We start from the raw sequence: 115343 nt of genomic DNA, 5'->3' as shown, positions 1-115343 counted from the left end.
AACTTCCTGGTCTCCGGCCCGGCGGTGGGTGCGGCGATCGTGCTCTTCGACGGCAACCCGGCGGTGCGGGCCGAGCCGGGCCGCCCGGCCGAGCCGGACCTGGGCACGCTGTGGCGGCTGGCCGCCGACACCGGCACCAGCTACTTCGGCAGCTCGGCGCCGTTCCTGCTGGCCTGCCGCAAGGCCGGGCTGCGGCCGGCCGAGTCATTCGACCTTTCCGCCGTCCGCGGGGTCGGTTCGACAGGTGCGCCGCTGCCGGCCGAGGGCTTCCGCTGGGTGTACGACTCCGTCGGCGCGAACCTGCGGCTCGACTCGATCTCCGGCGGCACCGACGTCTGCACCGGTTTCGTCGGCGGCGTCCCGCTGCTGCCGGTCGTCGCCGGTGAGATCACCTGCCGCTGCCTCGGCGCCCGGGTGGAGGCCCGGTCGGCCGACGGCGAGCCGGTGCTGGACCAGCTCGGCGAGCTGGTGATCACCGCACCGATGCCGAGCATGCCGGTCGGGTTCTGGAACGACCCGGACGGCAGCCGCTACCGGGAGGCGTACTTCGACGTCTATCCCGGGGTGTGGCGGCACGGCGACTGGATCACCGTCAGCGGGCGGGGCAGCTGTGTGATCACCGGCCGCTCCGACGCCACCCTCAACCGGGGCGGCGTACGCCTCGGCACGGCCGAGTTCTACTCGGTGGTCGAGGGGCTGCCCGAGGTGACCGACTCGCTCGTGGTGCACCTGGAGGACGACGCGGGCGGCGCGGGCGAGCTGCTGCTCTTCGTCGTCCTCGCGCCGGGGCTGGAGCTGGACGCCGAGCTGACCGGGCGGATCAACCGGGAGCTGCGTACCGGGCTGTCGCCCCGGCACGTGCCGGACGCGGTCCACCAGGTCGGTGCGGTGCCGAGGACGTTGTCGGCGAAGAAGCTGGAGGTGCCGGTGAAGAAGATCCTCGCGGGTGCGCCGGTGGACTCGGCCGCCGCCACCGGCGCGCTCGCCAACCCGGAGTCGCTTGTCGCCTTCGAGCGGTTCGCCCGGCAGCGCAGCGCCGGCCGGACGTAGCGGGGGCGAGGCACCTGTCGGGGCTGCGGTGTGACGTGGATTACGTCAACCGAACCGTGACCTTCTCCGCCGCCGCCCGGTCGTCCAGCCGGGCCGGGTCGAGGTTGCCGCAGAGCACCGTGCTGGCCCCGGCGGCCAGCGGGGCGAGCAGCCAGTCCACCGGGTCCGGGTGCCGGGCCGCGTCGACCAGCACCCGGTCACCGGCGCCGATGCCCAGTTCGGTGGCGCGCCGGGTCGCCAGGTCGACGAGTACCGGGTCCTGCGGACCGGCCGCCGGGTACGGCGTGAAGTGGTCGCCGTGTCCGCGTACCTCGGTCACGTAGTCGGCCCAGCCGGGCGGCAGGTCCCGGGCCGGGGCGGCGAGTGGGGCGAGCGCCAGGGCGTACTGCTCGCCGGCCGGCCAGGTCGCCGACTCGCCGAGCCGGTCGACGGCGGCGAAGAGCGCGTCGACAGGTCCCGGGGCCGACCCGTCGGGCCGGGCGCCGCTCACCGCCGCCCCGGTCGACCAGCAGCCGAGCAGCACGGCGGCGGTCTGCCAGTGCGGCGGCAGCAGCACGCCGACGGGATCGGCCGGCGCCACCCCGGCCGCGTCGACGAGCAGGTTCGCGGTCTTCGCCACCCAGTTCGCCAGGGTCGCCCCGGAGAGTTCGGTCCGGTCCCCGGAGGCGTCGTCGTACCAGGTCAGCAGGGGTCGGGTCGGGTCCGCGGCGGTCGCGGCGGCGAACAGCCCGGCAATGTTCTCGGTCATCGACCGGAACGATACCGACCACGGCGGTGCGGCACCGCCCGAGCGGCGGCGTCGAGTCACCGGAAGGACACCGCGTGCGGTCACCCGACAGGCCGGCGCGGAGTCGTCGGAAGAGTCGCCGGAAGGAACGGCCGTCGAGTCACCGGAAAGACAGTTGCCCGACGGGTCGCAGTCGACGCTTCCGGGGCGGTCCGGCGTAGGCTTGGCGAAAGTGTTGTTCCCTACATCACACCCAGCCGAGGAGTCGCCAAGTGACCGCCGGTCGCCCGCCCCGCGTGCTCATTGACGCCACCAGCGTCCCCGCCGACCGGGGTGGCGTGGGCAGATACGTCGACGGCCTGCTCGGCGCGCTGGGCAAGCTGATCGGACCGGGTCTGGAACTGGCCGTGGTCGGGCTGCGCACCGACGTCGAGCGATACTCCCGGATGCTGCCGGCCGCCGAGGTGATCCCGGCACCGGCGGCGGTGGCGCACCGGCCGGCCCGGCTCGCCTGGGAGCAGACCGGGCTGCCGCTGCTGGCCCAGCAGGTCGGTGCCCAGGTGCTGCACTCGCCGTTCTACACCTGCCCGTTGCGGGCCGGTTGTCCGGTGACGGTGACCGTGCACGACGCGACCTTCTTCACCGAACCGGAGCACTACGACAAGACGCGCCGGACCTTCTTCCGCAGCGCCATCAAGACCTCGCTGCGCCGGGCCGACCGGGTGATCGTGCCGAGCAAGGCGACCCGGGACGAGCTGATCCGGCTGCTGGACGCCGACCCGACCCGGATCGACGTCGCCTACCACGGGGTCGACCAGGCGGCGTTCCACGCGCCGAGCGACGAGGAGAAGGCCCGGGTACGCGCCCGGCTCGGCCTCGGCGGACACAGCTACGTGGCGTTCCTCGGCGCCAAGGAGCCGCGCAAGAACGTCCCGAACCTGATCCGGGGCTGGGTGCTGGCGGTCAAGGACCGGCCGGAGCCGCCCGCCCTGGTGGTCGCCGGTGGACAGGGGCACGACGACGACATCGACCGGGCGGTCGCCGACGTGCCGGCGCACCTGCGGCTGCTCCGCCCCGGCTACCTGCGCTACGCCGACCTGCCCGGTTTCCTCGGTGGTGCGCTCGTCGCCGCCTACCCGTCCTACGGCGAGGGCTTCGGGCTGCCGATCCTGGAGGCGATGGCCTGCGCCGCACCGGTGCTCACCACGCCCCGGCTGTCGCTGCCCGAGGTGGGTGGCGACGCGGTGGCGTACACCAGCGAGGACCCGCAGCAGATCGCGACCGACCTGGCGGCGCTGCTCGACGACGAGGCGCGGCGGCTCGCGCTGGCCAAGGCGGGCTTCGACCGGGCCAAGGAGTTCACCTGGGAGTCGAGTGCCGAGGTGCATCTGGCGGCCTGGGGCCGGGCCCGGGCGTGACCTGCGGCGGGTCCGGCCGGGACGGCTCCACCCCGGACGGGAATCGGGTGTTGTCAGATGGTGTGCGCACCCCGTACCGGACGGGCAGGGCATGATGTGGCGATGTTCTACGCCGTGATCCCGGCCGGCGGCAGTGGCACCCGTCTGTGGCCACTCTCCCGCGCCGGCCGCCCCAAGTTCCTCCTCCCGCTCACCGGCTCGGACGAGTCGCTACTCCAGGCGACAGTCCGCCGGGTGCGTCCGCTGGCCGGTCCGGACAGCACGTACGTGGTCACCGGTGCCGCGCACGCGGTCGCGGTGGCCCGGCAGCTGCCCGACGTACCGGAGGAGAACGTCCTGGTCGAACCCTCCCGCCGGGACTCCTGCGCGGCGATCGGGCTGGCGGCGGCGATCATCGCCCGGCGCGACCCGGACGCGGTGATGGGCGCCTTCTCCGCCGACCACGTGGTCGGCGACCAGACCCGGTTCCTGGAGGTGCTCGGCGCGGCGATAGCGACCGCGCAGGACGGCCTGATGGTGGCGGTGGGCATCACCCCGACGCACCCGGAGACCGGCTACGGCTACCTGGAGTCGGGTGAGCCGATCGGTGACGGCCCGGCCCGCCGGGTGGTCCGCTTCAAGGAGAAGCCGGAGTACGACCTCGCGGTCAAGTACGTCGAGTCCGGCCGCTTCTACTGGAACGCCTCGATGTTCGTCTGGCGGGTCGACGTCTTCCTCGGCGAGCTCGCCCGGCAGCAGCCGGCGCTGTACGCCGGGCTGACCGAGATCGCCGCCGCCTGGGGCACCCCGGAGCAGGCGGCGGTACTCGACCGGCTCTGGCCGCAGCTGACCAAGATCTCGGTGGACTTCGCGGTGATGGAGGGCGCTGCCGAGCGTGGCCTGGTCGCCACCGTGCCGGCCGACTTCCGGTGGAACGACGTCGGCGACTTCCACACCCTCGGCGAGGCGCTCACCGGCGACGACGCCAGCAACGTGGTGCTCCGGGAGGGGCCGGACGGCACGGCGCCGGCCGGCCGGGTGGTGCTCCGGGACACCGAGCGCACGGTGGTGGTGACCCAGTCCGACCGGCTGGTGGTGACCCTCGGGGTGCGGGACACCGTGGTGGTCGACATGCCGGACGCGCTCTTCGTCTGCTCCCGGTCCCGGGCCCAGGAGGTCAAGGAGATCGTCGCCGCCCTGGAGGCGGAGGAGGCGCACCCGTACCTGTGAGTCAGCCGACCCCGGCCGACGCCTCCGGTGCGGGTCGGGGCAGCGGGCGGGTCCGGGCGAAGACCGCGAGTGCCGGTGCCACCAGTTCGGCGGTGGCGCCGGCCAGCGGCTCCGGGAGCGCGTCCGGCGGGAACCAGCCGAGTTCCACCGACTCGGCGCTGACCTGCTCGACCGCGCCGGCCGGGGCGACCGCGGCGAAGCGTACGTCGTAGTGCAGCGAGCCGCCCTGGCAGGCGACCTCGTGGATGTCCAGGTGGATCGGGGTCGGGTCGAGCCACAGCCCGGAAATGCCGGACTCCTCGGTCGCCTCGCGCAGCGCCGCACCGGCAAGCGTCCGGTCCTCGGGCTCGCAGTGCCCGCCGAGCTGGACCCACCGGCGGAACCGGCCGTGCAGGCAGAGCAGTACCCGGTCGCCTGTCGCGTCCAGCACCAGGGCGCTGGCGGTGACGTGGCCGGCCCGGTGCGCCCGGGTCAGCGCGGCCGGGCCGCCGTCGGCGAGCAGCAGCAGGGTCCGGTCCCGTGCCTCGGCCACCGCCGGGATGGGCGGCTGCCAGGCGGTGAGCAGGGCGATCGTGTCGGCGTGGAGGGCGTCGGGCACACCACCACCCTAGTGCCGGGTTCGTAACATGATCGGTATGACCTGCCTTCCGCGTACCGTCGAACTGGCCGTCGCCGGCAACGAGGCGAGCGACCTGCTGCCGGTACGCGCACCGGAGGTGCTCGCCGCCTACGGCGCCCGCCGGGCGTTCTGGACCGTACTCGACGAGGGGCCGGTCGAGGACTGCCTGGCCCTGCTCGTCGAGCGGCCCGACGGCGGCTGGTCGACCCACCACCTGCCGATGGACGCCGGTGTCGAGACCGGTCGGACCGAGGACGGCGAGGCGCTGGCCCGGCACGACGGCTGGGTCTACGTCTTCGGCTCGCACTTCGGCTCGAAACGTGGCCCGCTGCGCCCCCGGCGGGCCTTCGTGGCCCGGTTCCGGGAGGCCGAGGCCGCCGCCCCGCTGCCCCGGCTGCACGTGGTGCGCAACCAGTTCCGGCTGCACCGGGCGGCGAACGACGCCCTGCTGGCCGCCGGGCTCGGCATTCTGCCGGCGGGGGAGCGGGTGCGGCACCGTTTCATCGCGGCGACCCGGGACCGGGGCACCGCCCGGGCGAAGACCTGGGTCGGCCGGCTCGCCGAGGACGACCTGCCGATAAACGTGGAGGCGGCGGCGTGCACGCCGACCGGCAACGTGCTGCTCGGACTGCGTTTTCCGGTGACCGGGCGGGGCGAGCCGATCCTGCTGGAGGTGGCGGGGCTGGCCGGGATGTTCGACCGGCGGAGCTGGCCCCGGGTCGTCGGGGCGTACGTGTTGACCGGGGTGACCCGGCCCGGCGAGCTGACCGGCTTCCGGGCGCTGTCGGCCCGCGACGACGGCGGGTACGACGCGGTGGTCGGCTCGATCGACGCCCTCGGCAAGCGCTCGGTACTGCTCGACGACCATCCGGCCGGCGGCGACGTGCCGAGCCGGCACGTGCGGTTCCACGGACCGCTCCACGGTGCGGCCGGCGGCGCGCTCGCCGGTGATCTGGTCGCGGACCTCGGCCCGCTGCACAACGTCGAGGGACTGGCCGAAGTGGACGGTGCGCGCTACTACGTGACCGACGAGGACCACCGCGTCGCGCTGCTGATCACGCCGGCCTAGGTTCGCCCAGCGCGGAAGGGGGCGTGGGAAGCGACGACCCGGACAGTGCCCTCCACGGACCACCGCCCGCGAACCCTCGTGGCGACCGTCCGGGTGCCGCGTTCCTCCCCTGCCCCCTGAAACGCCGCAGGGCTCTCCGGTGTATCGGGACTCCGGTGACCCTGTCGGCCTAGTGAGCATGCCCGCTGGCTCCGCCGGGCGTCGAGGTCTTTCAGCCTGAGCTGAAAGACGCTGATAGATCGCGCCGAGGTAGAGTGCGAATGGTCGCCGGGCCACCCCATCCGGCGACTCGGGGAGTGCGCGCCATGCTGCGGATCTTCTTCTCGAGCGAGGACATCGCCCGGACCCGGGTCGCACCTGCGGCGGACCAGGTCTGGGAGCTGGTCCTCAGCCTGCACCTGCTACAGGGGCGCAGCCGGGACCCGATGATGGCGGGCTGGCGGCGGGGCGTCTCCGGCGGGCTGCGCCGGGACACCGTACCGGGCCAGTTGCGGCTGCTCTTCGCGCTCAACCCGCCCCGGGGCTACTTCCCCGACTTCCTGACCCCTTACCACAGCATGTACGGCCTGGCGGCCGGGCTGGACGCCGTACGCTCCACTCCGATCGGGGCACTGGAACGGGACCTGACCGTACTGGCCGGGGAGAGCCCGCTGCCGCTGCCGGGCTCGGCGAGCGCACTGGCCCGGGGCGACGTCGAGGTACTGGAACACCTGACCGACTCGATGCGGCTCTACCAGGCGACCGCGATCGAGCCGTACTGGGACCGGGTCCAGGCGGCGGTGGAGGCGGACCGGTCACGGCGGGCCCGCGCCCTGCTCGACGGCGGTACCGAGGGGCTGCTGGCCAGCCTGCGCCCGGCGATGCGCTGGGACGCGGGCGTACTGGAGGTGCCGGACTATCCCGCCGACCGGGAGCTGCACCTCGACGGGCGCGGCCTGCTGCTGGTGCCGTCGTTCTTCTGCGCCCGCATCCCGGTGACGCTGCTCGACCCGGAGCTGCCGCCGGTGCTCGTCTATCCCGTCGACCGGTTGGGCGGGCTGACCCCGGCACCCGGCGAGGGCGTCGGTCCGGTGCCGGCGGCCGGTCGGGAGGAGAGCCGGGCGGCGCTGGCGGCGCTGATCGGGAAGACCCGGGCCCGGGTGCTGGAGGTGGTCGGCGACGGCTGCTCGACCGGCGAGGTGGCCCGCCGGCTGAACATCTCGGCGGCGGCGGCCAGCCAGCACACCGGGGTACTGCGCAACGCCGGGCTGCTGGTCAGCCACCGCGACCGCAACACCGTGCTGCACAGCCTCACCCCGCTGGGCAGGGCGATGCTGAGCGGCTGAACCCGCTTACCGGCCGGCGTTCTCAGCGGCCGTCGGCGGGTGTGGTGCCGAGCAGCAGCGTCGCCCCGATCCCGCCGTCCGGTGCCGGAAGCACGGCGGAGCCGACACCCTCGGCGGCCAGCGCGGCCCGCAGCCGGTGCAGGTCGGCGCCGAACCGGATCAGCACTCCGGGATCGGTGCCGGCCGGGCCGGGAGGCGCACAGTCGAGCAGCACGGCACCGGCGGCGTACGCCTGCTCCGGGGCGGCGGTCGTGCCGAGCCGGGCGCGTACCCGTGGTTCGTCGGTGACAAGCGTGCAGACCGTGCCGGGCGCCAGGACGCCGGCCACCGTGCCCAGCGCCCGGTCGACGGCCGCCCGGTCCGGCCCGGCCCCGGTGCCGTCCAGCCCGGCCGGCAGGTCCAGCACGGCCGGCACCACCGGGCTTCCCGGACCGCCGGCCGGCGACTCGGCGAGGGTGGCGGCGGCGCGCAGCCCGTCGGCCCGCGCCTCGGCCGTGCCCAGCGCGAAGAGGTCCTGCTCGGCGTCGCGGACCAGCACCGCCGCGCCCGGCCCGTCGTCCGGGTCGGCCGCGCCGAGATAGCCGCGTACCACCGCCACCGGCACCTGGTCGCACTTGCCCTTGACCAGTTCACCCGCGCCGGCCAGCTCGTCGACCACGGCCATCTGGGTGATGTTGAGCTTGTTGCCGTACGGGTCGACCTCGCCCCGGTGGTCGCGGACCGCCGGCATCCCGGCGACCCCGAGCGCCACGTCGGTCAGGCCGTTGCGCCACGGTCGGCCCATGGTGTCGGAGACGATCACCGCCACGTCGGCGCCGTGCCGCTCGCGGATCGCCGCCCGCAGCGCCCGCGCGGAGGCGTCCGGGTCCTTCGGCAGCAGCACCAGCCGGGAACGGTCCACGTTGGAGGCGTCGATCCCGGCGGAGGCCATCACGAAGCCGTGGTGGGTCTGCACGATCCGGGTCGCGCCGCGCCGGGCCACCGGCCGGGCGGTCTCGCCGGCCAGCACCTCGGCCCGGACCGCCTCCCGTTCCGGCCCGTCCACGGGTACGTCGACAAGCCGGCCCTCCGCCTTGGAGACGATCTTGCTCGTCACCACCAGCACGTCGCCGTCGCGCAGCCAGGGCGCGGCGGTCGCGATGAGCGCCGACAGGTCGTCGCCCTCGGTGACGTCGCCGATGCCGAGCACCGGCAGCACCTCAAGTCTCATCCCAGCTCCACGGCTTTCGTCGCCCGTCTGGCTTTCGTCGTCCGTCCGGCTCCCATTGCCCGTCCGGCTCCCATTGCCCGTCCGGTTCCCGTTGCCCGTCCGGTTCCCGTTGCCCGCCCGGTTCCCGTTGCCCGCCCGGCTCCCGTCGCCCGTCGGGCGGCACCGGTCACGCCAGCTCCAGGGCGGTCCGGACCATGGCCGCGGTCGCCGCCTCGTCGGTCATCCAGAGTGGGGCCGCCCGCACGGTCACCCCCTCGACCTCGGTCCCGGCGTCGGTGCCGTCCACCAGCCAGGCGTCCAGGATGCCACCGGCCGACCGTGGGCCGTACAGCCCACCCACGCCGGCCGCCGTGCAGGGCACGCCGAGCACCGCCAGGCAGCGGTCGGCCATCCCGCGCACCGGTGCGCCGCCGATGATCGGCGACACCCCGACCACCGGGGCGGGGCCGGCGACCAGCGCGTCCCGCAACTCGGGTACGGCGAGCACCGGCGCGATGCTCACCACCGGGTTGCTCGGGGCGAGCAGCACCACGTCGGCACCGGCCAGCGCGTCGAGCACCCCGGCCGCCGGCTTGGCCGCCTCGGCGCCGACGAAGACGAACCGGGAGGTGGGCAGCTCACCCCGGTGGCGTACCCACCACTCCTGGAAGTGGATCGCCCGCTGGGCGCCCGGCGGGTCCCCGTCCGGGTCGGTCACCACGACGTGGGTCTCCAGGCGGTCGTCGGTGGCGGGAAGCAGGCGTACCCCCGGTTGCCAGCGGGCGCAGAGTGCCTCGGTGACCGCCGAGAGGGGATAGCCGGCGTTCAGCATGGTGGTCCGGACCAGATGGGTCGCCACGTCCCGGTCGCCGAGGCCGAACCAGGTCGGCTCGGCACCGTACGCGGCGAGTTCCTCCTTGACCGTCCAGGTTTCGCCGGCCCGGCCCCAGCCCCGTTCCCGGTCCGCACCGCCGCCGAGGGTGTACATCACACTGTCCAGGTCCGGGCAGATCCGCAGGCCGTGCAGTACGACGTCGTCGCCGACGTTCACCACCGCGGTCACCTCGGCACCGGCCTGGCGGGCGTACGCACGCACGCCGGTCAGGAAGCGGGCTCCGCCGATGCCCCCGGTCAACACCACGATGCGCATGACGTCCATCCTCGCCCATCGACGTGGAGCGGGCGTCGGGCGGGCCGGGCGACTAGGCTCAGGCGACGCAGGAGTCCGTAACCGCCACCAGGGGGAAGCCTTGACCAGCCAGCCCGGGCCCGCGCCGAGCGAGGCGCCGCAGGCCAGTTCGACAACCAAGCCGCTGCGCGAGCTGATCGCGCTGGTGCTCGTCGGGGCGAACGCCCTCTTCCTGTTCAGCGGGCTGATCGAGCTCTTCTTCGGCGGCTGGGAGAACTCCGACTTCGGCGACCGGTCGCTCACCTACTTCTACGCCTTCGTCGGCCTGGAGCAGGTGGCGCTGCCGGTGCTGGCGGTACTGCTCGCCACGCACATCCAGCCGGTCGTCGGGCAGGCCCGGGTGATCACCCTGGTGGCGCTCGTCGAGTACGCCGTCTCGGTGCTGCTCGGCGGGATCACCCTGCTCGCCGCGATCTTCGGGCTGCTGGCCGAGACGCAGTTCCGGCAGGCGTTCACCCGGACGCTGGTCTTCGTCGGGGCGTACCTGGTCCTCCTGGTGGCGGCCTTCGTGGTGCTGCGGGTGTGGCGGACGCTCTTCCACGTGCCGAAGCCGAAGCCGCAGCCCGGCCTCTACGGCCAGCCCCAGCCGGGCACCTACGGCCAGCCCCAGCCGGGCACCTACGGTCAGCCGGGCACCTACGGCCAGCCCGGCACCTACGGCCAGCCGGCGCCGCACGGCCAGCCCGGTGTTCCGTACCAGGGCTATCCGCCGGCCGGTCAGGCCGGGCCGCACGGCTACGGCCAGCCGACGGTCTACGGCCAGCCGAGCGACTACGCCCCGCCCGCCGGCTACGGCCAGCCCGGATACGGCCAGCCGGTGCCGTCCTCGGCCCCGCCCGCGTCCGGGCCCCCTGCGTCCGCGCCCCCCGCGTCCGCCCCGCCCGTCTCGGCTCCGCCGTCGTCCGCGCCACCGGCACCCGCCTCCGCGCCTCCCGCCCCCACATCTCCCTCCTCCGCGCCGCCGGCACCGCGCGCGCCCGAGGCGTCCGCACCGTCCGTCGGCCCGGTCGCCTCGGTCGGGCCGGCGCCGTCCGTCGGCGCCGGCCCGTCGGCGAAGCCGGAGCCGGAGGACGAGGAGGAGGGGCGGACCCAGGTGATCCCGCAGCGGCCGGCGCCGGTCGAGCCCACCCAGCGGATCAACCCGGCCAGCCAGCAGCCGTCGGCCGGCGCCCAGCCACCCCCGGCGGACCGGGACGACGACCCGACCCAGCCACGCTGAGCCGGCCGCCCGGCGAGTCCGTCAGCACCGGCTGCGGGACCGCCGGGCGCGGCAGCACCGGACGTGGAGCACCGCAGGACCACCGGGCGTGCCGCCACCGGGCGTGGCAGCACCGGCTGCGGGACCGCCGGGCGCGGTCCGGCCGGCGGTGCGCCTAGGCTGCACGAGTGGCTGATGGGACTGATCAACCTACCGTTGCGAGTCTGCGCCGGGCGCTGCGCCGGGCGACCGACGGGCGGCCCCTCGACCCGGACGAGGCGACCGCGCTGCTCGCCGCCCGGGGTGGGTTCCTCGACGAACTGCTGGCCGTCGCCGGCCGGATCCGGGACGCCGGGCTGGCCGACGCCGGCCGGCCCGGCGTGGTCACCTTCTCCAAGAAGGTCTTCGTCCCGCTGACCCGGCTCTGCCGGGACCGCTGCCACTACTGCACCTTCGCCACCGTGCCGCACCGGCTACCGGCCGCCTTCCTGGAACGGGACGAGGTGCTGGCGATCGCGGCGGCCGGCGCCGCGCAGGGCTGCAAGGAGGCGCTCTTCACCCTCGGCGACCGGCCGGAGGAGCGCTGGCCGCAGGCCCGACAGTGGCTTACCGAGCGCGGCTTCGACTCGACCCTGGACTACCTGCGGGCCTGTGCCGTCGCCGTACTCGAGGAGACCGGGCTGCTGCCGCACCTCAACCCCGGCGTGCTCTCCTGGGCCGAGCTGCAACGGCTCAAGCCGGTGGCGCCGAGCATGGGGATGATGCTGGAGACCACCGCCACCCGGCTCTGGTCGGAGCCCGGTGGCCCGCACCACGGCTCGCCGGACAAGGAGCCGGCGGTCCGGCTGCGGGTGCTCGCCGACGCCGGGCGGGTCGGCGTGCCGTTCACCACAGGCATCCTGATCGGGATCGGCGAGACGCCGGCCGAGCGGGTCGACGCGATCTTCGCCATCCGGCGCAGCGCCCGGGAGTACGGGCACGTCCAGGAAGTCATCGTGCAGAACTTCCGGGCCAAGCCGGACACCGCGATGCGCGGGATGCCCGACGCGGAGCTGCACGAGCTGGCCGCCACGGTGGCGGTGGCCCGGATCCTGCTCGGGCCGGGCGCCCGGATCCAGGCCCCGCCGAACCTGATCGAGGGGGAGTACGACCTGCTGCTGCGGGCCGGCATCGACGACTGGGGCGGGGTTTCGCCGGTGACGCCGGACCACGTCAACCCGGAGCGCCCGTGGCCGCAGCTGGACGAGCTGGCCGCGCGTACCGCCGCCGCCGGGTTCACCCTGCGGGAACGGCTGACGGTCTATCCGGAGTACGTCCGGCGGGGCGACCCGTGGCTCGATCCGCGGCTCGCCGGGCACGTCGGGGCGCTCGCCGACCCGGTTACCGGGCTGGCGGTCGAGTCGGCCCGGCCGGTCGGCCGGCTGTGGCAGGAGCCGGACGACGCGTTCGTGCCGGGTGGGCGTACCGACCTGCACGCCACCATCGACACCGCCGGCCGCAGCGCCGACCGGCGGGGCGACTTCGACTCGGTCTACGGCGACTGGGCCGAGGTCGGCGCGCAGGTGAGCAGCGCCGCCCCGGCGTCCGACGCCGAACCGCGGGCTGAGCTGCGGGCCGGGCTGCGGCTGGCCGCCGACGACCCGGCCGCGCTGCTGGAGCCCCGGCACGAGGCGGCGGCACTGGCGCTCTTCGCCGCCGACGGGACGGCCCTGGACGAGCTGTGCCGGATCGCCGACGACGTCCGCCGGGACACCGTCGGCGACGACGTGACGTACGTGGTCAACCGCAACATCAACTTTTCGAACGTCTGCTACGTGGGTTGCCGGTTCTGCGCGTTCGCGCAGCGGGAGCGGGACGCCGACGCGTACCGGCTCTCGGTGGAGCAGGTCGCCGACCGGGCCGAGCAGGCGTGGGCGGCCGGCGCCACCGAGGTCTGCATGCAGGGCGGGATCGACCCGAAGCTGCCGGTGACCGCGTACGCGGACCTGGTGCGGGCGGTCAAGGCCCGGGTGCCGGGGTTGCACGTGCACGCGTACTCGCCGATGGAGATCGTCACCGGGGCGGCCAAGGCCGGGGTGCCGGTCCGGGAGTGGCTGACCGAGCTGCGGGACGCGGGGCTGGACACGATCCCGGGCACCGCCGCCGAGATCCTCGACGACGAGGTGCGCTGGGTGCTCACCAAGGGCAAACTGCCGGCCGCCACCTGGGTCGAGGTGGTCGGCACCGCGCACGAGCTGGGCATCCGGTCCAGCTCCACGATGATGTACGGCCACGTCGACCATGAGCGGCAGTGGCTCGGGCACTTCCGGGTACTGGCGGGGCTGCAGGACCGGACCGGCGGCTTCACCGAGTTCGTCGCGCTGCCGTTCGTGCACACCAACGCGCCGATCTATCTCGCCGGCATCGCCCGGCCGGGTCCCACCTGGCGGGAGAACCGGGTCGTGCACGCGATGGCCCGGCTGCTGCTGCACGGCCGGATCGCCAACATCCAGTGTTCCTGGGTGAAGCTCGGCGACTCCGGTGCGGCCGAGCTGCTGCGCGGCGGCTGCAACGATCTCGGCGGCACGCTGATGGAAGAGACGATCTCCCGGATGGCGGGCTCGGACCACGGCTCGGCGCGTACCGTCGCCCAGCTCGAACGGATCGCCGCCGCCGCCGGCCGGCGGGCCCGGCCCCGGACGACCGTCTACGGGTACGCCGGCTGACCTCGCCGTCCCACCTGCCGGACAGCTCCGGAAGGTTTCGGTCAGGCCGCGCCAGGGCGCGCCGGCCGCGCCACGCCGGATATCCGACGCAACTCGCCGTGCGGGCGTTACCCGCACCGGGTCTGAATCGATAGGGCAGGTGTTGCGAGACCCGATGACTCCACAGTCGTCCGGGCACGCGGTAGGGGTGACTCCATTTAGCAGGTTCGGCTTGACGACGCACGTATGACACACGTGTAATTTCAGTGGGGTCGTTCGTACGGAGCGCATCAAATCGCTACCGGGCGGACAAACACGCCTTCCGCGTGGGGGGTTGCGCCGGCTGCCGCGCCGGTGCGCGATAAGGAGGCAACTGGATGGACGGCCGACTCGAGGTGGCCGACCTGCTCGGAAACGCTCCGGAGTGGCAAGAGCGGGCGCTCTGCTCGCAGACCGATCCGGAAGCGTTCTTTCCCGAGAAGGGCGGCTCGACCCGCGAGGCGAAGCGGATCTGCTCCCGGTGCGAGGTCAAGGCCGAGTGTCTGGAATACGCACTCGGGCACGACGAACGGTTCGGGATCTGGGGCGGGTTGTCCGAACGCGAACGGCGCAAGTTGAAGCGTCGCGTCGCCTGAGCGGCCGCGCCCGGGTGGTGGGGGCCACCCGGGTCAGGCCAGCTCGTCAGGGTCGACGCCGAGCAGGTTCGCGACCTGCTCGATGATCACATCGTGCACCAGGTCGGCGAGGTCCTCGCGGTCTATCGCGCGGAACTCCAGGGGGCGACGGTAGAGCACGATCCGGGGTGGCACCTCCTGCCGCCCCGGGCGCCCGGGCAGCAGCCGGGCCAGCGGCACCTCGCCGTCCTCGAGTACGTCCGAGTCGTAGACGTTCAGGTCCGGCGGCACGTCCTCGACCGCGAACTCGACCCCGGCCAGTTCCTTGGCGAACCGCCGCTCCAGGGTTTCCACGGTGTCCAGCACCAGGTCGTCGAAGATCTCCGATTTCGTCCTGGCCAGCGGGACGGTGGCCGGTACGAGCCGGCCGCGCAGCCCGCGCCCGTGCCGGTCCCGCCGTGACCGGCGCCCGGAACCCGGCCGGCGGTTCTCCGGACTGGTCATCTGCACCCCGCTTCGCTAGTCGTGGACGACGGCCCACGACGACAGGGTAGACCTGCTCCGATCAAGATCGGCTCGGGGATTCGGCCGTGTCGGAGCGGGCTGCCCGGAATGTGATCACCACTGTCGGCGTGTCGCAAGCCCAAGCGTGGTGGCGGAGCCGGTAATGGAGATACCGTGCCGCCGTGAGGTCACCACGGCGTTGCTCCCGCAACGGCTGCCCCCGACAGGCCGTAGCCACGCTGACCTATGTCTACAACGAGTCGACAGCCGTGGTGGGCCCGCTGGCCGCCTTCGCCGAGCCGCACACCTACGACCTCTGCGAACCGCACGCCCGGAGCCTGACCGCCCCCCGGGGCTGGGACGTGGTCCGGCACGAGGGTGAGTTCGAGCCGCCGCCGCCGACCACCGACGACCTGGTGGCGCTCGCCGAGGCGGTCCGCGAGGCCGCCCGGCCGGCGCCGCCGCGCCCGGACGAGATCGAGGCGGAGCAGCACCCCGGTCAGCAGACCGGCCGCCGCGGCCACCTCAGGGTCATCCCACCCAGCCACTGAGGCTGACTCGGCCTCGCCCGGGACCGGCGACCACGCGAACGCGCTGAAGCCGCGGTAGCGGGCGGCGATCCGGGTCAGGCTGAATCGCGTACCACCAGGGTCGGCTGGAACGTGACCGAGCGGGGCAGGCGGCCGGGCGACGCGATGTCGGCCACCAGCAACTCGGCCATCTCGGCGGCCATCTCTTCGAGCGGCTGCCGGACGGTGGTCAGCAGCGGCCGGCAGTCCAGGGCGGCGCTGCTGTCGTCGAAACCGACCACGGCGACATCGTCCGGCACCCGGCGGCCCAGGTCCTGCACCGCACGCAGCGCGCCCTCGGACATCAGGTCGCTGGCCACGAAGAGGCCGTCCACGTCGGGGTGCCGCGCCAGCAGCCGGTGTGCGCACTCCTCGCCGCCGGCCCGGGTGAAGTCACCCTCCACCGAGGGCACGTCGGCGAAGCCGCGATCGGCCAGGTACGACCGGAAGCCGTCCAGCCGGTCCAGCCCGGCAGGGATGTCCAGCGGCCCGCTGATCGTGGCAAGCCGCCGGCAGCCCCGGCCGAGCAGGTGCTCGGCGGCCAGCCTAGCGCCGAGTCGCTGGTCCACGTCGGCATGGCTGATCGGGATGGGCTGCGCCGGACGTGCCGACAGCACCGCCGGGATGCCCAGGTCGTGGACCTGCCGGGGCAGCGGGTCCCGCTCGTGGCTGCTGATCAGCAGGACGCCGTCCACGTGACCCTGGCGCAGGTAGCGGATCACGTGGTGGTGGTCGCCCGAATCGGTCGGAATGATCACCAGGTGGATGTCGTGCAGCCGTAGCGCGCCGGTCGCCCCGGCGGTGATCCGGCCGAAGTAGGGGTCGGTGAAGACGCGGTTGAGGAACGACGAATCGTCCGGGCGGTCGGGCTCGGAGATGACCAGGGCCACCGAGTTGGTGCGGCGGGTGACGAGGGTACGGGCAGCCAGGTTCGGTACGTACCCGGTCTCGGCGATCGCGCGCTGCACCATCTCGCGGATCTTCATGTCCACGGTCGGTGCGCCGTTGATCACGCGGGACACGGTCGCCCGCGACACGCCGGCCGCCTCGGCGACCTGGTCCATCGTCGGGTTCCGCCCGCCGCGCGCGGGCCGTGTCGTCATGGCGTCCGTTATATAGCACCGGGTCGAAGGGCCGGAGAGCGCTTCCCCCCGCTGCCCGGGGGCGGGAGGAGGCCGGGGCGGGGGTGGACCCCGCCCCGGCACTGCTGCCGAGCCTGCGGTCAGGTCACTGGTAGACGCGGACGTAGTCGACGAGCATCTGCGACGGGAACGGCGTGGTGGCGTCGATGGGACCGGGGAAGTCACCGCCGACGGCCAGGTTGAGGATCAGGTAGAACCTGTGGTCGAAGATCCACGGGCCGCGGGTGTTCTCCACGGTCTCCTTGCTGGCGTCGAAGACCTGCCGGCCGTCCAGGAAGAACCGGATGCCCTTGCTGTCCCACTCGGCGGCCCAGACGTGGAAGTCCTGCGAAAGGTCCACGGTGGCGTACTTCTGGCCGTACCCGCCGCCGCCGTTGTAGGCGGGTGCGTGCAACGTGGAGTAGGCCTCGCTGGTGTTGCGGCCGAGCACCTCCATGATGTCGATCTCGCCGTTGTACGGCCACGGCCGCCCGGTGAGGAAGTCCTCGCCCATCATCCAGAACGCCGGCCACAGGCCGTTGCCCTTCGGCACCTTCACCCGGGCCTCGATCCGGCCGTACTGCACGTGGAACTTGTTGCTGGTGTTCATCCGGTGCGAGGTGTACTGCCGACCCTGGTAGTCCTGCCGCCGAGCCTCGACCACCAGGCTGCCCTGGCCGTTCATCGACGCGTTCTCGCTGTTCGGCGTGTAGTACTGGACCTCGTTGTTCTGCGGCACACCCGGGTCCATGGTCCACTTCGCGGCGTCCGGCTTGCTGCCCGCCGGACCGTTGAAGTTGTCCTCGAAGACCAGCCGGGTGGCCGGGAACGTCGGGTCGGCGGGTTCGGCCGGTGGGGCCACCGGGGCGCCGCCGGTGCCGTAGACGCTGAACTCCCAGAGCGAGTAGCCGTACGGGCCGCCCCGGGCGGTGCCGTACAGCCGGACGTGGCGCCCGGTGCCGGTGGCGTTGATGACGTCCTTGAGACCGTTGCCGGTGGTGGTGGAGAAGATCGACGTCCAGTTGCTGCCGTCGCCGGAGACCTGGATCTGGTACGCGGTCGCGTACGCCGGGTCCCACTGCAACACCACCTGACTGATCTGCGCCGTGGCGCCCAGGTCCACCGAGATCCAGCCCGGATCCACCCAGCCGGTGGTCGAGCTGGTCGCCCAGCGGCTGGCCGGGTCGTGGTCGAACGCCTTGTCCGGGCTGCACGGGTTGCAGTTGACGTCGTTCTGCCAGGACGAGGCCTGGGCCGGCTTGTTGTAGGAGAGCAGCCGGGTGCCCCCGGTAGGTGGCGGGTTGGTCGGTGGCGGGTCGGTGGGCGGCGGCGTGCCGCCGCCGGAGAAGACCTGGAACTCCCAGAACGAGTAACCGTAGATCTCCAGCGCCCGCTGGGTCAGGTTGATCCGGACGTACCGGGCGGTGCCGGTGACCGGGATGCTCTGCTGGCCGCCGGTGCCGGTCGTGGTCGCGTACGCCTGGGTGTAGGTGGTGCCGTTGGCGGAGAACTGGATGGTGAAGGCGCGGGCGTACGCGGCCTCCCAGTTGATCGCGATCCGGCTCACCGAGGTGGCCGTGCCCAGGTCGACCTGGAACCAGTGGGAGGCGGAGTGTGCGCTGGCCCAGCGCGTGCCGGCGTTGCCGTCCACCGCCTCGGACGGCAGGTAGGCGCCGGGTACCTCGGTGGACGAGGCGGTGGCCGGCTTGCCCTGCGAGACCACCACCTCGGCGGCGCTGGCGGCGGTGGTGCTGACGACGAGATAGGTGCCGAGCAGGCCGGCCAGCCCGGCGCCGAGGACGGCCATGCGCAGCCGGCCTCGTCGGAACACAGAGGATGTCATCGGACGGCTCCTCCTTGGGGGATGGGCGAAGCGGGGGACGGGGATGTGTCAGCGCTGTTACGGGGCGTGAGAGAGCGCTCTTTCGGCATGCTCACTCTGGACCCCCGACCTACGGCTGTCAATGCCTGGTCGCGTACCTGGGGAGCGCTTCCTCAGTGGTTCCGCCACCGGGCAGCCACGGCTCTCGCAGGTGAACCGCATGTTAAGGGGTTGACACCGCCGGGCCCGAAACCTGGATCTTAGGTCTCGGAGCGGCCCCGGCCGCCGGGCATCGGGGCGGGCACCTCAGGAAGCGCTTCCCCGGAATCCGCGCACCTTTCCGCACATGGCGCGCGTCGACCAGCGTGGACGTTGAGCAAGCGCTTCCCGAACGCCGATACTCCGTGGGCCCCGTCCCCCACCGCCGGAGGATCCCGTGCATCCGTCCCCCCGCATCCGAATCCTGCTCGCCGCCGTACTCACCGCCGCCACCGGCGTCGTCGTGACAGCCGGCTCCGCCGAGGCCGCCACCGTCACCGTTCAGGCGGAGTCCTACGCCGCGCAGTCCGGCGCCGGCATCGAGTCCACCGCCGACGTCGGCGGTGGGCAGAACGTCTCCTACCTCGCCGAGGGCGACTGGATGCGGTACGACGGCGTCGATCTGGGCGGAGCCGGTGCCCTGACCGTGTCGGCGCGGGTCGCCTCCGCTGTCGGCACCGGCCGGGTGGAACTGCGCACCGGCTCGACGGCAGGACCCCTGCTCGCCCAGTTCACCATCACGGCCAGTGGCGGCTGGCAGTCCTGGACCACACTGACCAGCACCGCAGCGACCCATCCGACCGGCAGGCAGACGGTGTTCGCGGTGCTGCGCAACACCACCGGCGGCGACTTCGTCAACATCAACTGGTTCTCGTTCGGCGACGGCGCGCCGCCCGCCAGCGAGGTGGGTTGGGTGCCCGTCGATCAGGCCGCGTGGAACGCACAACTGGCCGAGTTCCGTGCCCTGGCACCGCGGCCCGTGCCGGCCGACGCCGTGCGGGTGCCGGAGTTCAACGCCACCTGCGCCTACAGCCACTCCCGTCCGGACGACCCGATCATCTTCCCGGGCCTGCCGGGCGCGTCGCACATGCACAGCTTCCTCGGCAACCGCAGCACCGACGCGCAGACCACCACGGGCACGCTGCTGGCCAACGCCGGAACCAGTTGCCGGCCGGCACCTGACCTGTCCGCGTACTGGATCCCCACCCTTTACCAGAACGACCGTGCGATCGAGCCGAAGGACGTGGTGGTCTACTACGGCTCCCGGCTGACGGACCCGGCGCCGACCGTACCGTTCCCGCAGGGCCTCCGGATGATCGCCGGCGACGCCCGGCTCCAGGCGCCCACCCCGGCGGGTTCGGTGAACGCGTTCTACTGCGCCGGGCCCGGCGGCGAGATCGGGCGCAGCGCGGACGGCAACTGGCCGGTCTGCGCGCCCACCGCGACCCTCATGTTCCACCTGGTGTTCCAGGACTGCTGGGACGGCGAGCACCTGGACAGCCCGACGCACAAGGCGCACGTCGCGTACAGCTACGACGGCACCTGCCGGGGCGAACACCCGGTGGCCATCCCCAACCTCTCGTTCCTCATCGCCTATCCGACCAGCGGGTCCGCGGCCGGCTTCCGGCTCGCGTCCGGGCTGGCCTCCTCCATGCACGGCGACGCGTTCTTCGCCTGGGACAACCGGGCGCTCGGTGAGCGGGTGAAGAACTGCCTGGTGCAGCGGGCCAAGTGCAACACGGACGGCGACTTCTGAAGCCATCCGTGACGTCGGTCCGAACAGGGTCGTGTGCTTCGCGACAGCTCGGCCCGAGGGCGCGGAACACCTGCCCCGCGCGGGCGGTTCCGGGGGGCGGGGCACATTCGTTTCGTCGTGATACCGCCACGTCATCTTGATGACGTGGCGGTATCACGCTCGTCCGGGTATATACCCGCCGGCCGCCCTCGCCGCCGGACGTTCGGACACTTCGTGGACGTCTGTGGGACCGCCACGATTGCGGAGATGATGTCCCGATCCGTCGAGGTGATGCGGCGCCTGTGTTCCACATTCGAGCAGTTCGGAGCCTTTGGCGCCCGCAAGGCCGTGTCGGGGCGGACATAGACGCACGTCGTCGATATGTTGGCTCGGACGATTCCGACCTCCTCGGAAAGGCGGCGCGGCGATGAACGAGGTGCTACGGCTGGCGATGGCGACGGCGGGGGAGACCGCCGAGTCCCTGGCCGAACAGGTGGGCGTGGACCCCAAGACCGCCGGGCGCTGGCTATCGCCCGGCCGCATCCCGCACCCCAAGACCAGGGTGGCGGTCGCGGCGGTCCTCAAACGGGAAGCCGCCGAACTCTGGCCCGACCCCTACCGGAGACGGGACATGCCGTGGTTCCGGCCGTGGGCCGAGGCCGAGCGGGAGGCCATCGCGCTGCGGTCGTATCAGCCGCTGATCGTGCCGGGGCTGCTCCAGACCGAGGGGTACGCGCGGGCGATGCTGCGGGTCGGCGGGCTGCTCCCGCCGGAGCAGGTGGAGCAGCTCGTGGCCAGCCGGCTCCGGCGGCAGGAGATCCTGACCGGCGACAGCCCGCCGCAACTCGTCGCCGTGCTCGACGAGGTGGTGCTGCGCCGGCTGCTCGGCGACCCGGCGGTGATGCGGGAGCAGTTGGAGCACCTGGCGGCGGTGGCGGAGAAGCCACACGTGCAGGTGCGGGTGATCCCGGCGGAGGTGCCCTGGCACACCGGGCTGGCCGGCCCGTTCGTGCTGGCCCGGCTGGACAACGGGACCGAGCTGGCCTATCTGGACAACCAGCTGCGCGGGCAGATCCTCACCGATCGATCCGACATTGCTAGCCTCGGACAGAGGTGGGACAGCCTGACCGGTGAGGCGCTGCCCCGCCGACCGTCGATCGACCTGATCAGAGAAGTGGCGAAGACATGGAGATGACCGGCGCCCGGTGGCGGACCGCCACCCGGAGCAGCAACAACGGCGGCGACTGTGTGGAGGTGGCGGACAACCTGCCCGGCCGGGTGTTCGTGCGGGACAGCAAGGACCGTGCCGGCGGCACACTGAGCTTCGGCCCGGACGCGTGGCGGGCGTTCGTGGGGTTGGCCAGGCGCGGCTGACCGGCGTACCCCGAAGAGAAGGCCGCGTGGGGCGGAGTCGTTGCCGCGCTGGTCGCCCTGGCCGCTAACGGGCCCAGCGGCTCACGAACACGTCCGTCGACTCGTTGACGTCGTTCGGGACCAGCGACCACGCGTACGAGCCGAAGCCGACGAAGCGGCCGTCCGGGCTCATCGCGACCTCGACACAACTGTTGTTGGCCTGCACGCCCGTGCTGGAGACACTGACCAGGGTCGTGCTCCCGGCGAAGCGGTCCCGGACGAAGACGTCCTGGTCGCCGTTGCTGTCTCCGGGCACCAGGTTGGAGCCGCCCGAGCCGAACGCGACGTACCGGCCGTCGGCGCTGAGCACCGGCTGGTAGCTCGAGCCGTCCGACTGATTGCCCTGGCTGGAGACGCTGATCCGCTGCGTCGTGCCGGCCACCCGGTCCCGGACGAAGACGTCCTCGACGAAGTTCGTGTCCCCGGGCACGAGATCCCGTCCCCTGGACACGAAGGCGACGTAGCGGCCGTCCGCACTCAGCGAGGGCGAGAAGCTGCCGACGATCTCCCCTCCCGGCTGGGTGCCACCGTCGGTCAGGCTCACCCGGCTGGTGACGCCGGTACGCAGGTCGCGGACGAAGACGTCAGCACCGTTGTTGGTGTCGTCCGGCACCAGGTCGCTGCCGGTCGACCAGAACGCGACGACACGGCCGTCCGCGCTGATCCTCGCGGCCAGGGAGCCACCGGTCGACTGGACGCCGGTCGTCGAGACACTGACCCGGGTGGTCCGACCGGACCGCAGGTCGTGCAGGAAGACGTCCTGGTTGTCGTTGGTGTCGCCGGGTACCAGGTTGGCGGCGTCCGAGTCGAAGGCGACGTACCGGCCGTTGGCGCTGATCGCCACGTTCCTGCTCGCGCCGTTCGCCTGCGCCGCGGTGCTGGCGACGCTGACCCGGGTGGTGGTGCCGGCGGACCGGTCCCGGACGAAGACGTCCTCTACCCCGTTGGTGTCCCCGGGGACCAGGTTCGACGCGGCGGACAGGAAGCCGACGTAGCGCCCGTCCTGGCTGATGGCGGGCCGCGAACTGGCGCCGTTCGGCTGGCCACCGCTGTTCGTCAGGCTGACCCGGGTCGTGGTGTCGGTGCGCCGGTCCCGGACGAACACGTCCGGTTCGCCGTTGGTGTCGCCGGGAACGAGGTTCGAAGCGGCGCCCCAGAAGGCGACGTAGCGCCCGTTTCCGCTGAACGCGGGGGCGTCGGTGAAGTCGTTTGCCTGCCCGCCGGTGTACGACACGCTGACCGTGGTCAATTTCCCGTTCTGTGCGCTGGCCGGTGACCCGGCGCCCACCGTGGCCACCGCCGTACCGAGGACAACCGCAAGGACGAGGATCGTACGCCTGCTCTTCACCGGACCTCCTGGAAGTCACCGCGCCAGCGCGGGCGCTCCAGAGTGTCACAGCCCGACAACCCTGAGATATCTCTGGATCTTTCCCGGTGGTGCCCGACGTTAGGCTGGTCGGCCATGGAACATCGTCACCTTGGCCGCAGCGGCCTGCTGGTCAGCGAGATCACCTACGGGAACTGGCTCACCCACGGGGAGCTGGTGGCGAGGGAGGCGGCGCTGAGCTGCGTACGGGCCGCGCTGGAGGCCGGGATCACCACCTTTGACACCGCCGACGTCTACGCCCGGGGCGCCGCCGAGGAACTGCTCGGCGAGGCGCTGCGCGGAGTACGCCGGGAGTCGGTGGAGATCGCCACGAAGGTCTGCCTGCCGGTCGGCGACGGCCCCAACGACCGGGGGCTGTCCCGCAAGCACGTCGTCGAGTCCTGCCACGCGTCGCTGCGCCGGCTCGGCACCGACTACGTCGACCTCTACCAGGCGCACCGCTTCGACGAGCGGACCCCGCTGGCCGAGACGCTGCTCGCCTTCGACGACCTGGTCCGGCAGGGCAAGGTGCTCTATCTCGGCGTCTCGGAGTGGACGGCGGCGCAGATCCGGGCCGCCCTGGACGTCGCCGACCAGCTCGGGCTGCGCCACCGGATCGTCGCCAACCAGCCGCAGTACAACATGCTCTGGCGGGTGGTCGAGCCCGAGGTGGTGCCGCTGTGCGAGCGGGAGGGGATCGGCCAGATCGCCTTCCAGCCGCTCGCCCAGGGGGTGCTGACCGGCAAGTACCGGCCCGGCCAGGAGCCGCCGGAGGGCTCGCGGGCGGCCAGTGGCGGCCGGGCGCCGACCTTCATCCGGCGGGTCCTCGGTGACCGGCTGCTCGGCCAGGTCCAGCAGTTGCGCCCGATCGCCGACGAGGCCGGCCTCTCGATGGCCCAGCTCGCCATCGCCTGGACGCTGCGGCGACCCGCCGTCAGCACCGCGCTGATCGGGGCGTCCCGGCCGGAGCAGGTCACCGAGAATGCGGCGGCGGCCGGGGTGCGCCTCGACGACGGGCTGATGCGCCGGATCGACGAGACGCTCGGCGGCCTGGTCGAGACCGACCCGACCAAGACCGCCCAGATGATGGCGGTCAAACCCGAGTGGGCCGCCCCGGCCCCCGTCGCCGGCTGACCCGGGCCGGCGAGGTCACCCGAAGACCTCGTGGAACGCCGCCAGCGTCGGGGTGCCATGCTCCCGGTCCAGCACGGCGAAGACCACCCGCTCGAACCACGGACTGGCCCGGAGCGCCCCCGCGAACGCCTCCGCCACCGTCGCCGGGTCGTTGCCGAAGACACCGCAGCCCCAGGCGCCGAGGACGAGCTGGCGGTGCCCGTACCCGGCGGCGACCGCCAGCACCCGGGCGGCCCGCCGGCGCAGGATGGCCGGGACGTCACCCAGCCGATCGGGCTGGTTGCGGCGCATCGCGGCGAGGTTCGGCGCCGCCGAGGTCAGGAACGAGACCGGGTACGGCGCCGGCAGCGGGGTGCCCCGGTCGTCCCGGAACACGGGTACGGCCGGCGAGTGCACGACCCGGTCGCTGTAGCCGAGGTACGGGTCGGCCCGGTGCGCGAGGTAGAAGTCCCGGGCGGCCCGGAGACACGGATAGAGCGCCGAGGCGCGGGCGATGCTCTCCTCCTGCGCCTGCGCACCGTTGAGGAAGCCGCCGCCCGGATTGCGGGCCGAGGCGAAGACCAGGCAGGCCCGGTCGCCGTCGAGCCGGCGGCAGGCTGCCAGGCTGGACTCGTCGGTCACCTCGACGGTGGGCGGCCCGGCCAGCGGCTCCGGCGCCGGCAGGGCTTCGTCGGGCAGGTGCAGCCGGGTCCCGGCCACCGCCCGGGACACCTCGTCGCCGATGGCCACCTCGACACCCTGCTCGGTCCGGTAGGAGCCCCGCTCCGCCGCCGCCACCGTCTCCTGGGCGATCGCCCTCAGCCGCCTGCTCACCCCGCCATCCTGCGCGATCCGTCCGGCCGGATCGACCGGGTTTCCACCGGTCCCGGGTGGAGATCACCGGAACGCCGCCGCCAGGGTCATGATCTCCGTCGCGACGCCGGCCGGGTCGTGCAGCATGTGCAGGTGCTTCCCGGGCATGATGCGTACCGGCCAGCCACGGGCCCGGGCGTCCGCCTGCTCGTCGGCGTAGGTGTCACCGAAACCGAGGTATCCCGCCGAGACGGCGTCCCACCCGTCGGGCAGGGCCACCCGGGCGGTGAGGTAGTCGAAGGGCACCCGGGACTGCTCCGCCTCGACCCGGGCCCGGGATCCGGCATCGGGAAACAGCTCCGCCACCGACTCCTCGGGCCACCAGCGGGTCCACGGCGGCAGGCGGCCGTCCTCCGGATCGATCCTGTCCCGGAGCATCTCGGCCAGTCGGGTTGGCGCCACCGGCACGCTGCCGCTGGCCGGCGGCAACACCGCGTCCACGAAGACCGCGCCCCGTACCGGGCGGGTCGCGACGAGCGCCGGAACGTACAGACCGGCGTTGCTATGCGGCACGAGCACCAGATCGTCCGCGTCCGGCAGGCCGTCCTCGATCGCCGCCAGGACCGCCGCCGGTGACGAGGCCGCCGGGGGGGCGGGGGCACGGTCACGCCGACCCCGAACCGGGTGCGCAGCACCGAGGCGACCGGCGCCCACACCGACGGACCCAGAAAAGGACTTGCCACAAGCACCACCCACTTCCCCATCCCGCTACCCCCACCTCTCGACGGTGCCTGATCGCAGATCCTGGCATCCTGGCGCCACTTCCGGCGACAGCCGGCACTCCCAGGCTCTGCGATCCCGGCGCTGCAATCAGGTCGCGTTCAGTGGACGAGTTCACGCATGGTGCGGGTCACCGTCTGGAAGCCGGTGGCGGCCAGGAAGGCCAGGTAGCCCTCGGCGTCCGCGTCGGCGTAGTCGAGCAGCCGGTTCACCCCGCCCAGCCGGAGCCATGCGGCGGCCTGCCCGAGCAGCCAGTTGCCGACACCCCGGCGGCGGTGCGTCTCGGCGACCCACAGCTCGCCGACATCCGCCCAGCCGCCCAGCCGCGACACCCGCGCGCCGCTGTCCAGGTTGGTGTCGGCCTCGATGAAGCCGAGAACCTCACCGTCGAGGACGGCCGAGATCCGGGTGCCGTTGGACCCGACGGTCCGCCGAGCCGTCAGGTGGGGCAGCGGTGGGGGGCCGGATCGGGGCAGGTCGGCGACGTCGGCCAGCAGGACGATCTCGGTACGGCCTCGGTGCGCGAACCCGGCCCGCTGGTAGATTCCGGCGATGTGCGGCCACTGCTCTGGTACGCCGTACACGCCGGGGACCGGCAGGGCGCCGTCGGCGTACCGGGGGCTGGCGTTCCACCGGGCCAACTGGGCCAGACAGGCGGCGGCGAGCAGGTCACCCGCCGCCGTCGAGTCCGGCCAGTACGGCGCCTCCGGCCAGCAGACCAGCCAACGGATCTCCCCGGCGCCCCGGTAGCGCTCCGCCACCTCCTCCTCGGCCCGGTATCGCAGCAGCAGCGCCGCCGCCACGATCCGGCCCCGCTGCTCGGCGACCAGGGCGAGGCGCTCCGCCACCCACCGGTCGACGATGAACTCGCCGGGTTCCCGCTCGAGCTGGCTGAGCAGCCCCTGCACCGACACGGAGAGGTTGGGCAGTACGGCGGCGATGTGCGCGTTGACAAGCGTGGTCACCTGGTCCCGGTCGCTGCGCGCGAACCGGCGTACCTCGATCGACGACATGTGCGGAGACCTCCACGGTTGCGCGGGGGACGCGCGGATGAGGAACGGGAGCCTCCGCCACCGGTGCGGTACGCCGGACAGGTTACCAACAGCTCGTGAGCGGTGCGGGGCGTGCGGCACGGCCCACTCTTCGATCGACCGGGTGGCCCGTCCCGGCGGGGTGCGGGAACGGCTCGGCGGATGTGCGTGCGGACGCTATCCGCCGAGCCCTTCCCGTACCGTCAGGGCTGGCTGCGCGGCCCGTCGGGGTCGAGACTGTCGATGAACTCGTGTGGCTGGTCCGCCTCGACACTGGTCCGGGCGGCCTTCGCCTCCGCCGACATCTGCGCGGCGACCCGGTCGGTCGGCACACCCGCCTGGCGGGCACCGTCGACCACCTTGCCGTACGCCTGGTCGGCGTAGGCGTGCGCCGCCGGGTACTGGTGGGCGGCGAGTGCCGCCTTCGCCCGGCCGAGCAGCCGGTCCGCCGCCGCCAGTTCGTCCCGGGCCCGGTGCGAGCGGGGCGAGTCGAGTACGTCCGCGGCGAGCCGGTTCGCCGCCTCGTTGTAGGCGGCGGTCAGGAACCGGTCGCTGTTGTCGTGGTCGAACTGGCTGAAGTCCCAGTTCAGGTCGATGTAGCTCATCATCGAGTTGGTCTGGTCACCGGCGCCGACGAAGTAGAACCCGTCTTCCGGCCCGTAGTCCAGTCCGGTCGTGCTGTCGTAGCCGTCGTGCGGGTGGCTCATCCCGATGTGGTGCCCGACCTCGTGGATCAGCGTCGTGGTCAGCCCGTAGCCGGCCTCGACGACCTCGGGCGAGACGAACGCGAAGACGTACGTCTGGGTGCCGTCGACGTAGTTGTCGTCGGCGAAGCCGAGGGCCGGGACGTCGGTGCCGGCCGGCACGGCGTAGCTGAACATCGGCAGCTCGTAGTCGACCCGGCCCTGGTCGTCCTGGGTACGTGCCAGCTCCTTGCGGTTCTGCAGGTAGAAGTTGGCGAAGCCGGGGTAGTCGAGTTCGGGATAGCAGGAGACGTCCTCCATCGCGAGCGTGTAGCAGCGCTCGGCGTCACCGGTGAACGGCAGGTCCTGGCTGTCGTAGTCGAGCCTGTTGCGCCAGCGCAGTTCGCGCAGCTCGGACAGGAGCAGGCCGGGCTTGACGTACTGCCTCGAGGCGTCCACGCCCGGCCAGCCCTCGTACACGTTGCTGTCCAGGTTGATCGAGCGCGGCGGCTCGGCGGTGGGCAGCTCGGCCGGATAGAGCGGCGAGGTGGTGAAGAGCAGGTTCAGCGCGACGTACCTGGTGATCCGGCCGAGGTCACCGGCGAGCGCGCCGGCCGGCCGGTAGCCGCCGGCGGCGTACTCCCAGGTCGGCGGCATCCGGTAGTCCTCGATGCCGTTGCCGTCGAGGTCCGGGTCGTCCACGTTCCAGTTGGAGGTCCAGGATTCCGGGCCGGCGGAGAGGTCGTGGAACCAGATCCGGTGGGTGGAGCCGAGCCCGTCCTCCTCGTCCTTCGCGGTGGTGCCGCCCCAGGCGATGATCTTGCGACTGTCCCGTTCGACGCCGAAGTTGTAGCCGGTGTCCGGGTCCGGCTCGTTGGTCTTGGTGTAGACGTGGAACCGGAAGTCGGAGCGGCCGTACCAGTTGATGAAGAAAACGGTGTTCCGCCGGGTGTCCACACCGGCCGGCGGGTTCTTCGCCAGCCAGCGCTCCACGCTCGGCGCGTCGATGTGGTGGTTCGAGGTGATGTCCAGGACGTTGCGCTGCTGCGCGTTGTACTCCGTCTGCAGCGCGGTGAGCGGGGCCGGCCTGGCCAGCCGCTTCAACTCGCCGAAGAACCGGTCCTCGTACCGCCGGTCGGCGTAGCTGATCCGGTAGTCGTAGGTGTAGTGCAGGCCCAGCTCCTCCCGGACGTCGTAGGCGAGCCGGGACCGGACCACCGGCTCGTAGTCGCGCGGGAGTTCCGTCTGGTAGTCCGCCCGGGGCACCCGGTCCGGCTCGTAGCCGAGGAACACGACGTTGACCGGCACCTTCTCGACCAGTCGTGGCTGGCCACCGGGGTTGAGGTGGGGGTAACGCGCCGGCGCGGCCTGGCTGGCCGGTGCCAGCGACAGCGACAGCACGGTGAGCACCGCCGTGGCGGCCGCCGCGGCGATGGTGCGTCTCGTTCTCATTCCTGACCTTCCGCCGTCCGAGGGGGTCGACGGGCCGGCCGGGTCGGGGAGGCGGATCCCGCCCCGAGGGCTCGGCGGGCTCGCCGTGGAACCTGCGTCGCCGAGCGTACGTCCCGTGTGGACGGCGAGTCATCCGTCGGCGTCACTTTTCTGCCGAGCGGTGGCCTGTTTCTGCCGAGTCGACGGCGTGGCGGAAGCGGGTGACGGATTGAAGCGGGTGACGGATCAGTTCGGGCTGCGCGGGGTCAGCATGGCGGCGACCGGGGTCCGGGCGAAGTCGGTGGCGCTGTCGTAGTCGGTGCTCCGGCTGACGTCGGCCCAGGCGGTGCACTCGGCCGCCCGGACCCGCGCCGCCTCCTCGGCCAGCCGCAGGGCGTCCGAGCCGAGCAGCAGCCGCAACGGCGGTGCGGCGAGCCCGACCAGGTCGGCGATCACCCGGGCGGCCCGTTCCGGGTCACCGGCCTGCTGGCCGTCCATGTCGCGGCGCAGCGCGTGCATCCGCCCGACGGTCTGCTCGTAGTCCTCGCCCACCTCGGCCAGCCGCATCGACTCCCCGCCCCAGTCGGTCCGGAACGCGCCGGGCTCGACGATCGTGACCCGGATGCCGAACGGCTTGACCTCGTTGTTCAGGACCTCGGAGAAGCCCTCCACCGCGAACTTCGCCGTCTGGTAGGCGCCCAGCCCCGGCGTACCGCCGACCCGGCCGCCGACCGAGGAGAACTGGAGGAAGTGCCCGGAGCGGCGTTCCCGGAGCACCGGCAGGGCCGCCCGGGTGACGTTGACGACGCCGAACAGGTTCGTCTCGACCTGGGCCCGGAAGTCCTCCTCCGGCATCTCCTCGATCGGCGCGCTGTTGGCGTACCCGGCGTTGTTGGCCACCACGTCCAGCCCACCGAAGGTCTCCACCGCCGCCCGCACCGCCGCCCGCGCGGCGGCCGGGTCGGTGACGTCGAGGGGGTACGGCCGCACCTGGTCGCCGTACCTGTCGACGAAGTCGGCGAGCTGGTCGGGCCGTCGGGCGGTGGCGAGCAGGTTGTCGCCCCGGTCCAGTACCTCCTGGCTGAGCGCCCGGCCCAGTCCCCGGGAACTTCCGGTGATCAGCCACGTCTTGGCCATGCTGTCAATTCCTTCCGGCACGCGTCGTCGGGGGAGGCCGCCGCGGGCGCTCCCGGGTTCGACTCTGCTATGCCGATCCGGTACGGGCGGGGAAAGCACCCCGGCGCCACCCGTCCGGCTGAGCCATTTTCAAGGCAGGGGTGGCCGCATTGCCGACGCCACTACCCGGCGGGTGCGCCTGCTTCCTGGTCCAGCAGGTCCTCGTACACCCCGATCTTGAACTTGACCAGGTCCAGGGACTGGGTGAGCCTGCCGATCTGGTCCGCGACCTGGCCGTGGTGCTCGCGGAGCAGGGTCAGCCGCTCCCGCTCGTTGCCGGCCCCCGCCCGGACCAGGTCGGTGTACCGGCGGAGCACGGGCAGCGGCATCCCCGAGGCGCGCAGGATGACGCAGACGGTCAGCCAGTCCACGTCGTCCTGGTCGTAGACGCGCCGGCCACCGGGGTCGCGCCGGACGGGATTGACGAAGAGCCCCTCGTGCTCGTAGAAGCGGAGCGCGTGCACGCTCAGGCCGGTGCGTTCGGCGAGCTGGCCGATACTCAACGTCGTCGGAACTCCGGTCATGTCGTCGAGCGTACCGAGGTTGACCTAGAGCCGACTCTAGCTCCTAGGGTGCGGCACCATGCGCTATCGCACTCTCGGCGGCACCGGAATCGAGGTCAGCGTGCACTGCCTCGGCACGATGATGTTCGGGGCCGTCGGCAATCCCGACCACGACGACTGCGTCCGGATCATCCACGCCGCCCTCGACCGGGGAGTCAACTTCGTCGACACCGCCGACATGTACGGCCAGGGCGAGTCCGAGGAGATCGTCGGAAAGGCGCTGCGGGGCCGGCGCGACGACGTCGTACTCGCCACCAAGGTGCACTTCCAGATGGGCGAGGGCCGCAACCGCAGCGGCAACTCCCGCCGGTGGATCCTGCGGGCGGTCGAGGAGAGCCTGCGACGGCTGGACACCGACTGGATCGACCTCTATCAGGTGCACCGCCCCGACCACGCCACCGACATCGAGGAGACCCTGTCGGTGCTCAGCGATCTCGTACGCCAGGGCAAGATCCGCGCCTTCGGCTGCTCGACCTTCCCGGTCGAGGAGATCGTCGAGGCGCAGTACGTCTCCGCGCGGCGCGGCTTCGAACGCTTCCGCTCCGAGCAGCCGCCCTACTCGATCCTGGCCCGGGGGATCGAAGCCTCGCTGCTGCCCGTCTGCCAGCGCTACGGGATGGGGGTACTGGTCTGGAGCCCGCTCGCCTTCGGGTTCCTCACCGGCAGGTACCGCCGGGACCGGCCGATCGACCTGTCGACCGGCCGCGCCGCACTCCGGCCGGGCAACTTCGATCCCACGATCGCCGGAAACGCCGCCAAGCTGGACATCGTCGAACAACTCGTCGAGGTCGCGACAGGTATCGGCTGCACCCTGCCGCAGCTGGCCGTCGCCTTCACCGTGACCCATCCCGCCGTCACCTCGGCGATCATCGGACCGCGGACCATGCGACAACTGGCGGACCTGCTCGACGGCGCCGCCCTCACCCTGGACGACGCCACCCTCGACCGGATCGACGAGATCGTGCCGCCCGGCACCGACCGGTACAGCCCGAACGCCCTCTTCCGGCCGCGATCACTCACCGACACCGCGCGGCGTCGCCGCCCACTCGCCGACCGCGCGGCGGCCTGAGTCGGGTTGCGGGCCGGTCAGGTGCGGATCGATCAGCCGAGGGTCGCCCGGACCACCGCGTCCGGCTCGGGTCCGGCCTCGGCGACCACCCGGCCGTCCGGGGCCCAGATCCTCGACCGTCCGGCGGCGTGGGTGAAACCACCACCGGTGGAACCGGCGAAGCTGGCGGTGGCCACCCAGACCCGGTGCGCGGCGATGGTGCGACGGGCCCGTTCCGCCTGGACGCCCCACTCCGCCGCGTGGTCGAGTGCGCCGGCGAGGTAGGCGTCGATGCCGAGCGCGGCGGTCCCGGTGGCGTGCTCCGGTATCCCGGTGTCCTTGCAGACGGCGAGGCCGAGCCGCCAGCCGGCCACCTCGACCACCGCCGGCGCGTCGCCCGGAGCGAAGTGCGCCGGCTCGGACCCACCGAGGAACATCTTCCGGTACGCCACCCGCGCTCCCTCGCCGTCGACCGCCAGCACACCGATGTGCCGCCGTCCCCGGTCGCCGGCCACCGGTGCGCCGACAAGCGCCAGCGTCCCGGTCTCGGCGCAGGCAGTCACGACCGGGGCGAGGCGGTGGTCGCCGGGGTCGACAGGTGCGGCGTCGAACTCGTACCCGGTGAGCGACATCTCGGGAAAGACCACCACCCGGGCTCCGGCGGCCCGGACCGCCTCGGCGTGGGCGTCGGCGTTCGCCACCACGGCCCGGGCCAGGCAGCGCGGCTGGGCGACGGCGAGGACCAGGGGATCACGCATCCGCCGAGGGTAGTCCCGCCCGCCGCCCGGTCGGGGGCGGACCGGCCGGCGGGCGGGAGGGGTCAGACCGGGGTGGAGCTAGGCGTGCCGGCAGGGGCCGGGGTGGCCGGCTCGGGGCGTTCCAGGGCGACCCGGGGCAGCCAGCGGTCCAACCAGGACGGCAACCACCAGGCGCGGGCGTCGAAGAGTCGCATCACCGCGGGCAGGATCAGGCAGCGGATGACGAAGCCGTCCACGAAGATCGCCACCGCCAGCCCGAGCCCGAACTGGCGCAGCATCCGGCCCGGGTCGAAGAGGAAGGCGCTGAACACCACGATCATGATGGCGGCGGCGGCCGTCACGATCCGCCCGGTGGTGGCCAGGCCCTCCCGGATGGCGCCCTGCGCGTCGTGGTGCCGTTCCCAGTGCTCGTGCATCCGGGACACCAGGAAGACCTCGTAGTCCATCGAGAGGCCGAAGACGATGGCGAAGATGAGCACGGGTACGAACGCCTCGACCGGGCCGGGCTGCACACCCAGGTTGCCGTACTGGAAGACGTAGGTGATCACGCCGAGGGCGGCGGCCACACTGAGCAGGTTGAGCACCGCCGCCTTGACCGGGATGAGCACGGAACGGAAGACGAGTACCAGCAGCAGGGCGGAGAGGCCCACCACGACCACCACGAAGAGCGGCAGCCGGTCGGCGATCGCGTCGGCGAAGTCGACCGCGGCTGCTGTACCGCCGCCGATCGAGACGGTCACGCCGGTGTTCCGCTCGACCGCCGGGATCACCTCGTCGCGGAGCCGCTGCACCAGGTCCATGGTGGCCGCGTCCTGCGGGGCCGAGGTGGGGAAGAGCAGCAGGGTGTGCAGTTGCCCGTCCGGGGCCGGGAACGCCGGGGTGACCGCCGCGACGCCGGGCGCCCCGGCCAGGGCACCCCGCACCTCGGTCGCCGCCGGCTGGCCGCCCTCGACGACCACCACAAGTGGACCGTTGCGCCCCGGGCCGAAGCCGGTCGACATCAGGTCGTACGCCTGCCGGCTGGTCGAGCCCGGCGCGTCGCTGCCGGCGTCGGCGAAGCCCAGCCGCATGTCCAGGGCCGGCACCGCGAGCAGCAGCAACAGGGCCGTCGGCAGCAGCAGGGCCAGCCACGGCCGGCGCTGCACGAACCCGGCCCAGCTCCGCCACAGCGCGCCCTCGGCCCGCTTCGCCCGCGCGGCGCGGCGCCGGACGACGCGCTCGACCCGCCCGCCGAACAGCGCCAGCAGCGCGGGCAGCAGGGTCAGCGAGGCGAGCATGGTGACCAGGACGGTGAGTGCCACCGCCACGGCCACGCCCTGCAGCGAGCCCAGGCCGAGCAGGACCAGGCCGAGCAGGGCGATCACCACCGTGCAGGCGGCGAAGAAGACGGTACGGCCGGCGGTGTCCAGTGCGGTCCGGGTGGCGGTGGCCCGGTCGGCGCCGTGCAGCAGCTCGGAGCGGAACCGGGAGAAGACCAGCAGCGCGTAGTCGATGCCGACGCCGAGCCCGACCAGGGCCATCAGCGGGGCGGTGTAGTCGGCGATGGTGGCGACGTGCGAGGCGAGGGCGACCAAGCTGAGCGTGCTGCCCACCGCGAAGACGGCGATCCCGACCGGCAGCGAGGCGGCCAGCAGGGAGCCGAAGAGGATCACCAGGATGACCAGCGCCGCCAGCAGTCCGGCGCCCTCCGCCGCGCCGCCCTCGCTCTCCTGGGCCTCCCGTACCGGGTCACCGGCCAACTCCACCCGCAGTCCGTCCCCGGCCGCCTGCCGCGCCGCGGCGATCACCGCCCGTACGTCCTCGGCCGGCACCTCCTCGGCCGGCCCGTCCAGGGTGACCGTCGCGTACCCGATGGTGCCGTCGGCGGAGACCGCCTCGGGCGTGGCGTAGGGGCTTGCCACGTCGGCGACGGAGGCGAGGGTGCGCACCTCGGCGAGCATCGGTTCGACCCGCTCGCGGGCACCGGCGAGCCCGCCCGTGTCGTGCAGCACGATCTCGACGCTGGCCGCCCGCTGCCGGGACCCGTGTTCGGCCAGCAGGTTCGCGGCGGCCTGCGACTCGGTGCCCGGCAGCGAGTGGTCGTTGTGGTAGTCCGTCCCGACCGCCTGGGCGGCCACGGCGAGGCCGACCAGCACGGCGACCCAGGTCAGCACGGCCATCCAGCGGTGCCGGTACGCCCAGCCGGCCAGCCGGGCGAAGACGCCGGCCCGGTCCGGCGCGGTGCCGGGTCCCGGGGCGGTGGGGGCGGGTTCGGTCGACACTGTCGGCTCCTTCCGTCGCAGAGCCCGGGACCGCGCACCGCGTCCCGGCCAAGATAGGTTAGCAACCTACATGTAGATGCTCTACGTATGGGAATTGGAACGGGCAACGGGTCGAGGCGATCGACTTCCGTCTGGAGGCGCCGTGCCGGCCGCTGGCAACGCCGGCCGCGCTGGGTGCGCCGGCTGCTCTCGCTGGCTGGCCTACCGGCGCGACGAGGTATGCCGGTTCAGCAAGCGCTCCGGCCCGACCGGGCCCGACCGGGCCCGACCGGAAGGCACTTCCTGTTTTCCGGTGATACCACCGTGTCATCGTGATGACACGGTGGTGGTATCACGCTCGAACGACATCTTCCCGCCCGGCGGCGCTCGCTAGTTGCCCGGCCCGGCGCCCGGCGGCGCTCGCTAGTTGCCCGGGTGCGCCGGCAGGCTGGTCGCCGCACGCGCCGCCGACAGGCAGCGGGAGCCGTGCACCGCCACCAGCGCCATCGGCGTGACCAGGACCACCAGCACCAGCGGAAGCCGGATCAGCGGCGGTGCGTCGGCGGTCGGACTGAAGAACGCGAGCAGCAGGCCGTTGAGGCTGAAGGTGGGTGCCAGGGCGCAGGCGAAGATCCCGGTGAGCCGGGTGTAGCCGGGGCGGGCGCCGAAAAGCCGGGTCCCGTGCCCGAGAACCCAGACGGCCAGCAGAGCACCCACCAGCGCCAGGGTGCCCAGCCAACTCACCAGGTCCTCCAGCATGCCGGACAAGCCGGGCAGCCGATCCGGCTCGGCGAGCAGCCACGAGACCAGCCGCCAGAACGGAGGCTGGACGGCGAGGACGAACACGGTCAGCAGTGCGGTCCGGCGGCCCTGGGCCAGCGCGAGTTCCGCCTGGTAGCCGGGGGCGATCCGGGCGACCACGCCGAAGTCGTCGACCGCACGCCGGTCGGCGGCCCCCGGGTCGAGACCGAGATCCCGGTACGCCTCGCTCGCGTCGACCAGGCTGTCCCGGGCCTCCCGGAGCAGGTCGGCCTTGACCCGCCGCGGCCCTCGCAGGACGCAGTCGAGCTCGTCGAGGTATCCGTCTATCGCGGTCAAGGGTTCCTCTCGCCTCCGGCGCCCGGTCGACGTCCGGGTGCTCGGGTGCCCGGTCGACGTCCGGGTGCTCCGGGCGCTCGGTCGGCGGGCAGGTGCTGCCGGGCCAATGCCGGTGTCCAAGTATTCCGGACCGCCCCGACGGCCGGAACCATCGGCGACCCGGAGTTTTCCCTGAGACCGCCCCGCCGATCGGTCCGGTCCTCCGGGGGCCACCGCGTTCCTATCCGTCCGGGGTGCGGGTTTGCCCGAGTGACGTGATCTCGGCGGCGGAGGCGTTTCCCCCGGTGCACACCACGGCCACCCGGCGGCCGGCGAACCCGTCCGGCCGGGCGAGTACCGCCGCCAGGCCGGCCGCCCCGGCTCCCTCGGCCAGGGTGTGCGCGCAGGTGGCCAGCAGCCGCTGGGCCTGCACGATCTGCGCATCGGTGACCAGGTGGAAGTCGTGCAGCCGCCCCCGGATCAGCCGTTGCGGCAGCGGGAACCCCCGCCCGGTGGCCAGGCCCTCGACCCTCGTGCGGATCGGCCGGCGAACGCAACTGCCCGCCCGCCACGAGTCGTGGGCGGCCGGTGCCGCCGTGGACTGCACCGCGACGATCCGGCAGCGCGGCGCGAGGACGGCGCCGACAAGCGTGGCGGCGGCTACTCCGGTGCCGCTGCCGACCGGCACCACAAGCAGGTCCAGGTCCGGTCGGGCCTCGAAGATCTCCAGGTACGCCGTGCCGACGCCGGCCAGCAGGGCCGGAGTGTCTCCCGGGCTCACCAGCAGGGCGCGCTCGGTCGCCGCCAACCGCTCGGCGACGGCCTGCGCCACCGCCATGTCGGCACCGTCGAGCAGCACACTGGCGCCCCAGGCCCGGACCGCTCGCACCTTCCCCTCGGGCGTTCCCGCCGGCATCACCAGCCGGCACCGCACGCCCAGCTCGGCACAGGCGTACGCCAGCGACTGGGCGTGGTTTCCGGTGGAGTAGCTGACCAGACCCCGGCGACGCTGCTCCCCCGTCAAGCTGTGCAGCAGCGTCAGACCGCCGCGTACCTTGAACGCGCCGGTCGGCTGGACGTTCTCGTGCTTGACGTACACGGTCGCGCCGACCGCGGCGTCGAGCATCGGGTACGACCACATCGGGGTGGCGGGCAGCCGCCCGGTCAGCAGGTCACGCGCGGCCAGCACGTCGGCGAAGGTCGGGTCGGCGGCGAGGGTCTGGTCAGCCATGCCGACAATCGTGATCGGCCAGCATTCCATCGGTCCAATGCCAGTCTTCGTCCTGAACCATAGACCCGGTTGATACGTTGGTCGGATGCTCGACGTGACCCGGCTCCAGGTGCTCGCGGCGGTCGCCCGGCACGGCTCGGTCACCGCCGCCGCGCAGGCGCTGCGCTACGCCCAGCCGTCGATCAGCCACCACCTCGCCCGGCTGGAGGCCGAGACCGGCGCCCGGTTGGTGCAGCGGGTCGGCCGGGGGATCCGGCTCACCGAGGCGGGCCGGCTGCTCGCCGAACGGGCCGAGGAGATCCTGGGTCGGCTCGACGCCGCCGAGGCCGAGTTGGCGGCGCAGACCGGACTGCGGGCCGGCCGGGTCCGGCTGGCCGCCTTCCCGTCCGCACTCGGCACTGTGGTGCCGGTGGCGGCGGCCGGCTTCGCGGCTGCCCATCCCGGCGTCGAGCTGCGACTGGTGGAGGCGGAACCACCGGCCGCGATCCGGTTGCTGCGCGCCGGTGAGGTCGACGTGGCCCTGCTCTTCTCCTACCCGGACGGTCCACCGGACGACACCGGCCTGCGCCGCCTGCCCCTGCTGGACGAGCCGATCCACCTGGTCACGCCGGCCGGCGCCCCGGCGACACCCGGGGCCGGGCTCGACGGGTACGCGGATCGGCGCTGGATCGCCGGCTGCGAGCGCTGTCGGACCCATCTGCTCCGGGCCTGCGCGGCGGCCGGCTTCACCCCCGACGTGGCGTTCACCACCGACGACTACGTGGCCGTGCAGGCGCTTGTCGCCGTCGGTCTCGGTGTCACCCTGCTGCCCGGCCTCGCGCTTGCCGCCCATCGTGATCCCCGGGTGACGACGGCACCGCTGCCCGGCCACGCCCGGTCGGTGTACGCGGCACTGCCCGGCCCGCCCCCCGACCCACCGGCCACCGCCGCGCTGCTCGGCCAGCTCCGGACCGCCTGCCGGGATGTCCTCGGCCACCTCTCCGGGCCAGTGCGGGACTCCGGCTGACCCGGCACGCTGGCACACTCGCATACATGATCGACTGGTACACCCGGACCGAGGTGGACGATGACGTCGTCCGGATCTCGGAACCGCACGTCGACGAGCTGCTGTCGGCGAATCTCTGGTGGCTGCGCGGCAACGACCGGGACATCGTGGTCGACGCCGGGCTCGGTGTCGTCGCCCTGCGGGACGCGATTCCGGCCATGTTCGAGCGCGATCCGATGGTCCTGCTCACCCACGCGCACCTGGATCATGTCGGCGGGGCGGCCGAGTTCGCCGACCGGGCCGCCCACCGTGCCGAGGCGGAACTGCTGGCGGCGGGCGTACCGGCGAGCCTCTACGGCGCCGAACTGTTCGACAAGCTCGGGATCGACGCGGCGGGCGAACCCGTTCCCGGCCTGATGATCGACGTCCTGCCCGTGCCCGACTACGATCCGACCAGCTACCGCGTCGAACCGGTGCCCCTGAGCCGGACGCTCGACGACGGCGACCGGATCGACGTCGGCGGGCGGGTGCTTACCGTGCTGCACCTTCCCGGCCACACCCCGGGCAGCATCGCCCTGCTGGAGGAGCGCACCGGGGCCCTGTATTCCGGGGACGTCGTCTACGAGGGTGCCCTGATCGACGACCTGCCGAACTCGGACGTGGCCGCCTATCGGCGGAGCATGGAGTTCCTCGCCGACCTCGACGTCTCCGTCGTCCATCCCGGCCACGGGAACAGCTTCGACCGGGCCCGCCTTCGTCAGCTGGCCGAGAACTACCTGCGCGGGAGAGCCTGATTCAGTCGGGTGCGGCAGCTGCGTCGTTACCGGTCGTCCTTCGAACTGTCAGGAGATGGACCGCGCTGGCCCGCTTGGTCGTGGCCACCGTCTGGCTCGCCGCTGCCGGCAGCGCTGCACTTTCATCGTTGATCGGCGATAGGCGATGAAGGGCGGGAATGGTGGCCGAGTTGCTGGATCGCGAGGTCGCCCAGCGGTACGCGTCGTGGTTCCGCGCCCTGGCGGACCCGAGCCGGGTGCAGATCGTGGAGTACCTCGCGAGGCAGGGTCGGCCGATGCCGGTTGGGGAGATCGTCGCCGCGGTCGGGCTGGCGCAATCCACGGTGTCGCAGCATTTGAAGATCCTGGCCGAGGTGCGGTTCGTGCTCGTCGACCAGGTCGGTACGGCGCGGCACTACCGGATCAACGAGGCGTGCATCAAGTGCTTCCCGTCCGCCGCCGACGTGGTCATGGGCAACCCGGCCCCGGCCCCGGTGGAGGCGTGCTCGTGAAGATCCGGCCCATGCATGACGAGGACGCCGACGCCGTACTGGCCATCTACCAGGCCGGCCTGGACACCGGGCACGCCAGCTTCGAGACCACCGCGCCGTCCTGGGCGGCGTTCGACGCCGGCAAGCTCCCCGAACACCGGCACGTCGCCGTCGATGACGACGGCGTGCTGCTGGGCTGGGTCGCCGTCTCGCCTGTATCGACCCGACCGGTGTACGCCGGCGTAGTCGAGCACTCCGTGATCGCCTCCACCGAGGCTGCCGGGATCTGGACCATCCAGTCCGGCGTCTTCCCGGAGAACACCGCCAGCCTTGCCCTGCACCAGCGCGCCGGTTTCCGGATCGTCGGCGTCCGCGAACGTATCGGCCGGCACGCCGCCCACGGTGGCCGGTGGCGCGACGTGGTGTTCATCGAACGCCGCAGCCCCGCCATCACCTGAACCCGTTCCACCGCCCCTAGCGACCGCAGCAAACATCGCCTAATTGATTCGATAGCAATCGAGGCAGGAGTAGTTGTGGAGACCCGTTTGGATGACCTGCCGGTCGTTGTGATCGGCGCCGGACCGGTCGGCCTGGCCGCCGCGCATCTGGCCGAGCATGGCCTGCCGTTCACCGTGTTGGAGGCCGGTGACGGCCCAGCCGCCGCCGTGTGGGAGTGGGGACACGTCAGGCTGTTCTCCCCGTGGCGGTACAACATCGACGCCGCCGCCCGCCGCCTGCTGGCCGACGCCGGCTGGGTCGAGCCCGACCCGGACGTCCTGCCCACCGGCGCGCAATTGGCCGCCGACTACCTCCAGCCGCTCGCGGACCTGCCCGCGCTCAAGCCGCACGTGCGCTACGGCGCCCGCGTGATAGCGGTGACCCGGTGCGGCCTGGACCGGGTACGCACCGCCGGCCGCGACTCCACACCGTTCCTGGTCCGCCTCGCCGACGGCACCGACCTACTGGCCCAGGCGGTGCTCGACGCGACCGGCACCTGGAACACCCCGAACGTGCTCGGCGCCTCCGGCATCCCCGCGCACGGCGAGACGCCCGCCGCACCGTTCATCGAGCACGCGCTGCCCGACGTGCTCGGCGCCGACCGGGACCGGTTCGCCGGCAAGCACACCCTCGTGGTCGGTGCCGGCCACTCCGCCGCCAACACCCTCCTATCGTTGACTGAACTCGCCACGCAGATGCCGGGTACAAGGGTCATGTGGGCGATCAGGGCCGCCAGCCCGGCCCGCACCTACGGTGGTGAGGCCGCCGACGCCCTGCCCGCCCGCGGCGCGCTCGGCTCCCGGCTGCGCGCACACGTCGAAGCCGGCACGATCGAACTGCTGACCGCGTTCGCGGTTCAGCGCGTCACGCCGACACCGGACGGCAGGGTCGAGGTATCGGACGGCGCCCGCACCGTCATCGTTGACCGGATCGTGTCCGCCACCGGGTTCCGCCCCGACCACAGCTTCGTCTCCGAACTACGCCTGGACCTAGACCCGGTACTCGGCTCCACCCGCGCCCTCGCCTCGCTGATCGACCCCAACGAGCACTCCTGCGGCACCGTCCCACCGCACGGCGTGGACGAACTTGCCCACCCCGAGCCCGGCTTCTACGCCATCGGCGTCAAGTCCTACGGCCGCGCACCCACGTTCCTGATGGCCACCGGATACGAGCAGGCCCGCTCCGTCACGGCGGCACTCGCCGGGGACTGGCAGGCGGCCCGAGACGTGCGGCTCGACCTGCCCGAGACCGGGGTGTGCAACAGCAACCAGCCGCTGGACAGCGACCGCATCGAGGAAAGCGGCGGCTGCTGCGGCGCCACTGCCGTCGAGGCCACAACGCCTGCTGGTCGGGGGTTGGCGACCGGGATCGCCGGTGGCCTGTTGTCCGCGCCGCTGCCGCTGCTGCCCGTCACGACATCATCCCAGGGTGAGCAGGCCGGTGGGTGCTGCGGCTGACACCGGGAATCCGACCACGGGTGTGGCTGCCGGCCCGCCGGCAGGCGGCCACACCCGCCGCTCTCGTGGCTGGTGGATCGTCGTCGCACTGGCGGTGACGCAGACCCTCGGGTACGGGGTGCTGTACTACGCCTTCGCCGTTCTGCTCCACCCGATGGCCAGCTCTTTGGACGCCTCGACGGCGACGGTGACCGGGGCGTTGACCGCCTCGATCCTGACCGGCGCGGTGCTGGCGGTACCGGTCGGGCGGTGGCTGGACCGCCACGGCGGCCGAGCCCTCATGACGGTCGGCTCCCTGCTGGCCACCGGCCTGGTGGTGGCCTGGTCGCGGGTCCAGTCGATCGCCCAGCTCTACGCCGTGCTCGTCGGCATCGGCGTGACCATGGCGATGGTGCTCTACGAGCCGGCCCTTGCTGTCGTCGTCTCCTGGTTCGATCCACAACGCCGGGCACGGGCGGTTCTGGGGGTGATCGCGGTGGCCGGGTTCGCCAGCACCATCTTCATGCCGCTCACCGGCGTCCTCGCCGACCGGTACGGCTGGCGGACCACGCTGCTGGTCCTCGCCGGATTGTACGGCGCGATCAGCGTGCCGCTGCACGCCCTCACCGTCCGCAAACCCCCACAACCGGCTGCCCAGCCGCACCTGCCCGCACCGCAACACCGTGCCGTCGTGGTGCGCGCGGCGATCCGAGACGCACGGTTCTGGTGGCTCGCTGCCGCGTTCGTCGCCCACAGCGCGGCCATGGCGACGATGACCGTCCACCTCGTCGGCTTCCTGGCCCACGAGGGACATCCGGTCACGTTCGCCGCCACCATCGCCGGGCTGCTCGGCGTGCTGTCGGTCACCGGGCGGCTGCTGCTCACCGGCGCCCAACGCCGCGTCCGGCTGACCAGCGTTGTCGCGATCGTGTTCACCGTTCAGGCCGCCGCAGCGGTCGCCCTCCTCGCCGCCGGTGGCAGCCGGGTCGGTGCCGCCGCCGCCGTGGTGGCCTTCGGCATCGGGTTCGGCGTGGCCAGCCTCGCCACCCCGGCACTCCTCGCCGACCGGTACGGCACCACCGCCTACGCCACCATCGCCGGCATCCTGGCCATCCCGATCACCCTGGCGAAGGCCACCGCACCCCTCGCCGCCGCCGGCCTCCACTCCGTGGGCGGATACCCGGCGGTGCTACTCGCGATCGGAACCTGCTGCCTCATCGCCGCCGTCGGCATCCTCACCCGCGCCGCTACCCCTCCACCCGTACCGGACTCCTCAGCCCCTGAACAAGGCAGTGACGCCCGCCGCCCGGCCATGACACGAGCGGGGTAACCCATGAGTATCGACCCCACCGCCATGCAGGACCGCGTCCAGGCCGTCCTCGACCGTCTTGTGGCTTCGGGGCAGGAGACCGGGCTGCAAGCCGCCGCCTACCTGCACGGCGAACTGGTCGTGGACGCGGTCGCCGGGCTCGCCGACCCGGGCACCGGCACCGCGGTCACCCGCGACACCCTGTTCCACAGCTTCTCCACCGGCAAAGGCGTCCCGCCACCCGCACCGGCAAACTCGTCCACTACCGCGCCGACCCCACCATCGCCGCACGCCTGTCCGAACTCCAGGGCTACCTCGCCTGCTGCTGCCCACCAGCCTCACAACCGTCCACCACAGCGTCCTGGAATTAACCATCGGCTGGGCGGTGCGCGTCGGCACGCCGTCAACGACGAGGCGGCGCTGACAGCGAACGCCAGCGGTTTCACCCCGAGCCTCGGAGCATGAATCTCGCGGACTGCGCGCCGTGCCAAGAAACGGATCGATTGCCATGATCACAACGCTGCAGTCCGTCGTGCGGCGGGCAGTGGATGCGTTGCTTCGATGATCAACAAGCCGGTCGATGGCGCGCAGTTCTTTGTGGTGCCCCCGGCAGGATTCGAACCTGCGCTCCCGCCTCCGGAGGGCGGTCTCCCGCTACCTCCCACCGACCCCGTGACCTGCGGTTTCTGTCGACTCGTCCGGATCGCCCTTCGTTCTTCGGCACGCCCTCGGCACACGATCCGGCCGTACACGACGCGTCGCGTCGAGCTGGGCGCGACGCGTTGGCCGTGGCCAGTGTCGACGCGTCGCCGTGGTGGATCTTCGCCTAGTGCTGTGACCGGAAACGTTGGCCGGTTTCAGGCCGCCGCCTTGGCGGGGGTCTGACCCCAGCGGCGTTGTCGTTCGGAGCGGATCCGGGCTCGTTCGCGGCGTTGGGCGGCGAGGACGTCGGGGTGGCGGGCGTTGGCGTTGCGCCAGCGCAGGTAGTTGTGCAGGGCTTGGGTCGCGACGGGATGGTTGGGGTGGTTCGACCCGGCCACGACGAACATCCGCAGCGGTCCGAAGTGCGCCTCGATCGGGTTCGCCCACGACGAGTACGTCGGGGTGAAGCACAACTCGACCCGGTTGCGGGCCGCCCACTGCCGGATCTTGACGCCGCGATGTGCGGAGAGGTTGTCCAGGATGACGTAGACCGGCGCGCCGTCAGGGCGGGCGGCCCGGATGCTCTTGAGCGCTGCCAGGGTGTTCGCTGCGGACTTCCGCCGGCGCACGACACCCCAGAGGGTGTCGTCGCCGACGCTGTAGCAGGCGTGGAACTGCCGGACCCCGTGCAGCTTGTGGTAGTTGCCGGGGAGCCGGTCCGGATGCCCGGCCTGGGTCCAGGACGCGCCAGCGTGTGGCCGGATCGTCAACGGCCCGAACTCGTCGAAGGCGAAGACCCGGTCCGGGAACGCCGTGGTCACCGCCTCGATCCGGGCGAGTTTCGCCTCAGCGTTCGGGTCGTTGGTCTCCTTCCACGTCTTCGTCCGCTGGAAGGTGATGTCGTGGCGGTGCAGGAACTCCCGCAGCCGTTCCCGGCCCACGAGCACCCGGCGCTGGCCGTGGTTGTGAGCCAGGTAGTCCGCGAGTTTGCGCAGGCTCCACCGGGTGAACGGCTGGCCGAGCCCTTGCGGTCTGGTCTTGGCCGTCGCGACGATGAACGCTTCGTCGTCCTCACTGATTCGGCGGGGACGGCCACCCGCCCACCGAGGGTCCAGGCAGGCCAGGCCCATTTCGTTGAACCGGTGGATCACCTCACGGACCGCGTCCTCGTCCCCCTGGACCAAGCGGGCGATTGCCGGGACGGTGTTCCCGCTGGCCGAAGCCATGATCACCATCGCCCGACGCAACCGGATCGCAGACCCGGTCCCACGCCGCACGATCTGCTGTAGTCGCCGGCCCTCATCATCACTGAGCCGACGAGCCCGGACAGGTTCTGCCATCCCGACAGCCTGAACCCTCCACCAGCCACCACCACGACCATCGACCGGCGTGTCACCCAACCCGGCCAACGTTTCCGGTCACAGCACTAGATCGAAGGCGTCACCCACCGCCGCCGCTGGTGCAGGCGCTGCTCTCACATCGAATACACGCCGCCGCTGGCCGAACTCCGCGTGCTGATCGCGGCGGCCCGGCCGAGGTAACCCATGGACCGCGACGCCGGTCGGTGCCGGCCCTGGATCGGCACCGACCGGCGGCACTGCCACTCCACAGACCGGGTGCGGATGTTCCTACCCGGTCCCCGCTGCCCCTGGCACACCCCGGCCGCCATCGCCGGACGCACCACCCCTGACGAAGGGAGCACCATGCCTGATCTACTCAACACCGCCCGCGCGCACGCCGCGCGTGGCTGGCACGTCTTCCCGCTACGCCCCGACGACAAGCGCCCGGCCGTGCGCGACTGGGAAGGCCGGGCCACCACCGACCCGGCCCGCATCGAACGCTGCTGGACCGCCGGCCCGTACGGCATCGGCATTGCCTGCGGTCCGTCCGGCCTGGTGGTGGTGGATCTCGACGTGGCGAAGGACGACGACCCGACCGGCCGGACCGGGCTGGACACCTTCGGGGACCTGGCCGACGACCGCCACGCCGGTATCGAAGCGACGTACACCGTTCGCACCGGGCGCGGTGGTGTCCACCTGTACTACCTGCACCCCGACGGCCCGGAACTGCGGAACACCGCCGGGACGCTCGGCCGGCTGGTCGACACCCGCGCGCACGGCGGCTACGTGGTCGCCGCCGGGTCGACGGTGGCCGGACGGCCCTACACGGTCACGCTCGACACCGACCCGGCACCGCTGCCCGGATGGCTCGCCGACCTGCTACGGCCCGCACCGCTGCCACCGCAACGGCCGGTCATGGTCGTGCTGCCGGGTGGGAGGGAAGGCGCCTACGTGCGGGCCGCGATCGACCGGGAAACCGCACGCGTCACCACCGCACCGGAGGGACAGCGGAACAGGTCGCTGTACGTCGCCGCTGTCGCGCTCGGCCAACTGGTAGCCGGTGCCGCGCTCGCCGAGGATCAGGCTACGAGCGTGCTGGAACAGGCGGGATTGTCCGCCGGACTCGGCCGAGTCGAAACCGCACGCACGGTCCGATCCGGGCTGGCCGCCGGGCAGCGCCGGCCCCGGGCGGTGGCCGCATGACCGCCGCGCCACACCTTCACCTCGTGACCGACACCGCCACCGACCGGCCCGACCCGGGCGGGCCGTTGTGGGATGTTCCAGTGCCGTTGAACGGCCCCACCACGGCGCCGCCGCCGTTCCCGGTCGACGTGTTCCCCCGCTGGCTCGCCGAGCAGGTGACCGGCGTCGCCCGGTTCACCCAAACCGATCCCGCGATGGCCGGCACTCTCGCCGTGGCCGTGCTGTCCGCGTGCGCGGGTGGCCGACTGGAAGTCGAGCCGGTGGCCGGGTGGCGGGAACCGGTCAACGTGTTCGCCGCCGTCATCGCCGGCCCCGGCGAACGGAAGTCCCCGGTACATCGGGCGATGACGGCGCCGCTGTTCTCGGCACAGTCGACGCTCGCCGACGCGATGCGGCCTCGTATCGCCGAGGCTGCTGCGCTGCGGGACATCGCCGACCGGCAAGCCGAACAGGCCAAAGCTCAAGCGGCGAAGGCCACCGACCCGGACAAGCGGGACCAGGCGTCAGCCGAGGCGGTAGCCGCTGCCATCGCGGCCGAGGCCATCACCGTGCCGGGGCTGCCGAGGCTGATCGTGGACGACGCCACCCCGGAAGCCCTCATCGGTCTGATGGCTGCCAACGGCGGCCGGATGGCGATCATCAGCGACGAAGGCGGGATCTTCGACACCCTCGCCGGCCGCTACTCCGGTACACCGAACCTTGATCCGTACCTGAAGGGGCACGCTGGTCAGCCGATGAGCAACGAGCGGCAGACCCGGGAAGGCGCCTCGATCGACAAGCCAGCCCTGACGGTGTGCGTGATGGCGCAGCCGAGCGTGCTGCGGAAGTTCGGCGGGAACGCCGACCTTGCCGGCCGAGGACTCCCGGCACGGTTCCTGTTCGCCCTGCCCCGGTCGCTGGCCGGATGGCGGTCCGTGGACGCCGACCCGGTGCCGGAGCAGGTGACCGCCGGCTACCGGCACCGTGTGCACGACCTGGCCGCGATGCTCGCCGAGTGGGAAGACCCGGCCGTGGTCACCCTCACCCCGGAGGCCGGACGGGTCCGCCGGGCCGCCGCCGAACAGGTGGAGGCCGAGCTACGGCCCGGCGCAAGCCTCTACGACATGCGGGAATGGGGCAACAAACTTGCCGGCGCAACCCTGCGACTGGCCGGACTGCTCCACGTCGCCCACCACCCGGCCGACGCCTGGCGGCGGCCGGTCGACGCCGACCGGATGGCCGACGCCGTACGGCTGGCCGAGTTCTTCGCCGCGCACTACCGGGCCGCCCTCACCACGATCGGCAGCGACGCCGCGATGGAAACCGCCCGCTACGTCCTCGGGGTACTCACCAGCAAGGGCATGACCACCTTCACCCGCCGGGAACTCCACCGCCGCGTCTCCCGCCGACTCCCGAAGTCCGACGAAGTGTCGGCGGTGCTGGCCGAACTCGCCGCCCTCGGATGGGTCCGCCACAACGCCGACGGCCGATACGAGCTGCACCCCCGCGCTACCGGAGAGGACCCGGGAAGCGTTGACACGCTGACACCCGCACCCGATGGCGAAGTTTCCGCAGCTCACGACACCCGCGAGCCTGTCAACGCCCCGCGTTGACACCCGTTGACAGGCGTTGACACCCCGACCGCCGGCCCGCCCGGTGTCAACGGCTGTCAACGCCTGTCAACGCGGGGCGTTGACACCCCGACACCGGCCACCACCAGCGGAAACACTCGCCCGGCCGCCAACTGTCAACGTGTCAACGCTTCCCGACCCGTCACCCGGCGCTCAGCCCGGCACCGGACCGACCACACCGACACCGGAAACGGCCCGCTGAGAGCCACGGAGACGGACTGGCCCTACAGCCGTCACCAGGACACCGCAGATCTTGGCTCTCCGTGGCTCTCAATGGGCCGCTATACGCCGTTCTGCGGCGATGCCTCCCTGATCCTCCACAAGTGATCAGCATCCACCGGAAGGCACCCACGATGCGAATCAGGCTGCACGGCACACCCGCTGAAACACAGGCAGCACTGACCGCCCTGGCCAAGGTGCTGCACATCCGCTCCGTCTCCCGGCCCTACCCCGACCGTCGATCCCCCATGTTCCAGCGCATCTACCTCGACGCCACCCCCAGGGAGGACACCCGCAGATGACCAGGCCCGGACGCACCGCCAACCCTTCGAAGCAGGTGAGAGAGCGCCGGCATCTCACCATCGCCGATGTGTGCGAAGACCTGGAGATCTCTCGGTCGACGTTCTACGACTGGCGTGCCAAGCAAAAGGGACCACGCTGCCTCAGGTTGCCCAACGGTGAGCTGCGTATTCGACGGATTGATTACGACGACTGGATCTCATCGCTAAACGAGGAGGCCGCCTAGTGGCTATCACTTATGACGTTCGGATCTGGTCTACCGAGACGTATAAGGGGAAGAGGGGTAACACCTACTGGGTTCGGTGGATTGTGGCCGGGCGGCGGCAAAAGGAACCGTTCAAGACTAAGGCGCTTGCCGAGAGTTTTCGATCGGAACTGGTGGCAGCCTGCCGGAAGGGTGAAGCTTTCGACGCGGAGACCGGCCGTCCGGTGTCGATGCACCGCGATACCGCTTCCATGTCTTGGTACGAACTGGCGCGCGCCTTCGCTGATATGAAGTGGCCACGGGTGGCAGCGACCACCCGCCGGACGCACGCCGAGGCGCTTACCGCGCTTACGATGCTGATGTTTGCCAAGAAGGGTGGAATGCCTGATCCGAAGCTACTGCGCGCCGCTCTGACGCACTGGGGTTTCAACACGGCTCGCCGTGAATCGGAGGAGATGCCCGACGAGATCCGGACCACGCTGGACTGGGTAAAGCGAAACACAAACGCTGTTGCCAGCCTGAATCGGCCCGAGATCCTTCGTGCTGTGCTGGACGGGCTAACCGTCCGGCTCGACGGTTTCCCTGCCGCACCGAGCGTCATCAGTCGTCGGCGGAAGATTTTCAACACGGCCATTGAATACGCGATCGAAAGGAACCTACTCGCGTCCAACCCGCTGCCGCAATTGAAGTGGAGGCCACCAAAGACAGTCACCACCGTTGATCGTCGTTCGGTAGCGAACCCCGTTCAAGCACGGACCCTCCTGGACGGGGTTAGTCGGCAGGGGCGGATCGGTCCGCGCATGGTGGCCTTTTACGCCTGCCTGTACTTCGCCGGCATGCGTCCGGAGGAAGCGGTGCGGCTCGCTAAGCCCAACCTCGCGCTACCCGGGAGCGGATGGGGAGAGTTCATTCTCGACGGAGCCGAACCCCACGCGGGGAAGGCATGGACAGACAGCGGCAAGAACCGGGATAGCAGGCAGCTTAAGCAACGCGCCCGAGGCGAGTCCCGTACCGTCCCATGCCCGCCGGAACTGACCGCGATCATCTGGCGGCACGTCGAGCAGTTCGGGTTCGGTCCAGGCGGCCGGTTGTTCGTGGGGGAGCGCAACAAGGAGGAGTTGCCCAAGGGAACGATCAACCGGCTGTGGCGTTGGGCAAGAGCGGACGTGTTCACGCCGGAGGTGTTCGCGTCGCCACTGGCGCGTACGCCCTACGACCTTCGGCACGCCGCCGTGTCGACATGGCTCAATGGCGGGGTAGGGCCGACGCAGGTAGCCGAGTGGGCAGGGCAGTCCGTAGAGGTGCTGCTGAGGATCTACGCCAAGTGCCTTGACGGAGGTGACGCGGAACTCAGACAGCGGATGCAGCGGGCACTGGGCCACGATTGAGCGGCCCCGGTGCTTGCTCCGGCATGAGTTGCTTGCAATGGAGGTCCAGAGTCGGGCTACAAGAAAAGAACTTCAGCTCCATTCTTTATGATCTTACGACAGGAATGCGACAGAATGTGACTTATGTCACAACCCCTAGTCAGACTCAGATAAATCGTCCAACATCGATAGTTGTTAGGGCGATGCAGCTAATTGAGGGTGCCTGCTGCGGCACCAGTTGGGAGCTACAGAGGTGTTCATCCGACGATTGCTCGCTGCAAGTGCTGTCGCCGTACTGTGGTCGAGCACATTAGTTGCCAGCCCAGCCAGTGCCGCCTTAAGTCAATGCAACAGCTACAATGGCTGGCTATGTACGTGGACTTCAACGGGCTACAGCGGCACATTTGCCGTCAGTTATCCATCCTACATTGGCGATTGCATGACTATGGCAACGACTGCTCGGTCAGCGTGGAACCGTACCAACTACTACGTCTATTGGTGGACCAGCAGCAACTGCAGTGGAGGGGAATTTGAGTCGTGGGGTTCGAACGTACGATCGGACCTAAGCGCGACTGCGCGAAGCTTCAAGTTCACAACCCAGTGACCCCCCTGACAGATCGCTTCGAACCAGTCAGTGCGTCGTCCCTAATTGCGTCGTGCGGAACGGGCCGGGTTCGACATGGCGCTCCCCCTCGCCTCGCCGCGCCAGAACTCCTCGGCCTAGGCGCGGTCGTGAGCAGCTGGGCCTGCTAACGATCGCGCAGGCGGAGCGGTGTACCGATTTGGTATACCGCTCCGTTGTTCTACGGTGGTCCGGCCTTCACTGCTGGTACGTACGCCGTACGGCCTCTGACTCGCTGCCGTGTCGACATGGCTCAATGGCGGGGTAGGGCCGACGCAGGTAGCCGAGTGGGCAGGGCAGTCCGTAGAGGTGCTGCTGAGGATCTACGCCAAGTGCCTTGACGGGAGGTGATGCGAAACTCAGCCAGCGGATGCAGCGTGCCCTAGTGCCACGACCGACCGGCCCGGAACTTCGGCACGTATTCGGCACAGGCATCCGCCAACGGCCGTTGAGGGCCGGACACAGCCGGACTCGCGAAGACCGGTTTCGCCTGGTCAGGGACGTTGCTGTGCTGGTCAAAGGGTCCTTAGCAAGTGTGCCCCCGGCAGGATTCGAACCTGCGCTCCCGCCTCCGGAGGGCGGTGCTCTATCCCCTGAGCTACGGGGGCTCAGCGACCCAGGAAGAGTAGCAGGCATGGGTCCCCGGGCACGAATCGGTATCCCCGCCGGTGCGCCCCGGCCGACGTCACCCGTGCCCGTCCGGAAACCGCGGCCACCGGCCGCAGCTCGCAGCGGGTCGCGGCTACCGGCCGCAGCTCGGCAGGGGGTGCAGCACGATCCGGGGCGGGAGCCGGCGGGGCCACTCGGCCCGGGTCCAGGAACCGTCGACCACCACGTGTACGGCGTTCCCCTCCGCGCCGCTCAGCCGGAGCAGGAAGTCCCGGGGCAGTGCCGGGTCGACGTTCGGGGTGGTGATGAGGAACCGCACCCGGCCGCGTACGGAGACCGCGGAGAGGACGTCGGCGGCGGGCACCACCCCGTGCAGCCGGGTACGGCCGATCCAGCACAGTTCGGCCCGGTGCTCGGCGGCGGCGTGCACGATCGCCGGGTACTCCCGTTCGACCCAGAGGGCTACCGCGTCGACGCAGAGCCCGCAGGCCCGCTCGGTGGGCTGGCGCGGGCCGAGGCCCCAGGCCCGCAGGTAGCCGCCGATGTCGGTGGTGTCGGCGGGCAGACCGTAGCGGCGGTCCACGAGAATTCCGACGCTCTGCCGGGTCCAGAGTTCGTCGTCCAGCCCGAACTTGTCCGGATAGCAGCCGCGCAGCGTCTCGATCAGTTCGAGTTCCTGGTGGCGGCTGAGCACACCCGGCTCGCCGGACCGTTGTCCGCGTCGGACGGCCGCGACCGCGCCGTCCCCGCCGATGGTGTGCCGACGGCACCAGCTGGTGACCGACCGACGTCCGTCCCGGAGAGCAACCGTCATGTCTTGGACAACGACGGCAAGTCCCGACTGGTCACGTTATGTATGGAGAAAGCTCGTCAAAGCGGGCAAGTAGCCAATCTCGGACCTAACGGATGCATCTGCCTACGTGCCCGAAGATCGGAAAAACGGAACCGGCGGCCGTCCCGCTCGGGGACGGCCGCCGGACCAGCGTCACGGGTGCCCGGTCAGGGCGTGCCGATCCTGCCCTGGAGGCTCCGGACCAGCTCGATCTCCTTCTTCTGCCCGGCCACCATGGACTTCGCCATCGCGGTCACCCGCTCGTCGTCGGAGAGGTCCAGCACCCCCTCGGCCATGTGGATCCCGCCGAGGTGGTGGTCGAGCATCAGCTTCAGGAACAGCGCGTCGAACTCGCGGCCGGTGGCGGCCCGCAACTGTGCCCGCTCGGCGTCGCTGGCCATCCCGGGCATCAGCCCGTCCTGCACCGCGCCCGCGCCGTCCGGCATCCAGGCCATCCTGGGCTGCCGGCTGGTCGGGCCCAGGTTCCACTCCTTCAACCAGGTCTGCATGATGCCGATCTGGGCCTGCTGGGTCAGCGCGATGTCCGCCGCAAGTGTCCGGATGTCCTGGTCGGTGGTCTTCTCGTGCGCCAGGATCGCCATCTCGACCGCCTGGGCGTGGTGCGTCGACATGTCCCGGGCGAACCCGGCCTCGGCGGAGTCGTCACCGGGCCGGAACAGGCCCGGGGCGAGCAGCCCGGCGGCGAAGCCGAGCAGCAGGCCCAGCAGGATGGCCAGGGCCAGCGCGGCGGTGCCGGGACCCCGCCGGCCCGAGCCGCCGTCGACGACCCCGTCCTCCGGGACGGCGGTGGTCGCCACCGCACCCGATTCGGTGGTCATCGCGATCAACCGCCCGCCGGAGGCATCGGCGGCTGCTGCTGGTCACCGGGGACGTTGTCCCGTGGGGTCGTACCGGTGGCGGTGATGCCGCCGGAGCAGCCGGCGCCCTCCTCCATTGAGGCGTTCTGCCGCAGCGCCTCGACGAAGTCGTCGATCCGGCCGTCGGTGGGGCTGTCGACCTTGAGCTGGTAGCCCCAGGCCTGTAGCGAGATCGGCCGGTCGAGGTTCTCCACCGGGCTCATCATCATGAACTCGTTGCCCCGGACCTTGCCGGCCAGCTGCTCCACCTGGTCGGCGGGCAGGTCCGACCTGTAGGTGATCCAGACCGCGCCGTGCTCCAAGCTGTGCACCGCGTGCTCGTTGGCGATCGGGGCGTCGTAGATGTCGCCCATGCAGTTCTGCCAGGCGATGTTGTGCGAGCTGCCGACCGGCGGGTTGACCTTGTAGGTGAGCGGGCCGGCCTCGTGCGACTGCTTGCCCGGGATCGGCGCCACCACCGACGGATCGCTCTCCCGGAAGTTGGTGATCCCGTCGATCGCGGCGGCCTTGTCCTCCCACTTCTTGCCGTTCTGGATCACCGCGTACGCGCCGTACCCGATGATGGCGGCGGCGACGACGCCGACGGCGGTGAAGAGGGCGATCGAGCCCCACGAGCGGCCCTGGCTGACCTTGACCGGGGTGACCGGGCGGCGCTGCTGCGGCTTCTTGGCGCCGCCACCGGCGCCGCCGGCTCCGCCGCGGCCGGCCGGCACGCGGGTACCGGAGCCGGACTTGCCGGCGGCGGCCCCGTTCTTCCCACCGGTGGAGCCGGACTTGGCGGCCGTCCCCGCGGGCTTGGCCCCGGCCCCCTTCTCGGCGGGCTTGCCGCCGGCCGGCGCCTTCTTTCCGGTGCTGACCACGGACGGACGGCGCTGTTCGCCGCCCGAGGTGCTGATGCTCATGGTCCCTCGTCAGGTCGGTCGGTCAGGGGGATGGCGGGCCACACACGCGCAGGGTCGCCACCGAGTGACCGAGTCTACCCCCGCTAGCATGGTTCGGTGACTCCCGCCAACCTCGCCGAGGCCGTTCTCGCCGCCGCCCACGCCGTCTTCGCGCAGCGTGGCCTGGATCACTCGGTGCTGCCCGAGTCCGTGGCGCTGGAGCGGCCCCGCAACCCCGAGCACGGCGACTACGCCTCCACTATCGCCCTGCAACTGAGCAAGCGGGTCGGGCTGCCGCCCCGGGAGCTGGCCACCGCGCTGGCCGGGGAACTGACCCGGACCCCCGGGGTCAAGTCGGTCGAGATCGCCGGGCCGGGCTTCCTCAACCTCCGGCTCGACCCGGCCGCCGCCGGGCAGCTCGCCCGCGAGGTGGTCCGGGCCGGTCAGGCGTACGGGCGCAGCGACCGGCTGGCCGGGCAGCGGGTCAACCTGGAGTTCGTCTCGGCGAACCCGACCGGCCCGATCCACCTCGGGCACACCCGCTGGGCGGCGGTCGGCGACTCGCTGCGCCGGATCCTCGCCGCCGCCGGTGCCGAGGTGACGAGCGAGCACTACGTCAACGACGCGGGCGCCCAGATCGACCGCTTCGGCCAGTCGCTCTACGCCGCCGCGAAGGGGGAGCCGGCGCCCGCGGAGGGCTACTCCGGGGAATACGTCACCGAGATCGCGCAACGGATCGTGACCGAGCGCCCCGGCCTGGCCGACCTGCCGGCCGAGGAGGCGCTGCCGATCTTCCGGGACCGGGGCTACCAGCTCATGCTGGACGAGATGCGGGCCAGCCTGGAGCGGTTCGGCGTGCACTTCGACGTCTGGTTCTCCGAGCGCACCCTGCACAGCAGCGGCGCCGTCGAGCACGCCCTGGGCCGGCTGCGCGAGCAGGGCCACGTCTACGACGCCGACGGGGCGATCTGGCTGCGCACCACCGACTTCGGCGACGACAAGGACCGGGTGCTGATCCGGAGCAACGGCGAGCTGACCTACTTCGCCGCCGACTCGGCGTACTACATCGACAAGCGGGAGCGCGGCTTCGACAAGTGCGTCTACCTGCTCGGCGCCGACCACCACGGCTACGTCAACCGGCTGCGGGCGATCGCCGCCTGCGCCGGGGACGACCCCGACTTCAACATCGAGATCCTGATCGGCCAGCTGGTCAACCTGGTCCGGGACGGGGTGCCGGTCCGGCTGTCCAAGCGGGCCGGCAACATCGTCACGCTGGACGAGGTCGTCGACGCGGTGGGCGTGGACGCCGCCCGCTACTCGCTGGCCCGCTCCTCCACCGACTCGCCGCTGACCCTCGACATCGAGGTGATCACCCGGAACTCGAACGACAACCCGGTGCACTACGTCCAGTACGCGCACGCCCGGATCGCCTCGCTGCTGCGCCGCGCCGCGGACCTGGGCATCGACCGGGGCGCGGACTTCGACCCGGGGCTGCTCAGCCACGAGCGGGAGAACGACCTGCTCAAGTCGCTCGGCGAGTTCCCCGGGGTGGTGGCCACCGCCGCCGAGCTGCGCGAACCGCACCGGATCGCCCGTTACCTGGAGGAGCTGGCCGGGTCTTACCACCGGTTCAACGACGCCTGCCAGGTGCTGCCGCTCGGCCGCCAGCCGGTGCCGGCGGAGCTGACCCGGGCCCGGCTCTGGCTGGTCGAGGCGACCCGGACGGTACTGGCCAACGGACTGACGCTGCTCGGCGTCTCCGCCCCCGAACAGATGTGACAGGCCGCCGGCCGCCGGGCACGGCTGGCCGGACGGCAAACACGCGCGTGGGAAAGGGAAACGACGGATGCGCGCTCACGAAGCGGGGGCACTGCACGGTGACCTCGGAATGCGGGGACCGGCCTGGCTGCGTACCCCGGAGGACGTGAACGCCCTGGTGCCGCAACTGTGGCCGCGCAACGTGGCGCGGGGCGCCGACGGCGCCCTGGTGGTCGCCGGCCTCGGCGTCCGCGAGCTGGCGGCCGAGTTCGGCAGCCCGGCCTACCTGCTCGACGAGGACGACCTGCGCAGCCGCTGCCGGGACTTCCTGGCCGCCTTCCCGGACCAGGACGTCTACTACGCCGGCAAGGCGTTCATCTGCCGGGCGGTGGTCCGGGTGATCGCCGAGGAGGGGCTGCACCTGGACGTCTGCTCCGGCGGGGAGCTGACGGTGGCGCTCTCGGCCGGCATGCCGGCCGAGCGGATCGGCTTCCACGGCAACAACAAGTCCCCGGCCGAGCTGGCCCGGGCCGTCGACGCCGGGGTGGGCCGGATCGTCGTCGACTCCTTCCAGGAGATCGACCGGCTCACCGAGCTGGCCCGCCAGCGGGGCGTCCGGCCGAGGGTGCTGGTCCGGGTCACCGTCGGCGTCGAGGCGCACACCCACGAGTTCATCGCCACCGCGCACGAGGACCAGAAGTTCGGCTTCTCGCTGGCCGGCGGCGCGGCGGCGGCGGCCGCGTTCCGGATCCTCGACGAGGACGTACTCGAACTGCGCGGGCTGCACTCGCACATCGGCTCGCAGATCTTCGACACCAGCGGGTTCGAGCTGGCCGCCCGGCGGATCCTCGGACTGCAGGCGCAGATCCGGGACGCCCGCGGGGTGGAGTTGCCGGAGCTGGACCTCGGCGGCGGCTTCGGCATCGCGTACACCACCCAGGACGACCCGTCGACGCCGCACGACCTGGCGAAGCGGATCAACAAGATCGTGGACGGGGAGTGCGAGGGGCTGCGGCTGGCCGTACCCCGGCTCTCGGTCGAGCCCGGCCGGGCGATCATCGGCCCGGCCGTCTTCACCCTCTACGAGGTCGGCACGGTCAAGGACGTGGACGGGATCCGGACGTACGTCAGCGTCGACGGCGGGATGAGCGACAACATCCGCACCGCGCTCTACGGTGCGTCGTACTCGGCGACCCTCGCCTCCCGTCGGTCCACCGCCGAGCCGATTCTGGCCCGGGTGGTGGGAAAGCATTGCGAGGCCGGGGATGTGGTGGTGAAGGATGAATTCCTGCCCGCCGACGTGCAGCCCGGAGATCTTCTCGCCGTGCCCGGAACGGGCGCCTACTGCCGGAGCATGGCCAGCAACTACAACCATGTTCCCCGGCCGCCCGTGGTGGCGGTCCGGGACGGTCGCGCGCGGCTGATCGTCCGGCGGGAGACCGAAGACGATCTGCTCTCATTGGATGTGGGTTGACCTTGACGAAGCCTGTCCGTCTGGCTCTGCTCGGTTGCGGCACCGTCGGCGCGGAGGTGGTACGCCTGCTGCACGAGCAGGCCGCCGACCTGACCGCCCGGGTCGGTGCACCGCTGGAGATCGCCGGGATCGCCGTACGCCGGGCCGGCCGGGACCGGGGTGAGCTGCCGGTCGACCCGGCGTTCTTCACCACCGACGCGCTCGGCCTGGTCAAACGGGACGACGTCGACCTGGTGATCGAGGTCGTCGGCGGGATCGAGCCGGCCCGGAGCTGGCTGGTCGAGGCGTTGCGGGCCGGCAAGAGCGTGGTGACCGCCAACAAGGCGCTGCTGGCCGAGGACGGTGGGGCGCTGCACGACGCGGCGGCCGAGGGCGGCGCCGACCTCTACTACGAGGCGGCGGTAGCCGGCGCCATCCCGCTGCTCCGCTCGCTGCGCGAGTCGCTGCACGGTGACTCGATCACCCGGGTCACCGGGATCGTCAACGGCACCACCAACTTCATCCTCTCCGCGATGGACGCCACCGGCGCCGGCTTCACCGAGGCGCTGGACGAGGCGACCGAACTCGGCTACGCCGAGGCCGACCCGACCGCCGACGTGGAGGGCTTCGACGCCGCCGCCAAGGCGGCCATCCTGGCCTCGCTGGCCTTCCACACCCGGGTCACCGCCGCCGACGTGCACCGGGAGGGGATCACCGAGGTCACCGCCGCCGACGTGGCCAGCGCCAAGGCGATGGGCTGCACGATCAAGCTGCTCTGCATCGCCTCCCGGGGGCCGGACTCGGCCGGCACCGAGTCGGTGAGCGTCCGGGTGCACCCGGCGATGATCCCGGTCGGCCATCCGCTGGCCAGCGTCGGCGACGCCTTCAACGCGGTGTTCGTCGAGGCCGACGCCGCCGGTGAACTGATGTTCTACGGGCGCGGCGCCGGGGGTGCGCCGACCGCGAGCGCGGTGCTCGGCGACATCGTCGCGGCGGCCCGCAACCACCTGGCCGGGGTACGCGCACCGAGCGAGTCGGCGTACGCGGCGCTGCCGATCCGGCCGATGGGGGAGGCGGTCACCCGCTATCACATCAGCCTCGACGTGGCCGACCGGCCCGGAGTGCTCGCCGCGGTGGCCGGCGTCTTCGCCCGGCACGACGTGTCGATCGCCACCGTCCGGCAGGCGCCCGCCCCGGCCGGCCCGGCGGACGGGGTCACCGGACCGGTGGGCCGGGGCGGTGACGCGATCCTGGTGATCGTCACGCACACCGCGCCGGACGCCGCGCTGGCCGCCACCGTCGACGAGCTGCGCCGGCTCGACATCGTCCGGTCCATCGCCAGCGTGCTCCGGGTCGAGGGCGGCGACCGGTAACCAGGGGTACCGCCTGATCGGCCCTGTCCCGCCAGATGGTTAGCGGGTGGTGCGGGCGCGGCGCGTCGGCCACGCTGGGTCACCGTAGAGGTGCCCGTACCGACGGCCGGGCGGGACCGCGACGCGAGGAGAGCGACATGTGGCGGGGCTTGATCGAGGCGTACCGGGACCGGCTGCCGGTCAGCGAGGCCACGCCGGTGATCACCCTGCACGAGGGGAACACGCCGCTGCTGCCCGCGCCGGTGCTCTCCGCACAGCTCGGCTGTGACGTCTACCTCAAGGTCGAGGGTGCCAACCCGACCGGCTCGTTCAAGGACCGGGGCATGACCCTGGCGGTCTCCCGGGCGGTCGAGGCCGGCAACAAGGCGATCATCTGCGCCTCCACCGGCAACACCAGCGCCTCGGCGGCGGCGTACGCGGCCCGGGCCGGACTGACCTGCGCGGTGCTGGTGCCGCAGGGCAAGATCGCGCTGGGCAAGCTGGCCCAGGCGCTCGTGCACGGCGCCAAGCTGCTCCAGATCAACGGCAACTTCGACGACTGCCTGTCGCTCGCCGCCAAGCTGGCCCAGGACTATCCGGTGGCGCTCGTCAACTCGGTGAACATCGACCGGCTGCACGGCCAGAAGACCGCCGCCTTCGAGATCGTCGCGGCCCTCGGCGACGCCCCCGACATCCACTGCCTGCCGGTCGGCAACGCCGGCAACATCACCGCGTACTGGATGGGCTACCTGGAGGAGACCGAGGCCGGCAACGCCACCCGCCGCCCGAAGATGTACGGCTTCCAGGCCTCCGGCGCCGCTCCGATCGTCACCGGCGAGGTGGTCCGGGAGCCGTCCACCATCGCCACCGCGATCCGGATCGGCAACCCGGCCAGCTGGACCAAGGCGCTCGACGCCCGGGACGCCTCCGGCGGGCTGATCTCGGCGGTGACCGACCGGGACATCCTGATGGCATACCGGCTGCTCGCCCGCGAGGTGGGGGTCTTCGTCGAGCTGGCCAGCGCGGCGAGCGTCGCCGGGCTGCTGCAACAGGCCGCCGAGGGCAGGGTGCCGGCCGGCTCGACCGTGGTCTGCACGGTCACCGGGCACGGCCTGAAGGACCCGGAGTGGGCGATCTCCACCGCCCCCTCGCCGATCACCATCCGTAACGACGTCCCCACCGCCGCCCGCGCCCTCGACCTGGCCTGAGCCACGCCCGCCTGGCCTGAGCCACGCCCGCCCTGGCCTGAGCCACGCCCGGCAGCCCCAACCGGCCGCCCTGACCGCCTGCCCCGCCGAGCCTGGTCACCCTGTCGGCTTCCGGTCGGATCCGCCCTGCTGAGAGGCGGCTGAGTCGGAGTTGTCGCCGTGCCGGACGACCGGCACGCTGCGCTCAGCGCCCCGGCGCCGGGGCTGAGTTCCGGGTCAGGCAGACTTTCCCCTGCCGGCCGAGCCGGACCTCGCGCGATCGCACCGCTTCCGCGCCAACCCGACAACACTCGCGCCAACCCGACAACACTCGCGCCGACCCGAAAAACAGGAGTGAGCCGCTGATGTCGTTCCTCGCCAGACTCAGTCTCGCCAACCGGGGGCTTGTCGCGCTCATCGCGATCGTGGTCACGGCGTTCGGCGTGTACGCCGTACCGTCGCTGAAGCAGCAGCTCCTGCCCTCGCTGGAGTTCCCGGCGGCCTTCATCGTCGCGCCGTACCCGGGTGCCGGGCCGGAGGTGGTGGAGGAGCAGGTCGCCGAGCCGATCGAGAACAGCATCCAGGGGATCGCCGGGCTGACCAAGGTCACCTCGACCTCCCAGGAGGGCAGCGCCACCCTCCAGGTCGAGTACGAGTTCGGCACCGACCTGGACGACGCGGTCAACAAGATGCAGACCGCCCTGAACCGGCTCGCCCTGCCCGAGGACGTCGAGCCGCAGGTGATCGCCGGCAGCACCGACGACCTGCCGGCGGTGGTGCTCGCGGCGGCCGGCAACGGGGACGAGCGGGCCCTGGCGGACAAGCTCGCCGAGACCGTCGTGCCCGAGCTGGAGTCGATCGACGGCGTCCGTACCGTCGAGGTGACAGGTGCCCGCGACCAGCAGGTGGTGATCACCCCCGACCCGGTCAAGCTGGCCGCCGCCGGGGTGGCCCCGACCGCGATCGGCGAGGCGCTGCGGGCCAACGGCGTCACCATCCCGGCCGGGGCGCTGACCGAGGCCGACCAGACCCGGACCGTCCAGGTCGGCGGCCGGATCGGCTCGGTCGAGGAACTCGGCGGGATCTTCCTGACCGGGCGGGCCGGCGGGCAGCCGGTCCGGCTCGGCGACGTGGCGACCGTGCAGCAGCAGCTCGCCCCGCCGACCTCGTTCACCCGGACCGACGGCGAGGACAGCCTCGGCATCATGGTCACCGCCGCGCCGGACGGCAACGCGGTGCGGATCTCGCACGACATCCGGGACCGGCTCACCGAACTCTCCGCCGCCTCCGGCGCGACCCTGACGGTCGTCTTCGACCAGGCGCCGTTCGTGGAGAAGTCGATCGAGAGTCTGACCACCGAGGGCCTGCTCGGCCTGGTGATGGCCGTACTCGTGATCCTGGTCTTCCTGCTCTCCGTCCGCTCGACGCTCGTCACCGCGGTCTCGATCCCGCTGTCGGTGGTGGTGGCGCTGATCGCGCTCTGGGTGGCCGACTACTCGCTGAACCTGCTCACCCTCGGCGCGCTGACCATCGCGGTCGGCCGGGTCGTCGACGACTCCATCGTGGTGCTGGAGAACATCAAACGACATCTCGGGTACGGCGAGGACAAGCGCACCGCCATCCTCGGCGGAGTACGCGAGGTGGCCGGCGCGGTGACCGCCTCCACCCTCACCACGGTCGCCGTCTTCACCCCGATCGTGCTGGTCGGCGGCTTCGTCGGGCAGCTCTTCGCGCCGTTCGCGATCACCGTCACGGTGGCGCTGCTCGCCTCGCTGCTGGTCTCGCTGACGATCATCCCGGTGCTGGCGTACTGGTTCCTCCGGCCGGCGAACGGCGGCGCGACCGAGCAGGCGGTCCGGCGGGCCGCCGAGGAGAAGGAGCTGCGCAGCCCGCTGCAACGCGGCTACCTGCCGGTGATCCGGTTCGCCACCCGGCGGCGCTGGCTCACCGTCGCGCTCGGCCTGGTGGTGCTGATCGGCACCTTCGCGCTCTCCACCCGGCTGGAGACCAACTTCCTGGACGACTCCGGCCAGGACACCCTGAACATCAGCCAGGAGATGCCGGTCGGCAGCAGCCTGGCCGCCACCGACGCCGCCGCCAAGCAGGTCGAGCGGGTGCTGGCCGACGCCGACGGCGTGGAGTCCTACCAGGTGACCGTGGGTGGAGGCGGTGGGAACCCGTTCGCCGGTGGCGGCAGCGCCAACGAGGCGAGCTTCTCGGTGGCGTTGACCGAGGAGGCCGACGCCGAGCGGGTCGAGCAGGCGCTGCGGGCCGAGTTCGACAGGCTGACCGGGGTCGGCGAACTCAGCTTCGGCGGGGCCGGCGGGCCGGGCGGGGGTGCGGTGGACGAGATCCAGGTGATCGTCCGCGCCGCCGACCAGGACGTGTTGACCCGGGCGAGCGAGCAGGTGCGGGAGGCGATGGCGGAGACCGCGGACGTGACCGACGTACGCAGCAGCCTGGCCGAGAGCACGCCCCGGATCGACGTCACCGTGGACCGGGCCGCCGCCGCCCGGCTCGGGCTCTCCGAGGCGGCCGTCGGGCAACTCGTCGCGCAGCAGTTCCGGGGCAGCCCGCTCGGCCAGGTGTCGCTGGACGGCGCGCAGCATGACGTCGTGCTGCGTACCGGAGCGCCGCCGGCCGGGATCGAGGCGCTCCGGGCGATGCCGGTGGGGCCGCCCGGCCCGGCCGGGGTGGTGAAGCTCGGCGACATCGCCGAGGTGACCGAGGTGCAGGGCCCGATCGCGGTGACCCGGATCGACGGCGAGCGCAGCGTGACGGTGAGTGGCACGGCCACCGGCTCCAACCTGGGTGCCACCACCACCGCCCTGCGGGAGAAGCTCGACGGGATCGAAGTGCCGGGGGCGACCTTCGAGATCGGTGGCGTCAGCGCCGAGCAGCAGGAGGCCTTCGCCGACCTGGGCCTGGCGGTACTCGCCGCGATCGCGATCGTCTTCGTGATCATGGTCGCCACCTTCGGCAGCCTGGTGCAGCCGCTGATCCTGCTGGTCTCCATCCCGTTCGCCGCGACCGGTGCGATCGGGCTGCTGCTGGCCACCGGCACCCCGCTGGGCGTGCCGGCGCTGATCGGTGTGCTGATGCTGGTCGGCATCGTGGTGACGAACGCGATCGTGCTGATGGACCTGATCAACCAGTACCGGGCCCAGGGGATGGGCGTGGTCGAGGCGGTGGTCGAGGGCGGCCGGCGCCGGCTGCGGCCGATCCTGATGACCGCGATCGCCACCATCTTCGCGCTGCTGCCGATGGCGCTGGGGCTGACCGGCGAGGGCGGGTTCATCTCGCAGCCGCTGGCGATCGTGGTGATCGGCGGCCTGATCAGCTCGACGCTGCTCACCCTGGTGCTGGTGCCGACCCTCTACACGATGGTGGAGAACACCAAGGAGCGGTTCCGGCGGCGCCGTTCCGGTGCGGCACCGACCGGCGCCGACGAGCCGGACGGACCGGACGGCCCGGGTGGGCCGGGTGCGCCGGCCGGCGCACCGGTGCCGGCCGGGGTCGGTTCCGGGGTACGCCAGCCAGGCGCACAGACCGGCGTCGTCCAGGGCGGCGGATCGCCGGGACCGGTGCCCGCCCGTCCCTCCGGCGCGCTGGTCGAGGGCACCGACCAGTTCGAGGTGCTCCGGCTGCCGAAGACCCGGAAGTCGCCGTTGCCACCACCGCCCCAGGAGGACTGACAACACTCCCACCCGTCCCGCCGCCGGTGTCCGACGCCCCGGCCAGCACCAGCGCCGAGCATCGGTGCCGGCGGCGGAACGGGTCCGAGTAGGGTCCTGGTACGTGTCGTCTGCCGTTTCAGTCCTTACCCGGAACCGGGACTTCCGCCGCCTCTTCACCGCCGAACTCGTCGTCTTCGGTGCCGACTGGTTCGTGATGGTCCCGCTGCTGGTGCTGCTGCCCGAGCTGACCGGCAGCGGGATGTGGGGCGCCCTGATCCTCGCCGCCGACAACGGCATCCTGGCTCTGCTGCTGCCGTACGCCGGCACCGTCGCGGACCGGCTGGACCGCCGGCGGATCCTGATCGCCTCGAACCTCACCGCGCTGGCCGCGATCGTGCTGCTGCTCGGGGTACGCAGCTCCGGCACCGCCTGGCTCGCCCTGGTGGCGGTCGGCGCGGTGGCGGTGGCCAAGGCGTTCTACTCGCCGGCCGCCTCGGCGGCGCTGCCGAACGTCGTCGACCCGGACGACCTGGCCGCCGCGAACGCGGTCGCCGGCTCGGCGTGGGGCACGATGAGCATCGTCGGCGCGTCACTCGGCGGCGTGCTCACCGCGGCCGTCGGCCCGTACGCCTGTTTCTGGGTGGCCATCGGCGGCGTGGCGGTGGCCGCCGGGCTGACCCTGCTGATCCGCCGCCCGATGCAGCAGCCCCGCGACCGGGACCTGCCGGTGCCGAACCCGTGGGCGGCGCTCGGCGAGTCGATGCGCTACATCGGGCAGCGTCCCCGGGTGCTGGCGCTGGTCACCGTGAAGAGCGCGGTCGGCCTCGGCAACGGGGTACTCACCGTCTTCCCGCTGCTCGCCGTCCTCTACGGCGCCGGCCCGATCGGCACCGGCCTGCTCTTCGCGGTACGCGGCGCCGGCGCACTTGTCGGCCCGCTGCTGATGCGCCGGGTACTCAGGCACCGCTCCTGGCTCTTCACCGGGCTGGCCCTGTCGATGTCGCTGTACGGCCTCGGCTATCTCGGCGTCTCGGTGACCCGATGGTTTCCGCTGGTGCTGGTGCTGGTCTTCGTGGCGCACCTGGCCGGCGGCAGCAACTGGGTGATGTCCAACTACGCCTTGCAGGCCGAGGTGCCGGACCGGTTGCGCGGGCGGGTCTTCGCCACCGACATGATGCTGGCGACGGTGGCGATCGCGCTCAGCCAGCTCGTGGTGGCCGGCGTGGTGGACCACGTCGACCAGCGGGTGGTGCTGGCCGGCTGCGGCCTGACCACCCTGCTGTACGCCCTCGGCTGGTGGGTCGCCACCCGCCGCCTGACCCCCACCGACGAGCCCCCCACCGACGAGCCCCCCACCCCGTCCACCCCACCCACCCCTCCTCTTCCGCCCCGCGTGCCGTCCGGCGGGGAGGGCACTCTTTCCCCGAAGTAGTGCCAGTTCGAGCGTCGGAGGGGACTCTTTCCCCGAAGTAGCGCCCGTGCGTAGTTCAGCAGGGGCGGGGTACTGGGCGGGGATGGGGACGGGGCGGGTCGCACGGTGGCGCGGGGGGCGGCTGCTGCACCCGCGTGGGGTCTCGTTCGGCGGCGAGGTCGAGCTGTCGGGGTCGTTCGCCGAGCGGGCGGTCGGCGGTCCCGGTCGGTATCCGGCGACCGTGCGGCTTTCCCGGGGCACTCCGACCCCGGCAGGCTGGCCGGACGTGCTGGGGCTGGCAGTCCGGCTGCACGGTGCCGACGGCCCCTTCGACCTGCTGCTCTCCAGCACCGGCCGGCCGCGACTGCTCCGGCACCTGCCGATGCCCCGCCGTGACTTCGCCGGGCCGTACGGGAGCCTGCTGGCGTACCGGATCGACGGCCGCCGGACGTACCTGCTGGCGGCTGCCGACCGTCCGCTCGGGGGTTCGCTGGCCGAGCTGGCCGCGCTCGCCGCCCGGCACGGGGTTCGGTTCGACCTGCTGGCCGCCGACGGGTTCCGGGCACCGTGGCGGGTCGTCGGCCGGGTGGTGCTCGGCGCACGACTGCCGGCCGGGACGGACGCGGCGCTCGCCTTCGACCCGGACGGCCGGCGCGGTTCGGGGCTGCGGCCCAGGGGTCTGATCCAGTGGCTGCGCCGGGCGGGTTACCCGGTCTCGCAGCGCGGCCGGAACGCCGCCGAGGACCAGACCCGGCTGCCCTGACCCGACCTTCTTCCGGCTCCGGCTTGTCCCGGGGTCGACGGGACTGCGCTCGTTGGATATCCTAGTGATATCACTTCGCTAGCAAGGAGATGTCATGGAACGAGCCGCCTTCCGGATCTCCGGGTTCATCCCGATCGTGGTGATGCTGGTGCTGGCCGCTGCCGGGGTCGCGAGCATCCTGCCGGTGCTCGACGAGCCGGGTGTCGATGTCCGGGTCGGCGTGGTCGCCGTCGGCTACTCGCTGCTCGGCACGCTGGTGGCCACCGGCTTCACCGTGGTCAACCCGAACGAGGCCCAGGTGGTGCAGTTCTTCGGCCGCTACGTGGGCACCATCCGGCAGGCCGGACTGCACTGGACCTGGCCGCTCACCGCCCGGGCGAAGGTGACGCTCCGGGTGCGCAACTTCGAGACCGCCCGGCTCAAGGTCTCCGACGCCGACGGCAACCCGGTGGAGATCGCCGCTGTCGTCGTGTGGCGGGTGGTCGACTCCGCGCGGGCCGCCTTCGCGGTCGACCACCACGTCGAGTACGTCGCCGTGCAGTCCGAGGCGGCCGTCCGGCACCTGGCCACCAGCTACCCGTACGAGGCGCACGACTCCGGGCGGGCCAGCCTGCGGGACAGTGCGGTGGTGAGCGAGGAACTCACCTCCGAGCTGCGGGAACGGGTCGAGCTGGCCGGCGTCGAGGTGCTGGAGTCCCGGATCACGCACCTGGCGTACGCCCCGGAGATCGCCCAGGCGATGCTGGCCCGCCAACAGGCGAGCGCGATCGTGGGAGCCCGGTTCAAGATCGTGGAGGGTGCCGTCGGCATGGTCTCGAACGCGTTGGACCGGCTGCGCCAGGAGCACGTTGTCGAGTTGGACGAGGAACGCAAGGCGCAGATGGTGTCGAACCTGCTGGTCGTCCTCTGCGGCGACCGGGCGGCCCAGCCGGTGGTGAACACCGGCTCCCTCTACAGCTAGGTTCGCCCCCTCATGGCGGAACGCAAGAAACTCCTGCTCCGGCTCGACCCGCAGGTCCACGAGGCGATCGCGAAGTGGGCGGCGGACGACCTCCGCAGCGTCAACGCCCAGATCGAGTACGCCCTGCGGCTGGCCCTTCGTTCGGCGGGCCGGGCGGCGAAGCCGGCCTCGGCCGGTGGCTCTGCGGCCGGTGGCTCTGCCCGGTCGCCGGCCGGGTCGGACAGCACCGGAGCCGACGGCTCGGCCGGTGGTCCTGCCGGATCGCCGGCCAGGCCGGACGACATCCGGCCCGGCGGAACTGGGCAGCAGGGTCGGGAAGCCGACGGCGTCGCGGAGCCGTAGGCCCGGCGGTGTCCGAGGGTGTGCTGGCGTCCCAGGGCGCGGACGGGGGCGCCGGTGCAGGCCACGGGCCGCCTAGCATGAGCCGATGCGGCCGACCTTCGTTTCCGAACCGGTCCGGGTCCAGGTGCCGGCGACAAGCGCCAACCTCGGTCCGGGCTTCGACGCGCTCGGCCTGGCGCTGGCGCTCTACGACGACGTCACGGCCCGGACGGCGCCGAGCGGCTGTCGGGTCGAGGTGACCGGGCAGGGGGCCGGGGAGCTGCCGGACGGCGACGACCATCTGGTCGTCCGGGCCATGCGGGCCGCCCTCGACACCCTCGGCGGCCAGCCGGGCGGGCTGGTGGTGGAGTGCGTGAACCGGATTCCGCAGGCGCGCGGCCTCGGCTCCTCGTCGGCCGCGATCGTCGCCGGGATCCAACTGGCCCGGGGGCTGGTCGAGGACGGGATGCGCCGGCTCGACGACGCGGCGGCGCTGCGGCTCGCGGCGGAGATCGAGGGACATCCGGACAACGTCGCGCCGTGCCTGCTCGGCGGCTTCACGATCGCCTGGATGGCGGAGGACGGCCTGGCCAGGGCCGTCCGGCTGCCGGTCGCGCCACAGGTCCGGGCCACCGTGTTCGTACCCGAGGAGCGGGGCCTGACCGCGACGGCCCGGGCGGCGCTGCCGGCGACGGTGCCGCACGCCGACGCGGCCCGCAACGCCGGTCGGGCCGCCCTGCTGGTGCACGCCCTGACCACCGATCCGACGCTGCTCTTCGAGGCCACCGAGGACCGGCTGCACCAGGACCACCGGGCGCCCGGGATGCCCGGTACCGCCGCCCGGCTGGCCGAGTTGCGTGCGGCTGGTGTGCCGGCTGTGGTCAGTGGGGCCGGCCCGTCGATCCTCGCGCTGACCGGCGGCGACGAGATTTTCCAGGCGGGAATGGGCTGGACCGCGCAAAGGTTGCCGATAGACGTAGCCGGGGCCCGGGTCGATGGGGGTACACTGGGACACGCCGAGCGGGACCCTGTTGCCGCAGGTCGGAAGAGTTGATTACGCTCTAGACTTAGCACAGCCGCGAAGCAATGCGACTCCTGCGGGTCGGTGCACCCCCGAAGCTCTCGGCGGTCAGCCCGTCTCACCCCTGCCTAGGTCTACGCCGCACCGCAGTTTCCACAGGTCGCCGCAGGCGGCGAGACCTGCCCACCGATGTTGGTGGGCCGGGAAACCAACCGGCTGCTGTGTTGCAGACTCCCGTGACGCGTCAAGCGAGACGGGTGTACCGAGGCCGCCCGGCCAGCCAGCACTTCAGGCCACGGGCAGCCCCGGCCTTATCGAGGGAAGGAATCCATTGAGCGACACCACCGACGTGACGTCGGATGTTTCCAACGTCGCTGGCGAAGCCACCACCGGCGCCACCCGTCGTCGGCGGACCGGCACCGGGCTGTCGGCGATGCTGCTGCCAGAGTTGCAGAGCCTGGCCGCGTCGCTCGGCATCTCCGGTACGGCCCGGATGCGCAAGGGTGAGCTGATCGCCGCCATCTCGGAACGGCAGGCTGGCGCCACCAACACCGTGGGCGGCGGTGCGCCGCGTCCCCGCGCCGAGGTCTCGGCCGCGGCCGCCCCGGCTCGCGAAGAGGTCCGGGCCGAGGTGCGGGACAGCGCCGACCGGCCGGACACCGAGCGTCGGAACGCCGAGCAGGTGCCGGCCGCGACCGGCGGCGGTGAGGGTCGGACCCGGACGTCCCGCCGGTCCAGCCGTACCGCTGTCGCCACCGCCGAGGCGCAGACCGAGGCGGCGCCGACCGAGCGGGCCGACCGAGCGGAGCGGGCCGATCGCGGTGACCGTGCCGACCGTGCCGACCGTGCCGAGCGCGGTGACCGTGCCGAGCGCGGTGACCGTGGCGATCGTGGCGAGCGGGCCGAGGGTGCCGAGCGCACCGACGGCGGCGACCGCAACGACCGTTCCGACCGGGGCGAGTCGCGCAACGGCCGCGACCGCAACGAGCGGGGTGACCGGGGCGAGCGCGGCGAGTCGCGCAACGACCGGGGACAGCGTTCGGCGGACCGGGACAACCGGGACAACGACGGCGACGACGACGGTGACGGCGGTGGCCGGCGCAGCCGGCGGAGCCGTTTCCGGGACCGGCGCCGGGGTCGTGGCGACCGGGCGGAGAGCGGCGAGGGCGGTGGCGGCCGGGAGCCGCAGGTCAACGAGGACGACGTGCTCGTCCCGGTGGCCGGCATCATCGACGTGCTGGACAACTACGCCTTCGTCCGGACCACCGGCTACCTCTCCGGCCCGAACGACGTCTACGTGTCGATGTCCCAGGTCAAGAAGTACGGCCTGCGTCGCGGTGACGCGGTCACCGGCGCGGTGCGCGCGGCCCGGGACGGCGAGCAGCGGCGGGACAAGTACAACCCGCTGGTGCGGCTGGACACGATCAACGGGATGGACCCGGACGAGGCGAAACGGCGTCCCGAGTTCTACAAGCTGACCCCGCTCTACCCGCAGGAGCGGCTCCGGCTGGAGACCGAGCCGCACATCCTGACCACCCGGGTCATCGACCTGGTGACGCCGATCGGCAAGGGTCAGCGGGCGCTCATCATGTCGCCGCCGAAGGCCGGTAAGACGATGGTGTTGCAGGCGATCGCCAACGCGATCACCCACAACAACCCCGAGTGCCACCTGATGGTCGTGCTCGTCGACGAGCGGCCCGAAGAGGTCACCGACATGCAGCGCTCGGTCAAGGGCGAGGTCGTCGCGGCCACCTTCGACCGCCCGCCGCAGGACCACACCACGGTCGCCGAGCTGGCGATCGAGCGGGCCAAGCGCCTGGTCGAGCTGGGCCACGACGTGGTCGTACTGCTCGACTCGGTGACCCGGCTCGGCCGGTCGTACAACCTGGCCGCACCGGCGAGTGGTCGGATCATGTCGGGTGGTATCGACTCCACCGCGCTCTACCCGCCGAAGCGGTTCCTGGGCGCGGCCCGGAACATCGAGAACGGCGGCTCGCTCACCATCCTCGCCACCGCGCTGGTGGAGACCGGTTCCGTGATGGACACGGTCATCTTCGAGGAGTTCAAGGGCACCGGCAACGCGGAGCTGAAGCTGGACCGGAAGATCGCCGACAAGCGGGTCTTCCCGGCCATCGACATCCACACCTCCGGCACCCGTAAGGAGGAGATCCTGCTGGCACCGGAGGAGTTGGCGATCACGCACAAGCTGCGCAAGGTGCTGCACTCGCTCGACTCGCAGGCCGCGCTGGACCTCCTGCTGGACCGGCTCAAGCAGTCCCGGACAAACATCGAGTTCCTGATGCAGATCGCGAAGTCGACGCCGGGGGAGTAGCCGACGCCGGGAGAGTAGCTGCCCGATCCTTACGGAGCGCGATCCCGACGGAGACAGCTCGATCCTGACAGCGACACTCAGTTGTGGGGCCCGGCCGGGAGACCGGCCGGGCCCCACGCCGTCGCGGCGAGCCTGGCCCGGAGTTGGTCCGCGTCCGGGTGGCGCAGCTCGTCGTAGATGGCCAGGGCCTGCCCCCAGGCGGTCCGGGCGGCGTCGAGGTCTCCGGCAGCCCGGTGGCTGTCCCCGAGGTTCGCCAGCACCTCTGCCTCGTCGTACCGGTCGCCCAGGTCCCGGTGCAGGGCCAGGGCCCGCAGGTGGCACTCCACCGCCCGGTCGTGCTGGCCCAGCCGCTGGTGGGCGTAGCCGAGACTGTCCCAGGTGAGCGCGGCACCGCGCCGGTCCTCGTTGCGGGCGTGCAGGGTGAGGGCCTGGTGGCAGCAGACGACGGCCCGGTGGTGGTCGCCGAGCCGGCCGTGCAGCCAGCCGATGTTGTTGAGCGTCTTCGCCTGTCCCACCGTGGAGGCGGTGGCCTGATAGAGCAGCAGGGCGCGTTCGGCGTGTTCCAGGGCCGTCCGGTGCCGGCCCTGCCGGGCGAGCAGCCAACTGACTCCGACGTGCGTGTGCGCCTGGCCGGCCCGGTCGCCGAGCTCCTCGTAGAGGTCGAGGACCCGCCGGAAGTGACGGTGTGCCTCGCCGTGCCGGCCCAGCCAGGTGTACGCGACGGCCAGCCCCCGGTGCGCGTGCGCCTGGCCCGGCAGGTCGGCGCGGCGCTGTGCCGCCGCCAGGGCGACGCGCTGGGCCCCGGCCAGTTCCGTCCAGTGCCCCTGCCGGTCCAGGAACGTCGTGACCAGCGCGGCGAGTTGCCAGGCGTGGCGGTCGAAGCCGGTCGTGGCGGCCTGGACGATCGCCGCGAGCAACACCCGGTGTTCGGCGGAGAGCCAGGCCATCGCCTCGGCGTGCCCGTCCGGCCGTTCGACGGTCACCCCCGGCCGGGGCGGCGCGAGCTGGACCCGGGGCGCGAGCCCGTGTGGGTCGAGCAGGTGGTCGGCGGCTCCGGCGGCGTGCAGGTAGTGGTCGAGCAGCCGGTGCCGGGCGGCCTCCCGGTCGCCCTCGCCCTCCGTCCACAGGCAGAGTTCGGCGGCGTACGCCCGCAGCAGGTCGTGGAAGGCGTACCGCCCCGGTTGGTCCTCGGCGAGCAGGTGCGCCCGGGTCAGCCCGGCCAGCAGTGGGCGTACCCGGGGTGGTGGCAGCCCGGCCAGGCTGGCCGCGGCCGGCGCCGAGACGTCCGGGCCGGGGTGCAGCCCGAGCAGCCGGAAGAGCCGGGCCTCGGCGGCGTCCAGCGTCCGGTACGACCAGGAGAGCACCGCCCGTACCCCGGTGGCCGGATCGACGGCGTCGAACGCCGCCAGGGCGTCCTCGGCGCCCCGCAGTTCGGCGGCGAGGGCGGTGAGCGGAAAACGGGGATTGATCGCGGCCCGCGCTCCCGCCACGGCCAGGGCCAGTGGCAACCGTGCGCACCGCTCGACGATCTCGTCGACCGCGACCGGCTCGGCGGCCACCCGGTCGGCGCCGACGCGCCGTTCCAGCAACTGCCGGGCCTCCACCGTGGAGAGCCGGTCCAGGGTGAGCGGGCGTGCCCCCTCGGACACCACCAGCGGCAGTAGCTGGTCGCGGCTGGTCACCACGACCAGGCAGCCCGACGAGCCGGGCAGCAGTGCCCGGACCTGGTCGGCGTCGCGGGCGTTGTCCAGCAGGACCAGCATCCGCCGGCCCGCCAGCGTGCTGCGGTAGAGGGCGGCCTGCCGGGACTCCTCGGTGGGAACCTGGTGCGGGGGGACCCGCAGGCCGTCCAGGAAGTCCCGGAGTGCCTCGCCCGGCGTCACCGCCCGCCCGTCGAGGTCGAAGCCCCGCAGGTTGACGTAGAGCTGGCCGTCGGGAAAGCGGTGGGCGACCCGGTGGGCCCAGTGCACCGCGAGCGCGGTCTTGCCCACCCCGGCGGTGCCGCCGATCGCCGAGATCACGACCGGGGCGGGTCCGGCACCGTCGTCCGCCGGACGGGGGAGCAGCGCGTCGAGCTGGCGGAGCACCGCCGTACGCCCGGTGAACCCGGCGATGTCGGCCGGCAGCTGTGCCGGCACCGGCCGCCCCGGGAAGTCCTCGGCGACCGCCGCGGCAACCGGCGCGACGGCATCGACCGCCGCGGCGGCCGGCACCTCGTGCCGGAGGACCCGCAACTGCGCCGAGGACAGTTCGGCGCAGGGCTCGACACCGAGTTCGTCGGCGAGCCGGGACCGGGTCTCGGCGTAGAGCCGCAGCGCGGGTTCCTGCTGACCGCAGCCGGCCAGTGCCAGCATGCAGCGGGCGACCAACCGTTCCCGCAGCGGATGCTCGGCCAGCAACGGACGCAGCGTGCCGAGCAGCCGCTCGTGCCGGCCCGACGCCAGCTCGACCTCGGCGAGCTGCTCGTACGCGGCCAGTCGCTGCTCGGTCAGCCCGGCCGCGGCGGCCGGGACGAAGGCGCCGGCCGCACCCGCCAGCGCGGGACCGCGCCAGAGTGCGAGCCCGGCGCGCAGCTGTGCGGCGGACTCCTCCGGCCGCCCGTCCCGGGCGGCGCTCCGGGCCCGTTCCACGGCCCCGGCGAACTCCGCCAGGTCGAGGCTGCCGTCGGCGACGGCGAGCCGGTATCCGCCGGCCCGGTGCGCGAGCAGGTCGCCGGCATCGGCGGTACGCAGGGCGGCGCGGAGCTGCGAGACGCAGACCTGCACCTGTGTACGAGCGCTGGGCGGCGGCTCGTCGCCCCAGAGTGCCCGCTCGATCTGTGCCACCGACACCACGCGGTTCGGGTTGAGCAGCAGCAGTGCCAGCAGGCCGCGGTACTGCGGCCGGCGGATCTCCAGCGGCCGTCCGGAGACCGTCGCCTCGACCGGGCCGAGGAGGCACCAGCGCATCGCCCCACCTCACGGTGTGCCGTGACGTCCTCATCGTAGGTTCGCCACCTGGCGGTCGCTGCCTAGTGGTCGGATAGCGGACGCCAAGCGACCGCTCGGAGGCTTGTCCCGCAGCACCTTCCGACACTCCGGGGGTTCCACCCCGGCGGGTCCGGACGGGTCTGCCGGGTGGCCGGCGGTCGGCCCCCGGAGGGGGAACAGGAGGCAGCGCGATGAGTAGTTCCGCACGATCCGGCCGCGCCGTACTGGGCGGGCTGGCCGGCGTCGCCGTCACCGTCGCGATGGCGACGGTGCCCGCGGCACCGGCCGCGGCCGACCCGCCGGGCCTGGTGAAGGTCGGCGTCAACTCGGCCCGGAACAGCGTCGACAAGGCGGTGACCGCGAGCTGCCCGGCGGGCACCGTGGTCACCGGCGGTGGGGGCTATCTCGCCGCCTCGAACAGCGCGTGGGGGCACGTCGGCATCGAGCGGTTCGAACCGCTGGCCGGCGGTACGGGTTTCGTGGTCACGATGCGCGAGGCCGGCAGCGTCGACTTCCCGGACGACTGGACACTGACCGGGCAGGCGGTCTGTGCCCCGGCCCCGGCCGGCTGGCAGGTGGTCGCCACCACCGGCCCGGCCGAGAGCCAGTACGTGACCGCCAGTTGCGGCACCAAGCGGGTGATCGGGATGGGGGGCCGGATCAACGGTGGTGGTGCCGGTGACGTCCTGCTGGACCAGGTGGTGCCCGCCGCCGACCTCCGGTCGGTGACCGCCCGGGGCGTGGCGGTGCCGGGCTCGGGGCCGCCTGCCGGCTGGAGCGTGACGGCGTACGCGATCTGCGCGACGAACCCGGCCGGGCTGGAGCGAATCTCCGTCTCGACCAGCCCGGACGCCACCGGACACGCCGGGGTCAGCCAGTCCTGCCCGGCCGGGAAGGCGCTCTACAGCGCGGGGGCCGACATCGTCGCCGGCAACGGCGCGGTGCTGCTCTCCGGGGTGAACATCATCGACTCGGACACCACGTCGGCGTGGGCTGACGAGTACGACGGCGGTCCGTCGAACGCGTGGAGTTTCCTCGGTTACGGCATCTGCGGAAGCTGACCGGACCGGGACGCGGGAGCCGCCGGCAGGCACGCCTGCCGGCGGCTCCCGCCACGATGCTGGAGTTTTTCTTCGTTTCACTCGACGGCTATTGAAACTTACCAACTTTGTCGGGTTGACTACCGGGCATGCGTACCCGCCGATCCCTCCGTGCCGCCGGACTGCTCCTGCTGGTGCCGCTGATCACCGCCGTCGGGCCCGCACCCGCGCCGGCGGCCGCGCACCCGGCACCGCCCGCCCGGCACCCCGTCGGCGTGCCCACCGCCGCGGCGGAGGCATCGGCCGTCGGAGCAGGGATCGAGACCGACACCCGGACCAGACCGGTCGCACCCGGGCTCGCGCTGACCTCCTTCGACAGGTACGACGCCGACGGCTGGATCCGGGCCGACGCGCTAACCGCCGACCTGGCCGGCGGGCTGACCGTCGACTACGTCAACTCCGGCGAGGTGACCCGGACCGAGCCGCTGCGGAAGGCGGCGGACCGGACCGGCGCGGTGGCCGCGGTCAACGGGGACTTCTTCGACATCAACAACTCCGGCGCGGCCCAGGGGATCGGCATCCGCGGCGGCGAACTGGTCCAGTCGCCGGTCGCCGGGCACCACGAGGCGGTCGGGGTCACCGCCGAGGGAGTGGGCCGGGTGGTCCAGGTGCACTTCGACGGCACCGCCACCCTGCCGGCCGGACCGGTCCGGCTCACCCAGTTCAACAACATGGTCGAGGCCGGCGGGACCGGTGTCTTCACCCCGCTCTGGGGGTCGTACCCGCGCACCCGGGCCGTCGAGGGCGCCAGCCGGGTCACCGAGGTCACGGTGGTCGGCGGCCGGGTCGACACGGTCAGCCCGGCCGCCGGCAGCGGCCCGATCCCGGCCGGTACGACCGTGCTGCTCGGCCGGGAGGCCGGCGCCGACGCGCTCGCCGCACTGCGCCCCGGCGACCCGGTCGACCTCCGGTACGCCCCGAAGCCGTCGGACGGCAGCACGCTGCGCGCCGCGGTCGGCGGCAACCGGGTACTCGTCCGCGACGGGGTGCCGCAACAGATCGGCGACGTGAACCCCGAACCCCGTACCGCGGTCGGGTTCTCCGCCGACGGCCGGAAGATGTACCTGCTCACAGTGGACGGACGGCAGGCCGACAGCCGGGGCGTGACGCTCACCGAACTCGGCCGGATGATGGCCGAACTCGGCGCGCACGACGCCCTCAACCTCGACGGCGGCGGCTCGTCCACCCTGCTCGCCCGCGAACCCGGCCAACCGGCGGTGCGGGTCGAGAACAGCCCGTCGGACGGCTCGGAGCGGCCGGTGCCGAACGGACTCGCGCTCTACGCGCCGCGGGGGAGTGGACGGCTGCGGGCGTACTGGCTGAAGACCGTGCTCGACCCGATGGCCGCGCCGGGCGCGGGGCCGGTACGCGGCGGGCGCCCGGACCGGGTCTTCCCCGGGCTGACCCGGCGGCTCGCGGCGGCCGGCCACGACGAGACCTACGGTCCGGCGGCCGGCACCCCGCGCTGGCGGGCCGAGCCGGCGTCCCGGGGCGACGTCGACTCCGCCGGGGTGTTCCGGGCCCGCCGGCCCGGCGAGGTCACCGTGACCGCGTCCCGGGGCCGGGCGAGGGGCGAACTGCCGCTTACCGTGCTCGGCCCGCTGGCCCGGATCGACGGCACCGTCGACCGGGTCGGCTTGGCCGGCGCGGGCGGCAGCGGCTCGTTCGGCGTGGTCGGCTACGACGCGGAGGGGAACACCGCACCGGTCGAACCGGCCGACCTGCGCCTGGACTACGACCGGGACCTGCTGGAGATCGCCCCGGCCGTCGACGGCACGCTGACCGTGCGGGCCAAGGTGGACAGTGGCGCCGGGCTGGTCACGGTACGGGTCGGTGCGGCCAGCACGGTGCTGCCGGTGACGGTCGGGCTGACCGACGTGCCGGTGGCGACGTTCGACGACGCGCAGCAGTGGCGGTTCAGCGCCGCCCGGGCCACCGGCTCGGTGACCCCGGCGCCGGGCCGCACCGGCACCGGCCTGAAACTGGGGTACGACTTCGGCCAGTCCACCGGCACCCGCGCCGCGTACGCCGACCCGCCCGGCTACATCCCGGTCGCCGGCCAGCCGCAGGCGTTCGGGATGTGGATCCACGCGAGCGGTAACGGCGAGTGGCCCAGCCTGCACCTGCACGACGCCCTCGACCAGCAGCACGTGCTGCGCGGCCCGTACCTGGACTGGACCGGCTGGCGCCACGTCGAGTTCGCCGTACCGGCCGGGGTGGCGTACCCGGTGCGGATCCGCCGGTTCTACGTCGCCGAGACCGACGCGGCCGCCGCGTACACCGGGGAGGTGGTCATCGACGACATCGTCGCCCGGGTACCCGCCGAGGTGACCGCACCGGCCGAACCGCTCCGCACCGATCGGGTGGTGCTGACCGACGGCACCGTGGACCGGGCGCCCTGGCGCTTCGCGGTCCTCTCCGACGCCCAGTTCGTCGCGGCCGACCCGGACAGCGAGCAGGTCGCCCAGGCCCGCCGTACGCTCCGCGAGGTGAAGGCCGCCCGGCCGGACTTCCTGGTGATCGCCGGGGACCTCGTGGACACCGCCTATCCCGAGGACTTCGCCCTGGCCAAGCGGATCCTGGACGAGGAGCTGGGCGGCACGGTGCCTTACCACTACGTGCCGGGCAACCACGAGATCATGGGTGCCCCGATCGGGAACTTCCGGTCGGTCTTCGGGGACACCCACCGGGTCTTCGACCACACCCCGCCCCGGGGCGGCACCCGGACCCGGTTCGTCACCCTGGACACCTCCACCGGCAGTCTGCGCGGCGGCGGGTTCGACCAGGTGCGCGCGCTGCGTACCGCCCTGGACGGTGCCGCCCGCGACCCGGCGGTCGGCTCGGTGGTGGTGATCGAGCACCATCCGCCCCGGGACCCGACCCCGGCCCGGGCCAGCCAGCTCGGCGACCGCAAGGAGGCGGCGCTGCTGGAACGCTGGCTCGCCGACTTCCAGCACGAGACCGGCAAGGGCGCCCTCTTCGTCGGCGGGCACGTCGGCGCCTTCTCCGCCGACCGGGTGGACGGGGTGCCGTACCTGGTGAACGGCAACACCGGCAAGAACCCGTCGACCGCGCCGCAGCTCGGCGGGTTCAGCGGCTGGACGATGTTCGGGGTGGACCCGGTCTCGCCGGCCGAGGCGGCGGCGGCCCGGCGGGACCCGCTGGCCGAGGGCCCCGAGTGGGTGAGCGCGCAGACCCGGGCGCACGTCGACGCGCTGGACCTGTCCGCACCGTCGAGCCTGCCGGCCGGTTCCGCCGTACCGGTCACGGCCACGGTCGTCCAGCCGGGTGGGCGCCGGGTGCCGGTCGCCGCCCCGCTGAGCGCGGACTGGTCCGGTTCGGCAAACCTGCACGTCGGGCCGGTGCAGGGCCTGCGGCCCTGGCATGCCGCCTGGTTCGATCCGGCCACCGGCCGACTGACCGGGCTGCGCTCGGGCGGTTCCGTCGAGCTGGCGGTCACGGTGAGCGGGGTGACGAGCCGGTGCACCGTCCCGCTTCGCCGGTCAGGGGCGGACGTCCCGGAGTTGGTCGAGGGTCATCGCGGCACTGATGAGTGACAGATGGCTGAAGGCCTGTGGGAAGTTGCCGATCTGCTCTCCGTGCGGGGCGAGTTGTTCGGAGTAGAGGCCGAGGTGGGTGCTGTAGGTGAGCATCTTCTCGAAGGTGAGCCGGGCGTCGTCGAGGCGTCCGGAGCGGGCCAGGGCCTGGACGTACCAGAAGGTGCACATGCTGAAGGTGCCCTCGGTGCCGGGCAGGCCGTCGGGTGACGCGATGGGGTTGTACCGGTAGACGAGGCTGTCGCAGACGAGTTCGTCGTCGATGGCGGCCAGGGTGGACCGCCACATCGGGTCGTCGGGGGCGATGAACCCGACGGACGGCATGGCGAGCAGCGCCGCGTCGAGGACGTCGGTGGAGTGGTGCTGAACGAACGCGCGACGTCCGGAGTGGAAGCTCCGGTCCATGATCTGGCGGTAGATTGCGTCCCGGTTGCTGGTCCAGCAGCGGGTGTCGGCGGGGCGCCCGTGCCGCTGGGCGAGCCGGATGGCCCGGTCCAGGGCGACCCAGCACATCAGGCGGCCGTAGGTGAAGTCCTGCCGACCGCTGCGATTCTCCCAGATGCCCTCGTCGGGCTGGTCCCAGTGGTCGCAGAGCCAGTCCATCATCTTCACCGTGTTGAGCCACGCCTCGTGGGAGCCGCGCAGGCCGTGCAGGTCGGCCTCGTGTATCGCGTCCAGGGCGGCGCCGTAGATGTCGAGCTGGAGCTGCCGGGCGGCCTCGTTGCCGATCCGTACCGGGCGGGAGCCCCGGTAGCCCTCGAAGTGGCCCAGCGTCTCCTCGTCGAGGTCGGCGGAGCCGTCGACGCGGTACATGACCTGTAAGGGTGTGGCGCTGTCCGCCGACTCCTGGATCCGTTCGTTGAGCCAGTGCAGATAGCCGCGGGCCTCCTCGGTGAAGCCCAGCCCGAGCAGCGCGTGTACGGAGAGCGAGGCGTCCCGTATCCAGGTGTAGCGGTAGTCCCAGTTCCGCACCCCGCCGATCAGCTCCGGAAGCCCTGCGGTGGGGGCGGCGATGAGTGCACCGGTCGGTGCGTAGGTCAGCAGCTTCAGGGTGATCGCCGAGCGTTCCACCATCTCCCGCCACCGGCCACGGTAGCGGGAGCGGTTGAGCCAGCCTCGCCAGAAGTTCCTGGTCTCCTCGAACATCGACCGTAGTTCGGCGGGCGTGATCACATGGGGCGGCTGCTCCGCCGCGGTTTCCAGCACGATCCCCGCGGTGTCGCCCTCGCCCAGCGTGGCGAACGCCCCGACGCCCCCGCCGTGCAGTTCGAGGTCGTGCTTCTCGATCAGTCGTCTCTCGATCTGGCGGGCTGGATGCAACGTCAGGGTGAGTGTCGGGCTGCGGAACAGTACGCCCTCCGACTGGATCTCGATCTCGTGCGGGTCCCGGCCGTAGTTGAAGCGCGGCTGACAGTCGAGCCGGAAGCGCATGGTGCCCCGGATCACCCGGAAGATCCGGACGAGGCGGTGCCGGTCGGTCTCCCGGTCGTCGACCACCGGCATGAAGTCGATGACCTCGCCGACGCCCTCGCTGCTCATGAACCGGGTGATCAGGATCGGGGTCTCCGGCAGGTACAACTGTTTGCTGGTGTAGTCGACGTCGTACGGCGCGATCCGGAAGTGGCCGCCGCGCTCACGGTCCAACAGGGCTCCGAACAAACTCGGTGAGTCGAACCGTGGCGCGCAGAACCAGTCCAGGCTGCCGTTGTCCGCGATCAGCGCGGCGGTCTGCAGGTCGCCGACGAGGCCATGTGCCTCCACGGACGGGTATGCGACCATCGAGATTGCCGATCTTCAGCAGGGCTTCCGGGCATGCTCCTCCGACCCTAGGTGCCGCGGGTCGCCGGGGAGGCCGGTTCACCGCGAGCGGGTGCGGGACACCTAGAAGTCGCCCTCGGCGACCTGGAAGACGGTCAGGCCGAGGGCGCGCCACATCCGGACCACCTGCATCCGGTCGTCGAAGACGCCGACCACCCGGTAGCGGTCGCGGATCTCCCGGTCGAAGATCTCCCGCTTGACCACCGAGTCGCGCCGCTGGTCGCCGACGGCCCGCATGTGCAGGGCCAGGTACGGCACCCCGACGTGCTCGGCCAGCCAGGACTCCGTCTGCTCGCGGCAGGACGCGTCCCGTCCACTGCAGAACACCACCCCGTAACCGGCCGCGTGCATGGCCCGGACCGCCGAGATGACGGCCGTGTTCGGGACATCCTCGCCCACCCGGGTCATGTCGTACGGGCTGCGCCCCGACATCAGCGCGACCGTGCCGTCGATGTCCACGAGCACGATTTCCGGCGCCCGCTCGTCCGGCGGCGGGGTGTAGACGTCGGCCGGCCCGCCCGGCTCGACCGTCGGCACCGGCAACGGCAGCGACCGCCCGGCCAGGTAGCGCTCGTGCAGCCGGCGGATCGCCTCCTCGCCGACCCGGTCCGGCTCGGGCCGCTCGGCGTCGCGCCGGACACACTCGTCCACCGGTACGTCGGTGAAGTCGTGCACCTCGAACGTGGCACCGTACCGGGCGGCGAGTTGTGCCCAGTCCCGCAGGGTCCGGGAGCGCAGGTTGGTGTCGTCGACGCAGACGTCCGCCCCGGCCCGGAGCAGCGCCTCCACCTGGGCCCGCTGCACGACGGTGACCTGGCCCTCGGCCCACTGGGTGAAGAGCCGCTCGCCGTGCAGCATCCGCCGCAGGTCGTCCCGGTTCACCCGGACGACGCCCGGTTGCAGCTTCCGGGCGAAGGTCGTCTTGCCGGAGGCGGGCAGCCCCCGGGTGACGATCAGTCGGGTCATCTCGCCTCCTCACCGGTGTTCGTCGTCTGTGGGGTCCAGTCCGCGGACGGGCGGGCCTGCTGCCAGAGCTGCGGGCGGTAGTCACGGCCGTCGAGGCGCAGGAAGAGGAAGGCCCGATCCGGATGCCGGCCGGCCCGCTCGGCGAAGTCGCGCCGGGTCCATCCGGTGGGGAGTTCGGCCACGATCTCACCGTACGCCTGCTCGATCTTGCGGGTCCGGGCCTCGACGGTAGCGGTCAGCTCGGCCACGACGGAGTCCACCCAGCGGTGGAACTCGTCCGGCAGCGGCGCGACCCAGGCAGCCAGGTCCCGGCCGGTGACCAGGTACTCCCAGACGGCCCGGGCGTTGAGCCCGAAGACCAGCCGGTGCAGCAGGAGGTAGCCCGGATACTTGATCTTGACTCGCTCGTCCGTGTCCGGCCAGTGCACCACCAGCCCCTCCCGACCCTCCCGCACCGGCGCGGTCAGCGCCTCGGCCAGGGTGCGGTACGGCAGCCGCTCGACCACCGGGCCGGGCCAGTCCGGCACCGTCTCCGGGCCGGAGCCGCGCCCGGTGGCGATCTCCACGCTGCCGAGCAGCACCAGGTCGTCCAGGCCGCCGTAGTCCAGCACGATCCGGTTCGCCGGATAGACGATCTCGACAAGCACGGTCCGCCCCGGCGGCGGGACGAAGCCGGGGTAGCGGGTCCGGAGCACGGCGGTGGCGTGCCGGGCCTGGTCCGAGGTGAACGAGCCCCGGGTGGCGACCGCGAAGCCGTCCCCGTCCGGATAGATGACCCCGAGGCTGCCGTCGGCCTTGTCGGTGACCACCGCGGGCGCGTCCGGCCGCAGTGTCGGGGCGCCGGGCTGGTCGTGGTTGAAGAACTTCGGGTACGGCCGGGCCACGACCGTACCTGTCGAGGTGTCCACGATCAGCCCCCGACAGGCCACCGTCACCGGCGTCCAGTTTCCGGCATAGGTGCACGCCTCGGTGTAGTTGTAGACCGCCAGCGGACGCTCCGGATGCCGCTGGACCCGGACGTGGCCGTCGGCGAGCGCGGCGGCCAGCGCCGCCGGGTCCAGGACGTCGGCGAGCCGGGTGGCGGCGGGCAGGGCGGGAGCGGGCGCGCGGGTGACCACGGGTGTGCCTTCCGGCGGAGTGGGAATGCCTGAGGGAGGAGTGACGTTATCCGTCACGGACCACGTGTGCAGCCCGGTTTCTCTGGCGGCGGTGCCCGGTTCGGGCAGCCCGCCGGCAGGTTTCGGGGCCGGTCCGCACCGCCCGGTCCCGGGACGGTCCGCCCGGCATGGCACACTGGTCAGTCGGCCACCGGTTCCGGTTCACGCCCGAGTCCGCCACCGCCCGCGACGCAGGTCGCGGACCGGCACGGCGGACGTGAGGGCGACCCGGCGACCACCCACGAAAGGACCGAGGCGACATGAAGCCCAACATCCACCCCGAGTACGCGACCACCGAGGTCACCTGCTCGTGCGGCAACACCTTCACGACCCGCAGCACGGCGAAGGGCGGCTCGATCCACGTCGAGACCTGCAGCGCCTGCCACCCGTTCTACACCGGTAAGCAGCGCGTGCTCGACACCGCCGGCCGGGTCGCCAAGTTCCAGCAGAAGTACGCCAAGGTTCAGGCCAAGAAGGCCAAGTAGCCGCGTCGACGGCGCCCGCCTCCGGCTTCCCGCCGGGGGCGGGCGCCGTCGTGCCGTATCGGCCGGCGTCACCCGGCCGGCGTCACCCGGTCGGCCCGCGCCCGCCGGCCCGCGCCCACCGCCACCGGCGGAGCCCGTCCACCGTTGCAGCAGAGGGAGTACGAGCATGAGCGGCGATCGGCTGGCCGGTCTCCTCGCCGAGTACGCGGAGCTGGAACGACGGCTCGCCGACCCGGCCATCCACGCCGACCAGGCCACCGCCCGGCGGGTGGGCCGGCGGTTCGCCGAGCTGACCCCGCTGCACAAGGCCGCCGGCGAGCTGGAGCAGGCCCGTGCCGACCTGACGGCCGCCCGCGAACTGGCCGCCGAGGACCCGTCCTTCGCGGCCGAGGCGGAGGCGCTGGCCGAGGCGCTGCCCGCGCTGGAGGCCCGGCTCGCCGAGCTGCTCATCCCGCGCGACCCGCACGACGCCAAGGACGTGATCCTGGAGATCAAGGCCGGCGAGGGCGGCGAGGAGTCCGCGCTCTTCGCCGGTGACCTGCTCCGGATGTACCTGCGCTACGCCGAGCGGCACGGCTGGGCGACCGAGGTGCTCGACGCGCAGGACTCCGACCTGGGCGGGGTGAAGGACGTCTCGCTCGCGGTCAAGGCGAAGGGCGTACCGGAGGGCGGCAACGGGGTCTGGTCCCGGCTCAAGTGGGAGGGCGGGGTGCACCGGGTACAGCGGGTGCCGGTCACCGAGTCGCAGGGGCGGATCCACACCAGCGCGGCCGGCGTACTCGTGCTGCCGGAGGCCGAGGAGGTCGACGTCACGATCGACCCGAACGAGCTGCGCATCGACGTGTTCCGCTCCTCCGGCCCGGGCGGCCAGTCGGTGAACACCACCGACTCGGCGGTGCGGATCACCCACCTGCCGACCGGGATCGTGGTCTCCTGCCAGAACGAGAAGTCCCAGTTGCAGAACCGGGAGCAGGCGATGCGGATCCTCCGGGCCCGGCTGCTCGCCAACGCCCAGGAGCAGGCCGACGCCGCCGCCTCGGACGCCCGCCGCTCCCAGGTGCGTACCGTCGACCGGTCCGAGCGGATCCGGACGTACAACTTCCCGCAGAACCGGATCACCGACCACCGGATCGGCTACACGGCGTACAACCTCGACCTGGCGCTCGCCGGTGAGCTGGACGGCGTACTCGACGCGCTCGCCGAGGCGGACCGGTCCGCCCGGCTGGCCGGCGAGACGGAGCTGTCCCGCCGCTGACGCCGCGCCCGGCAGGCCGTGCCGGGCGGTCGGGGTCGCCGGCTGCCCGGGAGTCAGCGGACGGCCGCCGAGGCGGCCCGGGCCTTCGCCCGGTCGGCACCGGCGAAGGCGCGGTCCAGCGCGTCCCGCAGCCCGGCCGCCGAGGCGGAGATCTCGGCGAAGCCGACGCCCACCCGCACCGGAGTGCCCGGGACCATCGACTCCCAGTCCTCGGCGGCGACCGCCGCGCTGATCCGCCGGCCCACCTCGCCCGCCTCGGCCATCCCGGCGCCGGGCAGCACCACCACGAACTCGTCGCCGCCGTACCGGGCCACGAAGTCGCCGCGCCGCATCACCCGGTTGACCACCCCGGCGAGCCGTTGCAGCACCAGGTCGCCGCAGTGCCGGCCGTGTGTCGCGTTCACCGCCCGGAAGCCGGCCAGGTCGACCACGCCGAGTACCGCCCGATCGCCCCGGCTGGTCATCGCGGCGACGTAGCGCTCCAGCCGGCGACGGTTCGGCAGGCCGGTCAGCGGGTCGGTGAGCGCCTCGCCCGCGTCGTGGGCGGCCTCCCGGCGCAACTCCTCGTGCTCGATCCGGGCCGCGATGCCGTCCACGTAGACGTCCCGGAGCCGGTCGTTGCGTTGGGTCGCCAACCGGAACGCGTACCGGTCGGCCCGGTGTGCCGCCGCGTGGTCGCCCAGCCCGGCGTGCGCCAGGCTGGAGAGCCGGGCGTGTTCCGCCGCGCCCAGCGTCTCGGCCGAGACGTGCACCGTCTCCAACCGGGCCAGCGCCTCGGCGGGCCGGCCGGCGGCGATGGCCAGGCAGGCCGCGCCGAGCTGCCGCATGTCCCGGGTACGCGCGCTGTCGCCGCCGTTGCCGAGCAGCCGCGCGGGATCGAGTTCGGGTGCCGCCGGCCGGCCGGTCGCGGCACCGAGCGCGGCCTGCCGGGCCAGCGCGTACCCGTACGCCGCCCGGCTGCTCGGCCGCAACCGGTCGGCCGTGCCCGCCGCGACGAACCGTTCCAGGTCGCCGCCGACGTCCCGGAGCACCCGCAGACAGCCGTCGCTGTCACCGTGGTGGTCGAGTGCCACCGCGTTGCGCAACCGGATGCCGGGTGCCGCGAAGGTCTCCTCCGGAATCCCGACGGCCAGCCCGAGCCGGCGGGCCCGCTCGATGGCGTTCAGGGCGTAGCCGTGGAAGCCGAGGTAGGAGTACGCCATCGCCAGGTCGTGCCAGCCCCAGGCGGTCTCCCGGTCGGGATCGCCGATCGAGCCCAGCGCACGGGCGCCCCGGACCAGGTGGGTGACGCAGCGGTCCAGCGCGCCCTGGTTCTGCGCCGCCAATGCGGCAAGCGCGTGCAGGTGGCCGTGCAGGTAGGGCTCGGGCAGGTCCCGGGCCGCGTCGAAGGCCTGCTCCACCGCCCGGGTGTACTCGGCGGTACGGCCCAGGTTGAGGATCGCGGAGAGCCGCTGGAGCAACGCCTCGGCCCGGGAGTACGGGTCGTCGGTGCTGCCGAGCACCCCTTCGAAGATCAGGCACGCCTCGGCCGACCGGCTGCTCTCCATCAGGGAGCGGGCCCGCTTCAGCTCCTCGGCCCGATCACCGACCCGGTCGAGCCAACTCACGCACAACCTCCATCGCCTTCGCCAGCGGCCCCGTGGAGTGGAGGAGCCGGCCGGTCGCCCCGGAGGCAGGGGTGCCCTCCGGATGCCCGACCGGTCCGAGCACCCAGTCGATCGGGGGTGGAACGCGCGCCCGCCACGCGATGATCCCCGGTCGACGTTTCATGATTATGTCGTGACACGTATTCCCGGGCATCCCCCGGAACCGCCGGAACCGGTCCGACCCTCGGTCCCGGACCGGGTCCGACCGTCCGTCGCGCTGGCGGCGGCGGCGTCCGCGCTGGCCGGGGCCGGGGTCGGGCCGGCCCGCGTCGAGGCCGAACTCCTGCTCGGGTACGTCCTCGGCGTGTCGCGGGGTGCGCTGGCCGTGGCCGACCCGCTCACCCCGGAGCAGCAGGACCGGCTGGCCGAGCTGGTGCGGCGGCGTACCCGGCACGAGCCGTTGCAGCATCTGCTCGGCTCGGCGGCGTTCCGGTATCTGGACCTGGCGGTCGGCCCGGGCGTCTTCGTCCCCCGCCCGGAGACCGAACTGCTGGCCGGCTGGGGTGTCGAACAGGCCCGCCGGCTGGTCCGGCCCGAGGGCGGGTCGGAGCCGCTGGTGGTGGACCTGTGCAGCGGCAGCGGTGCGATCGCGCTCTCGGTCGCCGGGGAGGTGCCGCGGGCCCGGGTGGTCGCGGTCGAGCGGGCCGCACCGGCGCTGGACTGGCTGCGCCGCAACGCCGCCGAGCGGGCCGGCGCCGGTGACCGGCCGATCGAGGTGCTGGCCGGGGACGTGGCCGACCCGGAGCTGCTGGCCGGGTACGCCGGCCGGGTCGACGTGCTGCTCTGCAACCCGCCGTACGTGCCGGACGGCACCCCGGTCCCGCCCGACGTGGCCGGGCACGACCCGGCCGACGCGGTCTTCGGCGGCCCGGACGGGCTGGCGGTGATCCGGCTGCTGCTTCCGCAGGCGGCCCGGCTGCTGCGTCCGGGCGGGATGCTCGGGATCGAGCACGACGACACGCACGGCACGGCCGTGCCGGAACTGCTCCGGGACGACGGCCGGTTCGTCGACGTCGCGGACCATCCGGACCTGGTCGGCCGGCCCCGCTTCGCCACCGCCCGACGGGCCGGGACCCAGGAGTGAGTCGCCCGCGTCGCGGTCTCGTCTGCGCGCGGTCCGGCTCGCGGTCTCGTCTGTGCGCAGCTCCGCCTCCGGTTCCGGCTGCCTGGCGGACGCGAGCCGGTAACCGGCCGGAAGTCCCCGTGCCACGGCCGGCGCGGCGGCGTGGCAGACTGGCTCCCCGTGATGCTCTACGACTGCCGGTCGCTGGCGGAGCGTGACCGAGGCATCGCCGCGGCCGTCGAGGCGGTCAAGAACGGCGAGCTGGTCGTGATCCCGACCGACACGGTCTACGGGATCGGCGCGGACGCCTTCACGCCGTACGCGGTCAAGGCGCTGCTCAACGCGAAGGGCCGGGACCGGCAGCATCCGCCGCCGGTGCTGGTCGGCTCCCGGCGCACGCTGGACGGGCTGGTCTTCATGCTGCCCACCGCCGCCCGGGACCTCGCCGACGCCTTCTGGCCCGGTGCGCTGACCATCGTGGTCGAGCACTCGCCCAGCCTCCAGTGGGACATCGGCGACACCGGCGGGACCGTGGCGGTACGCATGCCGATGCACCCGGTCGCCCTGGAGGTGCTCCGGGAGACCGGGCCGATGGCCGTCTCGTCGGCGAACAAGACCGGGCAGCCGCCGGCGGTCACCGCCGAGGAGGCGCGGGAGCAGCTCGGCTACGCGGTCCGGGCCTACCTGGAGGCGGGGCCGTGCCCGGATCCGGTGCCGAGCACCATCGTCGACGTCACCGGCGAGGTGCCCCGGGTGCTGCGCCAGGGTGCGATCCCGCTGGAGAAGCTGCGCGACGTCGTACCGGACCTCCAGGGCCAGGAGTCCTGAGGTGCCGCCGTTCACGGTCCTGCACGTCTGCCTCGGCAACATCTGCCGGTCGCCGATGGCCGAGCGGCTGCTCGCGCTGGCCGTACGCGAACGGCTGGTCCGGTCGGCGGTGGCCGACCCGGACGACGCGGACCGGCTGGTGCACAGCCACAGCGCCGGCACCGGCGGCTGGCACGCGGGCGAGGAGATGAACCCGCCGGCCGCCCGGCAGGTCCGGTCCCGGGGCGGGAACGTGGCCGACTTCGGTGCCCGCAAGCTCCGCTCGGAGCACATCGACGCGGCCGACCTGGTGCTGACCGCCACCGCCGACCAGCAGGAGTACGTGGTGGCGCTGCGCCCCGACGCCGCGGACCGCACCTTCGTGCTCGGCGAGTTCGGCCGGTTGCTGCCCACCGTGGACGCCACGGCACTGCCGCCGGCCGAGGCGGCCGACCCGGACGCGGTCTACGCCCGGGGCACCGCCCTGGTGGCGGCGGTGGCGGCGGCCCGGCGTGGCGCGTCGCCGCTGCCCGGTGACGATCTCGACGACCCGTGGGGCCGGGGCGACCAGTGTTTCAGCCGGGTCGCCGACGAGATCGAGGAGGCGGTCCGGCCGCTCGCCGCCGTCCTGCTGCCCTGACGGCGCGCATCTGGGCGGGCGGTCAGGCGGCTCACCCCGCTTCGTGAATCTGCCCCGTTTTGTAGCGAAACCAGTGCATTGCCCGGAATCACCCGTCAGGCTGGCTGGGTCCCCTGATCCGGTCTGGTATGTCCGGATCTCCCGATCGCTGTCCGCCCCCGGGAGGTACGCCATGCTCCGGTTGCGGTTGAGCCAGCTCTGGACCCTGACCCTGGCCGGGATCCTGGCCGGGACGATGCTGGCCGCCGCCGCGCTGCCCGCCGTCGTGCTCGGGGCGGTCGGGCTGCGGGCGGTCGGCGCCCGCTACGAGGACCTGCCGCAGGACCTGCGCACCCCGCCGACCGCCCAGCGCTCCTACCTGTTCGCCGCCGACGGCCGTACCCCGATCACCTCGTTCTACGACGAGAACCGGACGAACGTGGCGCTGGGCCAGGTCGCCGAGGTGATGCGGCAGGCGACGGTGGCCGCCGAGGACGCCCGCTTCTACTCGCACGGCGGCGTCGACGTCAAGGGCGTGCTCCGGGCGCTGGTGGCGAACCGGATCGGCGGCGAGGTACGGCAGGGCGCCTCGACGCTCACCATGCAGTACGTCCGCAACGTGCTGAAGAGCGACCCGGAGCTGACCGCCGAGCAGCGCGCCGGAGCGACCGCGACAAGTCCCGGCCGCAAGATCCAGGAGATGCGGTACGCGATCGCGCTGGAACGCCGGCTGAGCAAGGACGAGATCCTCGGCCGTTACCTGAACATCGCCTACTTCGGTGCCGGCGCGTACGGCGTGGCCGCCGCCAGCCAGCGGTACTTCTCCAAACCGGCCCGGCAGCTGACCCTGGCCGAGGCCGCCCTGCTCGCCGGGTTGCTCCGTTCGCCGGAGACGGACAGCCCGATCGGCGGCAACGCCGAGGCCGCCCTGGTCCGCCGGGGTTACGTACTGCGCCAGCTGGCCGAGACCGGGGCGATCACCGCCGAGACCGCCACCCGGACCCAGGCCGAGCCGATCCGGCTGCGGGCCGGCGCCGAACCGAACGACTGTGCCGGCATCCCGGACGGGCGCGCCGAGTGGGGCTTCTTCTGCGACTACTTCCGGCAGTGGTGGAACGCGAACCCGGCGTTCGGCCGCACGGTCGACCAGCGGCAGCAGGCGCTGCGCCGGGGCGGCTACCGGATCGTCGCCTCGCTCGACCCGGCCCTCCAGGCCACCGCGCTGCGACAGACCCTGACGGTGTACGGCTACGCCGACCGCCGGGCCGCGCCGATGGCGGTGGTGCAGCCCGGCACCGGCCGGGTACTCGCGATGGCGGTGAACCGGCACTACCGGCTCGACCCCAACCCGTCGGGTCAGCGCAACCATCCGAACACGGTCAACCAGCTGGTCGCCGGTGGCGGCGGCATCGACGGCTACCAGGCCGGCTCGACGTTCAAGATCTTCACCCTGCTCGCCGCGCTGGAGGCCGGGATGCCGCTCAGCTCGGCCTACCTGGCGCCGTCCCGGCTGGTCACCGGCTATCCGAACGACGGGCCGCACGCCTGCGCCGGCTACTGGTGTCCGGCCAACGCCAACCCGGACTGGATGGACGGCTACCGCACCATGTGGACCGCCTTCGGGCGCTCGGTGAACACCTACTTCGTGGCGCTGCAACAGCGCATCGGGGCCGACCGGGCGGTACGGATGGCGGAGCGGCTGGGGATCGTGTTCCGGGCCGACAGCGACGCCCGGCTGGCCACGTACGGCGCGAAGGGGTGGGGCGCGTTCACCCTGGGGGTGGCCGCCACCACCCCGCTGGACCTGGCGAACGCGTACGCGACGCTGGCCGCCGAGGGGACGTACTGCAAGCCGCTGCCGGTGCTGTCGATCGTCGACCCGACCGGCCGGTCGCTGGCCGCCGCCAGGCCGAGCTGCGGCAGGATGATCAGGGCGGAGGTGGCCCGGGCGGCGACCGACGCGGCCCGTTGTCCGGTCGGCGGCCAGTCGGCGTACCTCCAGTGCGACGGCGGCAGCGCGCCCGAGGTGACGAAGATGCTCGGCGACCGGCCGGTGGCCGGCAAGACCGGCAGCGCGGAGGGGTACACCTCGGAGTCCTTCGTCGGCATCACCCCGCAGGTCGCGGCGGCGGGCTTCGCCGTCAACCCGGACGACCCGAGCGACGCGGTCGGCCAGCCGGTGCAGCGGAAGGTGATCGCGGCGGTCGCCCGGACGATGGCCGCCGCCCTGGTCGGCAAGCCGCGCCGGAACTTCGCGCCACCCGGCCAGCAGATCGCCTTCGGGTACGGCGAGGGTGACCTCGCCCCGCCACCGGTCGGGCCGACCCCGGAACCGTTCGCCCCGGCACCGGCCCCGACTGTCCCGGCCGCGCCGCCGCCGGCACCGACACCCACCGCCACCGCCACCGTTCCCCGGCCGACGGCCCCGCCGCCGGTCCCGCCCCGGCCCACCGCCACCGTGCCGCGCCCGGTACGCACGACCCCGCCGGTCGGGGCGGCCGCCGCACCCCGACCGGCACCTCCGCCCCCGTCCGCCTACGACTGACCGCCCACCCGCCTCCGGCTGGCCGCTCACCCGCCTCCGGCTGACCGCTCATCCGCCTCCGGCTGACCGCCCACCCGCCTTGCCCGCGTCCCGCCGGCACGTCGGAGGTCGGCACCGCGGGTACCTGCATAGACTCGGACCCGGCCGGACAGGCGAGCGGGACGAGAAGATGCCGGGGTGAGCGGGTTGAGCGAGCGGGCAGGTCGGCCCGGTGCCGGGGAGCCGCCCTTCTGGGGGCCGGACTTCGACGAGCTGGCCGGGACCGACCCGGAGATCGCCGAGGTGCTGCTCGACGAACTCGACCGGGTACGCGGCGGACTCCAGCTGATCGCCAGCGAGAACCTGACCTCCCCGGCGGTACTGGCGGCGCTCGGTTCCACGCTCACCAACAAGTACGCCGAGGGTTATCCGGGCCGGCGCTACTACGGCGGCTGTGCGCAGGTGGACCGGGCCGAGCAGCTCGGCATCGAGCGGGCCAGGGCACTCTTCGGAGCCGAGCACGCAAACCTCCAGCCGCACTCCGGGGCGAGCGCCAACCTGGCCGCGTACGCCGCGCTGGTGCAGCCCGGCGACACGGTGCTGGCGATGGACCTGCCGCACGGCGGCCACCTGACCCACGGCAGCCGGGTGAACTTCTCCGGCAAGTGGTTCGCCCCGGTCGGCTACCAGGTACGCCGGGACACCGAGCTGATCGACTACGACGAGGTACGCGAACTCGCCCTGGCGCACCGGCCCAAGATGATCATCTGTGGCGCCACCGCGTACCCGCGGCTCATCGACTTCGCCCGGTTCCGGGAGATCGCCGACGAGGTCGACGCCTACCTGATGGTGGACGCGGCGCACTTCGTCGGGCTGGTCGCCGGCCGGGCCATCCCGTCCCCGGTGCCGTACGCCGACGTGGTCTGCGCCACCACGCACAAGGTGCTGCGCGGGCCACGGGGCGGGATGATCCTCTGCCGGGAGTCGCTTGCCGAGCGGATCGACAAGGCGGTCTTCCCGTTCACCCAGGGCGGGCCGTTGATGCACTCGGTGGCGGCCAAGGCGGTCGCGCTACGCGAGGCGGCGTCCCCGGACTTCCAGGCGTACGCTGCCCAGGTGGTCTCGAACGCGCAGGCGCTGGCCGCCGCTCTCGCGGCGGAGGGGATGCGCCCGGTCTCCGGCGGCACCGACACCCATCTCGCGCTGATCGACCTGCGCGAGGTCGGGGTCACCGGCCGGGACGCCGAGGCGCGCTGCGACGCCGCCGCGATCACCCTGAACAAGAACGCCATCCCGTACGACCCGCAGAAGCCGATGGTCGCCTCCGGCATCCGGGTCGGCACCCCGAGCGTCAGCACCCAGGGCATGGGTGTGGCGGAGATGCGCCGGATCGCTGAGTTGATCTCCCGGGCCGTCCGGACCGATCCGGCCGCACCGGGCGGCGCCGACGCTCTCGCCGCGATCGGCGCGGACGTCGCCGACCTGGCGGCCGACTTCCCGGCGTACCCCCGTGGCTGAGCGGGCGGAGCCGGTCGAGCTGGCGGACCGGACGACACAGCCCGGCGTACCCGACGGGTCGGCCGTTGCCGCCGGTCCCGGCGGTGCCGTCGGCGCGGGCGGTGCCGACGGCGCCAGTGGGCCTGACGGTGTCGCCGGCCCCGGTGGCGCCGGTGGGCCCGGCGGTGCCGGCGGATCCGGCGGTGCCGACGGGTCGGGGGCGCCGGCCGGCGGCGCGGGGGAGCGGCACTGGCGGCTGGCCCACCTGCCGGTGGTGCTCGGGGCCTCGGCCGGGCTGCTGGTGCTGGCCACCGCACTCGGCGCCCTGTTCGGCGGTGCGGTCGGCGCGCTGGGCGCGGCGGCCGGGGTCGGTCTGGTGACGGTGAGTTACCTCGCCTCCACGCTGGTGCTCGCCTGGGCCGACTCGGTGAACCCCACCCTGGTCCTGCCGTTCGGCGTGGCCATGTACATCGCCAAGTTCAGCGTGCTCGGGGTGGTGATGGCCCGGGTCGCCGCTGCCGACTGGGCCGGACTGCCGGCGTTCGGCTGGGGGATCGTCGCCGGGGTGGTGGCCTGGACCGGCGCGAACATCTGGTGGCTGGTCACCGTGCACGCGGTACGCACGCACCGGCTGCCGGCCGACCGGGTCGGGCGTCCGCCGCAGCCGTGATCCGGGTCACCCGGATCGGCCCGGACCTGCCCGGAGTCCCGTGAACGGGACGGCACAGGAAACTGTCAGTGATCGGTCATTTTCCTTGTTGCGGAACCGGAGTAGCGTGCCCACAGACGACGCGCCCGCCCAGACGCCCACACAACCACGTTGTGCGGGGGGTGAGGCACAGCCTCGTATCCCCGGCTGATATCGTTCGGCCGTCATGACCGGTGACCAAACCCCCCAACCCCCTAACGGTCCGGGCGCGCCCGAGGCCGGTGAGGGTTGGACCGCGCTGGCATACCTCATCGGAGGTCTGACGGTGTGGGGCTTCATCGGTTGGTTGGTCGACCAGTGGCTCGACACCGGTGGTCTGGCCACCGGGATCGGGTTCCTGCTCGGCGGGGCCGGGGGTGTCTACCTGGTCATCCGCCGACTCGGCACCCCTAGTTAGGGAAGGGACGCGGTGATCGGACAGTCGGTCGTCCTCGCGGAGGGCGAAGTTCCGTTTCCACCCAGCGTGGAGGACTTCTTCCTGCCGGCCATCTATCCGTGGGGAGCGCACAACACCTACTGGATCACGAAGTTCACCGCGCTGGTCTGGCTGGCCGTTGCGCTGACCATCATCTTCTTCCTGGTGACCTACCGGAAGCCGAAGCTGGTGCCCACGAAGGGCCAATGGATCGCGGAATCGATCTACGGTTTCGTCCGGAACAACATCGCGGTCGACATGATCGGTCACCGGGGTGTGGCCTTCGCGCCCTACCTGACGACGCTGTTCGTCTTCATCTTCGTCAACAACCTGTGGCAGATCATTCCGTTCGTTCAGATCTCGCCGATGTCGCACATCGCGTTTCCGGCGATCCTGGCGATCATCAGCTACGTGCTGTTCATCTGGGTGGGCATCCGGCACCACGGTTTCGGAAAGTTCTTCAAGCATTCACTCATGCCGCCGGCGCCGTGGTTCATGCAGCCGCTGCTGATCCCGATCGAACTCTTCTCGACGTTCATCGCCCGGCCGGTGTCGCTGGCGCTGCGGTTGTTCGCCAACCTGTTCGCCGGGCACATCATCCTGCTGGTCTTCACCCTCGGCGGCTTCGTCCTGCTGAACGCGGACTCGTTCTTCCTGAAGCCGATCTCGCTGCTCTCCTGGGCGGTGTCGATCGCGATCACCTTCCTGGAGGCGCTGGTGATCGTTCTGCAGGCCTACATCTTCACCGTGCTGACCGCCAGCTACGTGCAGGGCGCGCTCGCCGACGAACACTGATCCGCAACCGACGAACACCGACCCGCACAAAACCGCACAACCGTTGTCGTCCCGCGTGAGCCCTCACGCGTGATTTCAGGAGGAACCAACCAATGTTGTCGTCGACCCTCGCCGCCGTAGAAATCACCGGCAGCCTCAGCGCCATCGGTTACGGCCTCGCGGCCATCGGCCCCGGTATCGGTGTCGGCCTGGTCTTCAGCGCCTACATCCAGTCGACCGCCCGGCAGCCGGAGTCGTCCCGGATCACCCTGCCGTACGTCTGGATCGGCTTCGCCGTCATCGAGCTGCTGGCCCTGCTGGGCATCGCCTTCGGCTACGCCTTCGGCAACTAGCCGTCCCCTCGAAACGGGAGGTTCCGATGTACCTCATCTTCGCCGCGGAGGGCGGCACCGAGCACAACCCGATCATCCCGCTCTGGCAGGAGATCGTGGTCGGCTCGATCGCCTTCGCCATCCTCTGCTTCATGCTGATGAAGTACGTCTTCCCGCGCATGGAGCAGACCTTCCAGGCCCGGGTGGACGCGATCGAGGGCGGGATCAAGCGCGCCGAGGCCGCCCAGGCCGAGGCCAACCAGCTCCTCGAGCAGTACCGCGCGCAGCTCGCCGAGGCGCGGACCGACGCGGCGAAGATCCGCGACGACGCCCGGGCCGACGCCGAGGGCATCCGGCAGGACGTCCTGGCCAAGGCCAGGGAGGAGTCCGACCGGATCATCGCGGCCGGCAAGGAGCAGCTCGCCGCCGAGCGGGCCACCATCGTGCGTGAACTGCGCACCGAGGTGGGCACCATCGCGGTCGACCTGGCCAGCCGGATCGTCGGTGAGTCGCTCGCCGACGAGGCGCGCCGCAAGGGAACCGTGGAACGGTTCCTGGCCGACCTGGACAACGTCGGCTCGGCCAACGGCTCCGCCGTACGGACGAGCTGATGCAGGCCGCCAGCCGGGAGTCGTACGCCGCCGCACGGCAGCGGCTCGACGCGTACGCCGCACAGACGGACGCGGACCGCATCTCCGCCACCGGTGACGAGCTTGGCTCGGTCGCCGGCCTGCTGCGGCACGAGCCGCGGCTGCGCCGGGCGCTCTCCGACCCGGCCCGCTCCGGGGAGGACCGGGCCGCGCTGCTGGCGTCGCTGGTCGGCGACAAGGTCGGCGCGGACGCCAGGGAACTGCTCGACACGTTGGTCTCCGGCCGCTGGTCGGCACCGTCCGAGCTGCTGGAGGCCACCGAACGGCTCGGGGTGGAGGCGCTGCTGGCCAGCGCCGACCGGGCCGGTGAGCTGGGCGAGGTGGAGGACGAGCTGTTCCGCTTCGGCCAGGTGGTCGCCGGGAACTCGGAGCTGAGCAACACGCTCTCCGACCCCATCGCGCCGGTGGCGCAGCGGGCCGAGCTGACCGGCGCGCTGCTGTCCGGCAAGAGCCGGCCGGTGACGGTAAAGCTGGTCGAGGTCGCGCTCGCCGGGTTCGGCGGTCGCTCCTTCACCGGGGCACTCACCCGGCTGGTCGAGCTGGCCGCCGACCGGCGGAACCGTCAGGTGGCGTACGTCACCGTCGCGGCTCCGCTGGCCGACGAGGAGGAGGAACGGTTGGGACGCAAGCTCACCGAGCTATACGGTCGGGAGGTCAGCGTCAAGCAGACGGTCGACCCGACCGTGCTGGGCGGGCTGCGCGTGCTGATCGGTTCCGACCTCTACGACGGTACGGTCCTGCGCCGCCTCACCGACACCCGAAACGCGCTCGCGCGCGGCTGAGCAGTAGCGACGCCGCCGCGCAGCGCCGAGATAGACATCCACGCCGTTCCGGTTAACCGGGCCCTGAATAGAGGAAGAAGAGGATGGCCGAGCTGACCATCTCGTCGGAGGAGATCCGCGGCGCGCTGGAGCGCTACGTCTCCTCCTATTCGCCCGACGTCTCCCGTGAGGAGGTCGGCACCGTCGCCGACGCCGGTGACGGCATCGCCCACGTCGAGGGCCTGCCCTCGACCATGACCAACGAGCTGCTGGAGTTCGAGGACGGCACCCTCGGCCTGGCGCTGAACCTCGACGTCCGGGAGATCGGCGTCGTGGTGCTCGGCGACTACCGGGGCATCGAGGAGGGGCAGCGGGTCAAGCGGACCGGCCGGGTGCTCTCGGTGCCGGTCGGCGACGCGTTCCTCGGCCGGGTGGTGAACCCGCTCGGCCAGCCGATCGACGGCCTCGGCGACATCGACAACGAGGGCTACCGCGAGCTGGAGCTGCAGGCGCCGAACGTGATGGCCCGGCAGAGCGTCAGCGAGGCCCTGCAGACCGGCATCAAGGCCATCGACGCGATGACCGCGATCGGCCGGGGCCAGCGGCAGCTGATCATCGGCGACCGGCGGACCGGCAAGACCACCGTCGCGCTGGACACGATCCTCAACCAGCGGGACAACTGGCGCTCCGGCGACCCGGCCAAGCAGGTCCGCTGCATCTACGTGGCGATCGGCCAGAAGGGCTCGACGATCGCCTCGGTGAAGGGCCTGCTGGAGGAGCAGGGCGCGATGGAGTACACCACCATCGTCGCCTCGCCCGCCTCCGACCCGGCCGGCTTCAAGTACATCGCCCCGTACACCGGGTCGGCGATCGGCCAGCACTGGATGTACGCCGGCAAGCACGTCCTGATCGTCTTCGACGACCTGACCAAGCAGGCCGAGGCGTACCGCGCGGTCTCGCTGCTGCTGCGCCGCCCGCCGGGCCGCGAGGCGTACCCGGGTGACGTCTTCTACCTGCACTCCCGGCTGCTGGAGCGCTGCGCGAAGCTGTCGGACGAGATGGGCGGCGGCTCGATGACCGGTCTGCCGATCATCGAGACCAAGGGCAACGACATCTCCGCGTTCATCCCGACGAACGTGATCTCGATCACCGACGGCCAGATCTTCCTGGAGACCGACCTCTTCAACCAGGGTGTCCGGCCGGCGATCAACGTCGGTACCTCGGTCTCCCGGGTCGGCGGCGCCGCCCAGGTGAAGCCGATGAAGAAGGTGGCCGGCCGGCTCCGGCTGGACCTGGCGCAGTACCGCGAGCTGGAGGCGTTCGCCGCGCTCGCCTCGGACCTGGACAAGGCCTCCCAGGACCAGCTCAGCCGGGGTGCCCGGCTGGTCGAGCTGCTGAAGCAGACCAACTACTCGCCGTTCCCGGTGCAGGAGCAGGTGGTCTCGGTCTGGATCGGCACCGAGGGCAAGCTGGACGACGTCCCGATCGGCGAGGTCCGGCGCTTCGAGTCCGAGTTCCTGGAGTTCCTCCGCCACCAGTACAAGCCGACGATGCAGTCGATCGCGGACAACAACTGGGACGACGACATCACCAACGCGCTGAACGAGGCGGTCACCCGGTTCAAGCAGATGTTCCTCGGCAAGGAGGACGAGGTGCGGATCAACGAGGCACCCGCCCAGCCGATGGAGGGCGAGCAGGACCGCGAGACCGTCACCCGGTACCGCGACGGCGGCGAGCCGGCCGAGCCGGCTCAGGCCGAGAAGCAGTAGGGCTGACCGGTGGCTGCCCAGGTACGCGTTCTTCGTCAACGGATCCGCTCGGCGAAGTCGATGAAGAAGATCACCAAGGCGATGGAGCTCGTCGCGACGAGCCGACTCGCCAAGGCCCAGTCCCGGGTCGCGGCGTCGCTGCCGTACGCCCAGGCCATCACCGGCGTGCTCACCGCGCTGGCGTCCAACGCGGCCATCGACCACCCGCTGCTCACCGCCCGGCCGAAGGTCCGCCGGGCCGGGGTGGTCGTGGTCACCAGTGACCGCGGCCTGGCCGGCGGTTACACCTCCAACGCGATCAAGGCGGCGGAGTCGCTCATCGCCCGGCTCAAGGCCGACGGCAAGGAGCCGGTGCTCTACGTCATCGGCCGCAAGGGCGTCGGCTACTACCGGTTCCGGCAGCGGAAGGTGGAGGCGAGCTGGACGGGCTTCTCCGAGCAGCCGACCTTCGCCGACGCCAAGCAGGTGGGCGAGACGCTGATCAAAGCGTTCGTCTCCGGCGCCGACGACCTGGACGGTGGCGACCCGGGGATCGACGGCGTGCTCGGGGTGGACGAGCTGCACATCGTCTTCACCGAGTTCAAGTCGCTGATGTCGCAGACCCCGGTCACCCGGATCATCGGCCCGATGGAGGTCGAGGACCGGCCGCGGTCGGAGGCGGCGGGCCCGCTGCCGGCGTACGAGTTCGAGCCGGAGGCGGAGGCGCTGCTCGACGCGCTGCTGCCGAAGTACGTGAACACGCGGATCTACGCCGCGTTGCTGGAGTCGGCGGCCAGCGAGTCGGCGGCCCGTCGTCGGGCGATGAAGAGTGCGACGGACAACGCCGAAGAGATGATCGAGAATTACACCCGCGAGATGAACTCGGCCCGCCAGGCCGGGATCACCCAGGAGATCAGCGAGATCGTCGGCGGCGCCAACGCGCTGGCCGCGTCGGGAAGTGAAGTGTGATGACTGCTCCTACAGAGACCAAGACCGCGACGGGCCGCGTGGTCCGGGTCATCGGCCCGGTCGTCGACGCCGAGTTCCCGCGCGACGCGATGCCGGACATCTTCAACGCCATGCACGTCGACGTGACCCTCTCCGGTGGCGAGAAGACCCTGACCCTGGAGGTCGCCCAGCACCTCGGCGACAACATGGTCCGGGCGATCTCGATGCAGCCGACGGACGGCCTGGTCCGGGGCACCGAGGTCCGGGACACCGGTTCGCCGATCACGGTGCCGGTCGGTGACGCGGTGAAGGGCCGGGTCTTCAACACCATCGGCGAGGTGCTCAACCTCAAGGAGGGCGAGACCTTCGAGGCGGCCGACCGGTGGCAGATCCACCGCAAGGCTCCGGCCTTCGCCGACCTGGAGCCGAAGACCGAGATGCTGGAGACCGGCATCAAGGTCATCGACCTGCTCGCCCCGTACGTCAAGGGCGGCAAGATCGGCCTGTTCGGCGGTGCCGGTGTGGGCAAGACGGTGCTGATCCAGGAGATGATCACCCGGGTCGCCAACAACTTCGGTGGTACCTCGGTCTTCGCCGGGGTGGGTGAGCGGACCCGTGAGGGCAACGACCTCATCCACGAGATGACCGAGTCCGGCGTCATCGACAAGACCGCGCTGGTCTACGGCCAGATGGACGAGCCGCCGGGCACCCGGCTGCGGGTGGCGCTCTCCGCGCTGACCATGGCGGAGTACTTCCGGGACGTGAACAAGCAGGAAGTGCTGCTCTTCATCGACAACATCTTCCGGTTCACCCAGGCCGGTTCGGAGGTCTCCACCCTGCTCGGCCGGATGCCGAGCGCGGTGGGTTACCAGCCGACCCTGGCCGACGAGATGGGCGAGCTGCAGGAGCGGATCACCTCGGTCCGGGGCCAGGCGATCACCTCGATGCAGGCGATCTACGTGCCGGCGGACGACTACACCGACCCGGCGCCGGCCACCACGTTCGCGCACCTGGACGCCACCACCAACCTGGAGCGGTCGATCTCCGACAAGGGCATCTACCCGGCGGTGGACCCGCTGGCGTCCTCGTCCCGGATCCTCGCCCCGGAGTTCGTCGGCGCCGAGCACTTCGCGGTCGCCTCCGAGGTGAAGCGGATCCTGCAGCGCTACAAGGACCTGCAGGACATCATCGCCATCCTCGGCATCGAGGAGCTCTCGGAAGAGGACAAGCTCACCGTCGGCCGGGCCCGCCGGATCGAGCGGTTCCTCTCCCAGAACACGTACGCGGCCGAGGTCTTCACCGGCATCAAGGGCTCGTACGTGCCGGTCAAGGACACCGTCGAGGCGTTCAAGAAGATCAGCGAGGGTGAGTACGACCACTTCCCCGAGCAGGCATTCTTCATGTGCGGCGGGCTCGACGACCTGGAGCGCAACGCCCGGGAGCTGATGAAGGACTAGTTCCGCCCCAGCACGTACCCGCAGCCGCACCGGTAACCGCCGGTGCGGCTGCGGCGTCTCTGTCGCCTGTCCATTTGCGCGGTCTGGTGGATTTGAAAGTTATTCAGCCGGTTCCGGTGCTTTGGTAACCCCACTTCGGCGGGTACCGTCGTGGGCGGCCCGTGACCCCGGCGTCCTTCGGCGGATCCGTCCTGGTCACGGGGCCGGGCGACGAACGGAGACGTTGGTGGGTGAAGGCGGCGGGAACGCGGATCGGTCGGGCCTGCGCCGGCTGGTCCGGCAACGGGTCGGCGGCACGGACCCGGCGGGACTCCACGAGGGTCCGCAGCGCGCAAGGCGCCGCCGGCGGCACCGGTCGGCGTCCCGGGTACCCCGCTGGGCCCGGCTCTGCACCATGCTCGGCGCGATCCTGGTCCTGGTCAGCGGCGCCGGGCTGGTCGGCTTCCAGGCCGTGCTCGCCCGCTACGAGGGGGCGGTGCGCGAGGCCGACCTCTTCGGCGACGAGGCGGCCGGCGTCGTGCCGGAGAAGAAGTCGGACATCTCCGGTCCGCTGGACATCCTGCTGGTCGGGATCGACCCACGGACCCCGGAGTGGTCGCCACTCGCCGACTCGATCATGGTGCTGCACGTCAACGAGACGCTGGACTCGGCGTACCTGTTCTCGCTGCCCCGGGACCTGCTGGTGGAGATACCGGCCTTCCCCAAGGCGAACTACGACGGTGGCACCGAGAAGCTGAACGCCGCGATGGCGCACGGCAGCCGGGTGCCGGGCGAGAAGCTGCCGAGCGCGGCACAGGGCTTCGAACTGCTCTCCAGGACCGTCTCCGAGGTCACCGGGATCGAGCGGTTCGACGCCGGGGCGATCGTCAACTTCAACGGCTTCCAGAAGATCGTCGACGCGATGGGTGGCGTCGACATGTACATCGACACGAACGTCAGGTCCGAGCACCGGCGGCCGGACGGCACGATGCGGACGCTGAAGCCGGGCGGTGGCGGCTACCTCGGGCCGCAGGCGGAGTACACCAAGGGCAACGCGCACCTCAAGGGCTGGCAGGCGCTGGACTACGTCCGGCAGCGGTACGGCCTGCCGAACGGCGACTACGACCGGCAGCGGCACCAGCAGCAGTTCGTCCGGGCGATGGCCGACCAGGCGCTGAGCAAGGACGTGGTGACCAACCCGGTCAAGTTGGATGCGGTGCTCCGGGCGGCCGGCGAGTCGTTGGTCTTCAGCGGTCGCGGGCGTGAACTTGTCGACTTCGCCTTCGCGCTGCGCGGGCTCCGGTCGGACTCGATTCAGATGATCAAGCTGCCGGGCGGCGGGGTCACCGAGGGCGGCTCCTACCGGGGCGAGCGGTTCCAGCCGGTCGCCGAGGAGTTCTTCGCCGCGCTGGGAGCTGGCACCCTCGACAGTTTCGTCATCAACAACCCGGAGCTGCTGAACAAGGCCAGGTAGCCGGCGGCCGTACGAGGCCAGGTAGCCGGCGGCCGTACAAGGCCGGGTAGCCGGGGTCTGGACGGGGCCGGCGTCCCGGCGTCGGGCCGGGCGTGCGGGTCCGCGCCGGCTCCGGCCGGCGGTCGGGTACCGGGATCAGGGGTTCCGAAATCCGTAACCTTGCTCTGCAACAATTCGGCCCCGGCCGCCCGTCTCTATTGACGGGCGCGAGATTCGCGGTGCGCGACGGATGGAGACGCAGTGAGCGAGGGTGGCAAGGGCGCTGGCCGGTCCACCAGGCGGCCGGGGCGGCCGGAGCGCGGTCGCGGCGGCGGCGCCGGGCTGGTCGACGACGACCCGGTGGGCGACCTCTCCGGCGGCGGGCGGCCGATCAGGGAGGGGCGGCGCAGGAAGTCCGCCATCCCGATGTGGGCCCGGCTCTGCACGATCTTCGGCGCGGTGCTGGTGGTGCTCAGCGGCGGCGTACTCGTCGGCCTGGAGGCGGTGCTGGCCCGGTTCGACAGCGCGGTCACCGAGCAGGACCTCTTCGGCGACCAGTCGGCCGGGGCGTCGGCTCCGGAGAAGAAGTCGGACATCAAGGGCCCGTTGAACATCCTGCTGGTCGGCATCGACCCGCGGAAGCCGGAGACGCCCCCGCTGGCCGACTCGATCATGGTGCTGCACGTCAACGAGACGCTGGATTCGGCGTACCTCTTCTCGCTGCCCCGGGACCTGCTCGTCGACATCCCCCGCTTCGAGAAGGCGGACTTCCCGGGTGACCGGACGAAGCTGAACGCCGCGATGTCGTACGGCAGCAAGGTGCCCGGCGAGAAGCTGCCGAACGCGGCGCAGGGCTTCGAGCTGCTCTCCCTGACGGTCTCCAGGGTGACCGGGATCAAGCGGTTCGACGCCGGGGCGATCATCAACTTCGGTGGCTTCCTGAAGATCGTCGACGCGATGGGCGGCGTCACGATGTACATCGACCAGAACGTCAAGTCGGAGCACCGCCGCCCGGACGGCACGCACCGGACGGAGAAGCCCGGTGGCGGCGGCTACCTGGGGCCGCAGGCGCAGTACAAGAAGGGCACCCGGCACCTGGAGGGCTGGCAGGCGCTGGACTACGTCCGGCAGCGGTACCCGTCCAACGGGGTGACCGACGGTGACTACGGCCGCCAGCGGCACCAGCAGCAGTTCGTCCGGGCGATGGCCGACCAGGCGCTGAGCAAGGACGTGGTGACCAACCCGGTCAAGCTGGACAAGGTGATCCGGGCGGCCGGCAAGTCGCTGATCTTCAGTGGTCGGGGACACAAACTGATCGACTTCGGCTTCGCGCTGCGCAACCTGCGGTCCGACTCGATCCAGATGATCAAGCTTCCCGGCGGCGGCGTCGGAACCGGCCGGAACTACAAGGGCGAGAAGTTCGAGCCGGTCGCCGACGAGTTCTTCGCAGCGATCAAGGCCGGCACCGTCGACAGCTTCGTGATCAACAATCCGGAGTTGTTGAACAAGGCCAAGTGACCGGGGTCGACCCGCCGATCCGGGTGGGAAACCGCCCGGGTACCCGGCTGGGAGCGGCGGCGGGAGCCGGACTAGACTTTCCACGATCCCGCCGCCGCAGCAAGGAGACAGCGTGGCACAGCTTCAGGTCGAACTCGTCGCCGTCGAGGAAAAGATCTGGACGGGCGAGGCCGAGATGGTCGTCGCCCGGACGACCGAGGGTGAGCTCGGAGTGCTGCCGGGACACGCGCCGCTGCTGGGCCAGCTCGCCGAGCCCGGCCAGGTACGCATCAAGCTGGCCGGTGGCGAGCAGCTGACCTACGAGGTGAACGGCGGCTTCCTCTCGGTGACCGGCGCCGGTGTCACGGTGCTGGCCGAGAGCGCCAGCCCGGTGACCGAGTCCACGAGCCGCTGACCCGGCACGTCGATGCTGGTCTTGCGTTGGATCGGAATCGGCGTCCTGGTGCTGCTGCTCGCGGTGGCGGCACTCTTCGTCCGGCGGTTCCTGGTGACCCGCTCCGGCGGGATCATCCGGCTCAGCGTCCGGGTCTCGACAATCCTCGACGGGCGCGGCTGGTCGCCGGGCTTCGCGCGGTTCGCCGAGACCGAACTCCGCTGGTACCGGATGTTCAGCTTCGCGCTCCGGCCGAAGCGGGTGCTCTCCCGGCGCGGTCTCGCGGTCGAGCAGCGGCGGCTGCCGGAGGGTCAGGAGCGACTCATCATGCCCGCCGACTGGGTGATCCTGCGATGTGTCAGCCACCAGGCGCCCGTGGAGATCGCGATGGCGAAGTCCACGGTCACCGGCTTCCTCTCCTGGCTCGAATCCGCCCCTCCGGGGGCGGTTTCGCATTTGGTCCTACACGACTGAATGCCCTGCTCGGCCAGGCAGCCGGGTGGAGGTCAGGGCCGGGTCGGCTCCGGGCCGCGCGGGGCGGAGCGGTTCGCCGGGCGGAGCGGTCCGGGGTGCCGGCCGGGTCCGCCGCGCTCCGCGCCGGACGGGTGCCGGATCGGCCGCCGGCAGTGGTAGACCACCGCGGGCGGCAGGTTTGCCCAGACCGTACCGCCGACCACCACCTCCTCGAAGAGTTCCCGCAGGTTGCGGTGCAGCCGGCGGGCCGGCGGCGACCAGCGGGCGTGCTGGTAGGCGAAGGTGGTGAAGACCCCGTCGTCGGCCAGCGCCGCGACGACGGAGCCGAGGATCTCCCGCTGCCGCTGCGCGCCGAAGACCGTCCAGGGCAGACCACTGACGATCACCCCGGCCGGCGGAAGGTCCCGTTCGGCGAGCAGCCCGGCCAGCGCCCCGGCGTCGGCCCGGAGCACGTCCACTCCCGGGTGCTCCCGGGCCAACCGGTCCGCGAAAGCCGGGTTGATCTCCACCGCGAGGTGCCGGCCCTGCCCGGCCAGTCGGCGCTGGATCACCCGGGTGAACGCCCCGGTCCCCGGGCCCAGTTCGACCACGAGTGGTTGCCCGCTCCGGGGGATCGTCGCGGTGATCCGCTCGGCCAGCGGCATCCCGCTGGGTGCGATGGCGCCGATCGCCAGTGGGGCGCGGGCCCACTGGGCCAGGAACGAGATCATCTCGGTGGGCACGGTCCGAAGCTAGGCGACCTAGTGGATCTCCGATGTCGTCCGGCCGGCCGCTGTACCGGCCAGTCGGAGGATGCGCCCCGTCCGGTGGCAGGAGTCGCAGCCGGAGTTCCGGCTCCGTATCGTTGCCGGCGTGCGGGTACGGCGGAGATGGTGGCCCGATCTACTGATGGGCCTGTTCGGCGGTGCCTTCGGGCTGGCCAAGCTGGGCTGGCCGGTGGTGCCGAGCGAGCCGCTGCCACTGCTGGTGACGGTGGCGGCCGGGCTGATCCTGGTGGCTGTCCGCCGTTGGCCCTGGCCGGTGCTGCTGGCCGAGTGCCTGCTGCTCAGCCTCGCCAACTGGACCGCCCCGCTCGGCGGCGACGTCGCCCAGTTCGGTGCCCTCACCGCGCTCGGCATCATCGCGTACGCGGCGAACTGGCCGGCCACCGCCGTGGCACTGGGGCTGTCGTACGCGGCGTCGCTGGCGCACCTGATCGGCCCGGACAGCACCGGGCTGCTTCCCGGGCAGCAGGGGTTCGTCCAGCTCGCCGGCTTCTTCGGCATCTCGGTCGCCCCGGTCGCGCTGGCCCGCTACCTCGGTCGGATGCGCCGGGCGACCCGGTCCGCCGAGGATCGCGCCCGGGAGGTCGAGGAGCGGCAGGAGGTGCAGACCCGGGCCGCCCGGCTGGCCGAGCGGGCGGCGATCGCCCGGGACCTGCACGACATCGTCGCGCACCACGTCGGCGCGATCGCCCTGCAGGCCGGTGCGGCGCAGTACGCGGCCCGGCGTACCGGCCGGGTGGACGACGCGGTGCAGGCGCTGGGCGAGTTGCGGGTCACCGCCGGGCAGGTGCTCGACGAGCTGCGGGCACTGCTGGAGGTGCTGCGCGACCCGGACGCGGTCGTGTCGGGCGGCCCGACGATCGAACCCGAGCAATTGATCATGGATGCGGAACAGCGGGTCCGGGCGGCCGGGGTGGCGGTCCGGATGCACCTGGCCGGTGACGTCGGCGAGGCGCCGCTGGTGGTGCGTACCACCGCCGCCCGGGTGGTGCAGGAGGGGCTGACCAACACCCTCAAGCACGCCGGACCTGGCGCGAGCGCCTCGGTGGACATCCGCCCGGACGGCTCCGGCCTGCTTGTCGAGGTGCTCGACACCGGCCCCGAACAGCCCCGACCGGCCCTGCTGCCGCCCTCCGGGCACGGGCTGGCCGGGATGCGGGAACGGGTCCGGCTGCTCGGCGGCACCCTGCTGGCCGGTCCCACCGGCAGCGGCGGCTGGCGGCTCGCCGCGCACCTGCCGATCCGGGAGAAGGCGACGGCGGTCCGGGAGAAGGCGGTGGCGGTCCGGGAGAAGCCCACGACCTGCGCGAGGCCCCTGCTTTGGACGGCCGAGGCCGACCCGGCCGGGCGGACCCGGTGACCGTACGCGTCCTCGTCGTCGACGACCAGGCCCTGGTCCGGGCCGGCGTGACCCTGCTGTTGCGGACGGCCGGCGGATTCGACATCGTCGGCGAGGCCGGTGACGGTCGGGAGGCGGTCCGGCTGGCCGAGCGGCTCCGCCCGGACGTGGTGCTGATGGACCTGCGGATGCCCCGGATGGACGGGATCGAGGCGACCCGGCGGATCCTCGACCGGCATCCGGGGACCCGGGTACTGGTGTTGACCACCTTCGCCGACGACGCCAACATCTACGGGGCGCTCGGCGCCGGTGCGATCGGCTACCTGGTCAAGGACGGCGCCCCGGAAGACCTGGTGGACGCGGTCGGCCGGGCGGCCCGGGGCGAGCCGCTGCTGGCGCCGTCCGTGCTGGCCCGGATCGTGCACCGGGCGTTGCAGGCGCACACCGAGGACGCCGAACGGGACGCGGACAGCGTACGGCCGGCGGGGCGGCGGCTGCTCAGCGTCCGCGAGCGCGAGGTGCTGGCCCTCGTCGGTGCCGGGCTCTCCAACGCCGAGATCGCCGCCCGGATGCACCTGGGGGTCACCACCGTCAAGACGCACGTCTCGGCGGCGATGGAGAAGCTCGGGCTGCGCAACCGGGTGCAGGCCGCGGTGGTCGCGCACCGGCTCGGTCTGGTCGACGACGACTTCCAGCCGATCCCGTCCGGGCCCTGGTGAGCCGATGGGGCGTCAGGTGCCGGGAACGGGCACAGCTCGCCGAGCAGCCAGCCCCAGCTGGTGCCGGCCCGGGTCAGGTCGGGCACCCAGATCTCGACGTGGTGCAGGCCGCCGGGCGGGGCGGAAGGGTCGGCGCCGTCGGGCGGGGTCGAAGAGTCAGCGCTGGCCACCGGGGACCCATAGCACGTCACCGGCCGGATTCGCGGTTCTTGCCAGGATGAACAGCAGATCCGAGAGACGGTTGAGATACTTTGCCGGGGAAGTGCTGGTTCGATCTGGTTCGGCGCTGACCAGGGCCCACGCCGAGCGTTCCGCCCGGCGGGCGATCGTGCGTGCCACGTGCAGCAACGCCGCCCCCGGGGTGCCGCCGGGCAGGACGAAGGAGTCGAGTTTGGCCAGTCGGGCGTTGTACCTGTCGCACCAGCCCTCCAGGCGTGCCACGTACTCCTCGGTCACCCGCAGCGGCGGGTACGCCGGCTCCGGCTCGACCGGGTTGCCGAGGTCGGCGCCGACGTCGAAGAGGTCGTTCTGGATGGTGCCGAGCACCTCCCGGACGTCCTCGTCGAGCTGCCCGAGGGCCAACGCCACCCCGATCGCCGCGTTGCACTCGTCGACGTCGGCGTACGCGCCGATCCGGGGGTCGGTCTTGGCGACCTCTTCGTTGTTGACCAGCCTGGTCGTGCCGGCGTCGCCGGTCCTGGTGTAGATGCGGGTGAGGTGGACGGCCATGCCGAACAGCGTACGGGCGTCGACCGCGGCGAGCCCGGCCCGGTCCGGGACGGCCGCGGGGCGGGGCTGGCCCGACGGCAGCGGGCCGGGCGGCGCGGACGACTCTACGATTTGCGACGTGGACGTGATCAGAGTCGGTGGCGGGGCCCGGCTGGCCGGGCAGGTGCACGTGGTGGGTGCCAAGAACTCCGCACTGAAGTTGATGGCCGCCGCGCTGCTCGCACCGGGGCAGAGTGTGATCACGAACGTACCCCGGATCACCGACATCGCGATCATGGCCGAGGTGCTGCGCCGGCTCGGCTGCGAGGTCTCGTTCGGTGACGACGAGGGTGCCGGCCCGGTTGGCGACGACGGCGGCCCGCCCCGGTCCTGTTCGGTGACCATCGACGTGCCGCCCGACCCGGGCACCGAGGCGGACTACGACCTGGTACGCCGGCTCCGCGCCTCGATCTGCGTGCTCGGCCCGCTGCTGGCCCGGCGCGGGTACGTCCGGGTGGCCCATCCCGGCGGCGACGCGATCGGCTCGCGCGGCCTGGACATGCACGTGGCCGGGTTGGCCCGGATGGGTGCGGAGATCTCCGGCGAGCACGGCTTCGTCATCGCCTCGGCGCCCCGGGGGTTGCGCGGCGCGACGATCTGGCTCGACTTCCCCAGTGTCGGCGCCACCGAGAACCTGGTGATGGCGGCGGTACTGGCCCGGGGAGTCACCGAGATCGACAACGCCGCCCGGGAACCGGAGATCGTCGACATCTGCACCATGCTGACCCGGATGGGTGCCAGGATCGACGGCGCCGGCACCTCGATGCTGCGCATCGAGGGGGTTCCGGAGCTGGGTCCGGTCCGGCACGCCACGGTCGGCGACCGGATCGTCGCCGGCACCTGGGCGTTCGCGGCGGCGATGACCCGGGGCGACGTCACGGTGACCGGCGCCAGCCCGGCCTTCCTGGAGATCGCGCTGGACAAGCTGGTCTCGGCCGGCTGCCTGGTGGAGACCCGACCGGACGCCTTCCGGGTACGCCTGGACCGGCGCCCGTCGGCGGTGGACGTGGTGACGCTGCCGTTCCCCGGCTTCGCCACCGACCTGCTGCCGATGGCGATCGGGCTGGCCTCGGTGAGCGAGGGGGCGTCGCTGGTCACCGAGAACATCTTCGACGGCCGGTTCATGTTCGTGAACGAGATGGCCCGGCTGGGTGCGGACATCAAGACCGACGGGCACCACGCGGTGGTCCGGGGTCGGGAGCGGCTCTCCAGCGCCCCGGTGCGGGCCACCGACATCCGGGCCGGCGCGGGCCTGGTGATCGCCGGGCTCTGCGCGGACGGGGTCACCGAGGTGTCACACGTGCACCACGTCGACCGGGGCTATCCGGACTTCATCGCCGACCTGCGGTCCCTGGGCGTCGAGGTGGAGCGGGCGACCGCTCCCGAAGAGCCGGCGTTCACGTTGTGACCGGGCGGCGGCCGGCACGGTCAGGAGCCGGACCCGGGGCCCGGGTCGGAATGCTCCGCGCAGGTGCCGGTCGTCGCGAACCTGCGCAGCGCGTCGGCGAGCCGGGCCAGGTCGAGGCCGTCGAGGTGGTCGACGATGTGCCGCCGGACGCTGGCCAGGTGGGTGGGGTAGGCCGCCTCCAGCCGGCTCAGCCCGGCGTCGGTGAGCACGGCGTTCCAGCCCCGGGCGTCCTCGGGGCAGCGGACCCGTTCGACGAAGCGCTGCTGTTCCAGCCGGGTGACGATCCGGGTCATCCCGCTCAACGAGAGGTCGCAGGCGCCGGCCAGCTCGTTCATCCGCATCCGGCGCCCGGGTGCCTCGGAGAGGTGCATCAGCGCGGCGTACTCGTTGATGGAGAGGCGCTGCTCGCGGGTGAGGTCGGCGTCGAGCGCCCGGGGCACGACGATGATCGCCCGGCCCAGCGCCCGGACGACGGCCTCCTCGCTGCTGTTCAGCGGGGGTGGCGGGGCTGTCATGGAGGACACAGTAACACGACAATTGCTTGACAAAGCAACTACCCGTGGATTTGCTTGACGCGGCAAGCACAGGAGTGCTGCGCAATTCGGAGGGAAAGAACCAGCAATGACTAGAATCGGCATCATCCTGGGCAGCACCCGACCCGGCCGCAACGGCGAGGCCGTCGCCCGCTGGGTGTACGACAACGCCAGCCGGCGCAACGACGCCGAGTACGAGCTGGTCGACCTGCTCGACTTCAAGCTCCCGCACCTGGACGAGGCGGTCCCGGCGAGCATGGGCCAGTACGCCAACCCGCACACGCTGGAGTGGGCCGCCAAGATCGCCTCTTTCGACGGCTTCGTGATCGTGACCCCGGAGTACAACCACTCCACCTCGGGGGCGCTGAAGAACGCCATCGACTTCCTCTTCGCCGAGTGGAACAACAAGGCGGTCGGGTTCGTCAGCTACGGCTCGGTCGGCGGTGCGCGGGCGGTGGAACACCTGCGCCTGGTCGCCGGCGAGCTGATGATGGCCGACGTACGGGCCCAGGTGACGCTGCCGCTGAGCACCGACTTCGAGAACTACAGCGTCTTCAAGCCCGGCCCGCACCAGGTGGACGCCCTCGGCGTCGTACTGGACCAGACCGTGGCCTGGAGCAAGGCGCTCGCCCCACTGCGGGCCAGCTGACCCGTTCCGAGCCGACCCGTTTCGAGCCGACCCGTGACGGCCCCGCGACGCCCGCCGTCGCGGGGCCGTCGGGCGGTGCGCGCACGGAAGGTGTTACCGGCGGGTAGCAGTGGTCGGGTGGACCGTTAAGGTGCTCTGCGAGGACACAATCCAGCCGAAGGAGTGAGCAGATGGCGGGTCGACTCGCGGTCATCGGGGCCGGTCTGATGGGTTCGGGCATCGCCCAGGTCGCGGCGCGGGCGGGCTGGCAGGTGACCCTGCGCGACCTGGACGAGGCGGCCACCCGCCGGGGCCTCTCCGGCATCCGCACCTCGCTCGAGAAGTTCGCGGCCAAGGGCACCATCGGGGCCGACGAGGTCGAGGCGACCCTCGGCCGGATCACCCCGACCACCGAGCTGGAGGCGGCGGCCGACGCCGACATCGTGGTGGAGGCGGTCTTCGAGCGGCTGGAGATCAAGCAGGAGGTGTTCCGGGCGCTGGACAGGATCTGCGGCCCCCGCGCGGTGCTCGCCACCAACACCTCGGCCATCCCGGTCACCCAGATCGCGGCGGCGACCGGCCGGCCGGAGTCGGTGGTCGGCACCCACTTCTTCTCGCCGGTGCCGATGATGAAGCTCTGCGAGCTGGTCCGGGGCTACAAGACCAGCGACGAGACGCTGGCCACCGCCCGCGGCTTCGCCGAGGAGATCGGCAAGACCTGCGTGGTGGTCAACCGGGACATCGCCGGCTTCGTCACCACCCGACTGATCACCGCCCTGGTGATGGAGGCGGTCAAGCTCGTCGAGTCCGGGGTGATCTCGCCGGAGGACCTGGACACCGCCTGCAGGCTCGGCTTCGGGCACGCCATGGGGCCGCTGGCCACCATCGACCTGACCGGCGCGGACGTGCTGCTGCACGCGACGAAGAACATCTACGCCGACACCGCCGACGAGAAGTTCTTCCCGCCGGAGTTGTTGCAGCGGATGGTCGCCGCCGGTGACCTGGGGCGCAAGACGGGGCAGGGCTTCTACTCGTACTGACCCGGCCACGGGCGGCAACGGGACCGGGGTGGCGGCGAGACGGGGCGGTGGGACCGGGCGGCGGTCGGATTGGGCAAGGTCCGGTTTTGCCGCTGTCGAGCTGCCCCGTCTGTGCGCCCACCTGGCTGGGCGGGGCAATGTCCGGGAATGTCCCGCCCCGTCTGTGCGCCCAGCTCGACAGTCCAGAAAAGAGGAGTGGCCCGCCGGCAGGAGGGGTGGTCACCGACGGCCTTCGCCCGGCCCGCCCTGACCGCGCCGCCCGACCGCGCCGCGCCGATCGCCCGGTCCGACCACGCGGGCGGCCAGCCGTCGGGGTGGTCGGGGTCAGCCGTCGCGGCGGCTGGTCCAGCGGAAGGTGCTCAGGCAGAGCAGCAGGCCGATGACGCACCAGGCGGCGAGGACCAGGGCGACCCGGCCCAGTTCGAACGAACCGGCCGGCTCCTGGCTGCCGAACGATTCGGGCAGGAAGACCGAGCGCAGTCCCTGGCACATCCACTTCAGCGGGAAGACCGCCGCGATCTGCTGCATCCAGCTCGGCAGCTGGGTGAAGACGATGAAGACCCCGGAGATGAACTGGAGGATCAGCGCCACCGGGGTCACCGTGGCCGAGGCGCCGCGCCCGGTGCGGGGCAGCGAGGAGAAGGCGATACCGCAGAGGGTGCAGGCGGTGATGCCGAGTACCGAGACCCAGAGCAGGGTGAGCCAGGCGCCGGCGGTCTGCGGCAGGGTGAGGTCGAAGAGCAGCGTGGCGACGGCCAACAGCAGCACGGTCTCCGCCACGCCCACCACGGCGACCATGATGATCTTGCCGACGAAGTACACCCACTTCGGCATCGGGGTGCCGCGCAGTCGCTTCAGCACGCCCCGGTCCCGCTCGATCGGGATCTGGATGGCGAGGCTCTGGAAGCCGACGGTCATCAGTCCGGTCGCGATCATGCCGGTGACGAAGTACTGCGTGAACTTCGCCCCGCCGCCGATCTCACCCTTGAAGATCGAGGCGAAGATCAGGATCATGATCACCGGGAAGAGCATGGTGAAGACCACGGACTCGCGGCTGCGCAGGAACTGGCGTACCTCCAGGCGACCCTGCCGCAGGCCGAGCGCGACCGGCCCGACCCGGCGGGCCGGTGCGGACGCCGGCCGGTGCCCGGCGGTCTCCGGTGCGGTCGTCGAGGTGCTCATCGGTGCCCGATCATCCGTAGGTAGACGTCCTCGAGGGTGGGTCGGGTCACGGTCAGCCCCGGCACCTCGCCGCCGAACCGCGCGGCCAACTCGGCGACCAGCGCCGTCGGCGTCGCACTCTCGGCCCGTTCCACGTCGCCGGTCGGGGTACGCCAGGAGACCGTCGCCAGCGCCTCGGCCCGGTTGCCCAGCCGGGCCGGGGCGGCCACCTCGACCAGCCGCCCGCCGCTGATCACCGCGACCCGGTCGGCCAGCGCCTCCGCCTCGTCCAGGTAGTGCGTGGTGAGCACGATCGTGGTGCCCGCGGCGGCCAGGTCCCGGATCAGCTCCCAGAACTCCCGGCGGGCCTCCGGGTCGAACCCGGTGGTCGGCTCGTCCAGGAAGAGCAGCTCCGGCCGGCCGATGATGCCGAGCGCCACGTCCAGCCGGCGCTTCTGCCCGCCGGAGAGGGTGTGCGTACGTGCCCTCGCCTTGCCGGCCAGCCCGACCCGCTCGATCACCTTGTCCGGATCGTCGGGGTCGGGATAGAAGCCGGCGAAGTGGTGCACCACCTCGGCCACGGTCAGGTCGTCGAACTCGCCGGTGCCCTGGAGCACGATGCCGACCCGGGACCGCCACCCGCCGTCCGCGTGGTCCGGGTCGACGCCGAGCACGCTCACCTCGCCCGCGTCCCGGCGCCGGTAGCCCTCCAGGATCTCCACCGTGGTGGTCTTGCCGGCGCCGTTCGGGCCGAGCAGCGCGAAGACCTCGCCCCGGGACACCGCCAGGTCGACGCCGTCCACGGCGGCCGTCCCGCCGTACGCCTTGCGCAACCCCCGTACGGAGATCGCGAGCTGCTCTGCCATGGCTCAACTATGCGCGACGGAGCGGCCGTACCGGTCACCGGGTCGGCCGTCAGTAGTCCGCCATCGTCTCTTCCCGCGCGGCGACCCGGGCCGCCCGCCGTTGTGCCCGGCGTCGTCTGCGGCGGCGGACCACCCAGACCGCGAAGAGTGGCACGACCAGCAGGAAGAGCAGGACCAGTACCGGCAGCAGGATCGCCGAGAGCGAGAAGACCACGCTCGTCGCGTCCTCGGCGGTGCTCGCCACCGGGGCGCCGAAGCCGGCCGTACCGGCGTTGATCACCGGCCGGGCGGCCGCCTTGACGCCATGCACGCCGAGCGCGATCAGCACCCCGGCCACCACCGGCACCCACTCGTGCGAGCCGAAGAACTGGCCGGGATCGCTCACCGTGACCGTCTCCGCCCCGGAACCCGCGCCGAAGGCGAGTCCACCGGCGGTCGGCCGGACCACTGTCTGCACCACGTCGTTGACGTGGTCGACGACCGGCACCTTGTCGGCCACCATCTCGACGGCGAGCAGCACCACCAGGATGGCCAGCACCCAGCCGTTGGAGATCCACTGCCAGCCGCCGGGCAGGTTCACCACGTCGGTGTACCGGGCGAGCAGTCCCATGGTGAGCAGCGGGATGTACGCGTTGAGACCGGCCGATGCGGCGAGACCGGTTCCGGTGAGGGCTTCCAGCACGTCTACCAGGATGGCATCGACTCGCCAGGACTGCGCGGCCAGCGGGACCGGGGGTGCTCGGCTACCCTCGTCGGGTGCGGTTGGTGATTGCGAAGTGCTCCGTGGACTACGTCGGACGGCTCTCGGCACACCTGCCGCTGGCGACCAGGCTGCTGATGGTGAAGGCGGACGGGTCGGTCTCGATCCACGCCGACGACCGGGCGTACAAGCCGTTGAACTGGATGAGCCCGCCGTGCCGGCTGGAGGAGGCCCCCGGGGTGTGGCGGGTGGTCAACAAGGCCGGCGAGGAGCTGCGGATCACCCTGGAGGAGATCTTCCAGGACACCTCCTACGAGCTGGGCGTGGACCCGGGGTTGCGTAAGGACGGTGTGGAGGCGCACCTACAGGAGTTGCTCGCCGCCACTCCCGCCGAGCTGGGCGAGGGGTTCACGCTGGTCCGTCGGGAGTACATGACGGCGATCGGTCCGGTCGACCTGCTCTGCCGGGACGCCGCCGGTGCCGCCGTGGCGGTCGAGGTGAAGCGGCGCGGCGAGATCGACGGGGTGGAACAACTCACCCGCTATCTGGAACTGCTCAACCGCGATCCGCTGCTCGCACCGGTCAGCGGGGTCTTCGTGGCGCAGGAGATCAAGCCGCAGGCCCGGGTGCTCGCCACCGACCGGGGTATCCGGTGCGTGGTGGTGAACTACGACCGGCTGCGCGGCATCGAGCGCGACGAGCTGACCCTCTTCTGATTCTCCCCCGGTCGGGGTGACCCCGGGCGGTTTCGCCTGCCGGCAGTGAAGAAAACTTTCAGTTACATCGATTGACTCCGTGGATTTCTGCCGTAATAATTGGCGTCAATATTGATCAACGTCGTTTCCCTTAACCCCCGAAGGGAGGACCGATCATGGCAGCTGTGACCGGAGAGGTGTCCTGGTTCTGTTGCGGCAGCGCATGGGGACCGTGCGCGTCGACCGGCCGGGGTGCCTGCGGCACCTGCACCTCCGGCAACTACCAGCACGCCTGGCCGAACACCTCGCAGGCGTGCCTGGACATCACCCGACCGCACGTCTGCGGCACCAGCCTGGCCCGCCGGACCTGCGGATTCGTCCACTACACCACGAACCTCTGCAACGGGGCCCGGGTCGGCACCTCGATCGCCGACTGCGGCCCGCAGACCGACCTGTTCTGCGGCGAACGCGCCTGCTGCGGCGCGTCCTGCGGAACCAACCGGATCATCGACCTGACCCCGGCGGCGTACAGCGCGATCGCCAGCCTCTCCACCGGGCTGCGGCCCTGCTCGGTCAACACGGTGTAGGGAGGAGCCCACGATGGCGAACACGATGGACCGACGGCGCCTGCTCAGCACGGCCGTACTCGGTGGGGCCGGCATCGCCGGAGCCACCGCGCTCGGCTCGCTCGCCCCGGAGGCGGCCCTCGCGGCCGAACCGGTGAAGATCGCACCCGGCGCATCCGACCCGAACTTCGCCGAGGGGCGGGTCAGCTCGATCACCGGCACCGTGGTGCTGCTGGCCGGCTCGGACGGCGCACTGCACCGGATCCAGGTCACCAACGGCACCAGCATCTGGAAGTTCCAGCCGACCACCTTCGACCGACTCGAGAAGGGCGACGGCATGTACGTCCGGGGCGTCCGGCTCCCCGACGGCACCCTCGCCGCCGACTCGCTCTGGGCCAACATCGTCAACCTGACCGCGCACATCGCCTCGGTCGGCCGCAACGTGCTGCACCTCGACCACCACGGCCGGCGGCTGATCGGACACGTCGTACCCGGCACCACCGCGGCGGTCTACAACGGCACCCCGGCCATCTCCGACGTCTCGCTGCTGAAGGTCGGCGGGCACGTCCAGGTGATCGGCGCCTGGCACCCCGACACCAACGAGATCAGCATCGCCACCGTCTACGCCGCCAACTGAGGTGTAAGGAAGGGGCCCCGCATATCGCTTCTTGTTGTCGCGGGGGCCCTTCCTTGCACCTGTTCCGAGAGAGGAGGGTGACATGTTCCAGTCGTTGGCGGCGGTCCAGTGCCTGCTGGTCGGCGTCGTGCTGATCTGGTCGGCCCGGGTCAAGCTCTTCGACCGGCGCGCGGCCGAACTGGCCGGCAACTCGGCGCTCGGCAGGCTGCTCGGTGCCGGGCGGGCCGTGCCGGCATACCGCGTGCTCGGCGGGACCGAACTGCTGCTCGGCGTCCTGCTGGTGCTGCCACCGGCCCCGGTCGCCGAGCCGCTGGCCGCCGCCGCACTGGCCGCCGGCTTCGTCGGCTATCTCTGGTACGCCCGCCGCGTCGCACCCGGTGCCTCGTGCGGCTGCCTGAGCGCCAGGGCCACCCCGGTCACCGGGCGCGGCATCGGCCGGGCCGGCCTGCTGGTGCTGGCCGGCCTCCTCGGCGTCGCGGCCGGTGGCACGTACTGGCTGCCGGCGCTTACCGCCGCACCGGCCGCCTCGGTCGGCCTGTTGCTGGTCGAGGGGGCACTGGTCGTCGCGTTGTCACCGGAGTTCGACGCGTACTGGCTGCTGCCGCTGCGCCGGTTCCGTGCCCGGCTCACCCATCCGCTGCGCGGTGGTGCCGGGGTGCCGCTGCTGGCCAGCGTTCAACAGCTCCAGCTCAGTACGGCGTACCGGCAGGTCGCCGGGCTGCTCACCTCGGACGTCCGGGAGCACTGGCTGGAGGAGTCCTGGCGGATGGTCTGCTACTCGGCCCGCTACCAGGGCCGGCCGGCGACGGCGGTCTTCGCGGTGCCGGCCGGGGAGTTGGCACCGGACCGGGTCCGGGTGGCCCTGGTGGACGACTCGACCGGAGCAACCCTGGTCGCCGGTGCCGGTGCGGACCGTTGATGAGTGGTCGCCGGTGCGGACCGTCGGTCAGTGGTCGCCGGTGCCGGTGCGAACCGCGATCAGTGATTTGACCATCCCGGCCAGCCGTTCGGCCCGGATCCGGGAGTGCGGGAAGTAGTGCCGCATCTGCGACCGGTCCACGAGTTCGGTCCAGAGCACCTGCTGGGTCGCGGTCTCCCGGCAGTCCGGCCGGGTGTGCGCCAGTGGCCAGCGGCGGGCCAGCGCGATCCGCACCCGGACCGGGGTGAACTGCATCCCCGGGGCGATCCAGTGCGGCTCGATCGGAAAATACCGGTACGGCGTCTG

At 72.2% G+C, this 115343-nt stretch carries 102 protein-coding genes, 1 tRNA gene and 1 pseudogene (2 of these 104 cut by a window edge); 69 read left to right on the top strand and 35 right to left on the bottom strand.

Annotated features, from left to right (window positions below):
• Positions 1-1050: the 3' portion of an acetoacetate--CoA ligase gene (locus tag ACN28A_RS07565; protein ID WP_421404215.1), read on the top strand. It extends 954 nt beyond the left edge of the window; 1050 of the gene's 2004 nt are visible here — the last part of the coding sequence; its start codon lies beyond the left edge, outside the window; it ends in the stop codon at positions 1048-1050.
• Between the two features lie 40 nt (positions 1051-1090).
• On the opposite strand, the gene ACN28A_RS07560 is transcribed toward ACN28A_RS07565, so the two are convergent.
• Complete coding sequence (locus tag ACN28A_RS07560) at positions 1091-1798, bottom strand: TIGR03089 family protein (protein WP_421393630.1); 708 nt, start codon at positions 1796-1798, stop codon at positions 1091-1093.
• Between the two features lie 251 nt (positions 1799-2049).
• Here ACN28A_RS07560 and ACN28A_RS07555 point away from each other — a divergent pair, with 251 nt between their 5' ends.
• Positions 2050-3195, top strand: coding sequence for a glycosyltransferase family 4 protein (locus ACN28A_RS07555; protein ID WP_421393628.1), 1146 nt, complete (start codon positions 2050-2052; stop codon positions 3193-3195).
• A gap of 102 nt (positions 3196-3297) precedes the next feature.
• Positions 3298-4404 (top strand): mannose-1-phosphate guanylyltransferase, encoded by a 1107-nt coding sequence (locus ACN28A_RS07550; RefSeq protein ID WP_421393627.1) that lies wholly within the window; start codon positions 3298-3300, stop codon positions 4402-4404.
• Position 4405: 1 nt separating this feature from the next.
• On the opposite strand, the gene ACN28A_RS07545 is transcribed toward ACN28A_RS07550, so the two are convergent.
• A complete protein-coding gene (locus tag ACN28A_RS07545; RefSeq protein ID WP_421393625.1) occupies positions 4406-5002 on the bottom strand; it encodes an NUDIX hydrolase in 597 nt (198 codons plus the stop codon).
• Between the two features lie 37 nt (positions 5003-5039).
• Between ACN28A_RS07545 and ACN28A_RS07540 the strand changes: the two genes are divergently transcribed.
• Positions 5040-6092 (top strand): hypothetical protein, encoded by a 1053-nt coding sequence (locus tag ACN28A_RS07540; protein WP_421393624.1) that lies wholly within the window; start codon positions 5040-5042, stop codon positions 6090-6092.
• Between the two features lie 305 nt (positions 6093-6397).
• Entirely contained in the window at positions 6398-7417 is a 1020-nt protein-coding gene (locus tag ACN28A_RS07535; RefSeq protein ID WP_421393623.1) for an ArsR/SmtB family transcription factor, read from the top strand.
• 22 nt (positions 7418-7439) lie between these two features.
• Here the strand turns inward: ACN28A_RS07535 and ACN28A_RS07530 are convergent, their stop codons facing one another.
• Together ACN28A_RS07530 and cofD are read right to left on the bottom strand one after the other, a co-directional pair.
• Positions 7440-8627, bottom strand: coding sequence for a coenzyme F420-0:L-glutamate ligase (locus ACN28A_RS07530; RefSeq protein ID WP_421393621.1), 1188 nt, complete (start codon positions 8625-8627; stop codon positions 7440-7442).
• 166 nt (positions 8628-8793) lie between these two features.
• Positions 8794-9756 carry a 2-phospho-L-lactate transferase gene (gene cofD / locus ACN28A_RS07525; RefSeq protein WP_421393619.1) on the bottom strand — a complete coding sequence of 321 codons (963 nt, stop codon included), beginning with the start codon at positions 9754-9756 and terminating at the stop codon, positions 8794-8796.
• Between the two features lie 100 nt (positions 9757-9856).
• Between cofD and ACN28A_RS07520 the strand changes: the two genes are divergently transcribed.
• From ACN28A_RS07520 to ACN28A_RS07510, 3 genes are all read left to right on the top strand, one after another.
• A complete protein-coding gene (locus ACN28A_RS07520) occupies positions 9857-11014 on the top strand; it encodes a hypothetical protein (protein WP_421393618.1) in 1158 nt (385 codons plus the stop codon).
• A 167-nt stretch (positions 11015-11181) separates the two neighbouring features.
• Positions 11182-13698: a bifunctional FO biosynthesis protein CofGH gene (locus ACN28A_RS07515; RefSeq protein WP_421393617.1), complete on the top strand. Its 2517-nt coding sequence runs from the start codon at positions 11182-11184 to the stop codon at positions 13696-13698.
• A gap of 356 nt (positions 13699-14054) precedes the next feature.
• On the top strand, positions 14055-14312 hold the full coding sequence (locus ACN28A_RS07510) for a WhiB family transcriptional regulator (protein WP_101367926.1): 258 nt from the start codon (positions 14055-14057) through the stop codon (positions 14310-14312).
• Positions 14313-14345: 33 nt separating this feature from the next.
• Here the strand turns inward: ACN28A_RS07510 and ACN28A_RS07505 are convergent, their stop codons facing one another.
• Positions 14346-14795: a metallopeptidase family protein gene (locus ACN28A_RS07505; RefSeq protein ID WP_130462161.1), complete on the bottom strand. Its 450-nt coding sequence runs from the start codon at positions 14793-14795 to the stop codon at positions 14346-14348.
• Between the two features lie 182 nt (positions 14796-14977).
• Between ACN28A_RS07505 and ACN28A_RS07500 the strand changes: the two genes are divergently transcribed.
• Positions 14978-15346 carry a DUF3499 domain-containing protein gene (locus tag ACN28A_RS07500; protein ID WP_421393615.1) on the top strand — a complete coding sequence of 123 codons (369 nt, stop codon included), beginning with the start codon at positions 14978-14980 and terminating at the stop codon, positions 15344-15346.
• Positions 15347-15420: 74 nt separating this feature from the next.
• Here ACN28A_RS07500 and ACN28A_RS07495 read toward each other — a convergent pair whose 3' ends face one another.
• Positions 15421-16467 carry a LacI family DNA-binding transcriptional regulator gene (locus tag ACN28A_RS07495; RefSeq protein WP_421393614.1) on the bottom strand — a complete coding sequence of 349 codons (1047 nt, stop codon included), beginning with the start codon at positions 16465-16467 and terminating at the stop codon, positions 15421-15423.
• A gap of 124 nt (positions 16468-16591) precedes the next feature.
• Positions 16592-18328 (bottom strand): discoidin domain-containing protein, encoded by a 1737-nt coding sequence (locus ACN28A_RS07490; RefSeq protein WP_421393612.1) that lies wholly within the window; start codon positions 18326-18328, stop codon positions 16592-16594.
• 415 nt (positions 18329-18743) lie between these two features.
• On the opposite strand from ACN28A_RS07490, the gene ACN28A_RS07485 reads away from it, so the two are divergent.
• From ACN28A_RS07485 to ACN28A_RS07475, 3 genes are all read left to right on the top strand, one after another.
• Positions 18744-20102 carry a DUF1996 domain-containing protein gene (locus ACN28A_RS07485; protein WP_421393610.1) on the top strand — a complete coding sequence of 453 codons (1359 nt, stop codon included), beginning with the start codon at positions 18744-18746 and terminating at the stop codon, positions 20100-20102.
• A 406-nt stretch (positions 20103-20508) separates the two neighbouring features.
• Entirely contained in the window at positions 20509-21276 is a 768-nt protein-coding gene (locus ACN28A_RS07480) for a Scr1 family TA system antitoxin-like transcriptional regulator (protein ID WP_421393609.1), read from the top strand.
• Positions 21267-21455, top strand: coding sequence for a DUF397 domain-containing protein (locus ACN28A_RS07475; RefSeq protein WP_421393608.1), 189 nt, complete (start codon positions 21267-21269; stop codon positions 21453-21455). Before ACN28A_RS07480 ends, ACN28A_RS07475 begins: the two co-directional genes overlap by 10 nt.
• A gap of 64 nt (positions 21456-21519) precedes the next feature.
• Here the strand turns inward: ACN28A_RS07475 and ACN28A_RS07470 are convergent, their stop codons facing one another.
• Positions 21520-22842, bottom strand: a complete 1323-nt coding sequence (locus ACN28A_RS07470) for a TolB family protein (RefSeq protein ID WP_421393606.1) — start codon at positions 22840-22842, stop codon at positions 21520-21522.
• Positions 22843-22956: 114 nt separating this feature from the next.
• Between ACN28A_RS07470 and ACN28A_RS07465 the strand changes: the two genes are divergently transcribed.
• Positions 22957-23994: an aldo/keto reductase family protein gene (locus ACN28A_RS07465; protein WP_421393605.1), complete on the top strand. Its 1038-nt coding sequence runs from the start codon at positions 22957-22959 to the stop codon at positions 23992-23994.
• A 15-nt stretch (positions 23995-24009) separates the two neighbouring features.
• On the opposite strand, the gene ACN28A_RS07460 is transcribed toward ACN28A_RS07465, so the two are convergent.
• From ACN28A_RS07460 to ACN28A_RS07435, 6 genes are all read right to left on the bottom strand, one after another.
• Entirely contained in the window at positions 24010-24807 is a 798-nt protein-coding gene (locus ACN28A_RS07460; protein WP_421393604.1) for a TIGR02452 family protein, read from the bottom strand.
• Positions 24808-24870: 63 nt separating this feature from the next.
• Entirely contained in the window at positions 24871-25365 is a 495-nt protein-coding gene (locus ACN28A_RS07455; protein ID WP_421393602.1) for a hypothetical protein, read from the bottom strand.
• A gap of 302 nt (positions 25366-25667) precedes the next feature.
• Entirely contained in the window at positions 25668-26579 is a 912-nt protein-coding gene (locus ACN28A_RS07450; RefSeq protein ID WP_421393601.1) for a GNAT family N-acetyltransferase, read from the bottom strand.
• 221 nt (positions 26580-26800) lie between these two features.
• Positions 26801-28732 carry a hypothetical protein gene (locus tag ACN28A_RS07445; RefSeq protein WP_421393599.1) on the bottom strand — a complete coding sequence of 644 codons (1932 nt, stop codon included), beginning with the start codon at positions 28730-28732 and terminating at the stop codon, positions 26801-26803.
• Positions 28733-28957: 225 nt separating this feature from the next.
• Entirely contained in the window at positions 28958-29848 is an 891-nt protein-coding gene (locus ACN28A_RS07440) for an oxidoreductase (protein ID WP_421393597.1), read from the bottom strand.
• Between the two features lie 161 nt (positions 29849-30009).
• Positions 30010-30411 carry a MerR family transcriptional regulator gene (locus ACN28A_RS07435; RefSeq protein WP_421393596.1) on the bottom strand — a complete coding sequence of 134 codons (402 nt, stop codon included), beginning with the start codon at positions 30409-30411 and terminating at the stop codon, positions 30010-30012.
• 58 nt (positions 30412-30469) lie between these two features.
• Here ACN28A_RS07435 and ACN28A_RS07430 point away from each other — a divergent pair, with 58 nt between their 5' ends.
• Positions 30470-31519, top strand: coding sequence for an aldo/keto reductase (locus ACN28A_RS07430; RefSeq protein ID WP_421393595.1), 1050 nt, complete (start codon positions 30470-30472; stop codon positions 31517-31519).
• Positions 31520-31551: 32 nt separating this feature from the next.
• On the opposite strand, the gene ACN28A_RS07425 is transcribed toward ACN28A_RS07430, so the two are convergent.
• The 4 genes from ACN28A_RS07425 to ACN28A_RS07410 all read right to left on the bottom strand — a co-directional run bounded on the left by ACN28A_RS07425 (position 31552) and on the right by ACN28A_RS07410 (position 36804).
• Entirely contained in the window at positions 31552-32256 is a 705-nt protein-coding gene (locus ACN28A_RS07425; protein ID WP_421393593.1) for a carbon-nitrogen hydrolase family protein, read from the bottom strand.
• A gap of 62 nt (positions 32257-32318) precedes the next feature.
• Complete coding sequence (locus ACN28A_RS07420) at positions 32319-34517, bottom strand: MMPL family transporter (protein ID WP_421393591.1); 2199 nt, start codon at positions 34515-34517, stop codon at positions 32319-32321.
• 402 nt (positions 34518-34919) lie between these two features.
• On the bottom strand, positions 34920-35594 hold the full coding sequence (locus ACN28A_RS07415) for a permease prefix domain 1-containing protein (RefSeq protein WP_421393589.1): 675 nt from the start codon (positions 35592-35594) through the stop codon (positions 34920-34922).
• A 220-nt stretch (positions 35595-35814) separates the two neighbouring features.
• Positions 35815-36804, bottom strand: a complete 990-nt coding sequence (locus tag ACN28A_RS07410) for a threonine ammonia-lyase (RefSeq protein WP_421393587.1) — start codon at positions 36802-36804, stop codon at positions 35815-35817.
• An 85-nt stretch (positions 36805-36889) separates the two neighbouring features.
• Here ACN28A_RS07410 and ACN28A_RS07405 point away from each other — a divergent pair, with 85 nt between their 5' ends.
• From ACN28A_RS07405 to ACN28A_RS07375, 7 genes are all read left to right on the top strand, one after another.
• Positions 36890-37810 carry a LysR family transcriptional regulator gene (locus tag ACN28A_RS07405; protein WP_421393585.1) on the top strand — a complete coding sequence of 307 codons (921 nt, stop codon included), beginning with the start codon at positions 36890-36892 and terminating at the stop codon, positions 37808-37810.
• A gap of 26 nt (positions 37811-37836) precedes the next feature.
• Positions 37837-38583, top strand: a complete 747-nt coding sequence (locus ACN28A_RS07400) for an MBL fold metallo-hydrolase (protein WP_421393584.1) — start codon at positions 37837-37839, stop codon at positions 38581-38583.
• A gap of 158 nt (positions 38584-38741) precedes the next feature.
• Positions 38742-39074, top strand: coding sequence for an ArsR/SmtB family transcription factor (locus tag ACN28A_RS07395; RefSeq protein WP_421393582.1), 333 nt, complete (start codon positions 38742-38744; stop codon positions 39072-39074).
• 11 nt (positions 39075-39085) lie between these two features.
• Positions 39086-39511 carry a GNAT family N-acetyltransferase gene (locus ACN28A_RS07390; protein WP_421393580.1) on the top strand — a complete coding sequence of 142 codons (426 nt, stop codon included), beginning with the start codon at positions 39086-39088 and terminating at the stop codon, positions 39509-39511.
• Positions 39512-39586: 75 nt separating this feature from the next.
• Positions 39587-41008 carry an NAD(P)-binding domain-containing protein gene (locus ACN28A_RS07385; RefSeq protein WP_421393578.1) on the top strand — a complete coding sequence of 474 codons (1422 nt, stop codon included), beginning with the start codon at positions 39587-39589 and terminating at the stop codon, positions 41006-41008.
• A 94-nt stretch (positions 41009-41102) separates the two neighbouring features.
• Positions 41103-42317, top strand: a complete 1215-nt coding sequence (locus ACN28A_RS07380; RefSeq protein ID WP_421393577.1) for an MFS transporter — start codon at positions 41103-41105, stop codon at positions 42315-42317.
• 3 nt (positions 42318-42320) lie between these two features.
• Positions 42321-42761, top strand: coding sequence for a serine hydrolase (locus ACN28A_RS07375; RefSeq protein WP_421393575.1), 441 nt, complete (start codon positions 42321-42323; stop codon positions 42759-42761).
• 392 nt (positions 42762-43153) lie between these two features.
• On the opposite strand, the gene ACN28A_RS07370 is transcribed toward ACN28A_RS07375, so the two are convergent.
• On the bottom strand, positions 43154-44278 hold the full coding sequence (locus tag ACN28A_RS07370; protein WP_421393574.1) for an IS630 family transposase: 1125 nt from the start codon (positions 44276-44278) through the stop codon (positions 43154-43156).
• A gap of 363 nt (positions 44279-44641) precedes the next feature.
• On the opposite strand from ACN28A_RS07370, the gene ACN28A_RS07365 reads away from it, so the two are divergent.
• From ACN28A_RS07365 to ACN28A_RS07340, 6 genes are all read left to right on the top strand, one after another.
• Positions 44642-45481 (top strand): bifunctional DNA primase/polymerase, encoded by an 840-nt coding sequence (locus ACN28A_RS07365; protein ID WP_421393572.1) that lies wholly within the window; start codon positions 44642-44644, stop codon positions 45479-45481.
• The gene (locus tag ACN28A_RS07360; protein ID WP_421393571.1) at positions 45478-47073 is read left to right on the top strand and encodes a YfjI family protein; all 1596 of its coding nucleotides are present in this window, start codon (positions 45478-45480) and stop codon (positions 47071-47073) included. Before ACN28A_RS07365 ends, ACN28A_RS07360 begins: the two co-directional genes overlap by 4 nt.
• A 371-nt stretch (positions 47074-47444) precedes the next feature.
• The gene (locus ACN28A_RS07355) at positions 47445-47612 is read left to right on the top strand and encodes a hypothetical protein (RefSeq protein WP_421393569.1); all 168 of its coding nucleotides are present in this window, start codon (positions 47445-47447) and stop codon (positions 47610-47612) included.
• Positions 47609-47836: a helix-turn-helix transcriptional regulator gene (locus ACN28A_RS07350; RefSeq protein WP_421393567.1), complete on the top strand. Its 228-nt coding sequence runs from the start codon at positions 47609-47611 to the stop codon at positions 47834-47836. Before ACN28A_RS07355 ends, ACN28A_RS07350 begins: the two co-directional genes overlap by 4 nt.
• Complete coding sequence (locus ACN28A_RS07345; protein WP_421393565.1) at positions 47836-49203, top strand: tyrosine-type recombinase/integrase; 1368 nt, start codon at positions 47836-47838, stop codon at positions 49201-49203. The genes ACN28A_RS07350 and ACN28A_RS07345 overlap by 1 nt, the downstream gene beginning before the upstream one ends.
• A gap of 232 nt (positions 49204-49435) precedes the next feature.
• Entirely contained in the window at positions 49436-49786 is a 351-nt protein-coding gene (locus tag ACN28A_RS07340; protein ID WP_421393563.1) for a peptidase inhibitor family I36 protein, read from the top strand.
• 554 nt (positions 49787-50340) lie between these two features.
• Here ACN28A_RS07340 and ACN28A_RS07335 read toward each other — a convergent pair.
• The 4 genes from ACN28A_RS07335 to ACN28A_RS07320 form a co-directional block, all read right to left on the bottom strand.
• Positions 50341-50412: transfer RNA gene (locus ACN28A_RS07335), tRNA-Arg, on the bottom strand.
• Between the two features lie 134 nt (positions 50413-50546).
• Entirely contained in the window at positions 50547-51227 is a 681-nt protein-coding gene (locus ACN28A_RS07330; protein ID WP_421393561.1) for a winged helix-turn-helix domain-containing protein, read from the bottom strand.
• Positions 51228-51412: 185 nt separating this feature from the next.
• On the bottom strand, positions 51413-52084 hold the full coding sequence (locus ACN28A_RS07325; protein ID WP_421393559.1) for a DUF305 domain-containing protein: 672 nt from the start codon (positions 52082-52084) through the stop codon (positions 51413-51415).
• Positions 52085-52089: 5 nt separating this feature from the next.
• Complete coding sequence (locus tag ACN28A_RS07320) at positions 52090-53025, bottom strand: DUF3105 domain-containing protein (RefSeq protein ID WP_421393558.1); 936 nt, start codon at positions 53023-53025, stop codon at positions 52090-52092.
• 96 nt (positions 53026-53121) lie between these two features.
• Here ACN28A_RS07320 and argS point away from each other — a divergent pair, with 96 nt between their 5' ends.
• The 11 genes and pseudogenes from argS to rho all read left to right on the top strand — a co-directional run bounded on the left by argS (position 53122) and on the right by rho (position 69240).
• Positions 53122-54783 (top strand): arginine--tRNA ligase, encoded by a 1662-nt coding sequence (gene argS, locus ACN28A_RS07315; protein ID WP_421393556.1) that lies wholly within the window; start codon positions 53122-53124, stop codon positions 54781-54783.
• A 67-nt stretch (positions 54784-54850) separates the two neighbouring features.
• Complete coding sequence (gene lysA / locus ACN28A_RS07310) at positions 54851-56236, top strand: diaminopimelate decarboxylase (RefSeq protein ID WP_421393555.1); 1386 nt, start codon at positions 54851-54853, stop codon at positions 56234-56236.
• Positions 56237-56238: 2 nt separating this feature from the next.
• On the top strand, positions 56239-57588 hold the full coding sequence (locus tag ACN28A_RS07305) for a homoserine dehydrogenase (protein WP_421393553.1): 1350 nt from the start codon (positions 56239-56241) through the stop codon (positions 57586-57588).
• A 137-nt stretch (positions 57589-57725) separates the two neighbouring features.
• On the top strand, positions 57726-58775 hold the full coding sequence (gene thrC, locus ACN28A_RS07300) for a threonine synthase (protein WP_421393551.1): 1050 nt from the start codon (positions 57726-57728) through the stop codon (positions 58773-58775).
• Positions 58776-59119: 344 nt separating this feature from the next.
• Positions 59120-62449 (top strand): efflux RND transporter permease subunit, encoded by a 3330-nt coding sequence (locus ACN28A_RS07295; protein WP_421393549.1) that lies wholly within the window; start codon positions 59120-59122, stop codon positions 62447-62449.
• Between the two features lie 103 nt (positions 62450-62552).
• Positions 62553-63782: pseudogene (locus ACN28A_RS07290) on the top strand (MFS transporter); the annotation flags it as partial.
• A gap of 127 nt (positions 63783-63909) precedes the next feature.
• Positions 63910-64605 carry a phosphodiesterase gene (locus tag ACN28A_RS07285; RefSeq protein WP_421393548.1) on the top strand — a complete coding sequence of 232 codons (696 nt, stop codon included), beginning with the start codon at positions 63910-63912 and terminating at the stop codon, positions 64603-64605.
• A 94-nt stretch (positions 64606-64699) separates the two neighbouring features.
• Positions 64700-65566 (top strand): SPFH domain-containing protein, encoded by an 867-nt coding sequence (locus ACN28A_RS07280; protein ID WP_421393547.1) that lies wholly within the window; start codon positions 64700-64702, stop codon positions 65564-65566.
• Positions 65567-65578: 12 nt separating this feature from the next.
• Complete coding sequence (locus tag ACN28A_RS07275) at positions 65579-65908, top strand: hypothetical protein (RefSeq protein ID WP_421393545.1); 330 nt, start codon at positions 65579-65581, stop codon at positions 65906-65908.
• 85 nt (positions 65909-65993) lie between these two features.
• Positions 65994-66941, top strand: a complete 948-nt coding sequence (gene thrB / locus ACN28A_RS07270) for a homoserine kinase (protein WP_421393544.1) — start codon at positions 65994-65996, stop codon at positions 66939-66941.
• 298 nt (positions 66942-67239) lie between these two features.
• Positions 67240-69240: a transcription termination factor Rho gene (rho, locus tag ACN28A_RS07265; RefSeq protein ID WP_421393542.1), complete on the top strand. Its 2001-nt coding sequence runs from the start codon at positions 67240-67242 to the stop codon at positions 69238-69240.
• Positions 69241-69317: 77 nt separating this feature from the next.
• Here the strand turns inward: rho and ACN28A_RS07260 are convergent, their stop codons facing one another.
• Positions 69318-72188 carry an AfsR/SARP family transcriptional regulator gene (locus ACN28A_RS07260; RefSeq protein ID WP_421393540.1) on the bottom strand — a complete coding sequence of 957 codons (2871 nt, stop codon included), beginning with the start codon at positions 72186-72188 and terminating at the stop codon, positions 69318-69320.
• Between the two features lie 212 nt (positions 72189-72400).
• Between ACN28A_RS07260 and ACN28A_RS07255 the strand changes: the two genes are divergently transcribed.
• The gene (locus ACN28A_RS07255) at positions 72401-73270 is read left to right on the top strand and encodes a hypothetical protein (RefSeq protein ID WP_421393538.1); all 870 of its coding nucleotides are present in this window, start codon (positions 72401-72403) and stop codon (positions 73268-73270) included.
• Between the two features lie 128 nt (positions 73271-73398).
• Positions 73399-76866: a phosphodiester glycosidase family protein gene (locus ACN28A_RS07250; protein ID WP_421393536.1), complete on the top strand. Its 3468-nt coding sequence runs from the start codon at positions 73399-73401 to the stop codon at positions 76864-76866.
• On the opposite strand, the gene ACN28A_RS07245 is transcribed toward ACN28A_RS07250, so the two are convergent.
• From ACN28A_RS07245 to ACN28A_RS07235, 3 genes are all read right to left on the bottom strand, one after another.
• Entirely contained in the window at positions 76813-78645 is a 1833-nt protein-coding gene (locus ACN28A_RS07245) for a glycoside hydrolase family 15 protein (protein ID WP_421393534.1), read from the bottom strand. The genes ACN28A_RS07250 and ACN28A_RS07245 overlap by 54 nt on opposite strands.
• A gap of 102 nt (positions 78646-78747) precedes the next feature.
• A complete protein-coding gene (locus tag ACN28A_RS07240) occupies positions 78748-79650 on the bottom strand; it encodes an AAA family ATPase (protein ID WP_421393532.1) in 903 nt (300 codons plus the stop codon).
• Entirely contained in the window at positions 79647-80768 is a 1122-nt protein-coding gene (locus tag ACN28A_RS07235) for an RNA ligase (protein ID WP_421393530.1), read from the bottom strand. Before ACN28A_RS07235 ends, ACN28A_RS07240 begins: the two co-directional genes overlap by 4 nt.
• Before the next feature lie 299 nt (positions 80769-81067).
• Here ACN28A_RS07235 and rpmE point away from each other — a divergent pair, with 299 nt between their 5' ends.
• Together rpmE and prfA are read left to right on the top strand one after the other, a co-directional pair.
• On the top strand, positions 81068-81292 hold the full coding sequence (rpmE, locus tag ACN28A_RS07230; protein ID WP_421393528.1) for a 50S ribosomal protein L31: 225 nt from the start codon (positions 81068-81070) through the stop codon (positions 81290-81292).
• A 166-nt stretch (positions 81293-81458) separates the two neighbouring features.
• Positions 81459-82547: a peptide chain release factor 1 gene (prfA, locus tag ACN28A_RS07225; RefSeq protein WP_421393527.1), complete on the top strand. Its 1089-nt coding sequence runs from the start codon at positions 81459-81461 to the stop codon at positions 82545-82547.
• Positions 82548-82600: 53 nt separating this feature from the next.
• Here the strand turns inward: prfA and ACN28A_RS07220 are convergent, their stop codons facing one another.
• Complete coding sequence (locus ACN28A_RS07220; RefSeq protein WP_421393525.1) at positions 82601-84154, bottom strand: GGDEF domain-containing protein; 1554 nt, start codon at positions 84152-84154, stop codon at positions 82601-82603.
• 256 nt (positions 84155-84410) lie between these two features.
• Between ACN28A_RS07220 and prmC the strand changes: the two genes are divergently transcribed.
• The 18 genes from prmC to ACN28A_RS07130 all read left to right on the top strand — a co-directional run bounded on the left by prmC (position 84411) and on the right by ACN28A_RS07130 (position 102294).
• Positions 84411-85277, top strand: a complete 867-nt coding sequence (gene prmC / locus ACN28A_RS07215; protein ID WP_421404213.1) for a peptide chain release factor N(5)-glutamine methyltransferase — start codon at positions 84411-84413, stop codon at positions 85275-85277.
• Between the two features lie 162 nt (positions 85278-85439).
• Positions 85440-86084 (top strand): L-threonylcarbamoyladenylate synthase, encoded by a 645-nt coding sequence (locus tag ACN28A_RS07210; protein WP_421404211.1) that lies wholly within the window; start codon positions 85440-85442, stop codon positions 86082-86084.
• Position 86085: 1 nt separating this feature from the next.
• Positions 86086-86703 (top strand): phosphotyrosine protein phosphatase, encoded by a 618-nt coding sequence (locus ACN28A_RS07205; RefSeq protein WP_421393523.1) that lies wholly within the window; start codon positions 86086-86088, stop codon positions 86701-86703.
• Between the two features lie 172 nt (positions 86704-86875).
• Positions 86876-89227, top strand: coding sequence for a transglycosylase domain-containing protein (locus ACN28A_RS07200; protein WP_421393522.1), 2352 nt, complete (start codon positions 86876-86878; stop codon positions 89225-89227).
• Between the two features lie 186 nt (positions 89228-89413).
• The gene (glyA, locus tag ACN28A_RS07195) at positions 89414-90724 is read left to right on the top strand and encodes a serine hydroxymethyltransferase (RefSeq protein WP_421404209.1); all 1311 of its coding nucleotides are present in this window, start codon (positions 89414-89416) and stop codon (positions 90722-90724) included.
• A complete protein-coding gene (locus ACN28A_RS07190; protein WP_421393521.1) occupies positions 90717-91373 on the top strand; it encodes a hypothetical protein in 657 nt (218 codons plus the stop codon). The genes glyA and ACN28A_RS07190 overlap by 8 nt, the downstream gene beginning before the upstream one ends.
• 205 nt (positions 91374-91578) lie before the next feature.
• Positions 91579-91809 (top strand): AtpZ/AtpI family protein, encoded by a 231-nt coding sequence (locus ACN28A_RS07185; protein ID WP_278063975.1) that lies wholly within the window; start codon positions 91579-91581, stop codon positions 91807-91809.
• Positions 91810-91821: 12 nt separating this feature from the next.
• Positions 91822-92622: a F0F1 ATP synthase subunit A gene (gene atpB / locus ACN28A_RS07180; protein ID WP_421393519.1), complete on the top strand. Its 801-nt coding sequence runs from the start codon at positions 91822-91824 to the stop codon at positions 92620-92622.
• Positions 92623-92714: 92 nt separating this feature from the next.
• Positions 92715-92954 (top strand): F0F1 ATP synthase subunit C, encoded by a 240-nt coding sequence (locus tag ACN28A_RS07175; protein WP_107260457.1) that lies wholly within the window; start codon positions 92715-92717, stop codon positions 92952-92954.
• A gap of 26 nt (positions 92955-92980) precedes the next feature.
• Positions 92981-93544 (top strand): F0F1 ATP synthase subunit B, encoded by a 564-nt coding sequence (locus tag ACN28A_RS07170; protein WP_421393517.1) that lies wholly within the window; start codon positions 92981-92983, stop codon positions 93542-93544.
• Complete coding sequence (locus tag ACN28A_RS07165; protein WP_421393516.1) at positions 93544-94365, top strand: F0F1 ATP synthase subunit delta; 822 nt, start codon at positions 93544-93546, stop codon at positions 94363-94365. Before ACN28A_RS07170 ends, ACN28A_RS07165 begins: the two co-directional genes overlap by 1 nt.
• A gap of 83 nt (positions 94366-94448) precedes the next feature.
• Positions 94449-96113: a F0F1 ATP synthase subunit alpha gene (gene atpA, locus ACN28A_RS07160; RefSeq protein WP_421393514.1), complete on the top strand. Its 1665-nt coding sequence runs from the start codon at positions 94449-94451 to the stop codon at positions 96111-96113.
• 9 nt (positions 96114-96122) lie between these two features.
• The gene (locus ACN28A_RS07155) at positions 96123-97061 is read left to right on the top strand and encodes a F0F1 ATP synthase subunit gamma (protein WP_421393513.1); all 939 of its coding nucleotides are present in this window, start codon (positions 96123-96125) and stop codon (positions 97059-97061) included.
• Positions 97061-98497, top strand: coding sequence for a F0F1 ATP synthase subunit beta (atpD, locus tag ACN28A_RS07150; RefSeq protein WP_278063969.1), 1437 nt, complete (start codon positions 97061-97063; stop codon positions 98495-98497). Before ACN28A_RS07155 ends, atpD begins: the two co-directional genes overlap by 1 nt.
• 226 nt (positions 98498-98723) lie before the next feature.
• A complete protein-coding gene (locus tag ACN28A_RS07145; RefSeq protein ID WP_421393511.1) occupies positions 98724-99950 on the top strand; it encodes an LCP family protein in 1227 nt (408 codons plus the stop codon).
• Between the two features lie 405 nt (positions 99951-100355).
• A complete protein-coding gene (locus ACN28A_RS07140) occupies positions 100356-101447 on the top strand; it encodes an LCP family protein (RefSeq protein ID WP_421404207.1) in 1092 nt (363 codons plus the stop codon).
• Positions 101448-101559: 112 nt separating this feature from the next.
• A complete protein-coding gene (locus ACN28A_RS07135; RefSeq protein ID WP_278063968.1) occupies positions 101560-101841 on the top strand; it encodes a F0F1 ATP synthase subunit epsilon in 282 nt (93 codons plus the stop codon).
• 12 nt (positions 101842-101853) lie between these two features.
• The gene (locus ACN28A_RS07130; RefSeq protein ID WP_421393509.1) at positions 101854-102294 is read left to right on the top strand and encodes a DUF2550 domain-containing protein; all 441 of its coding nucleotides are present in this window, start codon (positions 101854-101856) and stop codon (positions 102292-102294) included.
• Positions 102295-102326: 32 nt separating this feature from the next.
• Here ACN28A_RS07130 and ACN28A_RS07125 read toward each other — a convergent pair whose 3' ends face one another.
• The gene (locus ACN28A_RS07125; protein ID WP_421393508.1) at positions 102327-103016 is read right to left on the bottom strand and encodes a class I SAM-dependent methyltransferase; all 690 of its coding nucleotides are present in this window, start codon (positions 103014-103016) and stop codon (positions 102327-102329) included.
• Positions 103017-103146: 130 nt separating this feature from the next.
• On the opposite strand from ACN28A_RS07125, the gene ACN28A_RS07120 reads away from it, so the two are divergent.
• Positions 103147-104418, top strand: coding sequence for a sensor histidine kinase (locus ACN28A_RS07120; protein ID WP_421393507.1), 1272 nt, complete (start codon positions 103147-103149; stop codon positions 104416-104418).
• Positions 104415-105116 carry a response regulator gene (locus ACN28A_RS07115; RefSeq protein WP_278063964.1) on the top strand — a complete coding sequence of 234 codons (702 nt, stop codon included), beginning with the start codon at positions 104415-104417 and terminating at the stop codon, positions 105114-105116. The genes ACN28A_RS07120 and ACN28A_RS07115 overlap by 4 nt, the downstream gene beginning before the upstream one ends.
• Positions 105117-105272: 156 nt before the next feature.
• Here ACN28A_RS07115 and ACN28A_RS07110 read toward each other — a convergent pair whose 3' ends face one another.
• The gene (locus ACN28A_RS07110; protein WP_421393505.1) at positions 105273-105845 is read right to left on the bottom strand and encodes a cob(I)yrinic acid a,c-diamide adenosyltransferase; all 573 of its coding nucleotides are present in this window, start codon (positions 105843-105845) and stop codon (positions 105273-105275) included.
• Here ACN28A_RS07110 and murA point away from each other — a divergent pair.
• Positions 105844-107292 carry a UDP-N-acetylglucosamine 1-carboxyvinyltransferase gene (gene murA / locus ACN28A_RS07105; RefSeq protein ID WP_421393503.1) on the top strand — a complete coding sequence of 483 codons (1449 nt, stop codon included), beginning with the start codon at positions 105844-105846 and terminating at the stop codon, positions 107290-107292. The genes ACN28A_RS07110 and murA overlap by 2 nt on opposite strands.
• A 20-nt stretch (positions 107293-107312) precedes the next feature.
• Here murA and ACN28A_RS07100 read toward each other — a convergent pair whose 3' ends face one another.
• Positions 107313-107807: a MarR family winged helix-turn-helix transcriptional regulator gene (locus tag ACN28A_RS07100; RefSeq protein ID WP_421393502.1), complete on the bottom strand. Its 495-nt coding sequence runs from the start codon at positions 107805-107807 to the stop codon at positions 107313-107315.
• 106 nt (positions 107808-107913) lie between these two features.
• On the opposite strand from ACN28A_RS07100, the gene ACN28A_RS07095 reads away from it, so the two are divergent.
• Positions 107914-108474: an NADPH-dependent FMN reductase gene (locus tag ACN28A_RS07095; protein WP_421393500.1), complete on the top strand. Its 561-nt coding sequence runs from the start codon at positions 107914-107916 to the stop codon at positions 108472-108474.
• A 170-nt stretch (positions 108475-108644) separates the two neighbouring features.
• Positions 108645-109493: a 3-hydroxyacyl-CoA dehydrogenase family protein gene (locus ACN28A_RS07090; RefSeq protein WP_421393499.1), complete on the top strand. Its 849-nt coding sequence runs from the start codon at positions 108645-108647 to the stop codon at positions 109491-109493.
• 324 nt (positions 109494-109817) lie between these two features.
• Here ACN28A_RS07090 and ACN28A_RS07085 read toward each other — a convergent pair whose 3' ends face one another.
• Genes ACN28A_RS07085 through ACN28A_RS07075 form a run of 3 tightly spaced genes read right to left on the bottom strand, consistent with a single transcriptional unit; the run spans position 109818 to position 112202 of the window.
• On the bottom strand, positions 109818-110675 hold the full coding sequence (locus ACN28A_RS07085) for an ABC transporter permease (protein ID WP_421393497.1): 858 nt from the start codon (positions 110673-110675) through the stop codon (positions 109818-109820).
• Positions 110672-111520 (bottom strand): ABC transporter ATP-binding protein, encoded by an 849-nt coding sequence (locus ACN28A_RS07080; RefSeq protein WP_421393495.1) that lies wholly within the window; start codon positions 111518-111520, stop codon positions 110672-110674. Before ACN28A_RS07080 ends, ACN28A_RS07085 begins: the two co-directional genes overlap by 4 nt.
• A 49-nt stretch (positions 111521-111569) precedes the next feature.
• Positions 111570-112202: a DUF4126 domain-containing protein gene (locus tag ACN28A_RS07075; protein ID WP_421393493.1), complete on the bottom strand. Its 633-nt coding sequence runs from the start codon at positions 112200-112202 to the stop codon at positions 111570-111572.
• A 74-nt stretch (positions 112203-112276) separates the two neighbouring features.
• On the opposite strand from ACN28A_RS07075, the gene nucS reads away from it, so the two are divergent.
• From nucS to ACN28A_RS07055, 4 genes are all read left to right on the top strand, one after another.
• A complete protein-coding gene (gene nucS, locus ACN28A_RS07070) occupies positions 112277-112936 on the top strand; it encodes an endonuclease NucS (protein ID WP_421393491.1) in 660 nt (219 codons plus the stop codon).
• A 155-nt stretch (positions 112937-113091) separates the two neighbouring features.
• Positions 113092-113502: a hypothetical protein gene (locus ACN28A_RS07065; protein ID WP_421393489.1), complete on the top strand. Its 411-nt coding sequence runs from the start codon at positions 113092-113094 to the stop codon at positions 113500-113502.
• A 13-nt stretch (positions 113503-113515) separates the two neighbouring features.
• Positions 113516-114118, top strand: coding sequence for a cell wall protein (locus ACN28A_RS07060; RefSeq protein ID WP_421393487.1), 603 nt, complete (start codon positions 113516-113518; stop codon positions 114116-114118).
• An 82-nt stretch (positions 114119-114200) separates the two neighbouring features.
• On the top strand, positions 114201-115037 hold the full coding sequence (locus ACN28A_RS07055) for a MauE/DoxX family redox-associated membrane protein (RefSeq protein ID WP_421393486.1): 837 nt from the start codon (positions 114201-114203) through the stop codon (positions 115035-115037).
• Between the two features lie 27 nt (positions 115038-115064).
• Here ACN28A_RS07055 and ACN28A_RS07050 read toward each other — a convergent pair whose 3' ends face one another.
• Positions 115065-115343, bottom strand: partial view of a class I SAM-dependent methyltransferase gene (locus ACN28A_RS07050; RefSeq protein WP_421393484.1) — the 3' end only. The gene runs 390 nt beyond the window's last position; 279 of the gene's 669 nt are visible here — the last part of the coding sequence; its start codon lies off the right edge, out of view; its stop codon occupies positions 115065-115067.

It is taken from the genome of Plantactinospora sp. WMMB782 (assembly GCF_049179135.1).
Lineage (GTDB): Bacteria > Actinomycetota > Actinomycetes > Mycobacteriales > Micromonosporaceae > Plantactinospora.
This window is presented reverse-complemented; position numbering and strand designations above follow the sequence as displayed.

Coding starts and splice junctions, on each gene's coding strand:
- ACN28A_RS07475 (WP_421393608.1), top strand. CDS start 21,267: ATGGAGATGACCGGCGCCCGGTGGCGGACCGCCACCCGGAGCAGCAAC.
- ACN28A_RS07165 (WP_421393516.1), top strand. CDS start 93,544: ATGCAGGCCGCCAGCCGGGAGTCGTACGCCGCCGCACGGCAGCGGCTC.
- atpA (WP_421393514.1), top strand. CDS start 94,449: ATGGCCGAGCTGACCATCTCGTCGGAGGAGATCCGCGGCGCGCTGGAG.
- ACN28A_RS07370 (WP_421393574.1), bottom strand. CDS start 44,278: ATGGCAGAACCTGTCCGGGCTCGTCGGCTCAGTGATGATGAGGGCCGG.
- ACN28A_RS07425 (WP_421393593.1), bottom strand. CDS start 32,256: ATGCGTGATCCCCTGGTCCTCGCCGTCGCCCAGCCGCGCTGCCTGGCC.
- murA (WP_421393503.1), top strand. CDS start 105,844: ATGCCGAACAGCGTACGGGCGTCGACCGCGGCGAGCCCGGCCCGGTCC.
- ACN28A_RS07260 (WP_421393540.1), bottom strand. CDS start 72,188: ATGCGCTGGTGCCTCCTCGGCCCGGTCGAGGCGACGGTCTCCGGACGG.
- ACN28A_RS07170 (WP_421393517.1), top strand. CDS start 92,981: ATGTACCTCATCTTCGCCGCGGAGGGCGGCACCGAGCACAACCCGATC.
- ACN28A_RS07435 (WP_421393596.1), bottom strand. CDS start 30,411: ATGACCGGAGTTCCGACGACGTTGAGTATCGGCCAGCTCGCCGAACGC.
- ACN28A_RS07185 (WP_278063975.1), top strand. CDS start 91,579: ATGACCGGTGACCAAACCCCCCAACCCCCTAACGGTCCGGGCGCGCCC.
- ACN28A_RS07280 (WP_421393547.1), top strand. CDS start 64,700: ATGGAACGAGCCGCCTTCCGGATCTCCGGGTTCATCCCGATCGTGGTG.
- rpmE (WP_421393528.1), top strand. CDS start 81,068: ATGAAGCCCAACATCCACCCCGAGTACGCGACCACCGAGGTCACCTGC.
- ACN28A_RS07325 (WP_421393559.1), bottom strand. CDS start 52,084: ATGACCACCGAATCGGGTGCGGTGGCGACCACCGCCGTCCCGGAGGAC.
- ACN28A_RS07080 (WP_421393495.1), bottom strand. CDS start 111,520: ATGGCAGAGCAGCTCGCGATCTCCGTACGGGGGTTGCGCAAGGCGTAC.
- ACN28A_RS07440 (WP_421393597.1), bottom strand. CDS start 29,848: ATGGCCAAGACGTGGCTGATCACCGGAAGTTCCCGGGGACTGGGCCGG.
- ACN28A_RS07450 (WP_421393601.1), bottom strand. CDS start 26,579: ATGTCGTCGATCGAGGTACGCCGGTTCGCGCGCAGCGACCGGGACCAG.
- ACN28A_RS07055 (WP_421393486.1), top strand. CDS start 114,201: ATGTTCCAGTCGTTGGCGGCGGTCCAGTGCCTGCTGGTCGGCGTCGTG.
- ACN28A_RS07200 (WP_421393522.1), top strand. CDS start 86,876: ATGCTCCGGTTGCGGTTGAGCCAGCTCTGGACCCTGACCCTGGCCGGG.
- ACN28A_RS07550 (WP_421393627.1), top strand. CDS start 3,298: ATGTTCTACGCCGTGATCCCGGCCGGCGGCAGTGGCACCCGTCTGTGG.
- ACN28A_RS07330 (WP_421393561.1), bottom strand. CDS start 51,227: ATGACGGTTGCTCTCCGGGACGGACGTCGGTCGGTCACCAGCTGGTGC.
- ACN28A_RS07490 (WP_421393612.1), bottom strand. CDS start 18,328: ATGACATCCTCTGTGTTCCGACGAGGCCGGCTGCGCATGGCCGTCCTC.
- ACN28A_RS07530 (WP_421393621.1), bottom strand. CDS start 8,627: ATGAGACTTGAGGTGCTGCCGGTGCTCGGCATCGGCGACGTCACCGAG.
- ACN28A_RS07430 (WP_421393595.1), top strand. CDS start 30,470: ATGCGCTATCGCACTCTCGGCGGCACCGGAATCGAGGTCAGCGTGCAC.
- ACN28A_RS07510 (WP_101367926.1), top strand. CDS start 14,055: ATGGACGGCCGACTCGAGGTGGCCGACCTGCTCGGAAACGCTCCGGAG.
- ACN28A_RS07240 (WP_421393532.1), bottom strand. CDS start 79,650: ATGACCCGACTGATCGTCACCCGGGGGCTGCCCGCCTCCGGCAAGACG.
- ACN28A_RS07390 (WP_421393580.1), top strand. CDS start 39,086: ATGCATGACGAGGACGCCGACGCCGTACTGGCCATCTACCAGGCCGGC.
- ACN28A_RS07375 (WP_421393575.1), top strand. CDS start 42,321: ATGAGTATCGACCCCACCGCCATGCAGGACCGCGTCCAGGCCGTCCTC.
- thrC (WP_421393551.1), top strand. CDS start 57,726: ATGTGGCGGGGCTTGATCGAGGCGTACCGGGACCGGCTGCCGGTCAGC.
- ACN28A_RS07445 (WP_421393599.1), bottom strand. CDS start 28,732: ATGAGAACGAGACGCACCATCGCCGCGGCGGCCGCCACGGCGGTGCTC.
- ACN28A_RS07365 (WP_421393572.1), top strand. CDS start 44,642: ATGCCTGATCTACTCAACACCGCCCGCGCGCACGCCGCGCGTGGCTGG.
- cofD (WP_421393619.1), bottom strand. CDS start 9,756: ATGCGCATCGTGGTGTTGACCGGGGGCATCGGCGGAGCCCGCTTCCTG.
- ACN28A_RS07540 (WP_421393624.1), top strand. CDS start 5,040: ATGACCTGCCTTCCGCGTACCGTCGAACTGGCCGTCGCCGGCAACGAG.
- ACN28A_RS07405 (WP_421393585.1), top strand. CDS start 36,890: ATGCTCGACGTGACCCGGCTCCAGGTGCTCGCGGCGGTCGCCCGGCAC.
- ACN28A_RS07480 (WP_421393609.1), top strand. CDS start 20,509: ATGAACGAGGTGCTACGGCTGGCGATGGCGACGGCGGGGGAGACCGCC.
- ACN28A_RS07275 (WP_421393545.1), top strand. CDS start 65,579: ATGGCGGAACGCAAGAAACTCCTGCTCCGGCTCGACCCGCAGGTCCAC.
- ACN28A_RS07465 (WP_421393605.1), top strand. CDS start 22,957: ATGGAACATCGTCACCTTGGCCGCAGCGGCCTGCTGGTCAGCGAGATC.
- ACN28A_RS07360 (WP_421393571.1), top strand. CDS start 45,478: ATGACCGCCGCGCCACACCTTCACCTCGTGACCGACACCGCCACCGAC.
- ACN28A_RS07060 (WP_421393487.1), top strand. CDS start 113,516: ATGGCGAACACGATGGACCGACGGCGCCTGCTCAGCACGGCCGTACTC.
- ACN28A_RS07085 (WP_421393497.1), bottom strand. CDS start 110,675: ATGAGCACCTCGACGACCGCACCGGAGACCGCCGGGCACCGGCCGGCG.
- ACN28A_RS07095 (WP_421393500.1), top strand. CDS start 107,914: ATGACTAGAATCGGCATCATCCTGGGCAGCACCCGACCCGGCCGCAAC.
- ACN28A_RS07140 (WP_421404207.1), top strand. CDS start 100,356: ATGTGGGCCCGGCTCTGCACGATCTTCGGCGCGGTGCTGGTGGTGCTC.
- ACN28A_RS07505 (WP_130462161.1), bottom strand. CDS start 14,795: ATGACCAGTCCGGAGAACCGCCGGCCGGGTTCCGGGCGCCGGTCACGG.
- prfA (WP_421393527.1), top strand. CDS start 81,459: ATGAGCGGCGATCGGCTGGCCGGTCTCCTCGCCGAGTACGCGGAGCTG.
- ACN28A_RS07110 (WP_421393505.1), bottom strand. CDS start 105,845: ATGGCCGTCCACCTCACCCGCATCTACACCAGGACCGGCGACGCCGGC.
- ACN28A_RS07395 (WP_421393582.1), top strand. CDS start 38,742: ATGGTGGCCGAGTTGCTGGATCGCGAGGTCGCCCAGCGGTACGCGTCG.
- ACN28A_RS07065 (WP_421393489.1), top strand. CDS start 113,092: ATGGCAGCTGTGACCGGAGAGGTGTCCTGGTTCTGTTGCGGCAGCGCA.
- ACN28A_RS07495 (WP_421393614.1), bottom strand. CDS start 16,467: ATGACGACACGGCCCGCGCGCGGCGGGCGGAACCCGACGATGGACCAG.
- ACN28A_RS07210 (WP_421404211.1), top strand. CDS start 85,440: ATGCTCTACGACTGCCGGTCGCTGGCGGAGCGTGACCGAGGCATCGCC.
- atpD (WP_278063969.1), top strand. CDS start 97,061: ATGACTGCTCCTACAGAGACCAAGACCGCGACGGGCCGCGTGGTCCGG.
- ACN28A_RS07255 (WP_421393538.1), top strand. CDS start 72,401: ATGAGTAGTTCCGCACGATCCGGCCGCGCCGTACTGGGCGGGCTGGCC.
- ACN28A_RS07400 (WP_421393584.1), top strand. CDS start 37,837: ATGATCGACTGGTACACCCGGACCGAGGTGGACGATGACGTCGTCCGG.
- ACN28A_RS07295 (WP_421393549.1), top strand. CDS start 59,120: ATGTCGTTCCTCGCCAGACTCAGTCTCGCCAACCGGGGGCTTGTCGCG.
- ACN28A_RS07355 (WP_421393569.1), top strand. CDS start 47,445: ATGCGAATCAGGCTGCACGGCACACCCGCTGAAACACAGGCAGCACTG.
- thrB (WP_421393544.1), top strand. CDS start 65,994: ATGCGGCCGACCTTCGTTTCCGAACCGGTCCGGGTCCAGGTGCCGGCG.
- ACN28A_RS07410 (WP_421393587.1), bottom strand. CDS start 36,804: ATGGCTGACCAGACCCTCGCCGCCGACCCGACCTTCGCCGACGTGCTG.
- ACN28A_RS07250 (WP_421393536.1), top strand. CDS start 73,399: ATGCGTACCCGCCGATCCCTCCGTGCCGCCGGACTGCTCCTGCTGGTG.
- ACN28A_RS07560 (WP_421393630.1), bottom strand. CDS start 1,798: ATGACCGAGAACATTGCCGGGCTGTTCGCCGCCGCGACCGCCGCGGAC.
- ACN28A_RS07090 (WP_421393499.1), top strand. CDS start 108,645: ATGGCGGGTCGACTCGCGGTCATCGGGGCCGGTCTGATGGGTTCGGGC.
- lysA (WP_421393555.1), top strand. CDS start 54,851: ATGCGCGCTCACGAAGCGGGGGCACTGCACGGTGACCTCGGAATGCGG.
- ACN28A_RS07130 (WP_421393509.1), top strand. CDS start 101,854: ATGCTGGTCTTGCGTTGGATCGGAATCGGCGTCCTGGTGCTGCTGCTC.
- ACN28A_RS07535 (WP_421393623.1), top strand. CDS start 6,398: ATGCTGCGGATCTTCTTCTCGAGCGAGGACATCGCCCGGACCCGGGTC.
- ACN28A_RS07175 (WP_107260457.1), top strand. CDS start 92,715: ATGTTGTCGTCGACCCTCGCCGCCGTAGAAATCACCGGCAGCCTCAGC.
- ACN28A_RS07320 (WP_421393558.1), bottom strand. CDS start 53,025: ATGAGCATCAGCACCTCGGGCGGCGAACAGCGCCGTCCGTCCGTGGTC.
- ACN28A_RS07350 (WP_421393567.1), top strand. CDS start 47,609: ATGACCAGGCCCGGACGCACCGCCAACCCTTCGAAGCAGGTGAGAGAG.
- ACN28A_RS07245 (WP_421393534.1), bottom strand. CDS start 78,645: ATGGTCGCATACCCGTCCGTGGAGGCACATGGCCTCGTCGGCGACCTG.
- ACN28A_RS07100 (WP_421393502.1), bottom strand. CDS start 107,807: ATGACAGCCCCGCCACCCCCGCTGAACAGCAGCGAGGAGGCCGTCGTC.